114 protein-coding genes and 2 pseudogenes (1 of these 116 running past the window's edge) are annotated in these 115343 nt (G+C 68.0%); 48 read left to right on the forward strand and 68 right to left on the reverse strand.

All coding sequences use genetic code 11. The features are described from left to right. From NE2_RS13140 to NE2_RS13150, 3 genes and pseudogenes are all read right to left on the reverse strand, one after another. Window positions 1–265: pseudogene (locus tag NE2_RS13140) on the reverse strand (hypothetical protein); the annotation flags it as partial. Between the two features lie 570 nt (window positions 266–835). Continuing rightward, window positions 836–1753 carry an SDR family oxidoreductase gene (locus tag NE2_RS13145; RefSeq protein WP_063026198.1) on the reverse strand — a complete coding sequence of 306 codons (918 nt, stop codon included), beginning with the start codon at window positions 1751–1753 and terminating at the stop codon, window positions 836–838. A 77-nt stretch (window positions 1754–1830) separates the two neighbouring features. Next, window positions 1831–2625, reverse strand: coding sequence for an SDR family oxidoreductase (locus NE2_RS13150; RefSeq protein WP_369801631.1), 795 nt, complete (start codon window positions 2623–2625; stop codon window positions 1831–1833). 50 nt (window positions 2626–2675) lie between these two features. Between NE2_RS13150 and NE2_RS13155 the strand changes: the two genes are divergently transcribed. The 5 genes from NE2_RS13155 (at window position 2676) to NE2_RS13170 (ending at window position 6375) form a co-directional block, all read left to right on the forward strand. Next, window positions 2676–3440 carry an enoyl-CoA hydratase family protein gene (locus NE2_RS13155; RefSeq protein WP_063026199.1) on the forward strand — a complete coding sequence of 255 codons (765 nt, stop codon included), beginning with the start codon at window positions 2676–2678 and terminating at the stop codon, window positions 3438–3440. 73 nt (window positions 3441–3513) lie between these two features. Continuing rightward, window positions 3514–4395, forward strand: coding sequence for a CoA transferase subunit A (locus tag NE2_RS13160; protein ID WP_084494026.1), 882 nt, complete (start codon window positions 3514–3516; stop codon window positions 4393–4395). Next, window positions 4392–4529 carry a hypothetical protein gene (locus tag NE2_RS35670; protein ID WP_157110936.1) on the forward strand — a complete coding sequence of 46 codons (138 nt, stop codon included), beginning with the start codon at window positions 4392–4394 and terminating at the stop codon, window positions 4527–4529. The genes NE2_RS13160 and NE2_RS35670 overlap by 4 nt, the downstream gene beginning before the upstream one ends. Then, window positions 4526–5284 carry a CoA-transferase subunit beta gene (locus NE2_RS13165; RefSeq protein ID WP_063026201.1) on the forward strand — a complete coding sequence of 253 codons (759 nt, stop codon included), beginning with the start codon at window positions 4526–4528 and terminating at the stop codon, window positions 5282–5284. Before NE2_RS35670 ends, NE2_RS13165 begins: the two co-directional genes overlap by 4 nt. Further along, entirely contained in the window at window positions 5281–6375 is a 1095-nt protein-coding gene (locus NE2_RS13170; protein WP_063026202.1) for an NAD(P)H-dependent flavin oxidoreductase, read from the forward strand. The genes NE2_RS13165 and NE2_RS13170 overlap by 4 nt, the downstream gene beginning before the upstream one ends. A gap of 80 nt (window positions 6376–6455) precedes the next feature. Here NE2_RS13170 and NE2_RS13175 read toward each other — a convergent pair whose 3' ends face one another. After that, window positions 6456–7094, reverse strand: coding sequence for a carboxymuconolactone decarboxylase family protein (locus NE2_RS13175; RefSeq protein WP_063026203.1), 639 nt, complete (start codon window positions 7092–7094; stop codon window positions 6456–6458). Window positions 7095–7140: 46 nt separating this feature from the next. Continuing rightward, window positions 7141–7707: a VOC family protein gene (locus NE2_RS13180; RefSeq protein ID WP_063010029.1), complete on the reverse strand. Its 567-nt coding sequence runs from the start codon at window positions 7705–7707 to the stop codon at window positions 7141–7143. 123 nt (window positions 7708–7830) lie between these two features. Between NE2_RS13180 and NE2_RS13185 the strand changes: the two genes are divergently transcribed. From NE2_RS13185 to NE2_RS13210, 6 genes are read left to right on the forward strand one after another with little or no spacing between them, the layout of a single operon-like run. After that, complete coding sequence (locus tag NE2_RS13185) at window positions 7831–8466, forward strand: TetR/AcrR family transcriptional regulator (protein ID WP_063026204.1); 636 nt, start codon at window positions 7831–7833, stop codon at window positions 8464–8466. A gap of 46 nt (window positions 8467–8512) precedes the next feature. Next, the gene (locus NE2_RS13190; protein ID WP_084494011.1) at window positions 8513–9808 is read left to right on the forward strand and encodes a CaiB/BaiF CoA transferase family protein; all 1296 of its coding nucleotides are present in this window, start codon (window positions 8513–8515) and stop codon (window positions 9806–9808) included. Next, complete coding sequence (locus NE2_RS13195) at window positions 9805–10716, forward strand: hydroxymethylglutaryl-CoA lyase (RefSeq protein WP_063026205.1); 912 nt, start codon at window positions 9805–9807, stop codon at window positions 10714–10716. Before NE2_RS13190 ends, NE2_RS13195 begins: the two co-directional genes overlap by 4 nt. A gap of 31 nt (window positions 10717–10747) precedes the next feature. Next, entirely contained in the window at window positions 10748–11137 is a 390-nt protein-coding gene (locus NE2_RS13200) for a nuclear transport factor 2 family protein (protein WP_030518675.1), read from the forward strand. Further along, on the forward strand, window positions 11137–12321 hold the full coding sequence (locus NE2_RS13205) for an acyl-CoA dehydrogenase family protein (RefSeq protein WP_174553938.1): 1185 nt from the start codon (window positions 11137–11139) through the stop codon (window positions 12319–12321). Before NE2_RS13200 ends, NE2_RS13205 begins: the two co-directional genes overlap by 1 nt. Beyond that, a complete protein-coding gene (locus NE2_RS13210; RefSeq protein ID WP_233429770.1) occupies window positions 12312–13697 on the forward strand; it encodes a phosphotransferase family protein in 1386 nt (461 codons plus the stop codon). Before NE2_RS13205 ends, NE2_RS13210 begins: the two co-directional genes overlap by 10 nt. Window positions 13698–13911: 214 nt before the next feature. Here NE2_RS13210 and NE2_RS13215 read toward each other — a convergent pair whose 3' ends face one another. Then, entirely contained in the window at window positions 13912–15432 is a 1521-nt protein-coding gene (locus NE2_RS13215; RefSeq protein ID WP_063026207.1) for a long-chain-fatty-acid--CoA ligase, read from the reverse strand. A 48-nt stretch (window positions 15433–15480) separates the two neighbouring features. Then, on the reverse strand, window positions 15481–16386 hold the full coding sequence (locus tag NE2_RS13220) for a cyclase family protein (RefSeq protein ID WP_063026208.1): 906 nt from the start codon (window positions 16384–16386) through the stop codon (window positions 15481–15483). Window positions 16387–16931: 545 nt separating this feature from the next. On the opposite strand from NE2_RS13220, the gene NE2_RS13225 reads away from it, so the two are divergent. Continuing rightward, entirely contained in the window at window positions 16932–18248 is a 1317-nt protein-coding gene (locus tag NE2_RS13225; RefSeq protein WP_307617710.1) for a lipase family protein, read from the forward strand. A gap of 92 nt (window positions 18249–18340) precedes the next feature. Here NE2_RS13225 and NE2_RS13230 read toward each other — a convergent pair whose 3' ends face one another. The 5 genes from NE2_RS13230 to NE2_RS13250 form a co-directional block, all read right to left on the reverse strand. Beyond that, window positions 18341–19492, reverse strand: a complete 1152-nt coding sequence (locus NE2_RS13230) for an acetyl-CoA C-acetyltransferase (RefSeq protein WP_063026284.1) — start codon at window positions 19490–19492, stop codon at window positions 18341–18343. 45 nt (window positions 19493–19537) lie between these two features. Further along, the gene (locus tag NE2_RS13235; RefSeq protein ID WP_063010039.1) at window positions 19538–20200 is read right to left on the reverse strand and encodes a TetR/AcrR family transcriptional regulator; all 663 of its coding nucleotides are present in this window, start codon (window positions 20198–20200) and stop codon (window positions 19538–19540) included. A 45-nt stretch (window positions 20201–20245) separates the two neighbouring features. Then, entirely contained in the window at window positions 20246–20980 is a 735-nt protein-coding gene (locus NE2_RS13240) for a hypothetical protein (protein WP_063026210.1), read from the reverse strand. 205 nt (window positions 20981–21185) lie between these two features. Continuing rightward, the gene (locus NE2_RS13245) at window positions 21186–21980 is read right to left on the reverse strand and encodes an SDR family oxidoreductase (protein ID WP_030518684.1); all 795 of its coding nucleotides are present in this window, start codon (window positions 21978–21980) and stop codon (window positions 21186–21188) included. Between the two features lie 75 nt (window positions 21981–22055). Continuing rightward, window positions 22056–23237 carry an acyl-CoA dehydrogenase family protein gene (locus tag NE2_RS13250; RefSeq protein WP_030518685.1) on the reverse strand — a complete coding sequence of 394 codons (1182 nt, stop codon included), beginning with the start codon at window positions 23235–23237 and terminating at the stop codon, window positions 22056–22058. 243 nt (window positions 23238–23480) lie between these two features. On the opposite strand from NE2_RS13250, the gene NE2_RS13255 reads away from it, so the two are divergent. The 11 genes from NE2_RS13255 (at window position 23481) to NE2_RS13305 (ending at window position 34711) form a co-directional block, all read left to right on the forward strand. Beyond that, window positions 23481–25028, forward strand: a complete 1548-nt coding sequence (locus tag NE2_RS13255) for a FadD3 family acyl-CoA ligase (protein ID WP_063026211.1) — start codon at window positions 23481–23483, stop codon at window positions 25026–25028. Continuing rightward, the gene (locus tag NE2_RS13260) at window positions 25025–25927 is read left to right on the forward strand and encodes an enoyl-CoA hydratase (RefSeq protein WP_255359499.1); all 903 of its coding nucleotides are present in this window, start codon (window positions 25025–25027) and stop codon (window positions 25925–25927) included. Before NE2_RS13255 ends, NE2_RS13260 begins: the two co-directional genes overlap by 4 nt. Beyond that, on the forward strand, window positions 25928–27058 hold the full coding sequence (locus NE2_RS13265; protein ID WP_063026212.1) for an acyl-CoA dehydrogenase family protein: 1131 nt from the start codon (window positions 25928–25930) through the stop codon (window positions 27056–27058). Between the two features lie 55 nt (window positions 27059–27113). Next, window positions 27114–28118 carry an acyl-CoA dehydrogenase family protein gene (locus tag NE2_RS13270; protein ID WP_063026213.1) on the forward strand — a complete coding sequence of 335 codons (1005 nt, stop codon included), beginning with the start codon at window positions 27114–27116 and terminating at the stop codon, window positions 28116–28118. A gap of 23 nt (window positions 28119–28141) precedes the next feature. After that, entirely contained in the window at window positions 28142–29242 is a 1101-nt protein-coding gene (locus NE2_RS13275; protein WP_063026214.1) for an acyl-CoA dehydrogenase family protein, read from the forward strand. 316 nt (window positions 29243–29558) lie between these two features. After that, window positions 29559–30059 (forward strand): MarR family winged helix-turn-helix transcriptional regulator, encoded by a 501-nt coding sequence (locus tag NE2_RS13280; RefSeq protein WP_233429771.1) that lies wholly within the window; start codon window positions 29559–29561, stop codon window positions 30057–30059. 8 nt (window positions 30060–30067) lie between these two features. Further along, window positions 30068–31321, forward strand: a complete 1254-nt coding sequence (locus NE2_RS13285) for an MFS transporter (protein WP_063026215.1) — start codon at window positions 30068–30070, stop codon at window positions 31319–31321. Between the two features lie 859 nt (window positions 31322–32180). After that, window positions 32181–32516: a hypothetical protein gene (locus tag NE2_RS13290; RefSeq protein ID WP_063026286.1), complete on the forward strand. Its 336-nt coding sequence runs from the start codon at window positions 32181–32183 to the stop codon at window positions 32514–32516. Next, the gene (locus NE2_RS13295) at window positions 32494–33015 is read left to right on the forward strand and encodes a DUF6879 family protein (protein ID WP_063026216.1); all 522 of its coding nucleotides are present in this window, start codon (window positions 32494–32496) and stop codon (window positions 33013–33015) included. Before NE2_RS13290 ends, NE2_RS13295 begins: the two co-directional genes overlap by 23 nt. Beyond that, on the forward strand, window positions 33012–33875 hold the full coding sequence (locus NE2_RS13300) for a helix-turn-helix domain-containing protein (protein WP_063026217.1): 864 nt from the start codon (window positions 33012–33014) through the stop codon (window positions 33873–33875). The genes NE2_RS13295 and NE2_RS13300 overlap by 4 nt, the downstream gene beginning before the upstream one ends. Before the next feature lie 86 nt (window positions 33876–33961). Next, entirely contained in the window at window positions 33962–34711 is a 750-nt protein-coding gene (locus tag NE2_RS13305; protein WP_063026287.1) for a DUF427 domain-containing protein, read from the forward strand. A gap of 12 nt (window positions 34712–34723) precedes the next feature. Here NE2_RS13305 and NE2_RS13310 read toward each other — a convergent pair whose 3' ends face one another. The 5 genes from NE2_RS13310 to hsaA form a co-directional block, all read right to left on the reverse strand. Beyond that, window positions 34724–35677 carry an AraC family transcriptional regulator gene (locus NE2_RS13310; RefSeq protein WP_063026288.1) on the reverse strand — a complete coding sequence of 318 codons (954 nt, stop codon included), beginning with the start codon at window positions 35675–35677 and terminating at the stop codon, window positions 34724–34726. A 148-nt stretch (window positions 35678–35825) separates the two neighbouring features. Then, the gene (gene hsaB / locus NE2_RS13315) at window positions 35826–36416 is read right to left on the reverse strand and encodes a 3-hydroxy-9,10-secoandrosta-1,3,5(10)-triene-9,17-dione monooxygenase reductase subunit (protein WP_063026218.1); all 591 of its coding nucleotides are present in this window, start codon (window positions 36414–36416) and stop codon (window positions 35826–35828) included. A gap of 23 nt (window positions 36417–36439) precedes the next feature. Next, window positions 36440–37339, reverse strand: a complete 900-nt coding sequence (gene hsaC, locus NE2_RS13320) for an iron-dependent extradiol dioxygenase HsaC (protein WP_030517282.1) — start codon at window positions 37337–37339, stop codon at window positions 36440–36442. A 67-nt stretch (window positions 37340–37406) separates the two neighbouring features. Next, entirely contained in the window at window positions 37407–38288 is an 882-nt protein-coding gene (gene hsaD, locus NE2_RS13325; protein ID WP_030517283.1) for a 4,5:9,10-diseco-3-hydroxy-5,9,17-trioxoandrosta-1(10),2-diene-4-oate hydrolase, read from the reverse strand. Further along, window positions 38288–39457, reverse strand: coding sequence for a 3-hydroxy-9,10-secoandrosta-1,3,5(10)-triene-9,17-dione monooxygenase oxygenase subunit (hsaA, locus tag NE2_RS13330; RefSeq protein WP_030517284.1), 1170 nt, complete (start codon window positions 39455–39457; stop codon window positions 38288–38290). Before hsaA ends, hsaD begins: the two co-directional genes overlap by 1 nt. A gap of 224 nt (window positions 39458–39681) precedes the next feature. Between hsaA and NE2_RS13335 the strand changes: the two genes are divergently transcribed. Both NE2_RS13335 and NE2_RS13340 read left to right on the forward strand, forming a co-directional pair. After that, on the forward strand, window positions 39682–40902 hold the full coding sequence (locus NE2_RS13335) for a 3-ketosteroid-9-alpha-monooxygenase, oxygenase component (protein ID WP_063026289.1): 1221 nt from the start codon (window positions 39682–39684) through the stop codon (window positions 40900–40902). After that, a complete protein-coding gene (locus tag NE2_RS13340; RefSeq protein WP_030517286.1) occupies window positions 40902–41219 on the forward strand; it encodes a hypothetical protein in 318 nt (105 codons plus the stop codon). The genes NE2_RS13335 and NE2_RS13340 overlap by 1 nt, the downstream gene beginning before the upstream one ends. 73 nt (window positions 41220–41292) lie before the next feature. Here NE2_RS13340 and NE2_RS13345 read toward each other — a convergent pair whose 3' ends face one another. The 6 genes from NE2_RS13345 to NE2_RS13370 all read right to left on the reverse strand — a co-directional run bounded on the left by NE2_RS13345 (window position 41293) and on the right by NE2_RS13370 (window position 46321). Next, window positions 41293–41700 carry a cupin domain-containing protein gene (locus NE2_RS13345; RefSeq protein ID WP_063026290.1) on the reverse strand — a complete coding sequence of 136 codons (408 nt, stop codon included), beginning with the start codon at window positions 41698–41700 and terminating at the stop codon, window positions 41293–41295. 172 nt (window positions 41701–41872) lie between these two features. Beyond that, window positions 41873–42478, reverse strand: a complete 606-nt coding sequence (locus NE2_RS13350; protein ID WP_063026219.1) for a TetR/AcrR family transcriptional regulator — start codon at window positions 42476–42478, stop codon at window positions 41873–41875. Window positions 42479–42796: 318 nt separating this feature from the next. Beyond that, window positions 42797–43282: a hypothetical protein gene (locus NE2_RS13355; RefSeq protein WP_146165143.1), complete on the reverse strand. Its 486-nt coding sequence runs from the start codon at window positions 43280–43282 to the stop codon at window positions 42797–42799. Window positions 43283–43533: 251 nt separating this feature from the next. Then, window positions 43534–44586 carry a 4-hydroxy-2-oxovalerate aldolase gene (gene dmpG, locus NE2_RS13360; protein ID WP_036497546.1) on the reverse strand — a complete coding sequence of 351 codons (1053 nt, stop codon included), beginning with the start codon at window positions 44584–44586 and terminating at the stop codon, window positions 43534–43536. A gap of 13 nt (window positions 44587–44599) precedes the next feature. Beyond that, on the reverse strand, window positions 44600–45526 hold the full coding sequence (locus tag NE2_RS13365; protein ID WP_063026221.1) for an acetaldehyde dehydrogenase (acetylating): 927 nt from the start codon (window positions 45524–45526) through the stop codon (window positions 44600–44602). A gap of 9 nt (window positions 45527–45535) precedes the next feature. Next, complete coding sequence (locus NE2_RS13370; RefSeq protein WP_063026222.1) at window positions 45536–46321, reverse strand: 2-keto-4-pentenoate hydratase; 786 nt, start codon at window positions 46319–46321, stop codon at window positions 45536–45538. Between the two features lie 152 nt (window positions 46322–46473). Between NE2_RS13370 and kstD the strand changes: the two genes are divergently transcribed. Both kstD and chsH3 read left to right on the forward strand, forming a co-directional pair. After that, window positions 46474–48177, forward strand: a complete 1704-nt coding sequence (gene kstD, locus NE2_RS13375) for a 3-oxosteroid 1-dehydrogenase (protein WP_082856678.1) — start codon at window positions 46474–46476, stop codon at window positions 48175–48177. Between the two features lie 124 nt (window positions 48178–48301). Further along, window positions 48302–49165 carry an enoyl-CoA hydratase ChsH3 gene (gene chsH3 / locus NE2_RS13380; RefSeq protein WP_030517294.1) on the forward strand — a complete coding sequence of 288 codons (864 nt, stop codon included), beginning with the start codon at window positions 48302–48304 and terminating at the stop codon, window positions 49163–49165. 271 nt (window positions 49166–49436) lie between these two features. Here chsH3 and NE2_RS13385 read toward each other — a convergent pair whose 3' ends face one another. The 6 genes from NE2_RS13385 to zapE form a co-directional block, all read right to left on the reverse strand. After that, the gene (locus NE2_RS13385; protein WP_063026223.1) at window positions 49437–49886 is read right to left on the reverse strand and encodes a hypothetical protein; all 450 of its coding nucleotides are present in this window, start codon (window positions 49884–49886) and stop codon (window positions 49437–49439) included. Then, complete coding sequence (locus NE2_RS13390; protein ID WP_063026224.1) at window positions 49883–51157, reverse strand: DUF58 domain-containing protein; 1275 nt, start codon at window positions 51155–51157, stop codon at window positions 49883–49885. Before NE2_RS13390 ends, NE2_RS13385 begins: the two co-directional genes overlap by 4 nt. Continuing rightward, complete coding sequence (locus NE2_RS13395) at window positions 51154–52116, reverse strand: AAA family ATPase (protein WP_030517297.1); 963 nt, start codon at window positions 52114–52116, stop codon at window positions 51154–51156. The genes NE2_RS13390 and NE2_RS13395 overlap by 4 nt, the downstream gene beginning before the upstream one ends. Before the next feature lie 49 nt (window positions 52117–52165). Next, on the reverse strand, window positions 52166–52660 hold the full coding sequence (locus tag NE2_RS13400) for a hypothetical protein (RefSeq protein WP_063026291.1): 495 nt from the start codon (window positions 52658–52660) through the stop codon (window positions 52166–52168). Between the two features lie 5 nt (window positions 52661–52665). Further along, a complete protein-coding gene (locus tag NE2_RS13405; protein WP_233429773.1) occupies window positions 52666–53604 on the reverse strand; it encodes a DUF4129 domain-containing protein in 939 nt (312 codons plus the stop codon). 113 nt (window positions 53605–53717) lie between these two features. After that, window positions 53718–54833 (reverse strand): cell division protein ZapE, encoded by a 1116-nt coding sequence (zapE, locus tag NE2_RS13410; protein ID WP_063909386.1) that lies wholly within the window; start codon window positions 54831–54833, stop codon window positions 53718–53720. 77 nt (window positions 54834–54910) lie between these two features. On the opposite strand from zapE, the gene NE2_RS13415 reads away from it, so the two are divergent. Continuing rightward, complete coding sequence (locus NE2_RS13415; RefSeq protein WP_063026225.1) at window positions 54911–55507, forward strand: TetR/AcrR family transcriptional regulator; 597 nt, start codon at window positions 54911–54913, stop codon at window positions 55505–55507. Window positions 55508–55530: 23 nt separating this feature from the next. Here NE2_RS13415 and NE2_RS13420 read toward each other — a convergent pair whose 3' ends face one another. Genes NE2_RS13420 through NE2_RS13445 form a run of 6 tightly spaced genes read right to left on the reverse strand, consistent with a single transcriptional unit; the run spans window position 55531 to window position 62563 of the window. Further along, window positions 55531–56706 carry a lipid-transfer protein gene (locus NE2_RS13420; protein WP_030517302.1) on the reverse strand — a complete coding sequence of 392 codons (1176 nt, stop codon included), beginning with the start codon at window positions 56704–56706 and terminating at the stop codon, window positions 55531–55533. Beyond that, on the reverse strand, window positions 56703–57122 hold the full coding sequence (locus NE2_RS13425) for a MaoC family dehydratase (RefSeq protein WP_063026226.1): 420 nt from the start codon (window positions 57120–57122) through the stop codon (window positions 56703–56705). Before NE2_RS13425 ends, NE2_RS13420 begins: the two co-directional genes overlap by 4 nt. Beyond that, window positions 57119–58069 carry a bifunctional MaoC family dehydratase N-terminal/OB-fold nucleic acid binding domain-containing protein gene (locus tag NE2_RS13430; RefSeq protein WP_084494027.1) on the reverse strand — a complete coding sequence of 317 codons (951 nt, stop codon included), beginning with the start codon at window positions 58067–58069 and terminating at the stop codon, window positions 57119–57121. The genes NE2_RS13425 and NE2_RS13430 overlap by 4 nt, the downstream gene beginning before the upstream one ends. Window positions 58070–58091: 22 nt before the next feature. Beyond that, window positions 58092–59261, reverse strand: coding sequence for an acyl-CoA dehydrogenase family protein (locus NE2_RS13435; protein WP_063026228.1), 1170 nt, complete (start codon window positions 59259–59261; stop codon window positions 58092–58094). Next, entirely contained in the window at window positions 59246–60325 is a 1080-nt protein-coding gene (locus tag NE2_RS13440; protein ID WP_063026229.1) for an acyl-CoA dehydrogenase family protein, read from the reverse strand. The genes NE2_RS13435 and NE2_RS13440 overlap by 16 nt, the downstream gene beginning before the upstream one ends. Window positions 60326–60379: 54 nt before the next feature. After that, window positions 60380–62563, reverse strand: a complete 2184-nt coding sequence (locus NE2_RS13445; protein ID WP_063026230.1) for an acyl-CoA dehydrogenase family protein — start codon at window positions 62561–62563, stop codon at window positions 60380–60382. Window positions 62564–62713: 150 nt separating this feature from the next. Here NE2_RS13445 and kstR point away from each other — a divergent pair, with 150 nt between their 5' ends. The 5 genes from kstR to NE2_RS13470 all read left to right on the forward strand — a co-directional run bounded on the left by kstR (window position 62714) and on the right by NE2_RS13470 (window position 69202). Beyond that, window positions 62714–63370, forward strand: a complete 657-nt coding sequence (gene kstR / locus NE2_RS13450; RefSeq protein ID WP_030517308.1) for a cholesterol catabolism transcriptional regulator KstR — start codon at window positions 62714–62716, stop codon at window positions 63368–63370. A 166-nt stretch (window positions 63371–63536) separates the two neighbouring features. Then, window positions 63537–66110, forward strand: coding sequence for a trehalose-phosphatase (gene otsB / locus NE2_RS13455; RefSeq protein ID WP_063010092.1), 2574 nt, complete (start codon window positions 63537–63539; stop codon window positions 66108–66110). Between the two features lie 136 nt (window positions 66111–66246). Beyond that, window positions 66247–67173, forward strand: a complete 927-nt coding sequence (locus NE2_RS13460; protein WP_084494012.1) for a metal ABC transporter solute-binding protein, Zn/Mn family — start codon at window positions 66247–66249, stop codon at window positions 67171–67173. Between the two features lie 230 nt (window positions 67174–67403). Next, window positions 67404–68246: a metal ABC transporter ATP-binding protein gene (locus NE2_RS13465; protein WP_063026293.1), complete on the forward strand. Its 843-nt coding sequence runs from the start codon at window positions 67404–67406 to the stop codon at window positions 68244–68246. Further along, entirely contained in the window at window positions 68243–69202 is a 960-nt protein-coding gene (locus tag NE2_RS13470; RefSeq protein WP_084494013.1) for a metal ABC transporter permease, read from the forward strand. The genes NE2_RS13465 and NE2_RS13470 overlap by 4 nt, the downstream gene beginning before the upstream one ends. A gap of 10 nt (window positions 69203–69212) precedes the next feature. Here the strand turns inward: NE2_RS13470 and NE2_RS13475 are convergent, their stop codons facing one another. Further along, complete coding sequence (locus NE2_RS13475) at window positions 69213–70133, reverse strand: HhH-GPD family protein (RefSeq protein ID WP_063026232.1); 921 nt, start codon at window positions 70131–70133, stop codon at window positions 69213–69215. Window positions 70134–70231: 98 nt separating this feature from the next. Between NE2_RS13475 and NE2_RS13480 the strand changes: the two genes are divergently transcribed. Further along, complete coding sequence (locus NE2_RS13480; protein WP_030517314.1) at window positions 70232–70855, forward strand: carbonic anhydrase; 624 nt, start codon at window positions 70232–70234, stop codon at window positions 70853–70855. Between the two features lie 148 nt (window positions 70856–71003). Beyond that, a complete protein-coding gene (locus tag NE2_RS13485; RefSeq protein ID WP_063026233.1) occupies window positions 71004–71660 on the forward strand; it encodes a hypothetical protein in 657 nt (218 codons plus the stop codon). A 36-nt stretch (window positions 71661–71696) separates the two neighbouring features. Here the strand turns inward: NE2_RS13485 and disA are convergent, their stop codons facing one another. The 3 genes from disA to NE2_RS13500 all read right to left on the reverse strand — a co-directional run bounded on the left by disA (window position 71697) and on the right by NE2_RS13500 (window position 75119). After that, on the reverse strand, window positions 71697–72800 hold the full coding sequence (disA, locus tag NE2_RS13490) for a DNA integrity scanning diadenylate cyclase DisA (RefSeq protein ID WP_063026234.1): 1104 nt from the start codon (window positions 72798–72800) through the stop codon (window positions 71697–71699). Between the two features lie 134 nt (window positions 72801–72934). After that, window positions 72935–74338 (reverse strand): DNA repair protein RadA, encoded by a 1404-nt coding sequence (gene radA / locus NE2_RS13495; RefSeq protein ID WP_030517317.1) that lies wholly within the window; start codon window positions 74336–74338, stop codon window positions 72935–72937. A 52-nt stretch (window positions 74339–74390) separates the two neighbouring features. Beyond that, the gene (locus NE2_RS13500; RefSeq protein WP_063026235.1) at window positions 74391–75119 is read right to left on the reverse strand and encodes a copper chaperone PCu(A)C domain-containing protein; all 729 of its coding nucleotides are present in this window, start codon (window positions 75117–75119) and stop codon (window positions 74391–74393) included. 272 nt (window positions 75120–75391) lie between these two features. Between NE2_RS13500 and carD the strand changes: the two genes are divergently transcribed. The 6 genes from carD to NE2_RS13530 all read left to right on the forward strand — a co-directional run bounded on the left by carD (window position 75392) and on the right by NE2_RS13530 (window position 80190). Then, window positions 75392–75880, forward strand: a complete 489-nt coding sequence (carD, locus tag NE2_RS13505) for an RNA polymerase-binding transcription factor CarD (RefSeq protein WP_019931623.1) — start codon at window positions 75392–75394, stop codon at window positions 75878–75880. A 10-nt stretch (window positions 75881–75890) separates the two neighbouring features. Then, complete coding sequence (gene ispD / locus NE2_RS13510; protein ID WP_228817559.1) at window positions 75891–76667, forward strand: 2-C-methyl-D-erythritol 4-phosphate cytidylyltransferase; 777 nt, start codon at window positions 75891–75893, stop codon at window positions 76665–76667. 14 nt (window positions 76668–76681) lie between these two features. Beyond that, on the forward strand, window positions 76682–77164 hold the full coding sequence (ispF, locus tag NE2_RS13515) for a 2-C-methyl-D-erythritol 2,4-cyclodiphosphate synthase (RefSeq protein WP_063010212.1): 483 nt from the start codon (window positions 76682–76684) through the stop codon (window positions 77162–77164). 238 nt (window positions 77165–77402) lie between these two features. Continuing rightward, window positions 77403–78788, forward strand: a complete 1386-nt coding sequence (gene cysS, locus NE2_RS13520) for a cysteine--tRNA ligase (RefSeq protein ID WP_063026236.1) — start codon at window positions 77403–77405, stop codon at window positions 78786–78788. 61 nt (window positions 78789–78849) lie between these two features. After that, window positions 78850–79818: a 23S rRNA (guanosine(2251)-2'-O)-methyltransferase RlmB gene (gene rlmB, locus NE2_RS13525; protein ID WP_063026237.1), complete on the forward strand. Its 969-nt coding sequence runs from the start codon at window positions 78850–78852 to the stop codon at window positions 79816–79818. A 75-nt stretch (window positions 79819–79893) separates the two neighbouring features. Continuing rightward, window positions 79894–80190, forward strand: coding sequence for a hypothetical protein (locus tag NE2_RS13530; RefSeq protein WP_063010108.1), 297 nt, complete (start codon window positions 79894–79896; stop codon window positions 80188–80190). Window positions 80191–80265: 75 nt separating this feature from the next. Here the strand turns inward: NE2_RS13530 and NE2_RS13535 are convergent, their stop codons facing one another. The 3 genes from NE2_RS13535 to NE2_RS13545 form a co-directional block, all read right to left on the reverse strand. After that, window positions 80266–81096, reverse strand: a complete 831-nt coding sequence (locus tag NE2_RS13535; RefSeq protein ID WP_030517324.1) for an enoyl-CoA hydratase/isomerase family protein — start codon at window positions 81094–81096, stop codon at window positions 80266–80268. 81 nt (window positions 81097–81177) lie between these two features. After that, entirely contained in the window at window positions 81178–82350 is a 1173-nt protein-coding gene (locus NE2_RS13540) for an acyl-CoA dehydrogenase family protein (RefSeq protein ID WP_063026238.1), read from the reverse strand. Window positions 82351–82475: 125 nt separating this feature from the next. Then, window positions 82476–83219: an alpha/beta fold hydrolase gene (locus NE2_RS13545; protein ID WP_063026239.1), complete on the reverse strand. Its 744-nt coding sequence runs from the start codon at window positions 83217–83219 to the stop codon at window positions 82476–82478. A 118-nt stretch (window positions 83220–83337) separates the two neighbouring features. Here NE2_RS13545 and mhuD point away from each other — a divergent pair, with 118 nt between their 5' ends. Further along, window positions 83338–83652: a mycobilin-forming heme oxygenase MhuD gene (gene mhuD / locus NE2_RS13550; RefSeq protein ID WP_030517327.1), complete on the forward strand. Its 315-nt coding sequence runs from the start codon at window positions 83338–83340 to the stop codon at window positions 83650–83652. Between the two features lie 59 nt (window positions 83653–83711). Here the strand turns inward: mhuD and NE2_RS13555 are convergent, their stop codons facing one another. From NE2_RS13555 to NE2_RS13565, 3 genes are all read right to left on the reverse strand, one after another. Continuing rightward, window positions 83712–84155 carry an OsmC family peroxiredoxin gene (locus NE2_RS13555; RefSeq protein ID WP_030517328.1) on the reverse strand — a complete coding sequence of 148 codons (444 nt, stop codon included), beginning with the start codon at window positions 84153–84155 and terminating at the stop codon, window positions 83712–83714. A gap of 114 nt (window positions 84156–84269) precedes the next feature. Continuing rightward, the gene (locus tag NE2_RS13560; RefSeq protein ID WP_063026240.1) at window positions 84270–85118 is read right to left on the reverse strand and encodes an ABC transporter permease subunit; all 849 of its coding nucleotides are present in this window, start codon (window positions 85116–85118) and stop codon (window positions 84270–84272) included. Continuing rightward, window positions 85115–86107 (reverse strand): ABC transporter ATP-binding protein, encoded by a 993-nt coding sequence (locus NE2_RS13565; RefSeq protein ID WP_084494028.1) that lies wholly within the window; start codon window positions 86105–86107, stop codon window positions 85115–85117. Before NE2_RS13565 ends, NE2_RS13560 begins: the two co-directional genes overlap by 4 nt. 126 nt (window positions 86108–86233) lie before the next feature. Between NE2_RS13565 and NE2_RS13570 the strand changes: the two genes are divergently transcribed. Continuing rightward, a complete protein-coding gene (locus NE2_RS13570; protein ID WP_233429774.1) occupies window positions 86234–87445 on the forward strand; it encodes a sensor histidine kinase in 1212 nt (403 codons plus the stop codon). After that, window positions 87442–88107, forward strand: coding sequence for a response regulator transcription factor (locus NE2_RS13575; protein ID WP_030517332.1), 666 nt, complete (start codon window positions 87442–87444; stop codon window positions 88105–88107). The genes NE2_RS13570 and NE2_RS13575 overlap by 4 nt, the downstream gene beginning before the upstream one ends. A gap of 23 nt (window positions 88108–88130) precedes the next feature. On the opposite strand, the gene NE2_RS13580 is transcribed toward NE2_RS13575, so the two are convergent. The 21 genes and pseudogenes from NE2_RS13580 to ftsH all read right to left on the reverse strand — a co-directional run bounded on the left by NE2_RS13580 (window position 88131) and on the right by ftsH (window position 108728). Then, window positions 88131–89039 (reverse strand): LLM class flavin-dependent oxidoreductase, encoded by a 909-nt coding sequence (locus tag NE2_RS13580; protein ID WP_063026242.1) that lies wholly within the window; start codon window positions 89037–89039, stop codon window positions 88131–88133. 76 nt (window positions 89040–89115) lie between these two features. Beyond that, window positions 89116–89901, reverse strand: a complete 786-nt coding sequence (locus tag NE2_RS13585) for a phytanoyl-CoA dioxygenase family protein (protein ID WP_063026243.1) — start codon at window positions 89899–89901, stop codon at window positions 89116–89118. Window positions 89902–90046: 145 nt separating this feature from the next. Beyond that, window positions 90047–92596 (reverse strand): ATP-dependent Clp protease ATP-binding subunit, encoded by a 2550-nt coding sequence (locus NE2_RS13590; RefSeq protein ID WP_063010122.1) that lies wholly within the window; start codon window positions 92594–92596, stop codon window positions 90047–90049. A gap of 326 nt (window positions 92597–92922) precedes the next feature. Continuing rightward, window positions 92923–93897: an esterase/lipase family protein gene (locus NE2_RS13595; protein WP_063026244.1), complete on the reverse strand. Its 975-nt coding sequence runs from the start codon at window positions 93895–93897 to the stop codon at window positions 92923–92925. Window positions 93898–94008: 111 nt separating this feature from the next. After that, the gene (locus NE2_RS13600) at window positions 94009–94632 is read right to left on the reverse strand and encodes an FHA domain-containing protein (protein ID WP_063026245.1); all 624 of its coding nucleotides are present in this window, start codon (window positions 94630–94632) and stop codon (window positions 94009–94011) included. 238 nt (window positions 94633–94870) lie between these two features. Beyond that, complete coding sequence (locus NE2_RS13605) at window positions 94871–95236, reverse strand: histone-like nucleoid-structuring protein Lsr2 (RefSeq protein ID WP_030517338.1); 366 nt, start codon at window positions 95234–95236, stop codon at window positions 94871–94873. Between the two features lie 114 nt (window positions 95237–95350). Beyond that, window positions 95351–96817 carry a lysine--tRNA ligase gene (gene lysS / locus NE2_RS13610; RefSeq protein ID WP_063026246.1) on the reverse strand — a complete coding sequence of 489 codons (1467 nt, stop codon included), beginning with the start codon at window positions 96815–96817 and terminating at the stop codon, window positions 95351–95353. 165 nt (window positions 96818–96982) lie between these two features. Then, a complete protein-coding gene (locus tag NE2_RS13615) occupies window positions 96983–97420 on the reverse strand; it encodes a rhodanese-like domain-containing protein (RefSeq protein ID WP_063010130.1) in 438 nt (145 codons plus the stop codon). Then, window positions 97417–98076 carry a cysteine dioxygenase gene (locus NE2_RS13620; protein ID WP_084494016.1) on the reverse strand — a complete coding sequence of 220 codons (660 nt, stop codon included), beginning with the start codon at window positions 98074–98076 and terminating at the stop codon, window positions 97417–97419. The genes NE2_RS13615 and NE2_RS13620 overlap by 4 nt, the downstream gene beginning before the upstream one ends. A 175-nt stretch (window positions 98077–98251) precedes the next feature. Further along, window positions 98252–99046: a type III pantothenate kinase gene (locus NE2_RS13625; RefSeq protein WP_030517342.1), complete on the reverse strand. Its 795-nt coding sequence runs from the start codon at window positions 99044–99046 to the stop codon at window positions 98252–98254. Window positions 99047–99067: 21 nt separating this feature from the next. Beyond that, window positions 99068–99487 carry an aspartate 1-decarboxylase gene (gene panD, locus NE2_RS13630; protein ID WP_030517343.1) on the reverse strand — a complete coding sequence of 140 codons (420 nt, stop codon included), beginning with the start codon at window positions 99485–99487 and terminating at the stop codon, window positions 99068–99070. 14 nt (window positions 99488–99501) lie between these two features. Then, complete coding sequence (panC, locus tag NE2_RS13635) at window positions 99502–100455, reverse strand: pantoate--beta-alanine ligase (protein ID WP_063026247.1); 954 nt, start codon at window positions 100453–100455, stop codon at window positions 99502–99504. Next, a complete protein-coding gene (locus NE2_RS13640) occupies window positions 100455–101438 on the reverse strand; it encodes a Rossmann-like and DUF2520 domain-containing protein (protein WP_084494017.1) in 984 nt (327 codons plus the stop codon). Before NE2_RS13640 ends, panC begins: the two co-directional genes overlap by 1 nt. Window positions 101439–101665: 227 nt before the next feature. After that, window positions 101666–101977, reverse strand: a pseudogene (locus tag NE2_RS13645) (diiron oxygenase); the annotation flags it as partial. 84 nt (window positions 101978–102061) lie between these two features. Then, window positions 102062–103129, reverse strand: a complete 1068-nt coding sequence (locus NE2_RS13650) for a DUF6779 domain-containing protein (RefSeq protein WP_063026249.1) — start codon at window positions 103127–103129, stop codon at window positions 102062–102064. A gap of 70 nt (window positions 103130–103199) precedes the next feature. Beyond that, entirely contained in the window at window positions 103200–103670 is a 471-nt protein-coding gene (locus tag NE2_RS13655) for a DUF3180 domain-containing protein (RefSeq protein WP_063010222.1), read from the reverse strand. A 22-nt stretch (window positions 103671–103692) separates the two neighbouring features. Beyond that, entirely contained in the window at window positions 103693–104229 is a 537-nt protein-coding gene (folK, locus tag NE2_RS13660) for a 2-amino-4-hydroxy-6-hydroxymethyldihydropteridine diphosphokinase (protein ID WP_063026250.1), read from the reverse strand. Further along, entirely contained in the window at window positions 104226–104618 is a 393-nt protein-coding gene (folB, locus tag NE2_RS13665) for a dihydroneopterin aldolase (RefSeq protein WP_030517350.1), read from the reverse strand. The genes folK and folB overlap by 4 nt, the downstream gene beginning before the upstream one ends. Beyond that, complete coding sequence (gene folP / locus NE2_RS13670) at window positions 104615–105562, reverse strand: dihydropteroate synthase (RefSeq protein WP_084494018.1); 948 nt, start codon at window positions 105560–105562, stop codon at window positions 104615–104617. Before folP ends, folB begins: the two co-directional genes overlap by 4 nt. A 10-nt stretch (window positions 105563–105572) precedes the next feature. Continuing rightward, window positions 105573–106244: a GTP cyclohydrolase I FolE gene (folE, locus tag NE2_RS13675; protein WP_063026251.1), complete on the reverse strand. Its 672-nt coding sequence runs from the start codon at window positions 106242–106244 to the stop codon at window positions 105573–105575. A gap of 75 nt (window positions 106245–106319) precedes the next feature. Beyond that, window positions 106320–108728: an ATP-dependent zinc metalloprotease FtsH gene (gene ftsH, locus NE2_RS13680; protein WP_063026252.1), complete on the reverse strand. Its 2409-nt coding sequence runs from the start codon at window positions 108726–108728 to the stop codon at window positions 106320–106322. Between the two features lie 311 nt (window positions 108729–109039). Between ftsH and NE2_RS13685 the strand changes: the two genes are divergently transcribed. Then, window positions 109040–109963 carry a hypothetical protein gene (locus NE2_RS13685; RefSeq protein ID WP_063026253.1) on the forward strand — a complete coding sequence of 308 codons (924 nt, stop codon included), beginning with the start codon at window positions 109040–109042 and terminating at the stop codon, window positions 109961–109963. A 6-nt stretch (window positions 109964–109969) separates the two neighbouring features. Here the strand turns inward: NE2_RS13685 and NE2_RS13690 are convergent, their stop codons facing one another. Beyond that, window positions 109970–110791 (reverse strand): DUF1266 domain-containing protein, encoded by an 822-nt coding sequence (locus NE2_RS13690; RefSeq protein WP_228817556.1) that lies wholly within the window; start codon window positions 110789–110791, stop codon window positions 109970–109972. A gap of 217 nt (window positions 110792–111008) precedes the next feature. Here NE2_RS13690 and NE2_RS13695 point away from each other — a divergent pair, with 217 nt between their 5' ends. After that, window positions 111009–111257, forward strand: a complete 249-nt coding sequence (locus NE2_RS13695) for a DUF2277 domain-containing protein (protein ID WP_063026254.1) — start codon at window positions 111009–111011, stop codon at window positions 111255–111257. A 4-nt stretch (window positions 111258–111261) separates the two neighbouring features. On the opposite strand, the gene NE2_RS13700 is transcribed toward NE2_RS13695, so the two are convergent. Beyond that, the gene (locus NE2_RS13700) at window positions 111262–112656 is read right to left on the reverse strand and encodes a PucR family transcriptional regulator (protein ID WP_063026255.1); all 1395 of its coding nucleotides are present in this window, start codon (window positions 112654–112656) and stop codon (window positions 111262–111264) included. 468 nt (window positions 112657–113124) lie between these two features. On the opposite strand from NE2_RS13700, the gene NE2_RS13705 reads away from it, so the two are divergent. Both NE2_RS13705 and NE2_RS13710 read left to right on the forward strand, forming a co-directional pair. Beyond that, on the forward strand, window positions 113125–114660 hold the full coding sequence (locus NE2_RS13705; RefSeq protein ID WP_227463121.1) for an aldehyde dehydrogenase family protein: 1536 nt from the start codon (window positions 113125–113127) through the stop codon (window positions 114658–114660). Further along, a protein-coding gene (locus tag NE2_RS13710) for an SDR family oxidoreductase (protein ID WP_063026256.1) crosses the window boundary here: on the forward strand, window positions 114657–115343 show its 5' portion. 153 nt of this gene lie beyond the right edge of the window; the window shows 687 of its 840 coding nt (coding positions 1–687); its start codon is at window positions 114657–114659; its stop codon lies off the right edge, out of view. The genes NE2_RS13705 and NE2_RS13710 overlap by 4 nt, the downstream gene beginning before the upstream one ends.

Genomic DNA, 115343 nt, shown 5'->3' on the forward strand with positions numbered 1-115343 from the left:
AACCCGCGGCCGCCGATCCGACCGCGGCCGAGCCGGTGCCCAGGATGCTCGCCAGGCCCGCAAAGCCTTCACCGGCAACCGGAGTCGGCGTGATGGGCGGCGGTGGTGCGGAAACCTGCGACGGCGCCGGCGTCGACGACGTGGTCGAGCGTCCGGGGATGATCAGATGGCCGTCGTACTGACCGTCGTCGGAAGGAGTGGGCCCCGCCGAACCGGACGGCCCCTGCTGTGCCACCACGCCGGGCCCGGCCGCGGGCTGCGACACCGGGGTGACCCGGCCCGCCGGATCATCGGGCGATGACGCTGTGGCACTCGGCCGAGCTGCGGCAATCCCGGGCTGGACGGCGCTCGGACTGCCGGAGGGGGAGCTGTGCGGGGCTGTCGGCGAGGGGTGCGGGGCGGTAGCAGGGGTGGCTGGTTGAGCGTTGGCCACCAGGGGGCCGAGGACCCCGCAACTGCCGATCAATCCGGCTACCGCAACAACGCGCGCGATGCGACCCATGGTCATGCGCTTGCCTTCCCTCAACTTCTCAGCGCAGATTTCTCCCCGGTCGCTACAAACCTCCGGGACCGAACGAATGCGGGCCCATCTTAACTGCCGACAGTTTGCTCGTGCAGCGAGATCATGTGAGGCCGATCACCCGTCGCGGCGCGGAAAGCGGAATCGGCCGCCGCGGTGACCCCGACCACTCACCATCGGCGAACCGAAAAGACGACGTCATCGGCACGGGCACAAGGTAATTCACAGACCGGCGCCGGCGGATCGCGGCCGCGGGAAGGAGGCGGCGGGACGCGATCTGACCGGCGCGGATCGTTGCTGTGAGGATTGCGGTGCTCAGGCTCCGTAGACCGGCTCGGGATCGGTTGCCTTGGCGATCAACTCACGCACCACCGGTCCCAATTCGGACGGCTGCCACCGTGCACCGCGGTCCTCGGCGACACCGTGGCGCCAGCCGTCGGCCAATGCCACCTTGCCGCCCTCGACCTCGAACATGCGCCCGGTGACACCGGCCGAATCCGGGCTGCCCAGCCAGACCACCAGGGGCGATACGTTTTCCGGCGCCATCGCGTCGAAGCCGTCGTCCGGGCGGGCCATCATATCGGCGAAGACGGTTTCGGTCATGCGGGTGCGCGCGGACGGCGCGATGGCGTTGACGGTGACCCCGTAGCGCCCGAATTCCGCTGCGGCAGTGATGGTCAGCGCCGCGATACCGGCCTTCGCCGCCGCGTAGTTGCCCTGTCCGACGCTGCCCTGCAGACCGGCACCCGAGCTCGTGTTGACGATGCGGGCGTCGCGGACGCGACCGGCCTTGGATTCCGCGCGCCAGTACTCGATGGCATGACGCATGGTCGCGAAGTGGCCCTTGAGATGGACGCGGATCACGGCATCCCACTCGTCCTCGGCCAGGTTGACCAGCATCCGGTCGCGCACGATACCGGCGTTGTTCACCACCACATCGAGGCCACCGAAGGTCTCCACAGCCTGGCCGATCAGCCGCTTCGCACCGGCCCAGTCCGCGACGTCGTCACCGTTGACGACGGCCCGGCCACCGGCCTGCACGATCTCCTCGACCACCTGCGCGGCGGGCGAATCGGCGCTGGGGGCGCCGTCCAGTTCCGCGCCCAGGTCGTTGACCACCACGTTGGCACCCGCCGCGGCGAAGGCCAACGCGTGGGCCCGGCCGATTCCACGGCCGGCGCCGGTGACGATCACGGTGCGTCCTGCACAGATCCGCTCGGAGTTGTCGGTCATATCTGCTGCTCTCATTTCCTCGGTGCGGTAAGGGTTTTCGTCGCGAAGCGGGGGCCCGGTCGTCAGGGTGGCGGCTGTTATCGCGCGGCCGGTTGCGCGTCATTGACGGTCGCCGCGTCCAGGAAGGCGGGACGTTCCCCGCCCCCGTGCACGATGAGCGATCCGCCGTTGACGTAGCCGGCCAGCGGGGAGGACAGGAAGACCGCGACCCGGCCGATGTCCTCGGGTGTCGCCAGCCGCCCCAGCGGCACGGTCGCCTCCACGGCCGCGATCCCGGCATCGTCGCCGTAGTGCAGATGGCTGGATTCGGTGCCGACCATCCCGACGATCACCGAATTGACCCGCACCTTCGGCGCCCACTCGATCGCCAGCGAGGACACCAGACTGTCCAGACCGGCCTTGGCCGCGCCGTAGGCGGCGGTCCCGGGCGAGGGACGATGGCCGCTGACGCTCGAGATCATCACGATCGAGCCGCCCTGGGGCTGCTGCTGCATCACGGCATTGGCCGCCTGCGAAACCAGCAGGGGGGCAAGCAGATTGAGCTCCACGATCTTGGCATGGAAATTGCGGGAGGCGGTGGCGGCGGGGGCGAACGGCGCCCCACCGGCATTGTTCACGACATGGTCGATCCGGCCGTGGCGCTGCACGATCGTCTCGATCAGCCCGGTCACCGCCTCGCCGTCGCGCACATCGCACGGCAGGAATTCGGCGGTACGGCCGGAGCTCTCGATCGCCGCCTCACCGGGGCGGCGGGCGCACACCACGACCGTCGCGCCGGCGTCCAGATATACCCGGCTGATGCCGGCGCCTACGCCCCTGACCCCGCCCGTCACGAGAACTACCGATCCGGACAGGTCCACTTCGATTGCCACCGTGCTAACCTACCAAGCACTTGCTTGTTTTGCCAACGAATGGACATGCGATGGGGATCAACCGTCACACCGAGACCTCGGGTATCGAGGTCGTCACGATCGACTATCCGCCGGTCAACGCACTGCCCACCGCGGGCTGGTTCGGCGTGGCCGATGCGATTCGCGAGGCCGGGCGCGACCCGGAGACCAAGGTCGTCGTGCTCCGCGCCGAGGGCCGCGGATTCAACGCCGGGGTCGACATCAAGGAGATCCAGCGCAACCCGGGCCATCAGACGCTCATCGACGCCAACCACGGCTGCTACGAAGCCTTCGGCGCGGTCTACGAGTGCCCGGTGCCGGTGATCGCCGCGGTGAACGGCTTCTGCCTCGGCGGCGGCATCGGCCTGGTGGGCAATGCCGATGTCATCGTCGCCTCCGACGACGCCACCTTCGGGCTGCCCGAGGTCGAGCGCGGCGCACTGGGTGCGGCCACCCACCTGGCCCGGCTGGTCCCCCAGCACATGATGCGCACGCTGTTCTACACCGCTTCCACCGTCACCGCGCAGCAGCTGCACCACTTCGGTTCGGTGCACAAGGTGGTGCCGCGGGCCGAACTCGATTCCGCCGCACTGGAAGTCGCGAAGAACATCGCCGCCAAGGACAGCCGGGTCATCCGGGCCGCCAAGCGCGCGCTCAACGGCATCGATCTGCAGGATGTGCACCGCAGCTACCGCTTCGAACAGGGCTTCACCTTCGAGCTGAATCTCGCCGGTGTGGCCGATGAGATCCGGGCGCGGTTCGACGAGGATCTGGCGGCCAAGAAGGAGGCACGATGAGCCACAATGCGCAGCCCGCGCATCGGGCCGACCGGATGCGGGTGTCCCGCAAGACACAGGAGGTGCGATGAGCATGCGCGACAAGCGGATGTCGTTGGAGGAGGCGGTCTCCCAGCTGCGCAGCGGGATGACCATCGGCCTCGGCGGCTGGGGTTCGCGACGTAAGCCGATGGCGTTCGTGCGGGCGCTGCTGCGCTCGGACGTCACCGACCTGACCGTGGTGACCTACGGCGGGCCGGATCTCGGTCTGCTGTGTTCGGCGGGCAAGGTGCGCAAGGCCTACTACGGATTCGTGTCCCTGGACTCGGCGCCGTTCTACGATCCCTGGTTCGCCAAGGCGCGCACCGGCGGTGAGCTCGTTTCCCGCGAAATGGACGAGGGCATGGTCAAATCCGGCCTGCAGGCGGCCGCGGCCCGGCTGCCGTTCCTGCCCACCCGCGCCGGGCTGGGATCGGACGTGCTGACGTTCTGGGACGGTGAACTGCGGACGGTGCAGTCGCCGTATCCGGATGCCGACGGCCGTACCGAAACCCTGGTCGCGATGCCGGCGCTGACCCTGGACGCCGCGTTCGTCCACCTCGACATCGGCGACAAGCACGGCAACGCCGCCTACACCGGCGTCGACCCGTACATGGACGATCTCTACTGCTTGGCCGCCGAGCGGCGGTTCCTGTCGGTGGATCGGCTGGTCGAGACCGAGGAACTGGTGAAAGCCGTTCCGAACCAGGCGATCATCCTCAACCGCATGATGGTCGACGGCGTCGTGGAGGCGCCGGACGGCGCGCACTTCACCTTCTCCGGCAGCTACGGCCGCGACGAGAAGTTCCAGCGCCACTACGTCGAGGCGGCCAAGGACCCCGAGACCTGGGCCGCCTTCAAGGCCCGCTATCTGGACGTGACCGAGGACGAGTACCGTTGCGCGGTCGCCGAATTCGCGGCGGAGCAGGCGAAATGAGCGAGCAGACAACCACTTCCGCACACCGCGACCAGCACTCGAATCGCACCCGGATGCGCGTGGTGTTCACCCGCCCGGGCGTGATGAGTGTGCGTTTCGACCAGGCCCCCGTCCGATCCGAGGAGCGCCGATGAGCGACACCACCACTGTGACCCGCGCCGAGGTGTGCGCGGTCGCCTGCGCCGAGATCTTCCGCGGCGCAGGCGAGATCATGGCCAGCCCGATGTCGCCGACCCCCACCATCGGGGCCCGGCTGGCGCGGTTGACCTTCGAACCGGATCTGCTGATCTCCGACGGTGAAGCCCTGCTGCTCGCCGAAACCCCCGCGCTGGGCGCCAAGGCTCCCACCGAGGGCTGGATTCCGTTCGGCAAGGTGTTCGACGTCGTGGCTTCCGGGCGGCGCCATGTCGTCATGGGCGCCAACCAGATCGACCGCTACGGCAACCAGAATCTGTCCGCCTTCGGCGCGCTGCAGCGGCCGAGCCGGCAGATGTTCGGTGTGCGCGGCGCACCGGGTAACACCATCAACCACGCGACCAGCTACTTCGTGCCCAAGCACAGCAAGCGCGTGTTCTGTGAGACCGTCGATATCGTGTGCGGAATCGGTTACGACAAGATCGATCCCGAGAATCCGGCGTACCGGTTCCACCACCTGCATCGGGTGATCAGCAATCTGGGCGTGTTCGACTTCGGCGGTCCCGGCCACACCCTGCGGGCGCTGTCGCTGCATCCGGGGGTCACCGCCGACGAGGTCGCCGAGAACACCGCGTTCGAGGTGGCCGGACTGGACAGCGCCGAGGTGACCCGCACGCCCACCGAGGAAGAACTGCGGATCATTCGGACGGTGCTGGATCCCAAGGGAATCCGGGAAAAGGAAGTGGCCTCGTGAGCGGCCGGCTGAGGACTCCGCTGACCGAGCTGGTCGGCATCGAGCATCCGATCGTGCAGACCGGGATGGGCTGGGTGGCCGGACCGGGTCTGGTCGCCGCGACCGCCAACGCCGGCGGCCTGGGCATCCTGGCCTCGGCGACGATGACGCTCGAGGAACTCGAGGTCGCGATCGCCAAGACGAAGGCCAAGACCGACAAGCCCTTCGGTGTGAACATCCGCGCCGACCTGTCCGACGCGCCCGACCGGATCGAGTTGATGATCCGCGAGGGCGTGAAGGTCGCCTCGTTCGCGCTGGCTCCCAAGAAGGAACTGATCGCGCGCCTGAAGGACAACGGTGTCGTGGTCATGCCGTCCATCGGCGCGGCCAAGCATGCGGTCAAGGTCGCCTCATGGGGCGCGGACGCGGTGATCGTGCAGGGCGGTGAGGGCGGCGGACACACCGGTTCGGTGGCTACCACGCTGCTGTTGCCCTCGGTACTGGACGCGGTCGATATTCCGGTCGTGGCCGGCGGCGGATTCTTCGACGGCCGCGGTCTGGCCGCCGCCCTGGCCTACGGCGCGGCGGGCGTCGCGATGGGTACCCGGTTCCTCCTCACCCAGGACTCGAGTGTGCCGGATTCGGTGAAACAGCAGTACCTTTCGCGCGGTCTGCAGGACACGGTCGTCTCGCTGAAGGTCGACGGTATGCCGCACCGCGTGCTCAACACCGAGCTGGTCGACAAGCTGGAACATTCGGGCAGCTATCGCGGCCTCGTCGCCGCGGTCTCGAACGCCGTCAAGTTCAAGGGTATGACCGGCATGAAATGGTCGACCATGATCAAGGACGGCCTTGCCATGCGCAAGCAGAAGGACCTCACCTGGTCCCAGGTGATCATGGCCGCCAACACTCCCATGCTGCTGAAAGCCGGTCTGGTGGAAGGCAATACGCACGCGGGTGTGCTGGCGTCGGGCCAGGTCGCCGGCATCATCGACGACCTGCCCACGGTGGCCGAGCTGATCGACCGCATCATCGAGGAAGCAATCGCGCGGATCGACACGATCGCCGCGCTCCGTGACGGCGCCGAGGCGACCCCCGGCCCGTCGGCGTAACCGAAGACGTTCGGCCGCAAGGAAAGGCCGCCCCGCCCCTGGAATCCAAGCTGCCGGCGGGGCGGCCTTTCCGGTTCGCGCTACTCCCCCGACAGGTCGGCCGACAAATCGCGCACCTCGACACCTTCCGGAATCCGCACCTCCGCAACGGGTTCCGGACGATCGTCGAATTCCAGCCGCAGGGCGCGGCACATCGTGGCGTGCATGTCGTACAGCGCGGTGATGTAGGTCAGTTCCAGAATCTCCGGATCGCCGAGGTTGGCTCGCAGGACCGCGAACACCTCGTCCGGCACCCGGCCGCCATCGTGGACCAGGCAGTCGGTGTAGGCCAGAATCGCGCGCTCGAGTTGGGAGAAACAGTCGCTGATCTGCCAGGACGGGATGGCCGCGATCTTCTCCTCGGGCGCACCCAGCGACCGCATCTGCTTGCAGTGCTGGGAGAACACGAACTGACTGCCGCGCGCGTATCCGGCCCGGCACTGTCCCAGTTCGCGCAGCAACGGATCCAGGCGGGAGTTGCGGTAGACGGCGAATCCCCGGACCGCGTGCCGGAACACCTCCGGTGACTGCGCGAAGACGGTCCACCAGTCGCCGGGGGTGGCGTGGACGGTGCCGTGGTCGACGGCCGGATCGCGGTCGGGTCCGAACAGCCGGTCGTAATAGAACAGGATCCGCTCGTCGGTGACTTCGGCGCGCGGGACTTCACGCAGGCGGGGCATGTTTCGAACCTCTCGGTAGTGCGGTTTCGCGGAGGGTGGATCGGGGTCAGAGTTCGGCGGCGGCGCGGCGGTCGGCGGCGGTCTTCGGCTCGTGCGAGACATCGGCCTCGGTGAAAGTTCTGGTCCAGCAGGCGAATTCGAGCAGTACGCCGTCCGGGTCCTGGAAATAGAACGACCGCACGAAGGTTCCGGGGTGCACATCGCGGGAGACTCCCGCGGGGCTGTCGTCGTGATTGAGGACCCGGCTGACCTTGATGCCCTCGGCCTGCACCCGCTGGTAGTAGTCGTCGAACAGTTCCGGCGGCACGGCGAACGCCACATGGTTCATCGACCCCACGCCGCTCACCAACTCCCCCTCGTCCGGAAGTCCTTTGGGCGCGGCCAGTCCGGGGGTGGCATCGGGCGCATCGGCGAGCCAGAAGAAGGCGATGGTGTTGCCGCCGCCGCAGTCGAAGAAGAAGTGCTGACCGAGGTTGTGCGGCAACTCGATGGTTTTGATCAGCGGCATGCCCAGGGTGCCGGAGTAGAACTCGATCGTCCGACGCATATCGGAACACACCAGGGCGAGATGGTTGATTCCGCGTAGTTCGTATTTCGGGTTGGCGGCGCTCATTGCAGTCCTTCCACTGTGGTGCCGATTCGACCTCCGTGACGGGTCCGCACCTTTACTGTGAGCTGGGATTCTCCCGGCTGAACTGACTTGACAGTCATGTCATGTTCGTGAATAGTTTGATCCGTGCCGAAGTCATCTGTCAATAGCGCGCCCGCCCCCGTCGACAACCTGACGCCCCGGGGCCGCAAGACACGCGACGCATTGCTGGACGCGGCGCGCAAGGTATTCGAGACCGTCGGATTCCTCGATACCCGAGTGGAACAGATCAGCGAGGAGGCAGGCGTCTCCTACGGCACCTTCTACCGCTATTTCGAGTCCAAGGAACACGTGTTCGGCGAGTTGAGCACGCGGTTGTTCGACGATATGCACCGTCGCGAACCCATGCCCGCGGGACTCTCGCCGGCCGCCCGGCTCATCGCCGCCAATCGGTCCTATTACGCGGCCTACCGGCGCAATGCCCGGATGATGGCGATCGTCGAACAGGTCGCGACCTTCAACGAGGATTTCCGGCGGCTGCGCCACGAACATCGGCGTCAACTCATCGAGCGCACCGCGCAGTCGATCGCCCGCTGGCAGCGCGAGGGTCTGGTCCGCGCGACGCTGGATCCGGAACTGGCCGCGCGGGCCATGTCCGCGATGGTCGACCACACCCTCTACCTGTGGCTGATCCAGGGCGAGGACGCCGACGAGGACGCGCTGCTGAACACCCTCGACCAGATGTCGGTCAGCGCCCTGGGTCTCGATCCGGACGACAGATAACGGCATTTTCGCGGGTGCGGGTGTCCCGCACACGACAGGAGGCAGAATGAGAACGGACCCACCGCACACCGCGCATCCCGACGCGGGCGACGGCGAGACCGATACTGCGCACCCGGCGGCCGGACCGCTCGACGGCTTCCGCGTGCTCGAGCTGGGGACACTGATCGCGGGGCCGTACTGTGGGCGCCTGCTCGGCGATATGGGGGCCGACGTCATCAAGATCGAAGCGCCGGATCGTCCCGACCCCCTTCGCGATTGGGGTCAGGCGGCCGGGGGCGGCCACCAGTACTTCTGGACCGTGCACGCCCGCAACAAGCGGTGCGTGAGCCTCGATCTGCGTGTCCCGGCGGGACGCGACATCTTCCTGGAATTGGCGCGCACGGCCGATGTCGTGGTCGAGAGTTTCCGGCCCGGCACGCTGGAGCGCTGGGGTCTCGGCTACGACGTGCTCGGCGAACTGAATCCGGGGCTGGTGCTGGCAAGGGTCTCCGGTTACGGGCAGACCGGGCCGTACGCGTCCCGAGCGGGGTACGCCTCGGTGGCCGAAGGCATCAGCGGGCTGCGCCACCTCAACGGATTCCCGGGGCAGGCGCCGCCGCGGATGGCGTTGTCGCTGGGCGACAGTCTGGCCGGACTGTTCGCCTTCCAGGGCGTCCTCGCCGCACTGCTGGTGCGGGAGCGGACCGGGCGCGGGCAGGTGGTGGACGCGGCGCTGACCGAGGCGTCGCTGGCGATCCAGGAGTCCACGGTTCCGGATTTCCACAAGACCGGACATGTGCGCCAGCCGTCGGGCACCCGGCTGGACCGGGTGGCGCCGTCGAATCTCTACAAGGCCAAGGACGGGCTGTGGGTGATCATCGCGGCCAATCAGGACACCGTCTTCGGGCGGCTGGTCACCGCGATGGGCCGGCCCGAACTCGCTTCCGACCCAAGGTATTCCACCCATTCGGCGCGCGGTGAGCGGCAGGACGAGCTCGACGAGACGATCGCGGCCTGGGCCGGAGATTTCACCGCCGCCGATCTGATCGATCTGCTGAACCGCCACGGCGTGGTCGCCGGCCCGGTGAACACCGTCGCCGAGGTGATGGCGGATCCACAGTTCACCGCGCGCGGCATCTTCGTCGACCACGTCGATCCGTCCGTCGGCAGCGACGACGCCGGATACGATCCCGTCCCGGTCAAGGGTGTCGGTGTGGTGCCGCGACTCAGCGCCACCGCCGGTGGAGTGCGCTGGGGTGGTCCGAGCCGGCCGGGCACGCATACCGACGAAGTACTGGGTGAGCTGCTCGGATACGACGCCGACCGGCTGGCGAATCTGCGCGGCGAAGGCACGATCGGATGACCGCCGTCGACATTCGCGAGGTGGGGCCGCGCGACGGTCTGCAGATCGAGGAACCGATTCCCACCGAGGCCAAACTCGCCTTCATCGATGCCCTCGTCGCCACCGGTGTGCGCCGGATCGAGGTCACCTCGTTCGTCTCGCCGCGCGCGATACCCGCCCTCGCCGACGCCGAAGCCGTTGCCGCACAACTGGACCGGTGGCCCGGCGTGGAATTCTCCGCCCTGGTCGCGGGGCTCGGTGGGGTGCGGCGCGCACTCACCGCCGGTGTGCATCGGCTGGAGTACGTCGTGTCGGCGTCCGACGGGCACAGCCGGGCGAACGTGGGACGCGACAGTGCCGAATCGATCGCTCTCATCGACCCCATCGCCGAACAGGTTCATGCGGTCGGCGGGCAACTCGAGGTTATCGTCGCGATCGCCTTCGACTGCCCGTTCGACGGCCGCACCCCGCCGGAGCGGGTGGCCGAGATCGCCGCGCGGGCCGTGGCTTCCGGCGCCGATTCGCTCGCCGTCGCCGATACCGTCGGCACCGCCTCGCCGGTCCGCACCGCGGATGTGATCGACCGAGTACGTGCGGCGGCGCCCGATACCGAACTCGGCATACATCTGCACAACACGCGCGGGCAGGGACTCGCCAATGCCTGGGCCGCCTACGAGCACGGCGTCCGCCGATTCGATTCCGCCGCAGGCGGTCTCGGCGGATGCCCGTTCGCCCCAGGAGCGAGCGGCAATATCGCAACCGAGGAATTGGCCTATCTGTTCGACGACGGCGGCATCGAGACCGGCATCGATATCGACCGCGCGCTCGACGCCTCCCGGCTGATCTCGCGCCTGCTCGGCAAATCCGTCGACAGCAATCTGCTCACCGCGGGCGGCCGCCTGCGGCCCAGCAATGCGGCATCACAGTGAGCCGCACGAGAACGACCCGGAGGTCCTTCGCATGGATGAACTTGCCGACCGCTTCTTCGCCGCGGTCAGCGCGGGCGATACCGCGGCCCTGACCGCGCTGTACGCGCCCGACGCCCGGATCTGGCACAACGACAAGAACGCCGAGGAGACCGTCACCGAGAATCTGCGGGTGCTGCGCTGGCTCTCGCGCACGGTGGAAAACTTGCGGTACGAGGATATTCGGCGCCATGTGCTGACCGACGGCTTCGCGCAGCAGCATGTCGTGCGTGGCCATCTACCCGGCCACGGCGATCTGGAGGTCCCCGCGAGCCTGTTCGTCCGCGTCGAGGACGGGCGCATCACCAGGATCGACGAATATGTCGACTCGGCGGCGACGCAGCCGCTGCGCGAGGTCTCGGCTACGAACGGAGGTTACCGGTGATGTCGGTCAACCGCCCCGACGGCGAGATCGCCGAATTGTCCGCGCGGATGCGCACATTCATCGATACCGAGATCGTTCCCGCGGAGCCGGTGCTGGCCCGCGAGGACGACACCGCACACGCCACCCTCGCCCGCCTGAAGGAGCGAGCGAAGGAACTCGGGTTGTGGGCGCTGGGCCATCCGGCCGAACTCGGTGGCGGCGGGGTGCCGTTCCTCGACTTCGTCTATTTGAACGAAATCATCGGCCGCTCCGAATTCGGCATGCTGGCCGTCGGTTCGGTGTCCATGCAGGACACGCTCATGCTGTACCGGCACGGCACCGAGGAACAGCGGGCGCGCTGGATTCCGCCCATGGTGTCCGGCGACATCCTGCCGTCGGTGGGCCTGACCGAACCCGAGGTCGCCGGATCCGATCCCACCCTGATCGCCACCGAGGCCGAACTCGACGGCGACACCTGGATCATCAACGGGCACAAGTGGTTCACCACCGGCGCCGCCCAGGCGGCGTACTGCACGGTCTTCGCCCGCACCGAACCCGAATCGGTTCCCCGGCACTCGCGGATCAGCGCGATCATCGTGCCGACCGACACCCCCGGCTTCGAGATCGTCCGCTCCATCCCGACCATGGGCCACGATCCGAGCGATCACTACGAGGTGCGGCTCACCGATGCGCGGGTCCCGGCGGCCAATCTGCTCGGCGAGCGAGGTGAGGGTTTCATCGTCGCGCAGGACCGGCTCGGACCGGGGCGGATCTTCCACTGCATGCGCTGGCTCGGGCAGGCGCAACGCGCCTACGAATTGATGTGTGAGCGGGCGAATACCCGATACGTACACGGATCGTTGCTTGCCGAGAAGGGCGAAATCCACCGGTACATCGCCGAATCCGCCGCCGAGATCCACGCCGCCCGGCTGATGACGCTCGACGCCGCCCGCGCCATGGATGCCGGTGAGGACTACCGGGTGCGGGTCGGCTTGATCAAGTTCTGGGGTGCGCGGATGCTGCACAACGTGATCGATCGCGCCATCCAGGTACACGGGGCCCTCGGGCTGACCGCCGACACCCCGTTGGAACGGATGTACCGGCAGGCCCGCTACGCCCGCGTCTACGACGGCCCCGACGAGGTGCATCGCATGTCGACCGCGCGCCGGTTGCTGCGCTCCCCCGAGGCGGCGCCGTGGCTGTGAGCACGGAATCGGCTGCTGCCGAGCCGGTTACGCTCGCGGACGGCGTTCGCTCGGTACTGGCCGCCACTCTGGAAACCGAGCTCACCGATGTCGTGTTGCGGCAGTTCACCGGGGGCGCGAGCCGGCAGGTGTATGCGATCGAGGCCCGCGACGGGACCGGCACCGCGGTGCGGGCCGTGCTGCGGCGGGACCCACCCGGCCACGGCGATCCCGCGCGCATGCACGCGGAGGCGGTCTGTCTGCGAGCAGCCGGTGCGGCCGGGGTGCCCGTGCCCGCCGTCCTCGCGGACGGTGCTACCGCGCCCGGCATCGACGCCCCCTATCTGCTGATGGAGCGGGTCGCTGGGGAGTCGATTCCGCGGAAACTGCAACGGGATCCGGCCTTCGCCGCGGTGCGGGAGCGCCTCGCCGGCGATCTCGGCTACGTCCTCGGGCTGATTCACCGGACCCCACTGGACACCCTGGACATCCTCGACGATCACGATCCGCTCGCCGGCATCGAACAGATCTATCGCGACCTGGACGATCCGCGGCCGGCGGTCGAGGCCGGACTGCGCTGGCTGCGTGAGCACCGGCCCGCAGATCGCCCGAAGGCACTGGTACACGGCGACTTCCGGCTGGGCAACTTCCTGATCGAGCCGGACGGCGTGCGCGCGGTACTGGACTGGGAGCTGGCCCATCTCGGCAATCCGATCGAGGATCTGGGCTGGTTGTGTGTGCGGGCCTGGCGCTTCGGCGCCGCGGCTCCGGTAGGTGGGCTGGGGAGTCGAGAGCAACTTCTGGACGGTTACGAACGGTCCGCGGGCTACCGGCCCACCGCGGCGGAGCTGCACTGGTGGGAAGTCTTCGGCACTCTGAAGTGGCTGGTACTCAGTCGCTTTCAGGCGCAGCGGCATCTCGGCGGAGACGAACGCTCACTCGAGCTCGCCGCGATCGGGCGCCGGGTCTGCGAATCGGAATACGATCTACTCGCCGTCCTGGGCCTGCTCGACGAGGGCGTTTCGGTTCCCTCGCCCTCGGACATGCCTGCAACCGTGCACGATCGGCCGCATTCGACCGAAATACTCGAGCTGGTCGCCGACACGCTGGCCGCAGAGATCGGGCCCGCGCTCCCGCCCGAGCAGTCGCGCTCGCGCTATCTGCTGCGGGTGTGTGCCAACCTGCTCGGTATCGCCGCACGCGAGCTGGCCGCCGGCCCCGCCGCCACCGCCGAAGTGCACAGCCGGCTGGCGGCGCTGAGCTGCGAGTCCGAAGCGGAGCTGGCCGCGCGGCTGCGCTCCGGCGCGATGTCGTACACCGACGATGCCGTGCGCGCGGCGATCTCGGCCGCGGTTCTCGCGCGACTGCGGGTCGCGAATCCACGCCACCTCGGGTAATCGCACAACGACGGCATCGGCCGGGAGTTACCGCTGTTCGGTAGCTCCCGGCCGGTTCTCGTCTTCCGGGCGCCGGATGTCGTCTATCCGTCGGGGGGCCATCGCGTCATCCTCGCGGGTGGCGACCGGGTGCGTCCAGCGCCGTCGGGGAACGAAACGACGGTCCGGTGGCGACGATCATCGTCACCACCGGACCGCCGGGTCACGGAGTGGTTCAGGAGAACTGTTCGCGCAGATCGCGTTTGAGGATCTTGCCGGTGACGTTCTTCGGAAGTGCGTCCACGAACTCCACCCGCCGCGGAACCTGGAATCCGCCCAGGTGTTCGCGGCAGCCGGCGATGATGTCCTCGGCCGTGGCGGTCGCGTTGTCGCGCAGCACGACCACCGCGCACACCACCTCGCCCCAGGTGTCGTCGCGGACGCCGATGGCGGCGGCCTCGGCGACCTGTGGATTCCGGTACAGCGCCTGTTCGACCGTCAGCGAGGCGACGTTCTCACCGCCGCTGATGATCAGATCCTTCTTCCGGTCGACGATGTAGACGAAGCCCTCCTCGTCCTGGCGGACCATATCGCCGGTGCGGAACCAGCCGTCGGTGAACGACTCCGCGGTCGCCCGCGGATCGTTCCAGTAGCCGATGGTCACCTGGTCCGCGCGCACCACCATCTCGCCGATCTCGCCCCGCGCGACATCGGCGAAATCCTCGTCGATGATGCGAATATCCGCCAACCGCATGGGTTTACCCGCCGAGGCGAGCAGGTGGGTTTCCCCGCGCGCCGCCCGCCGGTGCGCCTCCTCGTCCAGATGCAGGACGTTTCCGGCGAGTTCGGTCATCCCCATGCCCTGATAGAAATCGCATCCGAATCGCTCCAGTCCCGCGCGCAGCACCGCGGACGGGATGGCGGAGGACCCGTATCCGATCGCCTGCAGCGTCTTCGGCGAATGCCGCTCCAACGCGGGATCCTGCAGCAGGAAATTGATCATCGTCGGCGCCAGCCCGGTCTGGGTCACCTGCCATTCGTCGACCAGCCGCAGGAAGGTCGCGTTGTCGTAGGCGCGCAGGATGCCCACGGTGGCGCCGATCAAATGATTGACCAGCACCACATAGCCGCCGACATGGCACAGCGGGAAGCAGAACAGGAAAACCGTCTCCTCCGTGACGGTCCATTGCAGCGCCGAAGAGGTCACGCCCGCAAGGAGATTGCGATGCGAGACCATGACGCCCTTCGGCGCCCCGGTCGTCCCGCTGGTGTAGACCAGCCACGCCACATCGTCGGGATCGGGACGGTAGGCGGGCGCGGCGGCCGAGGCCGTACCGGCGAACTCGTCCCATCCGATGGTTCCCGGTGCGGCGCCGATCGACACCACAGTGGTGACCGACGGGATCCGGTCGCGGATGCGGTCCACGAGATCGGCGAACTCCTCCGCGACGATCAGCACCCGGGCGCCGGAATGCTCGATCAGGCCGGCGATCTGGTCCTCGTGCAACCGGAAGTTGAGGATCGTCAATGCCATTCCCGCCATCGGAACGCCGTAGTAGCACTCCAGATACTGCGGGCAGTTCGCCGACAGAATCGCCACCCGGTCACCCGGCTCCGCGACGCCGAGCAGGGCGTTCGCGAGGCGGCGGCAACCGTCGCGCAACCGCCGGTAATCGATCGCCTCCTGCTCGAAGCGCACCGCGATCCGGTCGGGGTGTTTGCGCGCCCCGTATTCGACGATGTCACCGATCAGCATCTGTCCGAACTCCTCGCCGATTCCACAAACATGGCAGCTGCACCCTTCTCACCGGATCGCGAGCGGGTTGATCGGCGAGCCGACCCCGCGAGTGAATTGCAGGGGTGGGCCGGCGTAGAAGAAGTCCCAGCGTCCGTCGCCCGCGCAGGCCTGCGCCAGATCCTCGAAGTCGAGCATTTCCGCGAGGGTCAGGCCCATATCGCGGATGAGCACCATATGCAGTTCGAACGCGGTCCCCGGATGTTCGCCGGGCATCACCTCGACCGCCCAGTTGTCGGAGCCGACGACGGCGACGTCCTTGTCGCGCAGCCAGGTCGCACACGCCAGGCTCAGGCCCGGCTCACCGGCCATGAAGCCCTGCGGATCACCGTCGGTGAGAAATTTCCTGCGCCAGCCCGTGCGGATCAACAGGATGTCGCCGGCGCCCACCTCCACGCCCTGGGCGGCCGCGACGGCGTCGAGTTCGTCGGGACCGATCGCGGTTCCGGCTTCGAGCCAGTCCACGCCCCGATGGCGAGCCACGTCCAGCAGCACGCCGCGCCCGGCGATGCCACCGGACTGGGTGTGGATACCGCATTTGTCGGCGCCCTTGACCGTCACTCCGGAGCCGGGGTGTCCGTTGTACAGCTCGTCGTCGTAGTGCACATGCGCCAGCGAGTCGTATTGGGAACCGGCCTGCAACGGCATGAAGACGAAGTCGTCGGCCCATTTGAAACCGCCGGGAAGCACCTGTTCCTGGCCGTTCTCCGACATCAACCGGATCGGATTGATGCGCGCGCCGCCGGGCTGCGGGCCGTCACCGTCGAGCGGAATGCCGAGTTTGAAGGTCTCACCGGTGCGAATCAGCGCCGCCGCGGCCACCACCCGCTCCGGCGTGATCAGATTCGTGGTTCCGCGCTCGTCGTCGGTCCCCCACCGACCCCAATTGCTGACCTTCCGGCCCAGAGCGCGCATATCGGGAACTTCGGGCACCGTTGCCTCCTGAACAGTTTGTGACGTGACAGTCATGTCAACTTCGTGCCGCAAGTGTGTCCGACAGCACTTTCGGTGTCAATAGCCGGATGTCAGCTTCGGCCCGCTCGCGACGGGGAGGCAGGTTCCAGACCAGGCGAGATGGAACGACACGTACGACGCGGGGCGTACGAACTCGGCTGAGATGCGATAGCGCAAGGCTATTCACACACTTCTTCCGCTCACCTGGCGACGACTATCCGATACTGTGCGGTTTCACTTCATTCCGTTCGTACGACACCCTCGCAGCGGCGCGGGAGAATCGGCCATGTCGAACATAATTCGTTGCCGTGCAGCGATTTTCGTCCGGAAGGCGCTCATCTATAGCTGAGCCGTAGATGCAGCGGCACGCGCAGACCCATTGACAGCGGCCGATTTCCGAAACCGAGCAGTTGATTTCCGTCATATTGACGTGCGAGGGTGATTGGGTTCACACTACCAACGAGTAACCGGACGAAGGTGTCCGGTTCGGGTAGAAGGGGACTCTGGTGAAACGAGGACGCGCAGTCCTTCAGATCGCGACCGCCGTCGCGGCCATGTCATTGCTCGTCGGCTCAGCGACCGGTCTCGCACCGAGTGCGCACGCGGCATCCGATTCGTTCTACGAGTACACGGGCGCGGCGCCGCTGTCCTCGATCGCACCGGGAACCGTATTGCAGACGCGCACGATGCCGTACCACTTCGCGGGCATCCCGACGCCCGTCACGGCGGTGCAGCTGCAGTACCGCACGACCGATGCCCGGCAGCGTCCGGCCGTGAACGTCACCTCCGTACTCCTGCCGCCGACCGGCGTCGATCCGACGAAAGCCGTTGCCTACCAGTCTTTCTACGACTCGCTCAATCCCGAGGACGGGCCGTCGCGATCGGTCGCGGGCACTGTGTCCTTCGGCGGCGCGGTGAACAATGTGGAGGGTGAGCTGGTCGCGCCGCTGCTGGCGCAGGGCTACACGATCATCGTCGCCGACACCGAGGGCCAGGCGGCCGATTTCGCCGCGGGCCCCGAGTACGGGATGAACACCCTGGACTCGATCCGGGCGGCCACCCACTCGGCGCAGGTCGGCCTGAACGAGCAGACCCGCGTCGCGCTGTTCGGATATTCCGGCGGCGCGATCGCCACCAACTGGGCCGCGGCCCTGGCACCGGTCTACGCCCCGGATGTCGACCGGCAGCTGGTCGGGGCGGCCGAAGGTGGCGTCCTGGTCAATCCGGCGCGCAACCTGCGCTATATCGACGGCAGTTTCGGCTGGGCCGGGGTGGCGGCGATGGCGGTGATCGGCATCGGCCGCTCCTACGACATCGACTTCTCGCCCTATATGAGTCCGTACGGCGCCGAGATCCTGAACAAGATGCAGTACGCGTCCATCGCCAATGTGCTGTTCCAATACCCGGGCCTGACCTGGGCCCAGATGGTGAAGCCGGAGTACGCCGATCCCAATAGCGTGGCGCCGTTCGTCGCGGCGGTGCGCAAGGTCGACCTCGGACTGGCGCCGACGCCGACGATTCCGATGCTCATCGGGCAGGGCGCCAACGGCGTGCTGGAAGGGACCGACAACGGTAAGCCGGTGTCCGGCCCCGGTGACGGCGTGATGGTCGCGGGCGACGTGCGCAGCCTGGCCCGGCAGTACTGCGACACCGGGAACTCCGCGATTCTGTATCGGCAGTACGACCTGCTCAGCCACACCCCGTCGACCATCGCGTGGCTGCCGGAGGCCCTGCTCTGGCTCGACGACCGGTTCGCGGGCCGGCCGGCGCCGGCGAACTGCGGCGCCATCGCGCCGGGCAATTCGCTGGACCCGGTGATCTGAGCCCACCGGACTCGATGAGAAGAGGCCCCGCGGTATGCGGGGCCTCTTCCGTGTTCACCGGACCGGATTCGCCGGACGAAAGGCGAAGCGGCTCAGGAGATTCGCTCGATGATGGTGACGTTGGCCGTGCCGCCGCCCTCGCAGATGGTGAGCAGGCCGTAGCGGCCGTTCACCCGCTCGAGCTCGTTGAGCAGGGTGGCGAACAGCTTCGCGCCGGTGGCGCCGAGCGGATGTCCCAGCGCGATCGCGCCGCCGTGCACGTTCACCTTGTCGGGGTTCGCGCCGGTCTCCTTCAGCCAGGCCAGCACCACGGAGGCGAACGCCTCGTTGATCTCGACGACATCGATGTCGTCGATGGTCAGCCCGGTCTGCTCCAGCGCCCACTTGGTCGCCGGGATCGGCGCGGTGAGCATGTAGATCGGGTCGGCGCCGCGGGCGCTGACGTGGTGGATGCGGGCGCGCGGCTTCAAGCCGTATTCGGCGACGGCCCAGTCGGAGGCCAGCAGGGTGGCGCTGGCGCCGTCGGAGATCTGGCTGGCGACCGCGGCGGTCAGGCGGCTGCCCTCGCTGAGCGCCTCGAGTCCGGCCATCTTCTCCAGGCTCGTCTCGCGCGGGCCCTCGTCGATCCAGAAATCGCCGACCGGCACGATCTCGCGATCGAAGGAGCCCTCGGCGATGGCCTTGCGGGCGCGTTCGTGGCTGCGAAGTGCCCAGCGCTCCATATCTTCCCGGCTGATATCCCACTTCTCGGCGATCAGCTGCGCGCCGTTGAACTGCGAGACCTCACCGGTGCCGTAGCGGTGGTCCCAGCCCTTGGCGCCGACGAACGGCGAGTCGAAACCGTATTCCTTACCGGCCAGCATGGCGGCCGAGATCGGGATCGCGCTCATGTTCTGCACGCCACCGGCGACGATCACCTCGGCGGTGCCGCTCATGATGGCCTGCGCGCCGAAATTGATCGCCTGCTGGCTGGATCCGCACTGACGGTCCACCGTGGTACCGGGGACCTCCTCCGGATATCCGGCCGCCAGCCAGGCCGTCCGGGCGATGTTGCCGGCCTGCGGGCCGATGGCGTCGACACAGCCGAAGATCACATCGTCGACGTTGCCGGGATCGATGGCGTTGCGGCCCAGCAACCCCTGCAGTGCCGCCGCACCGAGGTCGGCGGGATGCACACCGGCCAGCGCACCGCCGCGCTTACCGATCGGCGTCCGCACGGCATCGATGACGTAGGCCTCGCGCACCGGCGCGTACCGGCGGCGATCAGACGGTGTGGACATGTAACGCTCCTATTCGGATGTGCCGGATTCGGCGCCGGACTGCGATGCTCCGGAATGGACTGCGCCGGAACGGTTCTCGGGGTTGGTGAGCCCATCGAGCACGATGGTCAGGTACTGCTTGGCGAGGGTGTCCGCGGTGATGCGGCCGCCGGGCTGATACCAGCGCACCGCCACCCAGACGGTGTCGCGCAGGAAGCGGAAGGCGAGCTCGACATCGAGTTCGGGGCGGAAGCTGCCGTCGCGCACGCCCTCGGTGAGCACATTGCGCCACAGCTCCCGGAATTCCCGGTTGTATTCCGCGATGTACTCGAAACGCGGTGTGTCACTGAGCCTTTTGGCCTCGGCCTGATAGATCGCGACGGCCGAATGCCAGCGGTCGAACGATTCACAGGAGGCGATGACCAGCGCCTCGAGCGTGGCGCGCGGCGACAGGTTGGAGGCGACGATCTCACGGTAGCGGCCGAACAGATCGTCGAGGAAGCCGCGCAGGATCTCGTCCACCATCGCCTCTTTCGAGTCGAAGTGGTGGTAGAGACTGCCGGATAGAATCCCCGCCGCATCGGCGATATCGCGGACCGTGGTCGCACGCAGGCCGCGCTCGGCGAACAGGCCGGCGGCCAGGCCGAGCAACTCGTTGCGGCGTGCGGATTTGGAGGCCTCGGATGCGGTCACTCGGCCATAATACAACCAAGCATTTGCTTGGTCTACGGTGGTGGCTCACCGAATGGAATAGCGCAGCGGCGAGGACATCGACAGATCGACGAGGAGCCGATCGCAGATCTCCAGCGGCGGGATACCGGCCCGTTTCATCCGTGCCACCAGCGCGAGCCGACGCTCACAGCTGTCCCATTCCACCGTCAGCGGCCCCCGGCCGGGCCCCGCGTCCACGGTCGCCATCGCCCGCGGCGGGCCGGCCGGATCCGGGATCTCGCTGAGTTTGAGCACGATGCCGCGCCGCCACGCCAGATAGGTGTCGCGATCGGCGGCGCCCTCCAATTTGCCGGTGGCCGCGGCCAGCCCTCGATCGATGCCGTCGGCGAAGGCGAGGCGATCGAACCGGAACCGCCGGCAGCGCCGGACCACCTCCAGCAGATCGGCGCGCACCTCGCACAGCAACGCGGTCTGCTGCCGGCGGCGTTCCCCGCCGGGATCGGCCTCCCCCGGGCCGCAGCCGGCGCCGATGCGCCGCACTCGCCGCCGATCGCGGGCCATATCCGCACGCAGAGCGGCACGCGGATCGCGCGCCACCTCGGCCTCGTCGACCTCGTGCTCGTGCAGAATCTGCGCAGCGCGCGTCGCCGTCGCGTGCGCATCGGGGTGATCGAGCAATTCCGCACCGAGGGTGAGAGCGGCGAGCACGACGCTGTCCTGCCGCCGCCGCGCGAGCACCACCTCGCGAATCAACTCGAGTTCCAGTACGTCGTTGTCTTCCTGTCGACCGTCCAGACCCATGGGTCGTGGTCCCTTCGAACTGTCGGAACCGGACGTTCTCAGGATCCCACAGCCAGGGGAGGTCGGCGCCAGTGTTTTTTGCCTCCGCTTCGCTGCGGCGGGGTTCTCGGCCCCCTGGGCCGAGAACCACCAGGGTGTACCTCTCGCAGATGTGCACCCTCGTGCGTTACCTGGGGACCGCCGGAGCGAAGCGGAGGCCAAAAACTCAAGCGCGCTGGCTGCTTACGGAGACGACTTCGCCTGTCATGTAGGAGGTGTAGTCGCTGGCGAGCATCGCGATGGTGGCGGCGACCTCCCACGGCTCGGCGGCCCGGCCGAAGGCCTCGCCCGCGGCCAGCCGATCGAGCAGTTCGGTGGAGCTCACCTTGTCCAGGAAGGGGTGGCGGGCGATGCTCGGCGCGACCGCGTTGATCCGCACGCCCAGTTCCGCGGCCTCCACGGCGCTGCAGCGGGTCAATGCCATGACACCGGCCTTGGCGGCGGCGTAGTGGGCCTGGCCGTGCTGAGCCCGCCAGCCGAGCACGCTGGCGTTGTTGACGATCACGCCGCCGTGGCCCGCGGTGCGGAAGTAGTTCAGCGCGGCGCGGGTGCAGCGGAAGGTGCCGTTCAGCGTGATGTCCAGGACGCGATCCCACTGTTCGTCGGTCATGTCGACGACCGGTGTCTCACCGCCCAGGCCGGCGTTGTTGACCATGATGTCGATGCGGCCCAGGCGCTGCGCCGCGGCGCGGATCAGTTCGTCGACCTGTTCGGTACTGGTCACGTCGCAGACCACCGAGGCGACCTTGCGCTGCGGGAATTCCGCGGCCAGCTCCTCCTCGGTCTGCTTCAGCCGGCGTTCGTGCCAATCGGAGACCACGACGTCGGCGCCCTCGTCGAGCATGCGGCGCGCGGTGGCCGATCCGATGCCCGTGCCGGCGGCGGCGGTGATCACCGCGACCCGGCCGGCGAGCAGTCCGTGACCGGAGATCGGCTGGGGCGGAACCGAGAGATCAGGCACTGTAGGTCCTTCCTTACGGCCGAACAACGGCTTCGGCCGATGGTTTCCGGCCGAAGGTTCGGCCGGGCGGGGTGGTCAGCGGGCTTCGCGGGGCAGGCCGAGCACGCGTTCGGAGATGATGTTGCGCTGCACTTCGTTCGAGCCGCCGTAGATCGTGTCGGCGCGGGTGAACAGATAGAGGCGCTGCCATTGGCTCAGGTCGTCCGCGGGGTGCGGATCGAGGGCGGAGCCGGTGCCGCCGACCGGAGGCCGGGCGATCAGGCCTTCTGCGCCGAGCACGTCCATGGCCAGTTCGCCGAGGCCGCGATGCCAATTGGCCCACAACAGCTTCGAGACCGAGGCCTGGCCCGCGGCGGTGCGGGCGTCGACGTTCTGATGCGCCGATTCCAGGGTCCGCAGCGCGTGTGCGCGCAGCACGCGCAACCCCACCCACGCCTGGTCGATGCGTTCGGCCAGGGCCGGATCCGCCAGCGCGCCATTGGCTTTCGCCACCGCCTCCAGATTCGACAGTTCGCGCGCGAACCGGATCTGCTGACCGACGGTGGAGATGCCGCGCTCGAAGGTCAACGTGCCCATGGCTACTCGCCAGCCCTCACCGGGCTTGCCCACCACCAGATCGGCGGCGGTGCGGGCGTTGTCGAAGAACACCTCGTTGAATTCGGCGGTCCCGGTGAGCTGGATGATCGGGCGCACCTCGATACCGGGCTGCTTCATCGGCACCAGCAGATAGGACAGGCCGTGGTGGCGGGTCGAGCCGGGTTCGGTGCGGGCGATGACGAAACACCAGTCCGACAGATGCGCCAGCGAGGTCCAGATCTTCTGGCCGTTGATCGACCATTCGTCACCGTCGAGCCGGGCGCTGGTCGACACGTTCGCCAGGTCCGAACCGGCCCCGGGCTCGGAATATCCCTGACACCATAGTTCGGTGACCGAGCGGATGCCGGGCAGGAAGCGCTGTTTCTGCTCCTCGGTGCCGAAGGCGAGCAGGGTCGGGCCGAGCAGCTCCTCCCCCAGGTGCGAGACGCGCGCCGGGGCATTCGCGCTCGCGTACTCCTCGTGGAAGATCACCTGCTGGCGCAGCGTCGCCGCCCGGCCGCCGTACTCGACCGGCCAGCCCAGGCAGGTCAACCCCGCCGCGGCGAGGTGGCGATCCCACTCCAGCCGCTCGTCGAAGGCTTCGTGCTCACTTCCGGGCCCGCCGAGCCCGCGCAGCTCGCGGAACTGCCCGTTCAGGTTTTCGGCCAGCCATTCCCGCACTTCGGCGCGGAATTCCTGGTCGGCTGCGTTTTCCGTACCGGGGGCCGCCGTGCCGGAGGCATCCGCACCGGCGGCGGAATCGGGGGTCTGGATCGCACTCACTCCGGTAGAGTAACCTACCAAGCACTTGCTTTGTAGGGCGGTGAGCTCTGCAGCGCGAATCGACCGACGGACCGAGCCGTCACCACGCCGGACAAGCCGGCTGCTCGGCCCGTCGACCAGCGTGTAGAAGACGAGGACGACGTGACACCCCCTGTGCAGACCACCCCTCTCGCCCTGCACGAAGCCGCGCGCATCCACGGCGATGCGGCGGCGGTCAGCGACGGCGAGGTGCACCTGAGCTGGGTGCAACTACTCGATGCCGTGCGGCAGACGGCGGGGGCGCTGATCGCGCGCGGAATCCAGCGCGGAGATCGGATCGCGATCTGGGCGCCCAACACCTGGCACTGGGTGGTGGCCGCACTGGCCACGCACTACACCGGCGCCGCACTGGTTCCCCTCAACACCCGCTACGTCGCCGACGAGGCCGCCGATGTGATCGCCCGGGTCGATGCGAAGGCGCTGTTCATCGCCGATCCGTTCCTGGGCCGGCAGCGCCTCGCGGAATTGCGCGCGGCAGCACCGGAATTGGCGGTCGGCACGGTCATCGTCATTCCGGCGGAGGGCGAATCGGCCTACGACGATGCCGTCGCCTGGTCGCAACTGGCCGAACTCGCCGCGCAGACGCCGGTGGAGAAGGTGATCGCGCGCGCGGAATCGGTCGAGCCCGGAGACATCTCCGACATCCTGTTCACCTCGGGCACCACCGGCCGCAGCAAGGGCACGCTCGTCGCCCAGCGCCAGGCGCTCGATGTGGTGCGGGCCTGGGTGGAGCGGTCGACGCTGAACAGCTCCGATCGCTATCTGGTGATCCCGCCGTTCTTCCACAACTTCGGCTACAAGGCGGCCATCCTCGCCTGCCTGGTCACCGGCGCCACGATCGTCCCGCAGGCGACCTTCGACGTACCGCAGACGATGCGGATGGTGCAGGAGCAGGCCATCACCGTATTGACCGGTCCGCCGACGATCTACCAGACCATCCTGGAACATCCCGCCCGCGCCGATTTCGATCTGAGCAGCCTGCGGGTGGCGGTCACCGGCGCGGCGACCGTACCCGTGGTGCTGGTCGAGAGAATGCGCAGTGAACTGGAATTCGAGGTGGTCGTCACCGCCTACGGCCTCTCCGAATCCTCCGGCTTCGGCACCATGTGCCTGCCCGACGACGATCCGGAGACCATCGCCAACACCTCCGGTGCGGCCATGGCCGGATTCGAGGTGCGCATCGGCGATCACGGCGAGGTGTTGCTGCGCGGGCCGAACGTGATGGTCGGCTATCTCGACGATCCCGAGGCCACGGCCAAGACCATCGACGCCGACGGCTGGTTGCACACCGGCGACGTCGGAATCCTCGACGAGCGCGGCTATCTCAAGATCACCGACCGGCTCAAGGACATGTACATCTCCGGCGGCTTCAACGTCTACCCGGCCGAGATCGAACAGACTCTGGCCCGGCTCGACGGGGTCGCCGAATCCGCCGTGATCGGGGTGCCGGACGAGCGGATGGGCGAGGTCGGCAAGGCCTACATCGTGCGCCGGGCGGGCGCCGAACTGTCCGAAGACGACGTCGTCGCCTACGCGAAGAAGACCCTGGCCAATTTCAAGGTGCCGCGATTCGTGGAGTTCCGGGACCGGCTGCCCTACAGCGCCGCCGGCAAGGTGCTCAAGCGGCAACTACGTGAGGAGATCTCGTGACCACAGACGCAACCCCCGCGCCGATTCCGGACGAGGGCGAGGTCGTCACCTACGAGCGCCGTGGTCCGATCGCCCTGGTCACGATGAACCGGCCCGACTACCGCAACGCTCAGAACTCGGTGATGACCTATGCGCTCGACGCCGCCTTCACGCGAGCGGTCGAGGACGCCGAGGTCAAGGTGATCATCCTGGCGGGTAGCGGAAAACACTTCAGCGCCGGGCACGACATCGGCACGCCCGGACGCGACCATCACATCGAATACGACAACAAGGCCGCGCTGTGGTGGGACCACGTCGACCGGCCCGGCGGCGATCAGCGCTTCGCCCGGGAGCTCGAGGTCTACCTCGGTATGTGCCGGCGCTGGCGGGAGATTCCCAAACCCACCATCGCGATGGTGCAGGGCGCCTGCATCGCGGGCGCGATGATGCTGGCCTGGGTGTGCGACATGATCGTCGCCGCCGACGACGCGTTCTTCTCCGATCCCGTTGTCCGGATGGGCATTCCGGGCGTCGAATACTTCGCGCACCCCTGGGTGCTGGGTCCGCGGCGGGCCAAGGAGGTGCTGTTCACCGGTGATCGGTTCAGCGCCGAACAGGCCTACGAATGGGGCATGGTCAACCGGGTCGTGCCTCGCGCCGAATTGGAATCGCACACCCTCGAACTGGCCGAGAAGATCGCGACCATGCCGCAATTCGGCTTGGCGCTGACCAAGAAGGCCGTCAACCAGTGCGAGGACCTGATGGGGTTGCGCGCCGGCATGGATTCGGTCTTCGGCCTGCACCACTTCGCCCACGCCCACAACGCCGAGGTCGGCACCGACTCGCTGGCCGGTATGACCGCCAAGTCGATGAAGGCGACCGCAACCACCGCCACGACCGCAGAACGGAGCGGCAAGTAGATGGATCTCGAACTCGATTCGGCCGCAGCGCAATTCCAGCTCGAAGTGCGCGAGTTCCTGCGCGCGAACGTCCCCGCCGAACCGCTGCCGTCGATGGACACCCGGGAGGGTTTCGAGGCGCATCGAGCATGGGAGCACACCCTCGCCGATGCCCGGCTCTCGGTGGTGTCGTGGCAGCGCGAATACGGCGGGCGCGATGCCTCGCTGCTCGAGTGGGTGCTGTTCGAGGAGGAGTACTACGCCGCGGGCGCGCCCGGGCGGGTGAGCCAGAACGGCATCTTCCTGCTGGCTCCCACCCTGTTCGAACACGGCACGCCGGAACAGCTCGAGCGCATCCTGCCGAGAATGGCTCGCGCCGACGACATCTGGGCGCAGGCGTGGTCGGAGCCGGAGGCCGGTAGCGACCTCGCGGGCATTCGCTCCAGCGCGAAGCGGGCCGAGGGCGGCTGGGTGCTCAACGGGCAGAAGACCTGGAGTTCGCGAGCCTCGTTCGCGGACTGGGCTTTCGGCCTGTTCCGCAGCGATCCGGAGGCGGAGCGGCACAAGGGCCTCACCTATGTGATGTTCCCGCTGTCGGCCGACGGTGTGACCGTTCGGCCCATCCCGCAGCTCGACGGCGAGCCCGGTTTCGCGGAGATCTTCCTGGACAACGTCTTCGTCCCCGATCGCGATGTGATCGGCGAACCGGGCGCGGGCTGGCGGGTGGCGATGAGCACCTCCAGCAACGAGCGTGGCCTGTCGCTGCGCAGCCCCGGCCGGTTCAACGCCACGGCCGCGCGCTTGATCGAGCTGTGGCGCGAGACCGCCGATCCGGCCGACACCGCGGCCCGCAACCGCGTGGTCGACGCGTGGATCGGCGCGGAGGCCTACCGGCTCAACACCCTCGGCACCGTGACCCGGCTGTCGGAGGGCGGCAAACTCGGCGCGGAATCGTCGATCAACAAGGTCTTCTGGTCCGAGCTCGATATCGCGATGCACGAGACCGCCCTGGATCTGCTCGGCGCCTCGGCCGAGCAGAGCAGCGCCTGGACCGACGGCTACCTGTTCTCGCTGGCGGGCCCGATCTATGCCGGTACCAACGAAATTCAGCGCAATATCGTCGCCGAGCGCCTGCTCGGGCTACCGCGTTGAGATCCGCCATGTGCCACCCCGCCTCCCCGCGCCGCACCCCCGAATGGACCCATCGATGAGATTTGCACTGTCCCCCGAACAACGCGACTTCGCCGACAGCCTGCGCAAGATGTGTGATGCCGCGGGTACGCCCGCCGTCATCCGCAACTGGAACGGCGGCGGCGCCCGCGGCGGCCGGGCACTGATCCGGCAACTGGCCGGCGCCGGCGCTCTGGGCCTGGCCGTGGCCGAGGAATACGACGGGATGGGCGCCGAGACCATCGACCTGGTGGTGGCGTGCCGGGAATTCGGCCGGGCCGCGGTGCCGGGCCCGGTGATCGAGACCGCCGCGGTGATTCCGGCGCTGTTGCAGGCGCTCGACGATTCGGGTCCGGCGCGGCGATGGCTGCCGAGCTTCGCCGAGGGTGAGTCGCTCGGCACCATCGCGCTCTCGCCGCAGACACCGGCCCTCGACGCCGATTCCGCCGATGTGGTGCTGGTCGTGGACGGTGACAAGCTGTGCACGGCTCGCCGAGGCGACCGTATCGAATCGGTGGACGCGGCGCGGCGGCTGTATACGGTGAGCCCGGACGAGGTGGTGGCACAGGGCGATTCGGTGCTCGCCGCGGCGGAGACGGCGTTCGACGCCGGTGCGCTGGCGGCGGCGGCCCAGCTGCTGGGCGCGGGTAACGCGATGCTGGCCACCAGCGTCGCCTATGTGATCCAGCGGCATCAGTTCGGGCAGCCGATCGGGCGCTACCAGGCCATCAAACATCATCTGGCCGATGCGAAGATCGGCCTCGACATGGCCGAACCGCTGCTGTACCGCGCGGCGCTGAGCTTCGGCACCGCCGACCGCGCCCGCGATGTCTCGGCGGCCAAGTTCGCCTGCGCGGAGGCCGCGTACCGGACGGCGCGGATCGCCCTGCAGGTGCACGGCGCCATCGGTTACACGGCCGAATGCGATCTGTCGCTGTGGCTGACCAAGGTGACCGCTCTGCGATCCGCGTGGGGCACCGCCGATTTCCATCGCGCCCGGATCGCCGCGGCGCTGCGTACGCCGGTGGCGGCCGGCGCGTGAACCACCGAGACGGGAGTACGGCGATGACCGATACCGCGGAACTGCAGGAATTGGCCGCGACCGTACGCGCCGTCCTCACCCGGCACGGCGACCGGGCCGCCCTGCGACAGGCGATCGACAGCGAACTCGGCTACGACGAGCGGCTGTGGCAACTGCTGTGCGAGCAGGTGGGTGTGGCCGCGCTGGCGATTCCGGAGGAGTACGGCGGCGTCGGCGCCGAGATCGATGCGGCACTGGTGGTGATCGAGGAACTGGGGCGCACGCTGCACAACCCGCCGATGCTCGGATCGGCGGTCCTCGGCGTCCAGGCCGTGCTCGCGACGGGCGATGCCGCCGCGGCGCGGCGATTGCTGCCCGGGGTCGCCGAGGGCAGCCGGACGCTCGCGGTGTGCTGGGCGGACGAAAAAGGCTGGGCGACAAGCGCAGTCGCAAGCACCAGTGCGGCTCGCGGACCCGCGGGATACGCGGTGCGGGCCGACGGCGGCACACTGACCGGGACCGCGCACTACGTCCTCGACGGCGCCAACGCCGACACCCTGCTGGTGGTGACAGCCGACGGACTCTACGAAATCGACGCCACCGCACCGGGAGTCACCCGCACCGTCGTCCGGACCATGGATCCGACGCGGCGCCTGAGCACCGTCGCCTTCGACGGCGCCGCGGCCACCCGGCTGGGCGGGGATGCGGACGCGATCACGGCTCGCCTGCGGGCGGTGGCCTGGACCGCCCTGGCCGCCGAACAGGTCGGCGCGGCCGATCAGTGCCTCGACACGACCGTGGAGTACAGCAAGTCGCGCGTGCAGTTCGGCCGCCCGATCGGCAGTTTCCAGGCGCTCAAGCACCGCATGGCCGATATGTACGTGCTGGTGGAATCGGCCCGCTCGGCCGCCTACGCCGCGATCGCGGATCTGGATCGACCGGTGACCGCGGAGACGACGCTCGACCTCGAGTCGGCGCGCATCCACTGCTCGCACGCGTTCCGTTCCGTGGTGTCGGAGACCGTCCAGATGCACGGCGGTATCGCCATCACCTGGGAGCACGATGCGCATCTGTATTTCAAGCGGGCGCACGGCGATGCCGAACTGTTCGGAATGCCAGGACGCCCGCTGGCCCGACCCGCCTGATCCGCCCGACAATCCACGCGGCCGCGCTCGCGTACTCCGACCCCGCGCCCACGGTCGCGGGGTCGAGTCGTGTTCGCGGCCCGGCTGTCCAGCTCTGCCACCACTACCGGCAACGCGGACGCGGCGGCAGCAGGGCCGGCAGCGGCTGCGGCAGCTACTTCGGCTACCGCTACGGCTGCGGCCGGGCCCCGGCGGCGACTGCTGCTTGTGCTGCAAGAGCGTCGCTGACCTGCAGAAATCAGCTGTGCGCGAGGTCACGGGAAAATAGATAGTTAGGCTATGTACATACATAGTTAGCTTATGTAACATAATTTGCGTGCAGTCGAACGAGTCGCCCACTCTCTCCGATTCGGCCCGGAGCTCGGCCTCCGCCCCGGATCCGGCCGAGGTGCTCATGGTCGACATCGCCGTCACCGCCGCGCGGCTCACTCGACTGGCCGGCACGCTGGGAACCCGAGCGCTCCCGCGTGCGATGGTGCGGGCGCTGTCCACGCTCGACGAGCACGGTCCGCTGCGAATCAGCGAATTCGCGGAGATCGACGGTTGCTCCCAGCCCTCGGCAACGGCGCTGATCGGCCGGCTGACAGCCGCCGGACTCGCCGCACGCACCAAAGACCCCGACGACTCCAGAGCCGTGGTCGTCGAGCTGACGCCGGCGGGGCACGAACAGTTGTCCGTGTCCCGTCGCGCGTTCGGCACCGCCCTCGCGGCCCGGTTGCCCGACTTCGGCATCGACCGGCTCAGCCACCTCGAAAGTGAACTGACCGATCTCCTCGAAGCCCTGAAATCGGCTGCACCGCATACAGTCTCGAAGTAGGAGCGTTGATGAGCACCACTCTCTCATCGCCGACCGCGGCCGAGGCGACGACCACTCCGAAGACCAAGCAGCCCAAATCGGTATGGGCAGTAGCTTTCGCCTCGGTCATCGCCTTCATGGGTATCGGCCTGGTGGATCCGATTCTGAAACCGATCGGCGAACAGCTGCACGCATCGCCGTCGCAGGTCACCCTGCTGTTCACCAGCTACATGCTGGTCACCGGTGTCGCGATGCTGATCACCGGCGTGGTGTCGAGCCGCTTCGGCGCCAAGAAGACGCTGCTCGCCGGCCTGGCCATCATCGTCGTCTTCGCCGCGCTGGCCGGGTCGTCGGGAACGGTCGGGCAGATCGTCGGCTTCCGCGCCGGATGGGGTCTGGGTAACGCGCTGTTCATCGCGACCGCATTGGCCACCATCGTGGGCGCGGCCAGCGGCGGAGTCTCCCGCGCCATCATCCTGTACGAGGCGGCACTGGGCATCGGTATCGCCGCCGGACCGCTGGTCGGCGGATTCCTGGGCGGATTCAGCTGGCGCGCACCGTTCTTCGGTGTCGCCGTCCTGATGGCGGTGGCGTTCGTCGCGATCGTCGTGCTGCTGCCGGAGATGCCCAAACCGGCCCACCACACCTCGATCACGGCCCCCTTCAAGGCCTTACGGCACCGCGGACTGCTGCTGGTCAGCATCACCGCACTGCTCTACAACTACGGGTTCTTCACCCTGCTCGCCTACACCCCGTTCCCGCTGAACATGGGCACCTATTCGATCGGGTTCATCTTCTTCGGCTGGGGTCTGCTGCTGGCGCTGGCGTCGGTGGTGTTCGCGCCGCGACTACAGCGCATGTTCGGCACCGTGCCGATGATCGCGACCGCGCTGGCGCTGTTCGCCGCCGATCTGGCCGCGATGGCGATCTGGGCCGATCACAAGCCGGTGCTGATCGTGGGCACCGTACTGGCGGGCCTGTTCCTCGGCGTGAACAACACCCTGATCACCGAGGCCGTGATGATCTCCGCCCCGGTGGAACGCTCCACCGCCTCGGCCGCCTACAGCTTCGTCCGGTTCGTCGGTGGCGCCGCCGCCCCGTATCTGGCCGGCAAGCTCGGCGAACATCAAATGGCCCTGCCGTTCTGGGTCGGGGCCGCGTGTACCGCGGTCGGCGTCCTGGTACTGCTGGCAGGCCGCTCGGTCCTGGCCCACGTGGACGACCACGAACCGGCCGAGCACAGCCCGGCCGAAGCCGAAGCCATCACCGTCGGCGACGACTGAGCCGTCATCCCACCCGGATGATCCACCGTTGCGGTACCCCTTCTCTGACCGCAACGGCGGAGGCCGGACTCCCCTCGCGAAACCCGCAGGGGATTCCGGCCTTTCCGCGTCCAAGGCCCGGTTTGCCGATGGCGGGCCCGGATGTGCTCGTCCGGCCGGTGACGCCGAACAGATCGTGCAAACCTCGCCGTTCTCGGCGGTTTTCCCGCATTTATACGGAGGTTTGCACGGGGAGTTCGGGCGTGGGCCGCTGCACCACCGGTAAACACTCACCGCGGGCCGGTGCCGCGTCGACCTTTCCGGACCCGACCCTCGTCGCGGTACGGCCGGGCCGCCCAGACAACGACCCCCAGAGGCAATCCGATAACGACAATCCACGCGACGGTGAGCACGCGGCTATGCCTCCCGCCCACGCAGCGACCGGAGAACTCGTCCACACGTCTCCGCATCGGCCGATTCGATCGGGCGGAGAGGCGGGGGTACATCGGATGCGGACGAAACACGCTGTGGCAGAGGCGGACTCCTGAACTCCAGATAAACCCCGCCCGAGTCGCCGTCCCCATGATCGGCCATCTCCAGCACCCCACCGGGAAACACGTAAAGCCTTGTGCGCCTGGGCCTTGCGTCCATGTCGTCTCCGTCCCCTCGTGCGCCGTGGTATGGCACCCGGCACCGAGGAAGTCGTTTCGGCCCGGTGCCGGGGCCCGGTCAGAACGGTAGGAAAGGGCACAACAGTCGGTCTACCAACTTGGCATTACTTGGCAAAAGTGTCTTACCTGCGGCGAAAGCCGTTGATTTGCGAGAACATACTGCGAGTGAGAGCCAAGAAGTGCCACACCTCTGGACGGGAGATACGACGTTGAACCTGAAGTTCCTGGGCAAAGGCGGGTCCGACTCAGGCGGCTGCCCGAGCCTCTACGCAACCGATCAAGGCACCTACATCGTGCAGGGATGGGAGACGACAACTGTTGGAACCGTTGAGATCCCGCATCTACTGCCGGCATTTGCGGAGCCGGATACTTTCATCGGCTCAACGATGACCGACACCGGCCGCGGTACGTTCGCGGTATCCGGTCGGCCGATCACCGAACCGGACGTGTTCAGCATGCTCACGTTGGCAGAGAATGAGACGGCGATCGAGGTTCCGAAACAAGTACGGAGGTACTACGGCAATGCTGCTGCGCCCCAACACTGAGCCGGACCTGTGGCCGAACCTGTTTCGTGAGCTCACGCGGAGCGCTTTCCATCTCGAAGTTCGGGACGAATACCACGTACCCGACGAAGAATCCCGGGTACGGGCATTCCTCGCCGACGAGCCGGCACCGTACAGCCACACGCCCTGGCAAGACCTCATGCGAGAAACAACCGCTCGAGGCGTGACGGTGACCCGGGTACGCGTGGTTACCGAGCCGCATTCGGACTACCAGCGGTGGTTGCTGTCGGTTACCGGGTCCAACATCGATGCCGGCGAAGACATCCGATACGTACCCCGCCACATCGCTGGACAAGTACCGCCGGACGACTGGTGGTTGATGGATGCACAGCGCGTGGTCTACAACCTGACTGATTCGGCCGGAGCGCCTGCCGGCGGCCTAGCGGTCACCACCGATCCCGAAATCGTCGAGTACTGCCTTCGAGTACGCGAGCGTCTGTGGAAGCTGGCAACCCCATATGCGGAGTACGCCCAGCAGTGACGAACGCAATCCATGAACAGCGGCGAGCCCTCGGGGCGATCCTCCGAGGGCTTCGTCGCGACGCCGGCATGTCCGGCCGCCAGCTGGCTGCCCTGGCCGGCTGGCACGAATCGGTGGTGTCGAAGATCGAGACCGGCGATAGAAGCCCGACAGAAGCACATTTACACGCCTACTGTGCCCATACCGGTAACGAGGACCAACTGCCGGACCTCATAGCCACGCTGCGAAACGTCCAAGCCGCATATCTCGAATGGCGGAAGGTTCTCGGCACCGGTACGAAACGTCGCCAGCAGGAAGCGGTCAGGCTCGCCGAAGAGTCGAAACTGATGCGGATCTTTCAGCCGAACATCATCCCCGGCATCCTGCAAACTGCCGAATATGCGGCGGCCGTCTTGCGCCGTTACATCGACTTCTACCAGGTGCCTGATGACCTGGACGAGGGCGTGACGAAACGGCTCGAGCGCCAGCAAATGCTGTACCGGGGCAATCACCGGTTTCACATCCTGGTGGCCGAGCAAGCCCTACACACCACTGTCGGCACAGACGCCGTAGTGCTCGGACAACTCGACCGGCTTCTAGCCGTCATCGGGCTCCCCCGCGTCCTTCTCGGCATCGTTCCGGCACAAGCCGAAGTACCGATGCAAACGACCAATTTCGTCATCTTCGACGAACGATTGACACTCGTGGAAGCTGTCACAGCCGAGTTGACGATTACTCAGCCGCGAGAGATCGCTGTCTACGGTCGATTGTTCGCTGAACTCGCCGAACAATCCTTGACAGGAAACAAAGCCCGGGAGATCATCCGCCGCGCGATCGAGTCTCGGACGGCCGAAACACCGCCTGGGCCGGCTCGGCCGTAAACCAGGGAACTGGCGGAACTCGCGAGTCCCCACGAATCGATACCCGCGTGCCCGGGGTTGTCACCTACCGCGCGTACCGTGGTGCAATGACCGAGACGAATCGGGGGCGGGTACGGACCGAGGCGGGTCACCGGCGGATCCGGGCCTATGTGGACGGGCAGGTCGTCGCGGATACCATCCGTCCGCTGCTGGTCTGGGAGAGCCCCTACTACCCCACCTACTACGTGCCGGTCGAGGACGTTCGCGCCGAACTGGTCGCGACCGGATCAACCAAGCATTCCACCAGTCGCGGCGAGGGCGACATCTACGACGTGGTGATCGGCGATACCACCAGACCCGCTGCGGCCCTTCGCTATCCGGAGTCGCCGATCCCGGAGCTGCGCGAGCACATCCGCTTGGAGTGGGAACAGATGGATCGGTGGTTCGAGGAGGACGAGCCGATCTACGTCCATCCGCGCAATCCCTATACGCGCGTCGACATCCTCGCCAGTTCACGCACCGTGCGGGTGGAACTCGGCGGCGAGGTGGTGGCGGAATCGGATTCGCCGCACATCCTCTACGAGACCGGGCTCGTCCCCCGCTACTACCTGCCGCTGACCGATGTGCGGATGGATCTGCTCACGCCCTCGGCCACCACGACGAGTTGCCCCTACAAGGGCACTGCCGAGTACTACAACGTCCGCATCGGCGAGACCGAATATCCCGATCTGGTCTGGTATTACCGCACTCCCCTGCCGGAGAGCCAGAAGGTCGCGGGGCTGGTCTGCTTCTACAACGAGAAGGTCGAACTGTACGTCGACGGGGTCCGGCAGGAGCACTCCACTCCGTTCAGCTGAATCGGCGCATCCTCACACCGCGAGGACGGGCGGCAACTCCTCCGCGCGGCGATAGCGCCCGGGGGCCATGGCGTACTCGCGCTTGAACGCCTTGGCGAACGCGAATTCGGAACCGTAGCCGACGCGGTGCGCGAGCGCCGCGATGGGCAGGTCGGTCTCGCGCAGCAGGCGTGCGGCGGTGAGCATGCGCCAGCGGGTCAGATACGACAGCGGCGCCTCGCCGACGGTCGCGGCGAACCGGCGGGTCAGGGTGGCGCGGGATACTCCCGCCACCGCGCTCAGTTCGGGAACGGTCCAGGCCCGCGCGGGGTCGGCGTGGATGGCGCGCAGCGCGGCCGACACCGCCGGATCGGCGACAGCGCCTGCCCAGCCGGAGGTTTCGGCCCGCTCGTACCAGGAGCGCAGGACGAACAGCAGCAGCGTATCCAGCAGCGCGGGTACCGCGGCATCGGTGCCCGGCCGCGGTTCGGTGAGCTCGCCGACGAGCAGATCCACCGCGGCACGCAGTGCCGGGGAGCGGTCCGGATCTGCGGGCAGGTGCAGGAAGTCGGGCAGTTGATCCAGCAGCGGGTGACGGCGACTCCGGCTGACCTCGTACGCACCGCACAGCAGGGTTGTCCGCGATCCCGGCCCAGGGATCTCACGCAGCTCACCCGGGGTCGCCACCTCGGTGATCGCGCTGTGCGGACTGTCCGCTATCACATGCGCGGCCCCGCGCGGCATGAACAGCACATCGCCCGGCCCCATCGTCACCGGCTCCGAATCCGGTGCCAGCAAACAGCATTCGCCCTGCAGCACGATGTGGAATCCGGCGCCCGGGACCAGCGGATACCGCCTCCCCCACGGTGCATGCCGCACGAACAGCCCCGAGGCGGGCGTCCCGGTCCGCACCGCCGCCACCGTCTCACTCAAGATTCCACACACTGCCCCGATCGACAGAACTCCCACCGCGACGATCACCAGCATGCTGACCGATCCGGTCTCGGTCAACGCACCGGCACGGCAGCGCCCAGCGCCGGACCGATCCGAGACCGTCCGTACCGACCGGAGGCCACCATGAAACAGCGGAGGGCGGCCACCGATAAAGGTGCCCGCCCTCGACGATTGCCCGGACCTACAACCAGGTGTCCAGGGTGGTGGTGGTGAGGAAGTGTTCGAGATCGGCTCGCCAGGGCGCCGGGGTGGTCTTCTCGGGTTCGATGGCGGTGTACTGGCCGCGGTAGAAGAGCAGCGGCCTGCCGGAGTCCGTGGACTCCGACAGGGCCTGTACCCGGCCGATCACGATGAAGTGATCGCCGCCGTCGACGACGCTGTCCACCGTGCACTGGATCGTGGCCAGCGCGTCGTCCAGGACCGGAAGTCCCAGCTCCGAAGTGCTCCAGCCGATTCCGGCGAACTTGTCGGGTTCGCGGGAACCGAAGCGGGCACACACCTGTTGTTGTTCCTCGGCCAGGACGTTCACGCAGAACCGTCCCGACTGCTCGATCGCGGCCCAGGACCGCGACCCCTTGGTGGGGCAGAACAGCACCAGCGGCGGGTCGAGGGAGAGGGCGGCGAAGGACTGACAGGCGAAACCGATCGGCGCCCGCTCGGCGTCCTCGGCCTCGGTGAAGGTGGTGATCACCGTGATACCGGTGCAGAACTGCCCCAGCACATTCCGGAACTGCCGGCCGTCGATCTCCGGGTATTCGCCCGTGGCGGTCATGGTTGTCGCCCTCTCCGCGCTCGCTACTTGAATCCCACCGTGAAGTCGTGACCCCACAGGCTCACCGCGGTGGATTCCCGCGCGATCCAGGAGTGGTCGTCGACTTCCAAACCCTCACAGCCGAATTCGATGTCGAATCCGCCGGGGGTCTTCATGTAGAACGACAACATCTTGTCGTTGATGTGCCGGCCGAGGGTGGCCGACATCTTGACCTTCTTGCGCAGCGCGCGATCCAGGCAGAGCCCGACGTCGTCGGAATTCTCCACCTCGACCATGAGGTGCACGATGCCGGTCGGATTCGGCAGCGGCAGGAACGCCAGCGCGTGATGGCGGGGATTGCAGCCGTAGAAGCGCAGCCACGCCGGGTCGCCGTCGGCGGGCCGGCCGACGACCTGCGGTGGTAGCCGCATCGAATCGCGCAGCCGGAAACCGAGCACATCCTGATAGAACGCCTGCGCTTCGGCATCGTCGTTGCAGGTCAGCACCACATGGCCCAGACCCTGTTCGGCGGTGACGAACTTGTGGCCGTAAGGGCTGACGAAGCGCCGGGCCAGGTACTGCGCGCCGTAGAACGCCTCGAGCGTATTGCCGGAGGGATCCTGGAAGCGGATCATGCCCTCGACGCGCCGCTCCGCGAGCTCGTCCTTGGTGCCCTCTTCGAAGGCGACGTCGGCCTTGGTCAGCGTCTCCCGAAGTCGTTGCAGCCCAGGGGCGTCGGTGACCTCCCAGCCGGAGACCTGCAGGCGGTCCTTCTCGCCCGGCACGATCACCAGGCGGGCGGGGAAATCGTCCATCCGCAGGTAGAGGGCGTCGGGGTTGGGCCCGTCGGCCTCCATCATGCCGAGCACCTTGAGCCCGTACTCGCGCCAGGCGGCCACGTCGGTCGCCTCGATGCGCATATAACCCAGCGCACGAATACTCATCGTGCCTCCTTCGCTTTGCGGGACACCCGCACCCGGTCGGGCCGATGACCGGCTGCGCAATGGTAGGTCATCGTGCCTCCTTCACACCGAAGAGGAAATCGGTTGCCAGCCGGTTGAATTCGTCGAACTTCTCCAGCTGCGCCCAGTGCCCGCACCCGCCGAACACGTGCAGCTGCGCGCGCGGGATAGTCTTCAGCGCCACCAGCGCGCCGTCGAGCGGATTCACCCGATCCTCACGGCCCCAGATGAGCAGCACCGGCTGGCGCAGCTTGTACGCCTCCCGCCACAGCATGCCCTTCTCGAAATCCGCACTGGCGAACGACTTTCCCATCGCGCGAGTCGCGGCCAGCGCTTCGGGCGTATTGGCCGAGGCGAAGCGCTCGTCGAGCAGTTCCGGCGTGATCAGCGACTGGTCGAAGACCATGATCCGCAGGAACTTCTCCAGATTGTCGCGGGTGGGCTCGACGTTGAACTTGCCCAGCGCCTTGACGCCCTCGGTGGGGTCCGGGGCGAACAGGTTGGTGCTCAGTCCGCCCGGACCCATCAGCACCAGCTTGCCGGCCCGGTCCGGATAGTCGAGGGCGAAGCGCACCGCCGCGCCGCCGCCCAGCGAATTGCCCAGCAGGTGAACGCGGTCGGTGATGCCCAGGGTGTCGAGCAGATCCTTCAGCGCCGAGGCGCTGTGCACGAAGTACTGCGGGTGATCGGTCGGCTTGTCCGACTGCCCGAAGCCCGGCTGGTCCACGGCCAGCACGTGGAAGTGCTGCGCCAGCACCGGAATGTTGCGCGCGAAGTTCGACCACGACGAGGCGCCCGGACCGCCGCCGTGCAACAGCACGATGGTGGGGCCGTTACCCTCACCGGCCTCGTGATAGTGCAGCTTCAGATCCGGGCGGACCTGGGCGAACTTCGAGGTGGACTCGTAGGTCAGCTCCGAAACGGCGGTCATCACACCATCCCGTCGGTGACCGGCAGGCCGAACGCGTGGGTGCCGTACATCATGTAGGCGCGCTCGGGATCGTTGGCGGCGTGCACGCGACCGGCGTGCGCGTCACGCCAGAACCGCTGCAGCGGAGTGCCGTTCGCGAGCGCGGTCGCACCCGAGCTCTCGAACAGCTTGTCGATCGAGGCGATGGCCCGGCCGGTCGCGCGGACCTGATCGCGGCGCGCAGCCACGCGCAGGTCGAACGGAATCTCCTCGCCGGCGACCAGGAGCTTGTACTCGTCGGCGACATTGCCCGACAGCTGGCGCCACGCAGCGTCGATATCGCTGGCGGCCTCGGCGATGCGCACCTTGGCGAACGGGTCGTCCTTGGCCTTCTCACCGGCGTAGGCCGCGCGCAGGCGCTTGCCCTGGTGCTCCACGTGCGCGTCCAGCGCGCCGTAGGCCATGCCGACGATCGGCGTGGAGATGGTGGTGGGATGGATGGTTCCCCACGGCATCTTGTAGACCGGATCGGTGTTCTGCTGCAGGCCCGGCGCGGTCAGGTCGTTCATGCTCTTGTAGCTGAGGAACCGGTGCCGCGGCACGAAGACGTTCTCCAGCACCAGCGTGTTGGAACCGGTGCCCTTGAGGCCGACCACGTTCCACACGTCGTCGATGCGGTAGTCGGTGCGCGGAACCAGGAAGCTGCCGAAGTCGACCGGCTTGCCGTCCTTGATCACCGGACCGCCGACGAAGGTCCAGGTGGCGTGGTCGCTACCCGACGACCAGGCCCAGGAGCCGTTGACGATGTAGCCGTCGCCGCTCTCGGTCACCACGCCGGCGCCCATCGGGGCGTAGGAGGAGGAGATGCGGACCTGGGTATCCTCGCCCCAGACCTCTTCCTGTGCCTGCTGGTCGAACAGCGCCAGATGCCAGTTGTGCACGCCGATGATGCCGGCCACCCAGCCGGTGGAACCGCAGGCGCTGGCGATCTTGCGCACGGTGTCGTAGAACACGACCGGATCGGCGGCGTATCCGCCCCACTGGCGCGGCTGCAGCAGCTTGAAGAAACCGGTCTCCTGCAGCGCCTTCATGGTCTCGTCGGGAATCCGGCGCAGATCTTCTGCCTCCTGCGCCTGTTCGCGCAGCTTCGGCAACAGCGCTTCGACCCGCTCGGTCACTTCTTGCGTCATCTCGGGGGCTGCTCCTGCCTGATCGAAATCGGAACGGTGTATCGGGCGCATTCCGTTCTGCGGAACCGATACTTGTCTTGAGACTAGAACACGTTCTTATTTATGTCGAGAACGGGTGTTCATTGTCCCACAACGAACACCTTTGCCTGGTAGTCAACGGAATAGCTGGCGCTGGGCCGCTCAATTTTGTAACGTGTTCTAGTACTTCCAGAGGAGGGATGACGATGGCAGAAACCGCACAGCGGAGCGGGAAGGTCCGCGAGATCGACGTCGGCTCGACACCGACGCGGTACGCGCGGGGCTGGCATTGCCTGGGCCTGGCCGAGACGTTTCGCGACGGTAAGCCGCATGCCGTGCAGGCTTTCGGCACCAAACTCGTGGTGTGGGCCGACAGCAACGACGAGCTGAAGGTGCTCGACGCCTACTGCCGCCACCTGGGCGGCGATCTCAGCATGGGCGAGATCAAGGGCGACTCCATCGCGTGCCCGTTCCACGACTGGCGCTGGGGCGGCAACGGCCGCTGCACCTCGATCCCCTATGCGCGCCGCGTGCCGCCGCTGGCCCGTACCCGCGCCTGGACCACCCTCGAGCGCAACGGCCAGCTGTACGTCTGGCACGACCACGAGGGCAACCCACCGCCGGACGACGTCACGATCCCCTACATCGAGGGGCCCTACACCGATGCCGACGGCAACCCGGTGGAGGAGCGCAACAGCGATTGGACCCCGTTCACCTGGAACACCATGCTGATCGAGGGCGCCAACTGCCGCGAGATCGTGGACAACGTGGTGGACATGGCCCACTTCTTCTACATCCACTTCGCCTTCCCGACGTACTTCAAGAACGTCTTCGAAGGCCACGTGGCCACGCAGTTCCTCGAGACGAAGGGCCGTCCGGACATCGGCATGGCCGCCAAGTACGGCGGGGAGACGCTGCTGAAGTCGGAGGCGTCCTACTTCGGCCCGTCCTACATGATCAATCCGCTGACCAATATCTACGGCGGCTACCAGATCAAGGTCCAGCTGATCAACTGCCACTACCCGGTCACGCAGGACTCGTTCGTGCTGCAGTACGGCCTGTCGGTCGAGAAGCCCAAGGGCATCGACGACGAGACGGCGGAGAAGCTGGCCAAGTCCATGACCGACTTCTTCGGCGACGGCTTCCTGCAGGACGTGGAGATCTGGAAGCACAAGTCCAAGATCGACAACCCGCTGCTCTGCGAGGAGGACGGCCCGGTCTACCAGCTGCGCCGCTGGTACGACCAGTTCTACGTCGACGTCGCCGATATCGACCCGAAGATGGTGCAGCGCTTCGAATTCGAGGTCGACACCACCAAGGCCAACGAGCACTGGGAGGCCGAGGTCGCCGAGAATCTGCGGCGCAAGAAGGAAGAAGAGGCGGCCGGCAAGACGGACCCTGCCGTCAAGCAGGAGGCGGGTGCCTGATGGTCTCCTGGGCCAAAGCACCCGATTTCGCGGACCGCCCGGAACGCCGGGAACAGGTGCGTGCCCAGACCGTCGTCGACAAGCAGCGCTATCTCGAAGACGGCCTGACGCCGGTGGCCTGCCGGGCATGCGGAGTGGAAGTGCTGGTCCGCAAGTCCTCCTCGCACCAGCGCTCGGTGCAGTGGACGGTCAGCCCGGCCGAACACTGCCCGGTCTTCGCGAAGCTGGCCGGGCCGGGGCGGCCGGATCCGTGCCCGGACCTGGAGAAGTCGATCCAGTATGCGATCGATGAGGGCATTCTGGCGATCGACGAGTAGGCAGCCGCGGTGCTCGGGCCCGCCCACCGTATCCGACCGGGATTCGGTGGGCGGGCCCGAACTATTCGGGTGATCAGTCCAGCCGGAAGTCCGCGAAATCGAACCCGGGCGCGACCACGCAGCTCACCAGCACGTACTCATCACCGGCCGGACGTGCGGCCTGGCTGACGCCGGCGGGGACCACGGCCTGCAGGAGCTGGCCTCGCTCGACGTCCGGGCCGAGAATCACTTCGTCGCCGCCGATGTTCAGCAGCAGCGGACCACCGCGCTGCCACAGCCAGATCTCGTCCGAGCGCACCGTATGCGGCGCGGAACGTTCGTGCGGCAACAGCAGAAAGTGGATGGCGGTGGCGGATGCGCGCGGCCCGTCGTAGCCCTCGGGCTCGAATTCGACCGGGCTGCGGTAGGTTTCGCGGAACCAGCCGCCTTCGGGATGCGGTTGCAGATCCAGCGCCTCGGCCAGCGCGGGTCGTTCGGACATCGTCGCCTCCTGCACGGTTGTCGTCCCCGGATTCTGCGCGACTACGGCCGACGCCGCGAACTCGGCGGCGTGGCGCCGGCCCGCCAGCACCGATCGGCGGCTGAGGTATCCGTGCTCGGAAACGCGTCGATCGGTCTCGCGACATTCCGGACTCGCGGAATGGTCGAACGAATCATCGCGCATCCCGCGCGACGCTGTAGGCCATCGCGATATGGGTGAACAGCGTTGTGCGTTGTTCCCGGGCGGTGCTGTCGTCCGGTTCGAGCAGGCACTGCTGCGAGGTTCCGTCGTGCACCGCGACCACCGCGCGGCCGAGACCCTCGCGGTCGGTGACGGTGCGTCCGGCGCGGTTCAGCAGCGCCTCCAGGACCGGCAGCAGGGCCGCGACGATCGCGTTCTCCCGCGCGACCATCACCCGCCGCAGCGGCGGGTTGCGCAGGGCGTGGGCGGTGAATTCGGCGGTGATGCGAAACCACTTGTCGTCCAGGGGAACCGCCCGCAGCACCTGCTCCACACCGGCGCGCAGGTCCTGGACGTCGGCGCCGGTCTCCGACTCGAGCACCCCCGTCAGTTCGCGCAGCATCTCGGCCGAGCGCAACTCCCACATCGCCAGGAACAGCTCTTCCAGCGAGCTGAAGTTGGAGTAGAACGCACCCCGGGTGAACCCGGCGCGCTCACAGATCTGCTCGACCGTGCAGCGACCGAACCCCTCTTCGGCGAAAGCGTCGAAGGCGGCGTCGAGCAACCGCTGCCGAGTTTCGGCCCGCCGCTTGGTCATTCGCGGTTCGCGCGTCGCTACGCCCCTCGGACCGGCGACATCACCCACGGAAGCGGCCCCTCCCGGCGTCCCCGTTTCGCCCGATGCGTCGCGGCGGCGTTCCGATGTCCGGCCGCGCCCGGCCTCGGACGAATTCCGCGCACCGGCCGACGTCACGAACGCTTCCTCTCCATGGACACGTGGATACACGAGTGTATCAACCTGCCTGTTCCCGGTTGCCGATCGAAACGACCCGGTCGATCCACCCGGCCGCACGAACGACCGCGGGCCGCGAACGTCGGAGCGTTCGCGGCCCGCTGGGCCGAATCCGTGCTGCCGTCAGCTGAGGTTGGTGCCCGACCAGCCGAAGTTGAAGGTGTGCCCCTTCGAGCTGCACTGCACCGCACCGCGTCCACCGGCACTGCAGGTGGCGCCGCCGTAGTTGATGACGCCGCCGTAGTCGTAGCCGTCGGACGCGGGCCCCGAGTCGATGGAACGGCTGCCGGCGCGTCCGAGCGGGCCGGTCAGACCGAAGGTCGGATGCGCCGGGAGGAACGGCAGATCGATGGCGACATTGTTGATGGGAATTCCGAACAGGTAGGCGATTCCGGGGCTGATATCACAGCCCACATCACCGTTCGGGTGCATCGAGCAATTGGCGTATCCAGCGCTGAAATACACCGTGTCGCCCACCAAGTAATCCGCCGGATTCTGCACGGTAGGCCCGTTCGCGGCGACGAACGGCTGCGCACCCGCCACCGCCCCACCGGCCATCGAAATCGCAACAGCGGCAACAGACCCGCCGATCAACGCTCGTATGTTCACAGCAACTCCTATGTTTCGTCCGCGCGGATAACCCGAGAGCAGAATTGCTTGCCGCGCAAGAGTACAGCGCCTCCCGGACCCGTATTCGGATCGCGTGGAAGAACCCACGCGTTAACACACGTGGTCACCTCGAAATTGCCGTTCACCATCCGGTCGCACGCCCCGGTGAATTCGCCTCCGTGGGACGATCGCTCGAACGCTGAAACGGGCCGCGAACGAATACCGTTCGCGGCCCGTCATTTCCGACATATTCAGGCGGAAGCGCCCTGCTTCTCCCGCTGCAGTTCCAGCGCGATGTCGATCAGCTGGTCCTCCTGGCCGCCGACCAGCTTGCGCTTACCGGCGCGCACCAGCATCTCGGCCGCCGAGACGCCGTAACGCTCGGCTTGGCGCTCGGCGTGCTTGAGGAAGCTCGAGTACACCCCGGCGTAGCCCATCATCAGGGCCTGGCGGTCCAGCAGGCATTCCTGCGGCATGGCCGGGCGCACGACATCCTCGGCGGCGTCGGCGATCGCGAAGAAGTCGATACCGGTCTTGATGCCGATCTTGTCGGCGACTCCGACGAACGCCTCGACCGGGGTGTTGCCCGCACCGGCGCCGAAACGCCGCGCGCTGCCATCGATCTGCTTGGCGCCGGCCTTCACCGCGTAGATCGAGTTGGCGACGGCGAGGTCGAGGTTCTCGTGGCCGTGGAAGCCGACCTGGGCGTCGTCACCGAGTTCGGCGGCGACCGCGGCGATGCGGTCGGACACCTGGTCCAGCACCAGCGCACCGGCGGAGTCCACGACGTAGACGCACTGGCATCCCGCGTCGGCCATGATGCGGGCCTGCTTCGCGAGCACCTCCGGCGGCTGCGAATGCGACATCATCAGGAAGCCGACGGTTTCCATGCCGAGGTCGCGGGCGTAGCCGAAGTGCTGGATCGAGACGTCGGCCTCGGTGCAGTGGGTGGCGATGCGGACGATGGACGCGCCGTTGTCCTGGGAGATCTTGATGTCCTCCTTGACGCCCACGCCGGGCAGCATGAGGACCGCGATCTTGGCCTGCTTCGCGGTCTGCGCCGCGATCGTGATCAGTTCCTGCTCAGGGGTTTTGGAGAACCCGTAGTTGAACGAGGAACCACCCAGGCCGTCACCGTGGGTCACCTCGATCACCGGCACGCCGGCGGCGTCGACGGCCGCGACGATATCGCGCACCTCGGTGGCGGTGAACTGGTGACGCTTATGATGGGAACCGTCGCGCAGCGAGGTGTCGGTGACGCGGACGTCGAGTTCCTGGGAGAACGGCTGCAATACGTAGTTCATGATCTGGTCCCTCCTAGACCCGAGCCGTGAGGATCTGTTCGGCCATGACCTCGCCCACCCGGGTGGCGGCGGCGGTCATGATGTCGAGGTTGCCGGCGTAGGGCGGCAGGAAGTCGCCCGCGCCCTCGACCTCCACGAAGACCGAAACCTTGGCCATCCCACCGGAAATCACGCTCGGCTCGTCGAACTGCGGTTCGTTGAGCAGGCGGTAGCCGGGCACGTACTCCTGGATGTCGGCGACCATCTTGTGGATGGATTCGCTGATCGCATCGGTGTCGGCATCCTCGGGAATGGCGGCGAAGATGGTGTCGCGCATGATCATCGGCGGCTCGGCCGGGTTGAGGATGATGATCGCCTTACCGCGCTTCGCACCACCGATGGTCTCCACACCCTTGCTGGTGGTCTTGGTGAACTCGTCGATGTTGGCGCGAGTACCCGGACCCGCCGAGACCGAGGACACCGAGGCGACGATCTCGGCGTAGGGCACCTCGACCACGCGCGAGACGGCCGCGACGATCGGAATCGTCGCCTGCCCGCCGCAGGTGATCATGTTGACGTTCGGAGTGTCGATATTCGCGCCCAGGTTCACCGGCGGCACGACCGCCGGGCCGACCGCGGCGGGAGTCAGATCCACCGCGCGGATACCGGCCGCCTCGTACTTCGGCGCGTACTCGCGGTGCACGTACGCCGAGGTGGCCTCGAAGAGCATGTCCGGCTTCTCCGGCAGCGCGAGCAGCCAGTCGGCGCCCTCGTGTGAGGTCTCCAGACCCAGCCCGCGAGCGCGCTTGAGCCCCTCACTGTCCGGATCGATACCGATCATCCAGCGCGGCTCGATCCGCTCCGAACGCAGCAGCTTGTACAGCAGATCGGTGCTGATGTTGCCGGAGCCGACGATCGCGGCTGTAACTTTTTCACCTGCGACCTTGCCGTAATTAGGCACTTGATCTCCTCAGCTGAATGTCAAACGGACGGAACCGAGTCCAGCGAACTCGGCATGGAAGTCGTCACCCGGGCGGGCGTCGATCGCACGGGTGCACGAACCCGGCAGCACGATGTCGCCGGCCTTCAACCGCACCCCGAACGAGGCGACCTTGCGGGCCAGCCAGGCCACCGCGATGGTCGGATCGTCGAGCACCGCGTCGCTGCGGCCCTGCGCGACGACCTCGCCGTTGCGGGTCAGAGTCGCGTCGATCGCCTTGATGTCCAAGGCAGCCGGGGCCACCCGCTCCGGCCCGAGCACCCAGCCGGCCGAGGACGCGTTGTCGGCGATGGTGTCGCACAACGCGATATTCCAGTTCTTGATGCGGGTGTCGATGAGCTCGATGGCGGGGGCGTAGGCCACCGTCGCGGCCAGCACGTCGGCCTCGGTGCACTCCTCGCCGGGCAGATCCGCGCCCAGCACGAAGCCGACCTCGACCTCCACGCGCGGGAACAGGTACTTCGACGTGTCGACCGGAACGTCTTCGAACACCTGCATATCGGCGAGCAGATGGCCGTAGTCCGGTTCGTCGACGCCCATCATCTCCTGCATGGCCTTCGAGGAGAGCCCGACCTTGTGGCCGACCACCCTCGCGCCGTCGGCCAGCCGCTGCCGGATGTTGATGAGCTGAATCTCGTAGGCGTCGACCACATCGATCGCCGCATACCGCGTGACCAGCGGATCGATCGGCACCCGGTCTCGTTCGGCGACCGCGAGCTCCGCGGCCAGTTCATTCCGTACCGCGTCGGACAGCACGCTTGTTCCTTCCATTGGGGCGCTCGGTCTGGTGACCAGCCGGTGACCGGGATACAAACTGAAACGAGTTTTCCTGCATTTTCTCGTGTCAGCAGTCCCATCTGCCAGACCAATATAGACCGAACCTGATCCGATTCTATAACGTGTTCTACATGACTGATCGGGAATACGACGTGGTGGTGGTCGGCAGCGGCGCCGCCGGGATGACCGCCGCCCTCGCCGCCGCGCACCACGGCCTGCGTGCGGTGCTCATCGAGAAGGCCGCACACTACGGCGGTTCGACCGCGCGTAGTGGTGGCGGTGTGTGGATCCCCGGCAACAAGGCGCTCCAGGCGTCCGGCCGGCCCGATGACCGGGAGGAGGCCCGCCGCTACCTGCACAGCATCATCGGTGACGTGGTGCCGAAGGAGAAGATCGACACCTACATCGATCGCGGCGCGGAGGCCTTCGACTTCGTTCTCGATCACAGCCCGCTCCGGATGACCTGGGTCCCCGGCTACTCCGACTACCACCCCGAGGCCCCGGGTGGCCTGGGCTCCGGCCGCTCCTGCGAGCCGAAGCCGTTCGACCTGAAGGTGCTCGGCGCCGAGGCGGCCAAGCTGGAACCGCCGTATGCGAAGGCCCCGCTGAACGTCGTGGTCATGCAGACCGACTTCGTCCGGCTGAACCTGATCCGCCGCCACCCGAAGGGCATGATGCGGGCCATGCGCGTCGGCGCCCGCACCTACCTGGCGAAGTTCACCGGCAAGCACATCGTCGGCATGGGCCAGGCGATCATCGCCGCGATGCGCAAGGGCCTGATGGACGCGAATGTCCCGGTGCTGCTCGACACTCCGCTGACCAAGCTGATCACCGACGGCGACCGGGTCGTCGGCGTCGAGGCGACCGTCGACGGCGAGCCGACGATCTTCAAGGCCCGCTACGGCGTGGTGCTGGGCACCGGCGGTTTCGAGCACAACGCCGAGATGCGCGAGCAGTACCAGCGCAAGCCCATCACCACCGAGTGGACCACGGGCGCCGCGGCCAACACCGGTGACGGCATCCGGGCCGGTATGGAGGTCGGCGGCGACATCGGGTTCATGGAGGACGCCTGGTGGGGGCCGACCATCTTCAAGGGCGGCAAGCCGTGGTTCGCGCTGGCCGAGCGCAATCTGCCCGGCGCGATCATGGTGAACGCCGACGGTAAGCGATTCGGTAATGAGTCCGCTCCTTACGTCGAGGCCGTGCACACCATGTACGGCGGCAAATGGGGTCAGGGTGACGGTCCGGGCGAGAACATCCCGGCCTGGCTGGTGTTCGACCAGCGCTACCGCAACCGCTACATCTTCGCCGGGCTGCAGCCGGGCCAGCGCTTTCCGTCCCGCTGGATGGAAAACGACAACATCGTCAAGGCCGACACCCTCGAGGAGTTGGCCCAGCGTCTCGGCGTGCCGGCGGACAATCTCGCCGCCACCGTCGCCCGCTTCAACGCCTTCGCGGAAAAGGGCGTGGACGAGGACTTCGGCCGCGGCAAGAGCCACTACGACCGCTACTACGGCGATCCGACGGTGAAGCCGAACCCGTGCCTGGCGGCCCTCGTGCAGGGCCCGTTCTACGCCGCCAAGATCGTGCCCGGCGACCTGGGCACCAAGGGCGGCCTGGTCACCGACACCGCGGCGCGCGTGCTGCGGGCGGACGGCAGCGTGATCGAGGGCCTCTACGCCGCCGGCAACTCCTCGACCCCGGTCATGGGTCACACCTACGCCGGACCCGGCGCGACCATCGGACCCGCGCTGACCTTCGGTTATCTGGCGGTGATGGATATCGTCGAGAAGGCGCGCGAGGAGAAGGCCCCCACCGGCGCGGCGAGCAAGTAGAACCGTTCAGTGGGACATCCCCTACCATGCGCCCGGTCCGACCGAGACGAATGGAGCCGGGCGCACCGGGGACGCCCTCGGTCGCCGCGGGTGCGATCGCGACGTGGCGGAGTAAGGAAACATCATGCCGATTGACTTGAAAACCGCTCTGGGAGCGGAACTTCCGGCCCAGGAGTTCTCCTGGACGCCGTCGGATGTGCAGCTGTACCACCTGGGCCTGAGCGCCGGTACCCGCTGGACCGATCCCGGTGAACTGCGATATCTCGACGATCGGGAGCCGCAGGTGCTGCCGACCTTCGCGACCGTCGCACCGACGATGCGGGTCACCGAACCGCCGAAGGTGAGCTATCCCGGCGTGGAGATCGACCTGGCCAAGGTCGTGCACGGCAGCCAGGAAATCGTTGTGCACCGGCCGATTCCGGCCGAGGGCAAGGCGAGCAGCACCGGGCGGATCACCGAGGTGTGGGACAAGGGGTCGGCGGCGGTGATCGCACACGAGACGGTGATCACCGGATCCGACGGGCAGCCGCTGTGGACGGCGCGTTCCTCGATCTTCGCCAAGGGCGAGGGCGGTTTCGGTGGTGAGCGCGGCCCGAGCACCAAGGCCGAACTGCCCGATCGGACCCCGGATTTCGAGGTCCTCACCCCGACACTGCCGCAGCAGGCGCTGCTGTACCGCATGTGCGGTGACCGCAACCCACTGCATTCGGATCCCGAATTCGCCCGCGCCGCAGGCTTTCCCAATCCGATCCTGCACGGCCTGTGCACCTACGGTCTGGTGTGCAAGACCGCGACCGACACCGTGCTGGACTCGGACGCGAGCCGGGTGACCGGCTTCCGGGCGCGGTTCGCCGGAGTGCTGTATCCGGGCGAGACGATCCGGTCGCGGATCTGGCGCGAGGGTGACGAACTCGTCATCGGCGCCACCGTGGTCGAACGCGAGGACGCCCCGGTGCTGAGCGATGTGCGGTTGAGTTTCTCGGCCTGATCCCGGCTACCCGCCGCCGAACGAGGAACCGCCCGACCGGCAGTGCCGGTCGGGCGGTTTCGTCTTATCCCGGTTCGCTGATGTTCCGGGTGGTGCCTGCCGGCGTCAGTCCGGGAAGCCGGTGGCGAACAGGCCGGCGATCGCGACGGAACAGATGACAGCGATGATCGGGATAATCCACATGCCATCAGACTACAAGGTGTAGTAGGAAACCACGACATCGCGTAGTAGGGCAAACACCCTGGTTGTGGGGTATATCACGCTCGTTCGACTACGTCGATTCCGCCGAATCCGGGGCGTCCTCGCGCACTGTCAGGCCCTGCACGATCGCGGCGTACAGGACGATGACCAGCACGGGCGCGGCCAGCGGCAGCCAGGCCAGCCGTCCCGGAATCAGCGTTGCGAGCACCGCCGCGGCGGCGAATCCGAGCGCGCCGATCACCGAGGGCAGTGTGGTGGGAACCACACCCGCCGGGGCGTGCAGCGTGGCGGTGTTGAGCAGATAGGTGGTGGCGACCAGACCCGTCCCGGCGGCGGCCAGTGCCCCGGTATCGGCCCACGCCAGCGCGCCGAGCGCGATCAGCACCGCCACCACCGCGACCGACCGGAACCACCAGCCCGCGACCACCGTCACGAACACCGGAATCGCGGCCCATGGCAGCACGATGCCCACCGCGGTGGTCAGCAGCAGCCCGGACAACACGGCCAGAAATCTCGTCATCGCTTCACCCGCACCATTCGCCGATGTTCGGGCAGCAGGCGCATCGCCTGGTCGAGGCGAGCCCCCTCGGGCCAGGGCACGATATCCACACCGACCGTGCCCATGTCGCGGTACATCGCGGTGCGTTCCAACTGCCACATCCGGGCCAGCGTCGGATCCAGCCCGTCCTTGAACGGCGTGCCACGCAGCACGTCGACCACCACCACGGCATGTCCGCGTTTGCGCAGGTCGATCAGCGCGAGCGCGAATTCGGTGTCGAGCAGGGTCGAGAACGCGACCACGACCGCGCCGATCGGTACCGCCGAATGCGGGGCCAGGGTGCCGACATTGGGAATGTGCTCGTCGCCCACGCCGAGCACCGTGTCGATGATGCGATAGAACTGGCGGCGTCCGATATCGGGCCGCAGCCAGCGCGGCGCGCGGCCCAGGCACACCACGGCGGTACGGTCGCCCGCCTGCAGCGCGGTCTGCGCGACCTGTGCGGCGCCGCGCACCGTCAGCTCCATCGAATCCGAGGCCGGACCCGGCGCCTGCAGCGAGGTATCCACCAGCACAACGACATCCGCGGCCCGATTGGTGAGCCGTTGGGTGACGTACAACCGGCCGCGACGCGCACTCACCGGCCAGTTGACGATGCGCAATTCGTCACCGGGAGCGTAGGCGCGAATATCGGCGTATTCCACGCCCGGACCGTGCCGGCGGGTCAGATGGGTACCGATCCGTTCCGGAAGTTCGGTGCGCGGCAGGCGCATTCGCTGTGGGTCCGCGATCGGATATACGTAGACCTCGCCGGCCGCGACACTCGCCGCGGCCTGGGCCAGACCGGCCGGACTCAATGCCGTCAGCCGCACGGTCACCGGATAGCGGCCCCAGCGCTGCGTGGACAGCGCCAACCGCAGGCCCGCCGGAGCCGGTCCGGAATCGGACGACTCCTCCACGCGCACCTCGAGTCCGTTCGCCTCCTCGGGGCGACAGCGCAGCAGCGCGTGTCCCTGCTCGACGAAGGCGGCGACCGCGAGTTCGACCTCCTCGGATTCGAAACAGCGCAGCACTCCCCCGCCGTCGACCTGAATCCTGGTGCGCGACAACTGAATCGGCGCGGTGGCCAGCACACCCAGCATCGGCGCCGCGAAGACCGCCAGCTGCCAGCGCTCCAGCATGATCGCCGGCACCAGCGCGACCGCGGCGGCGACCGCCAGCATGTACACCAGTGGCGCGGGCCGCCAGCGCAGATCGACCTCGCTCGCCGAGGTGGTATCGCGATGTCTCATGTCACCGTCGCGCGCGGTACGGGCAGACGGCGGAGCAATTCGGAGATGACGTCCTCGCCGCGGATCCGGCGCACCCACATCTCCGGGCGCAGCGTGATCCGGTGCGCCATGGCCGGAACCGCCAGCGCCTTCACATCCTCGGGGATCACGTAGTCGCGCCCCAGCAGCAGCGCCCGGGCCCGCGCCATCTGCACCAGATCCAGTTCGGCGCGGGGGCTCGCACCGACCTCGACCTGCGGATGACCGCGGGTGGCGGCGGCCAGGGCGACCACGTACGTCACCACATCCGGGTGGACGGTGACGAATTCGACCGCCTGGCGCATCTCCACCAGACCTTGCGCGTCCACCACCTGACCCACCTGCGGGGTGACCGCGCCGCGTTCGAGCCGGCGGCGGATCATCTGGGTCTCGTCCTTCTCCGACAGATATCCCAGCCGTAATTGCATGGCGAATCGGTCCAACTGGGCCTCGGGCAGCGGATAGGTGCCCTCGTACTCGATCGGGTTGTCGGTGGCCAGCACGATGAAAGGCTGTGGCAGCGGGAAGGTTTCGCCGTCGATACTCACCTGCCCCTCGGCCATCGCCTCCAGCAGTGCGGCCTGCGTCTTGGGCGGTGTGCGGTTGATCTCGTCGGCGAGCAGCATGTTGGTGAACACGGGCCCGCGGCGGAAATTGAACCGCCCCGAGGCCATGTCGTAGATGGTCGAACCGATCAGGTCCGCGGGCAGTAGATCCGGGGTGAACTGCACGCGCGTGAAGTCCAACCCCAATGCGGTGGCGAAGGATCGGGCGATGAGCGTCTTACCCAAGCCCGGTAGGTCCTCGATCAGGACGTGGCCGCCCGACAGCACCGCGACCATGATCAGCTGCAGCTCGTCGCGCTTGCCGACCACGACGCGGGCGATCTCCCGCAGCACCGCATCGGTGCGTTTGATGGTCACATCCAAAGGTGTCGTCATATCCGATCTCGCACTAGTTCCAACCCATTTCACATGTTCTGCAAGCGGCTCACATGCTCTGCAAGCGACGTAGAATCTCGTCCAGTGCGGCCCGGCCCGGCGCGCGCGAGGTCTGATCACGCGGCGACGAATTGGCCGGATCCACCCAGCGCCACAGTTCCGGACCGAACTGCAGCCGTCCGGCGGCCTCGGTGGCCTTGCGGTTCTTCGCGATCCGATGCCCGCTGGACAGTTCGAACTCCTTGGCCAGCAGCGGGCGTAGATGGCGATCCCAATCGGCCCGAGTGCCGTCGGCGCGGGTCGCGAGCATCTGTGCCCGCGCGTGCCAGCGGCTCAGCATTTCGGCCGGGCCGTTCTCGAAGTCGTGGTCGTCGAGGTCGGCGCGGGCCTGGGCCCGAGAACGCTCGACCAGCGACCACAGCAGTAGTGCCAGGGCGCCGAGTACCGGCACCCCGACCAGAATCGGCAGCATCTCACGCTGGTTGCTCAGGCCGACCAGCTCGATCAGCGCGATCATCAGCGCCGCGCCGACCACGATCGTCATCCGGGTCACAGCCGCGCCCCCTGCAGATCCGCCAGCACGATACGCAGCAGCTGTTCGGCGCGCATGCGCTGCCATTCCAGGATCGAATGCGGGCTGAACCGGGCCTCCTCGAACAGCGTCACGAGTTCGCGGGCCGAGGCGTCGTGCAGGACACCGCGATCGAAGGCCCGGGCCAGCACCTCCGAGGGGGTATCGGAGATCAGTGGCGCCACCTCGCGAGCCTGCGCCAGACCGCTTTCCATCGCGACGTAACAGGCGATGATCGCGGCGCGCGCGTCCTTGCCCGAGGCCATCATCGCGGCCAGGCCCATCTCGGCGACCTGCGCCAGGGAGACCGGCGCATCGGCGGCCACGGGTGGGGGCAGCAGCGCCGGCGCGCCCCGGCGATCCCGGGCGCCGAAGGCCACCACGCCGAGACCGAGGATCGCGACCGCCACCAGCACCGCGGCGCACGCGCCGACGAACAGCAGGGCGTGGCCGCTCAGCTCCGGGCTGCCGGAGAACGGCTGGGTGGTCGGCGGCGCGGTGGTTTCGGGCTGCTGGGCGGTGGCGGGCGGATTCGATCGCGGCGCGGCGGCTTCCTCGCGCCCACCGGCGAGCAGATACACCGCCCAGACGATCGCGGTCAGCACGGCCGCGACCGCGGTGCCGATGAGGACCACGATCCCGAACCGGCTCAACCGGAACGGCTGCCGCTTACGGTCACGGTCGACCTCGGCCATCGCCAGCGGCAGGTGGTGCTGGCTGGTCAGTACCCCGGCCAGCAGGATCACCACCGACACCAGCGACAGCACCGGCATGAGTGCCACCGTCACCGCCGAGGGCGGGGACGGTGCATGCGGACCGCCGGTACCCGGCAGGTATCCGCGCAGCGCGAAGACGACGCACGCCATCAGTGCGATCAGCCCGATCGCGCGTGGTATCGCCGTTCTCACCCCGGCCACGGGCCTCTCCCAGAAAACATCCGAACTGCACAAACAGGCACATCGTTACATGCCGAACGGTCCGTGAGGAGGGAAATCGTGACACCGGACGGTCACCGATCCGGTCTATGCCCCTAGCCGCCAGTTGACAGCCGAAGAAACTGTGACCGCGCACAGCATTCGGGCTCGTCGACGGCACGTCCGTCCAAACGAATGCACTTCACTTCGGTGGACGCCGACGGGTGCTCGGTCACCGCGGTCCGCGACTCGGCCGACTCGACGACGCTCGCCGGGCGAGCGCCGGGCAACCGGCCCAGCCGGCTCGCGGTGCGGTTCAGATCCGGGGCGGCGGCGACGTCGCGGACCAACTCCGGCAGCGGAACCTCGGCGTAGAGGGTGAGTGCCAGATCGGCGTCGTAGAGCACGTCGACGAGGTTGACGAACCGCGTCACCGCGTCGACCGGAACCCGCCGCAGCGGCGGCACCGCGCACAGGACCCAGCGCCGGTAGGTGTGGGTGAGGGTCAGGAAGTCGATGGCCGACAAGAGCTTCGCGCAGATCCCGTCGAAGTCGACCACCAGCAGGTCCGCCTCCACGGTTCGTGCTCGGAGCAGGAGGTGGGCGATCGGCACCTCGGCCGGCCGGTCGGCGCCGGGCCGGCGCCCGCGCACATAGCGCCCGCTCGCGAATCCGGTCCGGGGATGGTGCCCGCGGGCACGGTAGTCCTGCGGCCCGTCGACCGCGAGCACGGCCAGATGGGCACGCAGCAGGGCGATGGCAGGTTCGAATTTCGCGTGCGTCAGCGGATTGGGCAGCAGTTCCTCGGGCGGATAGTTCGAGGTCGCCACCAGCACGATGCGGCGCGCGAACAGGGCCTCGAGCAGGCGGGTGATCAGCATGGCGTCGCCGACGTCGTGCACGTGGAATTCGTCGAAACAGATCAGTTCGGTGTCGCCGAGTACGGCGTCCAACGCGGCCGGCAGCGCGCCGGATTCGGCGATCGCCGTATGAAGCCGGGCGAAGAACTGGTGAAAGTGGAAGCGGCACTTACGTGTCGAATCCACCCGATCGAAGAACTCGTCCATGAGCATCGTCTTGCCGCGGCCGGGACGACCGTGCAGATAGACCCCGCGCGGGACAGGCCGCGGGAATGACCACCTTCGCCGTTCCCATCGCCGGGCCACCGTGGCCAGTGCCACCGCGGCTGTGCGCTGATCGTCATCGAGAACCAGTCCGTCCACGGTCTCCACCCTCCTGAGGCTCTACATCCGTAGAGCACCTCTACACTTGTAGAGGATGATCCCGTGGGAGACGAGAGAAGGTGACGATGTCCACACGTCCAGCGGGTGAGGTGGGTGCGACGGACCGGCGCGGACTCATCGTCGGCACGGCGATCGACCTCATCGCCCGCCAAGGGCTGCGGGCGCTGACTCATCGGGCGCTCGATACCGAGGCCGGCTTGCCACCCGGGTCTACCTCGTACTACTTCCGCACCAAGCGCGCACTGATCGAGGCGATCGTCGACGCGATCACCGAGCGCTCGCGCACCGATTTCCGCGCCGCCGACCTACCGGCCTCCGACCCGGACGACATCGCCGCCGCCGTCGCCGCGTGGCTGGACAACCTCCTGGCGCAACGCCGTAACCATCTGATCGCCCGCCACATGCTGATCACCGACCTGCTCGGCGACCCCGACCTGCATCCCCGCCTGGTCGCGAGCCTGTTCTCCCATCGGCACGCCCGTGAGCTGTTCCGCGCGCTGGGCGCCACAGACCCCGACACGGCCGCGTCCGATTACATCGCCGTCATCGAAGGGCTGGTTTTCGACCGATTCGCCGGTGCGCGAACGGGTTTGGCCGCCGGAACAGAGCGGAGTGTCGAACAGCTGGCGCGCCCGCTTCGGGCCCACTTGCGCGCGGGGTAGTTCATGCCCCACGGGCGCCCGGATCAGGCCGCGGTCAGTACCAGTCCGGAGGTCGGCACACCGGTGCCGGCGGTGACCACGATGTTCTCCAGGCCCTCGACCTGGTTCACCGAGCTGCCGCGGATCTGGCGCACTCCCTCGGCGATGCCGTTCATCCCGTGGATATAGGCCTCGCCCAGCTGGCCGCCGTGGGTGTTGAGCGGCAGCCGGCCGCCGATTTCGATCGCCCCGTCGGCCACGAAATCCTTGGCCTCGCCGCGACCGCAGAAGCCCAGCTCCTCGAGCTGCATCAGCACGAACGGAGTGAAGTGGTCGTAGAGAATGGCCGCCTGCATATCCTCCGGCCGCAGTTCGCTCTGCGCCCACAGCTGGTCGCCTACGAGGCCCATTTCCGGCAGGCCGGTCAGGGCGTCGCGGTAGTAGCTGGTCATCACGTACTGGTCCGCACCCGATCCCTGGGCCGCACCGGCGATCAGCGCGGGCTTGTTCGGCAGGTCCCGGGCACGCTCGGCACTGGTGACCACGATGGCGACCCCGCCGTCGGTCTCCTGGCAGCAATCCAGCAGATGCAACGGTTCGGCGATCCAGCGCGAGGCCTGGTGGTCGTCGAGCGTGATCGGCTTGCCGTAGAAATGGGCCGCCGGATTCACCGCCGCGTGTTTGCGGTCGGCGACCGCCACCCGGCCGAAATCCGCACTGCTCGCGCCGTATACGTGCATATAGCGCCGGGCCACCATGGCGACCTGCGCGGCCGGAGTGCCCAGGCCGTGGGTGTAGGAGAATGCGTTGTCCACACCCGACGAGCTGGGATTGCCGGTCGCCAGATGAGTGGCGAACTGCCCGAAGCGATTTCCGGACCGCTCGTTGAACGCGCGGTAGGCCACCACGACATCCGCGACTCCGGTGGCGACCGCCATGGCGGCCTGCTGCACGGTCGCTGCCGCCGCGCCGCCGCCGAAGGGGATGTTGCTGAAGAACTTCAGGCTCGGGATACCGGTGGCCCGCGCGACCGCGGCCTGGGTGTTGGTATCCATGGTGAAGGTCGTCAGGCCGTCCACATCGGCGGGCGTCAGGCCGGCGTCGGCGAGCGCGGCAGTGACGGCCTCGGCCGCCAGGCGCAGCTCGCTGCGGCCGGAGTCCTTGGAGAAATCGGTGGCGCCGATGCCGACGATGGCGGCGCGGCGGCTCAGACCCGTCACTGGCGTGCCTCCTGCAGGGAGATAACGGCTTTCGCCGTGATGTGGTCGCCGAGGCTGTCCTTGCCGACCACGTCGATGGTGATGTCCGCGCCGTCCACGGCCGCCACGGTTCCGCTGAGCGTCAGGGTGTCGCCCGCGTACAGCGGCACCCCCAGGCGCAGGGCGATGGATTTCACCACCGCCCCCGGCCCCGCCCAATCGGTGACGAAACGCTGGACCAGACCGGTGTCGGTGAGGATGTTGACGAAAATGTCCTTGGACCCGCGCTCCACGGCCTTGTCGCGGTCGTGGTGCACGTCCTGGAAGTCGCGGGTGGCCAGGGCGGTGGAGACCACGAACGTCGGGTCGGCGTGAATCACCAACTCGGGCAGAGTGGTTCCGACCTGCACGGCGGTCGGCTGAATCGTGGATGTCATCGCACGGCCTTCCAGTAGGGCACGGTGTTGTCGGCGTCGAGCTGCTGGAAGCCCACTTCGACGGGCAGGCCCACCTCGACCTCGGCGGGGTCGATGCCGCGCAGCTCACCGAGCATGCGCACGCCCTCCTCGAGTTCGACCAGAGCGACGACGTACGGCACCTGACGGCCGGGCACCTTCGGCGCGTGGTGCACCACGAAACTGAAGACGCTGCCGCGACCGGAGGCCACCACGTAGTCGGACTGTTCGGTGTGGTCCTTCCACAGCGCCGGAACCGGCGGATGCTGCAACGATCCGTCCGGGCGCTGCTGGATCCGCAGCTCACCCAGTTTCGTTCCGGCCCAGAAGAATTCGGTGTCCTTGGAGACGGTGGGCCGGACCCGCTTCGCCAGATCCTCCGCCGACACCTCGCCGGGTTCGGTGGCGGCGGACTTGGCCGTGCCGGGTGCGAACTTCAACATCCGGAACAGCATCTCGGTGACGGGTTCGTCGTCGACGTACCAGGTCAGCAGATAGGTCGCGAACCAGCCCTCGCCGAGGCCGGTCCGCTTGGGCCCCACCAGTTCTCGCAGCCTGGTCCGCGCCACGGGACGCTCGCCGGGGCGCAGGTAGCGGTGGTAGGTCTGCTCACAGTTGGTCGCCACCACCGAGGTGTAACCGGCGGCGTCGAGCAGATCGTTGACCGCGTTCATCGGATCGTCGGCGGGCCGCGATCCGCGCAGACCGGGCATGGTCCACACCTGGGCCATGGCCGGCGGTGCGACGATGCCGGGATGTCCGGCGGCGCGGGCGGCCTCGTCGTCGACGTAGATCGGGTTGGCGTCGCCCAGCGCCTCGACCCAGTTGTTGATCATCGGCTGGTTCACCGGGTCGCGGCCGAGGCGCGGAGCGGACTCGCCCAGCTGCTGGATCTTCTCGCCGGCGGCGCGGATCTCTTCCGCCGTCATGGTTTCCGACACGCGAAAACTCCTATCTCGGTACGCGGGGCAGGCGCAGGCCCATCTGCGCGATCAATTCGCGCATGACCTCGTTGACGCCGCCACCGAAGGTCACGACCAGGTTCTGCTTGGTGCGTTTGTCCAGCCAGGTCAGCAGTTCCGCGGTGACCGGATCGGCCGGATCGCCGAAGCGCCCCACGATCTCCTCCGCCAGCCGGCCCGCCTCCTGCAGCGCCTCCGTGGAGTACACCTTGGTCGCCGAGGCGTCGGCGATCACATCCCGCTGATCGGAATCGGGGCGCTCCATATTCGAGGCGACCTGCCAGTTCAGCAGTTCGTTGACCCGCACCATGGCGTGCAGGCGGCCCAGCGCGCGCCGCACCTCGGGCTCCTCCAGGACGCCCTGGCGCCGCGACCAGTCACGCACCCGCTCGTAGAGCTGCTCGATCTTGCCGGACGGTCCCAGGCTGACCCGCTCGTGATTGAGCTGGGTGGTGATGAGCTTCCAGCCGCCGTTCTCCTCCCCGACCAGCATTTCCGCCGGCACGCGGACGTTGTCGAAGTAGGTGGCGTTGGTGTGATGGGCGCCGTCGGCGGTGATGATCGGCGTCCACGAGTAGCCGGGATCGGTGGTGTCCATGATCAGGATCGAGATGCCCTTGTGCCGGGACTCGACCGAACCCGTGCGCACCGCGAGCCAGATGAAATCCGCCTCGTGCGCTCCGGTGGTGAACACCTTCTGCCCGTTGACGATCCAGTCGCCGTTGGCGTCGCGCACCGCCGAGGTCCGCAGCGCGGCCAGGTCGGTGCCGGCGTCCGGCTCGGAATATCCGATGGCGAAATGGATCTCGCCGGTGAGGATTCCGGGCAGGAACTTGCGCTTCTGCTCGTCGGTACCGAACGACTGCAGCGCCGGGCCGACGGTCAGCAGCGTCACCAGCGGCACCGGCACATCGGCGCGGACCGCCTCGTTGTAGAAGATCTGCTGTTCCAGCGGGCCGAAGCCCTGGCCGCCGTACTCCTTCGGCCAGCCCACGCCCAGCCACCCATCGCGGCCCATTCGCTTGACCACCGCGCGGTAGGCGTCCCCGTGGCGGTTCACCGCCATCTCGGCCTCCTCCTCGGGAGTGACGAGATCGGCGAAGTAGGCGCGTAATTCGTCGCGCAGCTTGTGCTGTTCAGCGGTCAGATCGATGTACATCTGGCTCCCAACCGGTCCAGCCGGAACGACGCACCGCCGAGCCAGCGGGCGATGTCCTTGGCTTGTGAGTAGTAGCGGTGCAGCGGGTGAGTCACATCGACGCCGATGCCGCCGTGCAGGTGATGGCACCGCTGCATGGCCGCCGGCAGCTCGGAGGCCACGCAGAACGCCAGCACATCGAGGTCGTCATCGACACGTTCCAGGTGCTTGTCACCACTGTAGTTCTCGCCGCCGAAGGTTTGCGCCAGCGACCAGTTCGCGGATGTCGCTGCCACCTGCAGGGCGCGCGAGACCACGTAGACGTCGGCGATTTCCTGTGCGACAGCCTGGAATTCGGCCAGCGGGCGGCCGAACTGCTGCCGGGTCCGCAGGTGTTCCGAGGTCAGCGCCAGCACGCCCTTGAGCAAACCGTCGGCGACCGCCCCGAGGGTGGCCAGGGCGATGCGGTGCAGGTCCTCCAGCGGAATATCCAGCAGTTGCGCCGCCGGAACCACCGTGTCGTCGAAGGCCACCGAGAATTCCGGCGCGCCCGTGGAACTCGGGCTCTCGGTGCGGGTGATGCCCTTCGCGTCACCGTCGACGACCGCGATACCGCGATCGGTCGGCACCAGAATCCACTGTGCCTGTTCCGCGTACGGCACCGCGATCTTGCGGCCGGTGATCCGCACCGAATCGCCGTCGGCCACCGCCTTCGTCTGCGGTTCGGCGACGAACGGGGCGCCCGGCTCGTGCAGTGCCGCGGTCAGGATCGCGCCCTCGGCGACGGCGGGAAAGATTCTGGCCGCCAAGTCGTCTCCGACGTGGCCGACCAGCGGCAGTACGCCGAAACCGAGGGTCGACAGCGCCGGCACCGCCACCGCGTCGGTCGCGAGTTCGGTCAGCAGGGTCGAGACCTCGAGCAGTCCCATCCCGTCGCCGCCGTGCTGGTCCGGCAGCGGCAGCGCCAGCAGCCCGCTGTCGACCAGCGCGGGCCACAACGCGAGATCACGCGCGCTGTCGTGTTCGAGCAGGCTCACGACGACTTCGGCGACCGCGTCCTGACTCTCGTCTCTGGTGAAGTCCAATTCTTTTGCTCCCTGTCGGATGTGGGCTGCTCTGGTGGCCCCGGCCCTGCGGTATCAGCCCTTCGATTCGCGTGGCAGCCCGAGGATCCGCTCACCGGCGACGGTCAACAGGATCTGTTCGGTGCCGCCGGCGATCGACAGACAACGAGTGAGCAGGAATTCCTTCACCACATCGGTATCCAGCGCACCGGCCGTGCCGGACAGTTCGACCGCGAATTCGGCCACTGCCTGCCGGTGCCGGACGCCGACCAGTTTGCGGACGCTGCTCTCCGCCGCGGGGTCACCGCCGGACAGCAATTTTGCGGCCGCACGCGCCTCCAGCAACGTGCCGGCCACCGAATCGGCGACCAGCGCGCCGAGGCGATCGGCGACCACCTCGGCACCCGGGCCTGCGGTGGGAGCTGCCGCGATCAGGGCCTCGAGCTCATCGCCGATTCCCTTGCCGCCCATGGCCACACGCTCCGCCGAGAGCGTGGAACGGGCGATCCGCCAGCCGTCGCCGAGCTCTCCCACCAGGCAGTCGTCGGGGACGAACACGTCGTCGAGGAAGACCTCGTTGAAGCGCGCCTCGCCGGTGATCTCGACCAGCGGCCGGATCTCTAGCCCCGCACTCTTCATGTCGACCAGAAAGTAGCTGATGCCCTTGTGCTTCGGTGCGGTGGAATCAGTGCGCGCCAAGCAGATTCCCCACGTGGCACGGTCGGCGAGCGAGGTCCACACCTTCTGGCCGCGCAGCTTCCAGCCGCCCTCGACCCGCTCGGCGACGGTGCGCAGCGCCGCGAGATCGGAGCCGGCGCCCGGCTCCGAGAACAGCTGGCACCAGATGACCTCACCGGTCAGCGTGGGCAGCGCGTAGCGCTCGATCTGCTCGGGCGTACCCCACTGCAGCAGGGTCGGAATCGCCCAGTTGGCGATCGCCAGATCCGGCAATTCGATTCCGGCCTTACGGATCTGGTCCTCGATGAGACTGCGCTGAATCGGGTCGGCGTCGCGACCGTAGGGTGCCGGCCAGTGGCAGGCCAGCAGTCCCGCCTCGGCCAGTGCGCCGCGCTGCTCTCCGGCGGGCAGCGCGGCGATACGGGCCAGGTCGGCGGCCAGCACGGTCCCCTCGGCCGTGTCCAGACCCGCTGCCTCCCATGCCGATCCGCCTTCGGCGTCACCGAGGTCGACCGACACGTTGCGCCGCACTCCGGCATGCGTCAGCTTCGCCACTTCGGCCCGCCAGTGCGCCGAACCGCCCAGCAACGCCCGCAGCGCGGTCGCGCGCCGCAGGTACAGGTGCGCGTCGTGCTCCCAGGTGAAGCCGATACCGCCCAGCACCTGGATGCAGTCCTTGGCGTTCTCCACAGCGGCGTCCAGCGCGATCGCCATCGCGACGGCGGCGGCCAGTCGCAGTTCGCCACCACCCGCATCGGTAGATCCCGCGGCGGTCGCCGGATCGGCCGCTGCCGCCGCGTCCGCCGCCACGGCGCGGGTCTGTTCGGTGCGGCACAGCATCCAGGCGCAGATGTGCTTGATCGCCTGGAATTCGCCGATCTTGCGGCCGAACTGCTCCCGGACCTTGGCGTAGCCGACCGCCGTCTCCAGGCACCAGCCCGCGATCCCCGCGGCCTCGGCCGCGATCAGCGCGGCCACGAGATCGCCCACCGCGTAGGGCGGTTCGAAGATGTGCCCGGCGGGCACCGCGACGCTCGCGCAGGACACACGAGCCAGCGGAGTGCTGGGGTCCAGGGGCTCGAGCGCCTCGACCGTCACGCCCGGCGTGCCCGCCGGCAGCAGGCACCACAGCTCGCGGTCGCCGGAGCGTACCGGCAGCAACAGCGCGGTCTGCTCGTCGGCGCCGAGCACGGTCTCCCAGGTGCCGGTCACTTCCAGCGCGTCGGTTGTGTTGTGCGACAGCACAACAGGCTCGCCCAGGGCGATACCGCAGGGCGTATCCTCGTCGAGGGTGTCGCCGGCGACGAGGCCGGCCAGCGCGGTAGCCGTCACCGGTCCGCCCACGAGATCATGCGCCGCCTGCTCGATCAGCACGGCCAGATCGCTCACGCAGCCGCCCGCGCCGCCGGCCTCCTCGGGAACCGCGACGCGGAAGATGCCGAGGCCCACCAGGCCCGGCCAGAATTCACGCCAGTACCCGGGCGCGCCACTGCGCATTGTTGCAATCGGGTGCACCGCTGCGGCCCATCCGCGCATCGACTCCTGGACGGCTTTATGCTCGTCAGTGGTGGCGATGGTCACACTCCATACCGCCTTTCCGGCGTGACTCCCACACCTAGAACATGTTCTAATGTGACGGTCGGGCGTAAGTCAAGGGGCGTCCGTCGCCGCCGCTGAACTACGCTCGTCGGCCACCGGAACCGACGTGCGTGCAGGAAAGGACTTTCACGAATGGCCAGTCCCTCCCGAGAGCAGGCAGCCGACTCGGGTGCGCAGAACGGAGCCCGCAATCGCGCGACGGTCAGCACCCTCAGCGAGGACGAGCTGAGCTCGGCGGCCCAGCGCGAACGGCGCAAGCGGATCCTCGACGCCACCCTCGCGCTCGCCTCCAAGGGCGGTTACGACGCGGTGCAGATGCGCGCGGTCGCCGAACGCGCCGACGTCGCGGTCGGCACGCTGTATCGGTACTTCCCCTCGAAGGTGCATCTGCTGGTCTCGGCACTGGCCCGGGAATTCGAGCAGTTCGACAGCAAACGCAAGCCGCTGGCCGGGCAGACCCCGCAGGAACGCATGCACGTGATGCTGACCCAGGTCACCCGCGCCATGCAGCGCGATCCGCTGCTCACCGAGGCCATGACGCGAGCGTTCATGTTCGCCGACGCCTCCGCGGCCGCGGAGGTCGACCGGGTCGGCAAGGTGATGGACCGCTTCTTCGCTCGTGCCGTGAACGAGGGCGAGCCCACCGAGCGCGATCTGGCCATCGCCCGCGTCATCAGCGACGTGTGGTTGTCGAATCTGGTGGCGTGGCTCACCCGGCGTGCCTCGGCGACCGATGTGGCCGAGCGCCTCGACCTGACCGTCGACCTCTTGCTGGGCGAAAAGTCCTGAGCGCGCGGCAGGGAGCGGATTGCCGGACAATGTAGGTCCGGCGTTCGAAACCTGCCTGGCGAGCTCGTGTAAACAGCACGTATCACTGCGCCAACACGCGGGCAAACCTGACCCAGTAAAGTTTCTCGCGCCCTGAAAAATCTCCTCCGATCACTAGGTTGGATGCGTGAGCGCACAGGATCTGCCACACGAACTTCGCCGTGCCTTGTCGGCCGTAGCCCGCGTGCCGCGGCTATTGGTCGCTTCGGACTACGACGGGACAATCGCGCCCATAGTCTCCGATCCGGCAAAGGCCTATCCCCATCGGGAATCGGTCAGCGCATTGCGTGCGCTCGCCGGCCTGACGACCACTACCGCGGCCGTCATCTCCGGCCGCGCGCTGCGAGATCTCGCGGCGCTTTCCCGGCTTCCCGTCGAGGTGCAGTTGATCGGAAGCCACGGCTCGGAATTCGATGTCGGCTTCGTGCACGCCATCGACAACGACGCCAAGCAGTTGCTGACCGAGGTGCGCCACGCCCTGGCCGCCATCGCCGACGACAATCCCGGCGTCACCGTCGAGGCCAAGCCGGCCAGCATCGCGCTGCATGTGCGCAACGCCACTCCCGAGGTGGGCCGGCGTGCGCTGCAGCAGGCCCGGCAGGGCCCGGCGAGCTGGGTCGGCATCCAGGTCACCGAGGGCAAGGCGGTCATCGAACTGGCCGTCATCCAGACCGACAAGGGCGCGGCTCTCGACATCATCCGCCATCAGGAGGGGGCCTCGGCCGCCGTCTTCTTCGGTGACGACGTCACCGACGAGAAGGCCTTCGCGCGGCTGTCGGGTCCGGACATCGGCATCAAGGTGGGCGACGGCGAGAGCCTCGCCGAGTACCGGGTGCCCAGCACCGAGGAGGTCGCCAAGGCCTTGGCGTTCCTGCTCGAGGAGCGCCGCACCTGGCTGGCGGGCGCCTCGGCGCCGCGCATCGAGCGGCTGACCATGCTGGCCTCGCCGCGCTCCAAGGCGCTGCTCACCCCCGACGGGACCGTCAGCTGGTTCTGCCATCCCGAGCCGGATTCGGCGGCGGTCTTCGCCCATCTGCTGGGCGGCCCGGCAGCCGGGCATTTCACCATCGCCCCCGAGCGTCAGAGCCTGCCGCTGTCCCAGCGCTACGTCGACGGCACCATGACCGTCGAAACCCGTTGGTCCAGTTTGAAAATCGTCGACTACCTGCCGCACGACGTCGCGCTGGAACGCACCGATCTGACCCGCGTGATCACCGGTGACGCGCGCGCGGTGGTCACCTTCGCACCCCGCCCGGAGTTCGGGCAGGTGCCGGTGACGCTGGTCCGCGAACCGGCCGGCCTGCGCGTGCACGGCACCAACGATCCGATCGTGCTGCGCTCCCCCGGCGTGCAGTGGGAGATCTCCGAAGAGGGCATCCACCACGTCGCCCGCGCGGTGGTCGACCCTTCGCAGGGGCCGATCGTGCTCGAAATGCGCTGCGGCACCTCCGATCTCGCCCCGGCGATGGTCAGCGAGGCGGATCGGCGCAACGAGGCCGAGCGGTACTGGCGCGACTGGGCCGCCGATCTGAACCTGCCGCCGCTGAAGCCCGATCTGATGAAGCGTTCGGCGCTGACCCTGCGCGGGCTGGTGCACGCCCCGTCGGGGTCGATTCTGGCCGCGGCCACCACCTCACTGCCCGAGGACATCGGCGGCGTCCGCAACTGGGACTACCGCTACTGCTGGCTGCGCGACGCCTCGCTCACCGCGCACGCCCTGGTCACCCTGGGCTCGCTGGCGGAGGCCGAGGATTTCCTGGCCTGGACGCACCGCGTGCTCGAGACGCTGGCCGGACCGGAACGCCTGCACCCGCTGTACACGCTCTACGGCGAGACGCTGCCCCCGGAGGCCGTGCTGGACCAGCTGCCCGGTTACGCGGGTTCGCGGCCGGTACGCGTGGGTAACGCGGCGAATATGCAGGTCCAGCTGGATGTCTTCGGCCCGATCGTGGATCTGATCGCGGCTCTGGCCGAGGCTCGGGAGGGCAAGGGCATTCTCGACCCGGCCAAGGCACTGCCCGACCGCGACTGGGAACTCGTCGAGGCCATGGTCCAGGCTGTCCAGCGCCGCTGGCGCGAACCGGACCACGGCATCTGGGAGATCCGTGGCAACCCGCGTCACCACGTGTATTCGAAGGTGATGGGCTGGCTGACGGTCGACCGGGCGCTGAAGCTGGCCGAACGGTTCGACCGCGGCATCGACCCGGTGTGGGTCGAACTGCGCGAGACCATCGCCGACGAGGTCAAGGCCAAGGGCTGGAACGAGCAGGTGCAGTCCTACACGGCCGCCTACGACGGCACCGATCTGGACGCCGCGACCCTGCACATCGGCCTCAGCGGACTGATCGAACCGTCGGATCCGCGCTTCGCGGCCACGGTCGTCGCCACCGAGGCCGAATTGCGCAGCGGCTCGACGGTATACCGCTATCACCACGACGACGGCCTGCCCGGCGGTGAGGGCGGCTTCCACCTGTGTGCCGCCTGGCTGGTGGAGGCCTACTTGCTGATCGGCAAGCGCGAGGATGCCGAGGCGCTGTTCGCCCAGCTGGTGGACGTCGCCGGCCCGACCGGACTGCTCAGCGAGGAGTACGACCCGGTCGCCGAACGCTCCCTGGGCAACCACCCGCAGGCCTACAGCCATCTGGGCCTGCTGCGCTGCGCCCAGCTGCTGAGCCAGCCGGTAGCGGCCATGGTGCAGTAGCCACCGGTCGCCGGATTCCCGTTCCAGGGCCCGCGGTCGCTCGGATCGAGCGGTCGCGGGCCCTGTTCGTGGTGCGGTTCACATCCCGGCCGGTCCGATCGATGGGGTCCGGGCCCGCCACATACGCTACATTTAAATGGAAATCGTTTCCGTTAAGAGCTCGTGTGCAGGAGTACCCCGCGTGATCAGAAGTCTCGCCGCTCGAATCGCTGTCGTCACGCTGGGGATCACCACCGCGGTCACGCTGGCCGCCTGCTCGGGATCCTCGGATTCGGGGAAGCCGAAAATCGTCGCCTCCACCGATGTCTGGGGCAGCGTCGCGGCGGCGGTCGGGGGGCCCGACGTCGAGGTGAAGTCGATCATCGACAGCCCGGCCGTGGACCCGCACTCCTACGAGACCAGCCCGACCGACGCCGCCGCGATCCGCGATGCCGCCCTGGTTGTCTACAACGGCGGCCACTACGACGAGTTCGTCGAGAAGGCGGCCGCCGGGCGCACCGAACCCAGCATCGCCGCCTTCGACCTGCGCTCGGCCGCGAACGACGAGAACGAGCACGTCTGGTACGACATGAAGACCGTCGACGCGGTGACCGGGCGGATCGCCGACGAACTCGGGCGCATCGCCCCCGAGCACAAGCAGGCCTTCGCCGACCGTGCCGCCGGGTTCCGCGCCCAGCTGGCGAATATCTCGGCGATCACCGCGAAAGCCGCCGCCGCCCATCCGAAAACGCCCGTACTACAGACCGAACCGCTCGCGCACTATCTGCTGCTGGCCGCCGACACCGACGACCGCACCCCGCACGCCTTCGAGGAGGCGATCGAACAGGGCACCGATCCCTCGCCGGCGGATCTGGCGGCGGTGCGAGACCTGTTGACCGGCAAGCAGGTTCGTGCGCTGGTCTACAACATCCAGACCGAGGACAAGACCACGAAGGATGTCGCCGCGACCGCGAAATCCGCGGGTGTGCCGATCGTCGAGGTCACCGAAACCCTCCCGGCGAACACCGATTTCGTGAAGTGGCAGACCGACAACGCGACGGCGCTGGCCGCCGCGCTCGGCTGAGGGAGGTAGTGATGGCGGGACGCACCCGAACCGAAGCGCCGGAATCCGCCGGCAGCGGAGCCGACACACTCTCCGGCGACGGCCGCACCGATACGGACGGCGACCAGCGGACCCGGCCGACCGCCGACGACAACCCGGATACGGCGGCCCGGCCCGGCTCTGTTGCGAGCTCGACCCGTCTCGACGGCGCGGAGTGCGCGTTCTGCGAGGAGACCGGCGAGGCAGCGACGATTCCCGCGACCACATCAGCGGCGGCCACGGCGACACCCGCGGTATCGCTGCGTGGTGCGAGCCTGGCGTTCGGGCCGCGCACGCTCTGGGAGGGCCTCGATCTCGATGTCGCGCCCGGCGAATTCGTCGCGGTGCTGGGACCCAACGGATCCGGTAAGACCTCGCTGCTGCGGATGCTGCTGGGGCAGCTCGCGCCGAGTGCGGGGACGGTCGAGGTGAGCGGGGCGCCCGCGCGGCTGGGCAATCCGCGTATCGGCTATGTGCCACAACAGAAGACGATCGATGCCGGTGTGCAACTGCGCGGGATCGATCTGGTCGGACTGGGCGTCGACGGGCATCGCTGGGGCCTGGGCTGGCGCGGCCGGGGCGAACGCCGGCGCCGGGTCGCCGACGCCATCGCCCAGGTGGGAGCCGAGCATTTCGCGAACGCACCGCTGGAATCGCTGTCCGGCGGTGAGCAGCAACGCTTGCGGGTGGCGCAGGCACTGGCCGGTGATCCGCGCGTGCTGCTGTGCGACGAACCGCTGCTGAGCCTGGATCTGGCCAATCAGCGGCTGGTGTCCGAACTCATCGATCGCCGCCGCCGCACCCACGACACCGCGGTGCTGTTCGTGACGCACGAGATCAATCCGATTCTGCCGCTGGTGGATCGGGTGCTGTATCTCGTGGAGGGCAGGTTCCGGATCGGCACACCCGACGAGGTGATGTCCTCGGAGGTGCTCTCGGAGCTCTACGGCACCGAGGTCGACGTGCTGCGCGTCCGCGGCCGGCTGGTGGTCGTCGGCACCGGCGACGAAATCGATGCACTGGGCACCCACCACACCGAGGGAGCCGGCGAATGAACGAGAAACTCTCCGACGTCCTCACCAAGATGCTGGATCTGCACACCACCGCCGACCTGCTGTCCTACGACTTCGTGCAGCAGGCGGTGCTCGCGGCGGCCCTGCTGGGACTGCTCGCCGGGGTGATCGGGCCGCTCATCGTGAACCGGCAGATGTCGTTCGCCGTGCACGGCACCAGCGAACTCTCGCTGACCGGTGCCGCGGCCGCGCTGCTGGTCGGCATCGGCGTGGGCGCGGGGGCGATCGCGGGATCGGTGATCGCGGCGGTCATGTTCGGTCTGCTGGGTTCCAAGGCGCGCGAACGTGATTCGGTGATCGCGGTGGTGATGTCGTTCGGGCTCGGCCTGTCGGTGCTGTTCCTCTGGCTGGGGCCGAGTCGCGCCGGATCGAAGTTCTCCCTGCTCACCGGGCAGGTGGTCAGCGTCGGCGGCACCGGTCTCACCTCGCTCGCGCTCTGCACCGTCGGCGTGCTGGCGGTGCTCGCGTTCATCTATCGCCCGTTGCTTTTCGCCAGCACCGACCCGGAAGTCGCGGTGGCGCGCGGGGTTCCGGTGCGCGCGCTCTCGGTGGTGTTCGCGGTGCTGCTCGGCGTGACCGCTGCCTTCGGGGTGCAGATCGTCGGCGCCCTGCTGGTGCTGTCGCTGCTGATCACCCCCGCAGCGGCCGCCGCCCAGCTCACCGCGAGCCCGCTGCGAGCGACGCTGCTGTCGGTGCTGTTCGCCGAAATCGCCGCCGTGGGCGGGATTCTGCTGTCCCTGGCGCCCGGCGTCCCGGTCTCGACCTTCATCACGACCATCTCGTTCGTGATCTACCTGGCCTGCCGGTTCATCGGCCGCCCGGTCGTGAACGCGCGCCGTCGGACGGCAGCGGTCGTGCGCGTGGAGGAGTCGCCCGGCTCGCCGCAGCCGGTACTTCCGGCGAACCCGTCCGTCGCCGCCGAGGCCGCAACGAAATAGACCGCCGAATTCAGTTCGCGCCGCTCTCGCCGGCCAGCGCGAACAGCCCCTCGGCGGTCTGCTCGATCAAACCGTCGACGAGCAAGGAATCCAGTGCCCGGTCGCGCTGGCCCGGATCGCGGGTCCAGGCCAGGTCGAGAGCCACGCGTTCGACCGGTCCGGTGGCCGCGCGCAGCACGTCCAGGAGGCGGCCGCGAGCCTGTCGATCGGTGCCGTCGTATTTCTGGGTACGGCGCACCACATCGGATGCCGGACGACCGGATGTGACCCACGTGCAGCGCGGCAGCGGGCAGCGCTCGCAGTCGGGAGTGCGAGCGGTGCAGACGGTGGCTCCCAGTTCCATCAGCGCCGCGGAGAAGACCGCCGCCCGGTCGGTCCGGACCGGCAGGAGGGCCTCGGTGTCGGCCAGATCGCGAGCGCGCGGATTGCCGGCCTCGGCGCGGCCGTGCACCGCACGGGCGACCACTCGGCGAACATTGGTGTCCACCACCGGAACTCGCTGCCCGTAGGCGAAACAGGCCACCGCCCGCGCGGTGTAGGCGCCGATGCCGGGCAGGGTGAGCAGCACCTCGACATCGTCGGGCACCACGTCGCCGTATTCGGCGGCGAGCACCCGGGCGCATTCGTGCAACCGCAGGGCACGGCGCGGATATCCGAGTTTGCCCCACGCACGCAGCACCTCGCCGGGCGAGGCGGCGGCCATCGCCGAGGGCACCGGCCAGCGCCGCACCCATTCTCGCCAGATCGGCTCCACCCGCACCACGGGCGTCTGCTGCAGCATGATCTCGCTCATCAGGATCTGCCAGGCGCTCACGCCGGGCCGCCGCCAGGGCAGGTCCCGGGCGGACTGCTCGTACCAGTCGATCAGAACGTCGCTGTCGACGCCCGCGACCTGGTCGCGCGTGGTCTCGCTCGCCGCCTTCGAGCTCACGACATCACCGCCGTGCCCGCCCGCCGGTGATCCGAAATTTGCCCACGTGTAGCCAATCGGACTCGCCGGTAGCCCGCAAGCTGTGGAAAATGGGACGCATGCCTCATACCAACCCGATCAGTGCCTGGAAGTCTCTCCGCGAGGGTAACGACAGGTTCGTCAACGGCACACTGCAGCACCCCAGCCAGGGCGCCGCCGACCGCGCCAAACTCGTCGGTGGCCAGCAGCCCCGGGCCATCCTGTTCGGGTGCGGCGACTCCCGCGTCGCCGCCGAGATCATCTTCGACCAGGGCCTCGGCGATATGTTCGTGGTCCGCACCGCCGGCCACGTCGTCGACGAGTCGGTGCTGGGCTCGATCGAATACGGCGTCGCCATCCTCAACGTGCCGCTGATCGTGGTCCTCGGACACGACAGTTGCGGCGCGGTCCGCGCGACCATCGACGCCCTCGACGACGGCAACGTGCCCGGCGGATTCATCCGCAGCGTGGTCGAGCGCGTATCGCCGTCCATCCTCACCGGCCGCCGCGACGGACTCACCGAAGTCGACGAACTCGAGGCCCGCCACGTGCAGGAGACCGCGCGCCTGCTCACCGATCGCTCGAAGATCGTCTCCGATCGGGTCGACAGCGGACAGTGCGCGATCGCCTGTGTGAACTACAAGCTTGCCGACGGCCGCGCGCAGTTGCACAAGGTGATCGGCGATATCGGCGAAACAGTCTGAACCACAACGGTTCTCACACGGTGATCGCCGGGTGCCCGCACCGCCGCGGAAGGCGGCGCGAAAATGTACCCGGCGTCACCGCCATTTCGGCGCCGACACGCCGCGTACCTGAGCGGAACGGCACGATCGTGCCCTTACCGTTGTTGCCGTGCTGGAACCGAATGGACCGCTGCCGCCGGAGATCTACTGGCGTCGCCGCCTGCTCGCCATCGGCGCGCTGATCGTCGCGCTCGCTCTGGTCATCTGGCTGGCGCTGATGTTGCTGCGCGGCGGCGGGGACGACAAGGACCCCAAGGCCGCGGGGGCGACCTCCACCACCTCCGCGAAGGCGGGCGGATCCACCACCGCCGATCCCAGCGGTTCGAAGGCGCCGGCCTCGGGCACCGTCAATTCCACGGCCAGCGGCATCCCCGCACCGTGCCCGGATCAGTCGCTGGCGGTGAAGGTGACCGTCGGCCAGCCGACCTACAAGGCCGGTGATCAGCCGGTGTTCACCATCGTGCTCACCAACATCTCCACCGCGGGCTGTACTCGGGATATGGGTTCGGGCCTGCAGCAGGTGTGGGTGCAGTCGCTGGACGGCCAGCGCAAGCTGTGGTCGAACACCGATTGCGATCAGGGCGGTCCGGCCGATCTCCGCACGCTCAACGGCGGCCAGCAGGCGGCGTTCACTCTCACCTGGTCGGGCACCACGTCCCAGCCGGGTTGTGCGGGCGATCGCGTTCCGGTGCCGGCCGGCGGATACGCGGTGGTGGCGCAGTTCGGTTCGGTGCGCAGCGCGCCGGAGACCTTCAACATCGCCTGACTCACCGGCTCGAAACCGGTAGCGCCCGAAGCCGGTTCAGACCGTGCCGGATTCCGCCGATCGCACCGCGCCGGATTCCGACAGCCGGGACAGTCCCTCGCGGATCTGCCGGGCCAGATGCGCATCGATACCGTCGACGCCCTCGATATCCGAGGCGCTCGCCGACACGAGGCCCGACAGCGAGCCGAATGCGGCGATCACGGGTTCGGCGCGGCGCAGCGGCACCCGCGGAATCTCGGCCAGCACCCGATATCCGCGCGGGCCCACGGCGGTGTCGAGGGCCTCGTATGTCGCCGGAAAGCCCAGTGGCGGAGCGAGATTGGTGAGTTCGAGCAGATCCACCTCGAGCAGCCCGTCGAGCGCTGCCAGCGTGCGGTCGACCATCGCGTCGTCGACCGGTTCGGTGCGGATGTAGTCACGGACCAGCAGGCGGCGCAGGGCCTCGGTGTTGCCGACGAGTTCGGCCAGTTGCAGCGCCAGCTGTCGGCCGTCGACGCCGAGTTCGGCCACGTCGGAACTGATTTCGCGCGCGACGCGGCGGACCAGCTCCAGGCAGTGCACCACCGCCAGCACATCGCGCACCGTGGCGCAGTCGTTCAACTCCACCAGCGACAGTTGCCGGGTGGTCTCGTCCAGGCGCGAACGGTAGCGCTCCAGCGTCGCCATCGCCTGATTGGCGCGCGACAAGATGGTCTCCGAGGTCTGGATCGGATGCCGGTGCCCGTTGAGATAGACGGTGACGATGCCCGTCGAGCGGCTCACCGACACCACCGGATAGCCGGTCTGCGCGGCGGTGCGCTCGGCCGCCTTGTGCCTCGTGCCGGATTCGGTGGTCGGCAGGCCGGGGTCGGGAACCAGATGGACATTGGCGCGGCGGATACGTGCGCCGTCGGTCGAAAGCACCACGGCGCCATCCATTTTCGACAGCTCACGCAGCCGGGTCGGCGAGAATTCGACGTCGAGTTCGAATCCGCCGTCGCAGATGCGCTCCAGTTCCTCGTCGTAGCCGAGCACGATCAGCCCGCCGGTGCGGGCACGCAGGATCCGGTCGATACCGTCGCGCAATTCGGTGCCCGGCACCAGCCGGGCGATGGTGGAACTCAGACCGGGGTCACCAGCGGCCTCGACCGCCTCGGCCACGGGCGCCCCATCCGTCGCAGCCACCCCATCTGCCGGAGTTACCCCATCCACGGTGGCCGGCACGTCCGCTGGAGTCACGAACCTGCGGCGCGGCGCGGGACGGCCGAGCAGGTGTGTCACCCAACGGCCCGGGATCATTCCACAGCCTCCACACGCTCGCGTCGTCGCTTCGACAAACCACTCGAGGCGAGAGCCGCACGAACACTCGCGACCTCGTGCACCTTCATTCCGATGCCGGACAGGTCGGTTCCGGGCGGTACCAACGCCTCCGTGAAACCTAGCCGCTCGGCCTCGCGCAACCTGCGCCCGACCCCCGTGACACGCCGGACCTCACCGGCGAGGCCGACCTCGCCCAGCACCACCATGCCCGCGCGCAGCGGAATATCGCGTTCGGCGCCGGTGATCGCTACCGCGACGGCCAGATCGGCGGCGGGCTCGGTCAACCGCATTCCGCCGACCGTGGCGGCGTAGACGTCGTGCTTGCCCAGATACACACCGCAACGGCTCTGCAGCACCGCGAGCACCATCGAGACGCGGTTGTAGTCCAGACCGCTCACCGCGCGTCGCGGGGCGGGTACCTGGGTGGATACGGTCAGCCCCTGCACCTCGCCGAGCAGCGGCCGCTTACCGTCCATCGCGACCGTGATCGCGGTCCCGGGAACCTGATCCGCACGGTGATGCAGGAACAGCCCGGACGGATCGCTCACCCCGGCGATGCCGTCGTCGTGCAGTTCGAAACAGCCCACCTCGTCGGCGCTGCCGAAGCGGTTCTTGATGCCGCGCACCATGCGCAGGGTGGAGTGTTTGTCGCCCTCGAACTGCAACACCACATCCACCAGGTGTTCGAGGGTGCGCGGCCCGGCGACATTGCCGTCCTTGGTGACGTGGCCGACCAGTAGCACCGCGATACCGCTCGCCTTGGCCAGGGAGGTCAGGGCCGCGGTCACCGCGCGCACCTGGGTCACACCGCCGATCACCCCGTCCGCGTCGGCGGCCAGCATGGTCTGCACCGAATCGACCACGAGCAGCGTCGGCCGGACCTGATCGACATGGCCGAGAATCGTGGCGAGATCGGATTCGGCTGCGAGATAAACCCTTTCGTGCACCGCCCCGGTCCGGTCGGCGCGCAGCCGCACCTGCCCGGCGGACTCCTCGGCGGTGACGTAGAGCGCGCGCTCCTCGCGCTCCCGGGCCCAGCGGTGGGCGACCTCGAGCAGCAGCGTCGACTTGCCCACGCCCGGCTCACCCGAGAGCAGCACCACCGATCCGGGCACCACCCCGCCGCCGAGGACGCGATCCAGTTCCGCGACACCGGTGGGCCGGGCGCGGGTGACCTTCGAGTCGATGGTCGAGATGGGCGCCGCGGCCGTCGAGGGCAGCAGCGCCCGGCGCCCGGCGGCATGCGCTCCCGCCCCGGCGCCGGCCGACACCACCTCGTCGACGGTTCCCCATTCGTTGCACCCCGGGCAGCGCCCCACCCATTTGGCAACCTCGTTCCCGCATGCCGAGCAGCGGTACAGCGATTTCACCTTGGCCACGTGCGCAGCCTAAATAGGGGGGCCGACATGGGCCGGTGCGCAGGGGCGAGCCTCAGTGGCCGCCGTGCTCGGCGACCGTCGCGCCCTCGTGCCGCGGGGTGTTCGGGCCGGCGTCGACGGGCACCTGCACCTGCACGGTGCCGGCGTTCTTGAAGTTGAAGGTGACGCCGTAGGTCAGCCCCGGCACGATGTCCTTGGTCAGTCCGGTGATCTCGACCAGGATCGGATGCGCGTTCGGGTCGGCCGGCTGATCGGGCGAACCGGCGCCCTCCTGGCGCGGCGAGGCGCTGCGCTCCGGTGTGGGCGTGGCGGGCGAGCTGGTGGGTTGCGCGGCGCCGGTGGTCGGCGAGGCGTTCTCGGCGCCCGCCTGGGCGGCCTTGGCGGCCTCCGGGCTCGCGGCGACGACCGTCTGGCCCGGGACCAGTTCCGGCGTGGCCGGGGTGATCTTCACCTGGCCGAGGTCGGTGGTGATGCTGACCAGCTGGTCGGTCTTGGACGAGCCCTCGTTGATCGCGCTGAACGCGACGACGGACTTGCCGCCCTTGGCGTTGGTGTACTCCTCGGACTGCGGCAGCAGGATGCGCACGTCACGCAGCGCCACGTTGCCGATGGTGGCCGCGCTGCCGTTGACGGCGGGCACCTGACCCGCGGTCTGCGAGATCTGGCCGGCACCGCATCCGGACAACGCCAGCGCCGCACCGGTGGCCAGCGCGGCAACAGCGATTGCGCGCCGCGACACCTTGGTCACATTCGACGCTGTGGTGGCTTTCAGGGCAGTCACGGGTTGTCCTCCATGTCGACCGGCTCACTCCACGATGGAGAGTAGTAGTAGGCAGCGTAGTAGTTCGCAGGGTGGTCGGTGTGGACCGGTCCGGTGTAATGTTCCGCGGCGACCCGCGAGCCGCGTATCCCGTTCTGCCGCAACGGGATGCACACGCATCGCGATCTGTCAAGCCCCAAGGTCGGCCTGTTGTGGCCCCTGACCTGCGCCGTTGATCGCGGCGTTATCGAGTCGCATGTTAAACTGTGAACATCGAAAGGGGCACGGGACACATGATTTTTAAGGTCGGAGACACCGTCGTTTACCCCCACCACGGAGCGGCGCTGATCGAAGCAATCGAGACTCGCACCATCAAGGGTGTTCAGAAAGAGTATCTGGTCCTGAAGGTCGCTCAAGGCGATCTCACCGTTCGGGTTCCCGCAGAGAACGCGGAGTACGTCGGCGTCCGCGACGTCGTCGGCCAGGAAGGTCTCGACCGAGTCTTCCAGGTGCTACGCGCTCCGCACACGGAGGAGCCGACGAACTGGTCTCGGCGGTACAAGGCCAACCTCGAGAAGCTCGCCTCCGGCGATGTGAACAAGGTGGCCGAGGTCGTCCGCGACCTGTGGCGTCGGGAGCAGGACCGCGGCCTGTCCGCCGGCGAGAAGCGGATGCTGGCCAAGGCCCGGCAGATCCTGGTCGGTGAGCTCGCGCTCGCCGAGGGCACCGATGACGTCAAGGCCGAGACCCTGCTCGACGAGGTTCTCGCCGCGGCCTCCTGACCGCATCGCCTTGACGCTCAACTCCCGCCGCGTTGTGGCATTGGTTCCTGCCGCCGGTCGGGGCGTTCGCCTGGGTGAATCGACACCCAAGGCATTCGTCCCGGTCGGCGGCAGTCCCATGCTCGTACACGCAGTAGACGGTCTGATCACGTCCGGGGTCGTCGACCGCATCGTGATCATGGCGCCCATCGAGATGATCGATGCGGCCCGGGAACTGCTCGCCGCCCGTGCCCACGCGGCCAGCTCGATACCGGTCGATGTGGTGGCCGGCGGCGTAGAACGCACCGACTCGGTCCGTGCCGGCCTGGCCGCCGCCCCGGAAGCCACCCATATCCTCGTGCACGACGCGGCCCGCGCCCTGACGCCGCCGTCGCTGATCGCGCGGGTCGTGGGCGCGCTGGACGCCGGTCATCGCGCGGTCGTCCCCGGTATCCCGGTGGCCGACACCATCAAGGCAGTCGACGCGGCCGGTGATGTGACCGGGACACCGGACCGCTCCGGACTGCGGGCGATCCAGACTCCCCAGGGCTTCGACGCCGCGCTGCTGCGCGAGGCCTATGCGGTCGACCTGCCCGCCACCGACGATGCCGGCCTCGTGGAGGCGATGGGCGCGACCGTCTCGGTGGTTCCGGGCGATCCCCTGGCCTTCAAGATCACCGGCCCACTGGATCTGCGACTCGCGAACGCGCTGGTAGCGGACGACTCGGCCGCCGCGGGCGGGGCTTCCGGCGCGGCGAGCGCCGAGACCGCGATCACCGCGGCGACCCGGGCGGCGGTGACCGGATGACCGATCTCACCGCGCTGCGCACCGGCATCGGCAGCGATGTGCATCCCATCGAGCCCGGCCGGCCCTGCTGGATGGCCGGACTGCTGTTCGAGGGCGACGACGGCTGCTCCGGACATTCCGACGGCGATGTGGCCGCCCACGCCCTGTGCGATGCGCTGCTGTCGGCCGCCTGCCTGGGCGATGTCGGCGCGGTCTTCGGCACCGGACGTCCCGAGTGGGAGGGCGTCTCCGGCGCCGCGATGTTGACCGAGGTACGGCGCCTGCTCGCCGAATCCGGATATCGGATCGTCAACGCGGCGGTGCAGATCATCGGTAATCGCCCCAAAATCGGGCCGCGACGCGCCGAAGCGCAAAAAATACTCGGCGAATTACTCGACGCCCCGGTTTCGGTATCCGGTACGACGTCCGACGGTCTGGGGCTCACCGGCCGTGGGGAGGGAATCGCCGCGGTCGCGACCGCACTACTCGTGCACGACGGGCGATGTAGTACCGCGTAACCGCAGTCGGCGATTCGGTGCGTATTTATCGTTCGCGCCGATCGACCGCGGCGAACTCGGCGCCGGCCGCCGTATTCGCATCCGCGCCGGGCGGCCGCACCGTCGGCCCCACACTCGCTCCGGAAACATGCCCCGCCGAATCCGTTCCGGACCCGCGGTGTCATCGCATTCGATGGACCGTGGACCATAGGAGGGGCCCACCCATACCGTTGTTCAACAAGCCTTAGGATGGCTGGTCGTGACTCTGCGCCTGTTCGACACCGCGACGCGGACCCTGCGGGATTTCACCCCGCTGGTCCCTGGACGTGCGTCGGTGTACCTGTGTGGCGCCACCGTGCAGGGCGAACCCCATATCGGGCACGTCCGCAGCGGCGTCGCCTTCGACGTGCTGCGCCGCTGGCTCACCGCGAACGGCTACGACGTGGCCTTCGTGCGAAATGTCACCGATATCGACGACAAGATCCTCGCCAAGGCCGCCGCGGCGGGCCGCCCGTGGTGGGAATGGGCCGCGACGCACGAACGCGCCTTCGACCGCGCCTACGAGGCGCTCGGGGTGCTGCCGCCGTCGGTGGAACCACGGGCCACCGGGCACATCACCCAGATGGTCGAGATGATGCAGCGGCTCATCGACCGCGGCCACGCCTACGCGTCGAGCGGCAACGTGTATTTCGATGTGCGCAGTTATCCGGAATACGGTGCGCTGTCCGGGCACAAACTCGAGGATGTGCAGCAGGGCGAGAGCGCCGGCGAGGGTAAACGCGATCCGCGCGATTTCACGCTGTGGAAGGCCGCGAAACCGGGCGAGCCGACCTGGCCGTCGCCGTGGGGACCCGGGCGTCCGGGCTGGCATCTGGAATGCTCGGCGATGGCCGAGTTCTACCTCGGGCCCGAATTCGATATCCACTGCGGTGGTATGGATCTCGTTTTCCCGCACCACGAGAACGAAATCGCCCAATCCCGCGCCGCCGGAGACGGATTCGCGCAGTACTGGCTGCACAACGGGTGGGTGACGCTCGGCGGCGAGAAGATGTCGAAATCGCTCGGCAACACGCTCTCGGTGCCGAATATTCTCGCCCAGGTGCGGGCCGTGGAATTGCGGTTCTATTTGGGCAGTGCGCATTACGCGTCGATGCTCGAATATTCCGAGCAGGCGCTGCGGGATGCCGCGCAGACCTATCAGCGACTCGAGGCATTCGTGCAGCGCACCGTCGAGCGGGTGGGTGAGGTCGCGGTCGGGAAATGGACCGACACCTTCGCCGAGGCGCTGGACGACAATCTCGCGATCCCGAAGGCCCTGGCCGAGATTCATCGCGTGGTGCACGAGGGCAATCGGGCGTTGGAAGCGGGCGCGTGCGAATCGGCGCGCGAGGCCGCCGGACAGGTCCGGGCGATGCTCGGAATCCTGGGCGTCGATCCGCTGGATGCGCACTGGGCCGGCCCGAAGGACACCTCGGCGGCCGAATCCGCGCTCGACGTCCTGGTGCGGGCCGAACTCGAACGCCGCCAGCAGGCCCGCCGCGAAAAGGATTGGGCCACCGCCGACGCCGTGCGCGACCGGCTCGGCGCGGCCGGAATCGACGTCGTCGACACTCCCGGTGGCTCGGATTGGTCGCTGGCCAAATGATTCTCTCAGCGAAGCCTGCTGATCGGGTGCGGGTGTCGCGACCGACACGAAAGGCATACTGATGGCAGGAAATTCGCAGCGACGAGGTGCGATCCGTAAGGGCGGCACCAAGAAGGGCGCCGTCGTCGGCAGCGGTGGTAAGCGCCGTCGCGGACTCGAGGGCCGCGGCGCCACCCCGCCCGCCACCATGCGCAAGAACCACCCTGCCGCGAAACGCGCTGCGGCGGCGGCGAAAGCGGCCAAGGCGACGCAGGGGCAGAACCGCGCCCGGCCGGGTACCCGCAAGGGCGACGACGGGCCGGAATTGGTGCTCGGCCGCAACCCGGTGGTGGAGTGTCTGCGCGCGGAGGTTCCGGCCACCGCGCTGTACGTCGCGCTGGGCACCGAGAACGACGACCGTCTCACCGAGTCCGTGCAGCGCGCCGCCGATGCCGGAATCTCCATCCTGGAGGTGTCGCGCATCGACCTGGATCGGATGAGCACCAACGGTTTACATCAGGGCATGGCCCTGCAGGTGCCACCGTACCGCTACGTCCATCCGGAGGATCTGCTGGACAGCGCCCGCGCTTCCGGGACCGCCCCGCTGCTGGTGGCGCTGGACAACATCTCCGATCCCCGCAACCTGGGCGCCGTGATCCGTTCGGTCGCCGCGTTCGGCGGCCACGGCGTGGTGATTCCGCAGCGCCGCAGCGCCAGCGTCACCGCCGTCGCCTGGCGCACCAGCGCCGGCGCCGCGGCCCGGCTGCCCGTGGCGCGTGCGACCAATCTGACTCGCACACTGAAGGATTGGGCCAAGGCAGGTCTGCAGGTGGTCGGCCTCGATGCCGGCGGCGACACCGTCCTCGACGACTTCGACGGCACCACACCGACCGTCGTGGTCGTCGGCTCGGAGGGTAAGGGCCTGTCGCGCCTGGTCCGCGAAACCTGCGACACCATCATCAGCATCCCGATGGCCGGGCCGGTGGAATCGCTCAACGCCTCGGTGGCAGCGGGAGTCGTGCTGGCCGACATCGCCCGCCAACGCCGCTGAGCGGGGACGGAAACTCCCAAGATGCCCGTCTGCCAAGCTTTTAGGGTGGGCACGCCTTAAACTCGCACGGTGGCCATGAATCAACCCGACTACTGGGGATCGCTGCCTGAGCCGCCGACCGGTAACCCGGTCGAACACCCCCATGCGACGACGGTGCTGATCCTGGGTGTGCTGAGCCTATTGTGTTGTGGCGCATTGGGTCCGGTGGCGTGGGTGATGGGCAAGCGGGCGCTCGACCAGATCGAGATGTCCGGCGGCACCATCGGCGGCCGATCGCAGGTGGTGGTCGGCTATGTGGTCGGCATCGTCGGCACCGTACTGATGGTGTTGTACGCGTGCGTCTTTCTGTTGATGCTCATCGGCGGGCGCTGACCGGGCCGGTCCGGGGGAACTCGCCGGCGGTGGCTCCGGAACCGGTCCGATGTCGAAGCGCCCGGCTTCGCAGGACTAGGCCGGTTCCTCGGCGGTGCCGTCGAGACCGCGACGCTCGCTCGGCGACGACAACTCGCCCGCGGGCCATTCGGCGCTGATACTGCCCTTCCACTGCGGCTGGCGGCGGTCGCGAAACGCCGCCATGCCCTCGGCCGCGTCCACGCTCTTGCCGACGAAGCCGTGCAGCTCGGATTCCAGCCGGCCGACCGCCTCGGGGCTCATTCCGAGGCCCTCCCAGAGCAGCCGCTTGGTCAGAGCGGTCGGCAGCGGCGCGGAACCGGCCGCCAGGTCGTGCGCCACGGCCAAGGCGGTCGGCAGTACCTCACCCGCCGGCAGACTGCTGTTGGCCACGCCCATCTGGCGCGCTTCCTCACCGTCGAAGGTGCGGCCGGTGAGCATGATGTCGGCCGCGTTGGCCATTCCCGCCAGCCGCGGCAGTGTCCAGTGCGCGTAGCCGTCGGCCATCGCGCCGCGACGCACCTGATTCAGCCCGTATACGGCATCGGTCGCCATGTATCGCAGATCGCACTGCAGGGCCAGCGACAGCCCGATCCCCACGGCATGCCCGTTCACGGCCGCGATCACCGGCTTGCGGATCTGCCACGGCGGCGGATCGATCGTGCCGCGCACGTCACCGACGCGGGCGGACAGATCGGCGCCCGCGCAGAACGCGGGCGGCGTCCCGGTGATCACCACCGCCCGAATCGCGTCCTCGGTATCGCAGCGCCGCAGCGCGGTCCCCAGCTCCGCCGCCATCGTGGGCGTCATGGCGTTCTGCTGCGCGGGACGGTTGAGCGTGAGTACGGCGACACCGGCGGACACATCGACCTGCAGTTCCGAACTCATGCGACGATCCTAGGTTTGGGTGATCTTTCCGGACCACCTTACTGGTGGATGGTGCGGTGAGGAGCGCAGGCGTCGGGACCGCTATCCGCGCAATAGCTGGCGGCCGATCGCGTACTTGTGGACCTCGGTGGGGCCGTCGTAGAGGCGGAAGGCGCGCATATCGCGGAAGATCATCTCGACCACGGTTTCGTCGCTGATGCCGATGCCGCCGAGGACCTGGACGCAGCGGTCGGCGACCTTGAACAGTTCCTCGGACACATACGATTTGGCCATCGAACTCTCGTGGCGAGCCTTGTGGCCCTGGTCCATGAGCCAGCAGGCGTGCCAGATGGTCAGGCGGCACTGATGCAGGGCGATCTCGTTGTCGGCGAGCATGAAGGACACGCCCTCGTGCTCGCCGATCGGCTTGCCGAAGGCCGTGCGGGTCTTGGCGTGTTCGACGGCGATGCTCTGGGCGCGTTCGGCGGCGCCGAGCCAGCGCATGCAGTGGGTGAGGCGGGCGGGGGCCAGTCGCAGCTGGGCGTAGCGCAGCGCCTGGCCGCTCTCTCCCAGCAGCGACTCCTTGGGCAGGATCAGATTCTCGAAGCGCACGACGCCGTGGCCGCCGACGTAGTTGCGGTCCATCGTGTTCATGGTTCGCTCGATGACGATTCCGGGCGCGTCCCCCTCGGTGAGGAACAGGGTCGGGCCCGCGGGGAGGTGGTGGTTGTCCTCGAGTTTGGCCATGATGATCCACGTCTTGGCCCCGTCGGCGCCGGTGATCAGCCATTTGCGGCCGTTGACGGTGAAGTTCTCGCCGTCGAAGGTGGCGGTGGTGGCGAGCTGGCCGGGATCGGATCCGGCGCCGCCGGGTTCGGTCATCGCGAAGACCGAGCGCTGACGGCCGTCGATCACCGGCATCAGGAAGCGGTCGACCTGCTCGGTGTTGGCGACCTTGGACAGCAGGAACATGTTGCCCTCGTCGGGCGCGGCGCAGTTCATCGCGACCGGCCCCAGCGTGGACCACCCGGCCGCCTCGTACAGCACGGCCTGTTCGACGTGGGTGAGCCCGCGGCCGCCCAGTGCCTCGGGCGCCTGAATGGTGAGCAGCTTCTCGGCCCGCGCCAATTCGACCAATTCCTGACGCAGATCGTCGTTGGGCCCGTGCGCGGTCAGGCGGGGGTCGCGCTCGAACGGAACGATCTTGTCGATGACGAACCGGCGGATGCGGTCACGTTCGGCGGCGAGGTCGGCGGGTATCGAGAAGTTAATCATGATTCACCTTATGGTCGGGGCCTCAGTGGAGCATACGTCGCCTCCCGCCCGAGACTGAAGGCGATTGCCCGCAACTGCCGGACCTCAGGTCGCCCTACGCCCGGACCCGTCCGCTGACGATCCGATCAACCCATGTTTTCGTGCAGAAACCGTTCGACTTCGGCGCGATAGACAGCGGGCTGGTCGTCGTGGACGAGATGTCCGGCGGCCTCGACGACCACATGACGCACACCCGCCCGAGCGGCCGCCATCTCCCGCATCTGACCCGGCGGCGTGATCGTGTATTCGCCCTCGATCAGCAGGGTCGGCACGCTCACCGCGGCCCATTCGGCCCAGAAATCGCGGGTGCCCCACTCCTCGGAGATGTCGCGGAAGGTCGCGACCGAACCGTGCAACCGGTAGCCGTCCCCGCCGCGCGTGAACGAGTTGAGGAAGTAGCGCCCGGCGACCGGGCCGAAATAGTCCAGTACCGCGTCGGCGTCGGGGAACGGTTGCGGCCAGGCCTCGATCATCTCCGCCCAGTGCCGCGCGGTGCGCCCGCGGAAATCGGGCGCCATATCCTCGACCACGAGCGCCCGGACCCGCTCCGGGTGCGCGGCCGCGAACATCCACCCGTGCAGTCCGCCCATCGAATGGCCGATCACCACCATCGGTTCCGATATCGCGGCGGTCGCGGTGGCCAGGTCGGCGACGAATGCCTCGGTGGTGAGCTCCGGCGGGGCCGGTCGGCCATGCCCGGCGGCGTCGAAGGAGTGGACATGGCCGAATTCGCGCAGCCACGGCACCTGACCCGCCCAGGTCCGCGCGCTGCCCATCAATCCGTGCAGCAGCAGAATCGGCACCCCGGTGCCACCCTCGTCGTACAACATCGGCACCGACGATACGTGCCGCGCGGTGGGATCAGGCAGTGCCGGATGCAGGCCAATGGGAGCCCTCCGTGGTTACGCCCGCTGCCTCCTCCGGGCTCTGTCCCATTAGCCTGGGCTCATGGCTGTTGTGAAGATCAATGCGATCGAGGTTCCCGAGGGAGCCGGACCCGAACTCGAGAAGCGCTTCGCCCATCGGGCGCACGCGGTGGAGAATTCCCCCGGCTTCCTGGGCTTCCAGTTGCTGCGCCCGGTCGCCGGTGACAACCGGTATTTCGTTGTGACGCAGTGGGATTCGGAGGAGTCGTTCGCCGCGTGGCGAGACGGACCGGCCAAGGAGGCGCATGCCGGCCAGGCCCGCCAGCCGGTCGCCACGGGCGCCTCGCTGCTGGAATTCGAGGTCGTCCTCGACGTCGCGGCGAAGCCCGCTCAGTAGTTTTTCCGCACCCGGTGGTCGGTCCGACCACCGGGTGAGGTGCGCCGGTCTACCCCGGCTCAGCTTTCGAGGGCGGCGTCGAGTTCGATCGTCTCGACGCCGGCCAGAGCCTTGCTGACCGGGCAACCGGCCTTGGCGGTCTGGGCGGCCTGCTCGAAGCCGCCGGCGTCGATACCCGAGACCCGGCCGCGCACGGTCAGCTTGATCGCCGAGATGCGGAAGCCGCCCGCGGGATCCGGGCCGAGCGTCACGTCGGCATTCACGTCCAGGCTTTCGATGGTGCCGCCGGCGGCGCCGATCTGACCGGACAGCGCCATCGCGTAGCAGGACGAATGCGCGGCCGCGATCAGTTCCTCGGGGCTGGTGGTGCCCTCGGCGGTATCGGCGGTGCGCTTCGGGAACGAGACGTCGAATTTGCCGACACCGGAACTGGCCAGGTCGACCTGTCCGGAACCGTCCTGCAAGCCACCGGTCCATGCGGTACGCGCGCTGCGTGTAGGCATCGCTGTCCTTTCGTCGAGTGAGAATGAGCCGTCGCGATCGAACCTACTCGCCGCGCGCGCTCGACTCACCGCTGTCCGGCCCGGCGCGATTCCGGCGCGACGCCGCGACGCCGTTCACGCCATATCGCGGCGCACCATCAGTGCCACTGTGCCGCAGGCGAATACCGCGATGTACACCGCCAGCACGACGAACGACGCCGGTCGGGACAGGATGTCCAGGACGCCCGGCGTCGCCGTGCCGCCCACGGTGCGCATGGCCCCTGCCGCCGAACCCGCCGCGGTCCCCGGCAGATGGTCGGTGAGCGCCCGGACAGGCGAGAAGATCGACGCGACGCCGCGCAGCAGATTCTCCACGACGAGCACCCACACCAGGCCCAGGCCCACTGCCAGTGCCGGACCACGGGCGATCGCCGCGAACAGCGCGCCGGCCAGCGTCCACATACCGAGGATCACCACGCCGGTCGCGAGACCGAGCAGGGTGTGCGCGGCCGTCGGCAGCGTCGGCGTCCGATGCTCGGCGGCCCCGATCATCGCGGCCACCCCGGTATCCACCACGAACGCCGCACCGACCAGGCCAACCACCACGCTCATCAGGGAAACCACGGTTCCGCCGACCACCGCACGGCGCGAGGGTCCCTGGGTGAAAACGGTTTTCCAACTGCCCCAGCCGTATCCGCTTCCCACCACCAGCGCGCCCAGGACGAGCACGAGCGCACCGCCGAACATCGCCATGCCCTGGGTGAACACCTCCGGCACGGCCGCGGGCAGCATCAACTGCAACAGCACCTCGCGCGGTTGCCCGTTCGACATCCGGGAACTACTGCCCGACGTGTAGGCCAGATAGTTGAACAGATACGCGAAGACGAGATTCAGCGCGATCCAGGTGCCGAGCACGATCCAGAACGCGGGCCACTTCCGCAGCCGTGCGAATTCGGCTCTGGTGCAGGCCACTACGTCGTTCATCGGTGCTCCTGTTTCGTCATCTCGAAAAACACTTCCTCCAGCGACTTTTCGTCGGTGCGCAGTTCCAGCAGATCCGCGCCGGATGCGATCACCGCGCGCGCCACCTCGGGCGCCATTGCCCTACCGGCATCGACTCTGATGCCGGCGGCGGTCGGTAACGCACGGTGTTCACCCACCACCCGGCACACCGCCGGATAGGCCGTCTCCATCGGCTCGGCCCGAACCAGAAGTGTTGCCGCGCCGCGCAATTGACTCACGGTCGATTCGGTGAGCAATTTCCCGCCGGAGATGACGCCGACCCGATCGCAGATTTCCTGCACCTCGCTGAGCAGATGCGAGGAGAGCACGACGCTGTGCCCGTCGGCGGCCAAACCGGTCACCAGTTCTCGCATTTCGGCCATTCCGGCCGGGTCCAGACCGTTGGTCGGCTCGTCGAGAATGAGCAGATCCGGGTTGCCGAGCAGGGCCGCGCCGACGCCGAGGCGCTGCTTCATGCCGAGCGAGTAGGTGCGGAACCGATCGCCTGACCGGTCGGCGAGTCCGACTCGCGCCAGGATCTCGTCGACCTCGGCGAATCGGTCGCGAGGCCGGGAACCGGCGGTGCGCTCGGTCCGGTGGTAACGGGCCAGCACGCGCAGGTTGTCGCGGCCGGACAGGTACGGATAGAAGCCGGGCCCTTCGATCAGAACACCGATGCGCCGCAACGACTCCTGTTCGCCCGGATTCAGGCCCAGCACCGTCGCGGTACCGGAGGTCGGCGCGATCAGCCCGACGAGCATTCGCAGCGTCGTCGTCTTACCGGCGCCGTTGGGGCCGAGAAATCCGTAGATCTCGCCGCGTCGCACGGTCATGGAGACGGCGTCGACAGCCGTGTGGTCGCCGTACTTCTTGGTGAGAGACTCGGTAACCACGACCTCGGTGGCGCTGGTCCGGGTCCGCGTGACCGTGCCCGGGAACTCGCCGGCCGGATCGGCATTCGATCTGTTCATATCTCGACCATCCGCTTCGACCTGCGCCGACACATCCGCCGAGGCGCCCGGCTCGGCGTACGTATCTGGACGTAATTCGCGGCGCGCAGGCTCGTGCCGCGGCGCGGCGGGGTTACCGTTCGAACTGTGCAGTCGAGTAAACGGCCCGGCGCCCGGGATGTGATGCTGTGCGTGGTCGTGGCCGCCGTCCAGCTGGGCGGCGGGCATGCGGCGAATGCGCATCAGTCCGGCGTGCGTCCGCTGGATGCGCTGGGTTATGTGCTGCTGGTGGCCGGCCCGCTGCTGTTGACGCTGCGCGCGTGGTATCCCCGGGCGGTCTTCGTGGGCGTGCTCGCGGTCACCGTCGCCTATCTGCTGGTCGGCTACGGTTACGGGCCGGTCTTCGTGTCGCTGGTCATCGCCTTCCTGACCGCGGCCTCGCGCGGCTCCCGCTGGTACACCTATCCGCTGGTGCCACTGGGATTCCTGCTGATGGTGTGGCCGGTGCCCGCGCTGCGCGGCCACGGGCCCGGGGGCTGGCCGGTCGTCGGCATCCTGGCGTGGCTGGTGGTGCTGATCGCGATCGCCGAGGGCATCCGGCAGCGGCGTTCAGCGCTGATCGCGCGGCGGCAGCGCGTCGAGGCGGCGCGGCGCAACCGGGAAGCCGAGCGTGCCCGTGAACTGGCCGAGCGCGAACAGCGCGCGGCCCAGGAACGGCTGTCCATCGCGCGCGAACTGCACGATGTGCTCGCCCACAGCCTGTCGCTGATCAATGTGCAGTCGTCGGTGGCGCTGGAACTGCTCGACCGCAAACCCGAGCAGGCCGCGACCGCCCTTTCGGCGATCAAAGAGGTCAGCCGCGATGCGCTCGGCGAGGTGCACAGTCTGCTGCGCTCGATCCGCGCCGGCGCGGAAACCGTTGCGGCGCCGACCAGCCCGGCGGTCGGCATCGGCGACCTGGAATCATTGCTGGCTCCGATGCGCGCCGCCGGCACCCCGGTCCACACCCGGATTTCCGGCACACCGCGCCGGGTGCCGGTGGTGGTCGACGTCGCCGCCGCCCGCATCGTGCAGGAATCGCTGACCAATGTGCTGCGGCATGCGCCCGGCGCGGAAGCGACCGTGGCTGTGGACTATTCGCCGAGCGAGCTGTGCATCACTGTGGACAACGAGCGCTCCCCGAATACTCCACAGTCGTCCACAACCGGTGGCGGGAACGGAATTCCGGGCATGATCGAACGCGCCCGCGCACTGGGTGGCGAGCTCTCGGCAGGACCACGGCCGGACGGCGGGTTCGCCGTGCGGGCCCGGCTGCCGATTCCGGATCGGCCGGACGCCGGCCTACAGGAGGTGTCGTGAACGAGATCCGCGTCCTGGTCGCCGACGACCAGGCTCTGGTTCGCGCGGGATTCGCCGCGCTGCTGGACGCCCAGGACGGCATCGAGGTCGTCGGGGAGGCCGGCGACGGCGACCAGGCGCTGCGGATGACCCGGGAGCTGCATCCCGATGTGGTGCTGATGGATATCCGCATGCCGGTCCTCGACGGCCTGTCGGCCACCCGCGAGATCGCCGCCGACCCCGGTCTGTCCGAGGTGAAGGTCGTGGTACTCACCACCTTCGAACTCGACGAATACGTCTTCGAAGCCGTGCGCGCGGGCGCCACCGGGTTCCTGGTCAAACACACCGAACCCGCGGATCTGGTGAAGGCGGTGCGCGTGGTGGCCGCCGGGGACGCGCTGCTCTCGCCCAGCGTCACCCGCCGCCTGGTCGCCGAATTCGCCACCCACGCCAAACCCGCGCCCGCCGCGGCGCTGTCGGAGCTCACCGACCGCGAGCGCGAGGTGATGGCGCTGGTCGCGGAGGGGCTCACCAATGCCGAAATCGGCCGGCGCCTCTTCATGAGCCCCGCCACCGCTCGCACTCACGTGAGCCGAATCCTGGTGAAACTCAACGCCCGTGATCGGACGCAACTCGTGGTCCTTGCCTACGAGTCGGGGTTGGTCCGCCCCGGCTGGCAGTAATCCGGGGTCGGTCGCGGCTCGGGTCAGCGACCGAATTCCGCGGCCACCGGGATCACCTCGCACCCGAGCACCTCCAAGGGCGTCAGCTCGTCGACGCCGGCCACCCGTCCGATCACCAGATCGATTCCCATCTCCGCCATCCGCTCCAGCTGCCCCAGCACCTGGCCCACGCCGCCCCCGCTCGGCCCGAGATCGAAGGCGAAGACGCAGCTCTTGCGGATCTCGCGCGGATTGCGGCCGATCTCCGCGCACAGCCGGTCCAGCAGTTCGATCTTGCTCGCCAGCTCCGGCCCCGGGCGCAGACTCGCCACATCCGCGTAGCGCGCCACCAGTGGCAATGTGCGCCGCTCACCGTCGCCGCCGATGAGCACGGGTGGATGCGGGCGATGCCCGCCCGCCGGCGGATTCCGCACCACCTGCGGAGCGTTCAGCGGGCGCTCGACGTGAAAGTGCTTGCCGGATACGGCTTCCGGACCGCCCCGCGCACCCGTCCACATGGCCCGGCAGATCCGCAGCGCCTCCTCCAGCATCTCGTAGCGGTCGCGCAGCGGCGGAAACGGCAGGCCGTACCCTTCCACATCGCCGGTGGAGGTGCCCGTCCCGATCCCCAGCCAGGCCCGGCCGCCGGACAGCACATCCAGGGTGGTGACCAGCTTTCCGAGCATGGCCGGATGCCGATAGTGCACCCCCGACACCACCGCGGTCAGCTCCACCCGCGAGGTGTGCGCCGCGATGAACGACAGCGTCGAATACGCCTCCAGCACATTCTGTTCCACCCGTCCCAGCCATGGGCTCTGCCAGAGATGATCCCCCACCGCGACGACCGAGAACCCACTGTCCTCGGCCGTGCGGACGACCTCGGCCAGGCGCGATCCGATGCGTTCGGAGGGAGTGTCGAGCGCGAAGTTCGTCAGATGCAATCCGATATCCATGACTCTCACCCTCTGCCTCGCGGCAGCGCGAATCATCCGTCCGGAGAACACATCCCGGGTACGTCCGCGCGCGTAGTCAGCGGGTGGCGCCGAGCTCGAGCCCCCGTCGGATCGCCTGCTCCACCGGCGAATACGCACCGTCGGGCCGGTCCAGCGCGCACGGTTCGTGCAGCAGCAGCGGCGGCTGCGCCATGAATTTCGGGTTCCGGCCTCGATGCGCCTGGGCGGCATGCACCAGGAACGGATGGCACAGATACACATCTCCGGCCCGTCCGGTCGCCGCCACTTCCGGAAGGTCCGCGGTGGCCGCGAAGTCCTCGACCAGGTCCGACATCGCGACTCCGGCCGCGCCGTACGGTTCCAGCACCTTCGCCATGCGCAGATGCGAGCCCACTCGGATCCGTGTCGGCGCATCGTCGGGGCCGACGTCGGAGAACAGGAACAGCATCAGCAGCCCCCGCCCCTGCGACCGCACGTTGATGCGCCACCGCAGATAGTCTTGGGGATCCTCGCCCGGGAAACTCGCATCGATATGCCATCCGTCGTCACCCGGCGGCTGCTCGCTGGGGAAGCGAATCGGGAAGGTGCCCAGTCCCTGAGCGGCGACCCACCGGCCCGCACCGACCAGCCGATCGCACGCCTGGGCCAGCAGTGGGCTGCGCGCGGCCCGGGCGAACGGCGGGTCCGCGAAACCGGGCAGCCGGACCACCGGCCGCGTCCACGTTCCGGAATCCGCCGGATCGCATCCGGTCGCGCGCCAGAGTATTTTCCGCGCCTCGGCCGCGGTGGACTCGGAAAACGCACCCTCCACTCGGACGAAACCGTCGGAGATGAAGTCTTCCACCTCGGCATCGGTCAGCACACAGCCCTCATTCCGCTCGCGAACATCGCCAGCATGGAACAGGTTCCCGCGCGGCCGCCACTCATTTTCAGGGCAGGAGGCCCGGATACGACGATGCCGGTCACCCCGTCGGGGTGACCGGCATCGGTCGGTTCGTGCGGACTACTTACTCGCCCGAGGCCTCCGGAGCGGTCTCACCGGCGCCGGCCAGCGCCGCGACCGGTTCGGCTTCCGCCTTGGCGGGCTTGGCCTTACCGGCGAAGGTGAACTTGGCATCCTCGCCGGCGCCCTCGCCGTCCCAGTTCTCGACGTCGACCTCGACGATCTGGCCGGGGCCGATCTCGCCGAACAGGATCTTCTCCGAGAGCTGATCCTCGATCTCGCGCTGGATGGTCCGGCGCAGCGGGCGAGCGCCCAGCACCGGATCGAAACCGCGCTTGGCGAGCAGGCTCTTGGCCTTCTCGGTGAGCTCGATCTCCATATCCTTGTTCCGCAGCTGCGTCGCGACGCGGTTGATCATCAGATCCACCATCTCCACGATCTGCTCGTTGGTGAGCTGGTGGAAGACGATGACGTCGTCGATACGGTTGAGGAACTCCGGACGGAAGTGCTTCTTCAGCTCGTCGTTGACCTTGAGCTTCATCCGCTCGTAGTTCGAGCCCTCGGCGTTGGACTGCGAGAAGCCCAGGCCCACGGCCTTCGAGATATCCGAGGTGCCGAGGTTCGAGGTGAAGATCAGCACCGTGTTCTTGAAGTCCACGGTCCGGCCCTGGCCGTCGGTGAGGCGGCCGTCCTCCAGCACCTGCAATAGGGTGTTGTAGATCTCCTGGTGGGCCTTCTCGATCTCGTCGAACAGCACGACCGAGAACGGCTTGCGGCGCACCTTCTCGGTGAGCTGGCCGCCCTCCTCGTAGCCGACGTAGCCCGGAGGGGCACCGAACAGCCGCGAGGCGGTGAAGCGGTCGTGGAACTCGCCCATGTCGATCTGGATGAGCGCGTCGTCGTCGCCGAACAGGAAGTTCGCCAGCGCCTTGGACAGCTCGGTCTTACCGACACCGGACGGACCGGCGAAGATGAACGAACCGGACGGACGCTTCGGATCCTTCAGGCCGGCGCGAGTACGGCGGATGGCCTTCGACACGGCCTTGACCGCGTCCTCCTGGCCGATGATCCGCTTGTGCAGCTCGTCCTCCATGCGGAGCAGACGGGTGGTCTCCTCCTCGGTGAGCTTGAACACCGGAATACCGGTCCAGTTGGCCAGCACCTCCGCGATCTGCTCGTCGTCGACCTCGGCCACGACGTCCAGATCACCGGAACGCCACTGCTTCTCCCGCTCCGCGCGCTTGGCGACGAGCTGCTTCTCCTTGTCGCGCAGCCGCGCGGCCTTCTCGAAGTCCTGCGCGTCGATGGCGCTTTCCTTCTCCCGGCGGGCATCGGCGATCTTGTCGTCGAATTCGCGCAGGTCCGGCGGAGCGGTCATCCGGCGGATGCGCATCCGCGCGCCCGCCTCGTCGATCAGGTCGATCGCCTTGTCCGGCAGGAACCGGTCGTTGATGTACCGGTCGGCCAGCGTGGCCGCGGCCACCAGCGCACCGTCGGTGATGGACACCCGGTGGTGCGCCTCGTAGCGGTCGCGCAGGCCCTTCAGGATGTTGATGGTGTGCTCGACCGTCGGCTCGCCCACCTGGACCGGCTGGAACCGGCGCTCCAGGGCGGCGTCCTTCTCGATGTATTTGCGGTACTCGTCGAGGGTGGTGGCACCGATGGTCTGCAGCTCACCGCGTGCCAGCTTCGGCTTCAGGATCGAGGCCGCGTCGATCGCGCCCTCGGCGGCACCCGCACCCACGAGCGTGTGCAGCTCGTCGATGAACAGGATGATGTCGCCGCGGGTGTTAATCTCCTTGAGCACCTTCTTCAGGCGCTCCTCGAAATCACCGCGGTAGCGGCTGCCCGCGACCAGGGAACCCAGGTCGAGGGTGTAGAGCTGCTTGTCCTTCAGCGTCTCCGGCACCTCGCCGTTGACGATGGCCTGGGCGAGACCCTCGACGACGGCGGTCTTACCGACGCCGGGCTCACCGATCAGGACCGGATTGTTCTTGGTGCGGCGGCTCAGCACCTGCATGACGCGCTCGATCTCCTTCGAGCGGCCGATGACCGGGTCGAGTTTGCCCTCGAGTGCGGCCTGGGTCAGGTTGCGGCCGAACTGGTCGAGGACCAGCGAGGTGGACGGGGTCCCGGACTCGCCACGAGCACCGGACTCCACCGCCTCCTTACCGCCCTGGTAGCCGGACAGCAGCTGGATGACCTGCTGCCGCACCCGGTTGAGGTCGGCGCCCAGCTTCACCAGCACCTGGGCCGCGACGCCTTCGCCCTCACGAATCAGGCCGAGCAGAATGTGCTCGGTGCCGATGTAGTTGTGGCCGAGCTGCAGCGCCTCGCGCAGGCTCAGCTCCAGCACCTTCTTGGCCCGGGGGGTGAAGGGGATGTGACCGGACGGCGCCTGCTGGCCCTGCCCGATGATCTCCTCCACCTGGCTGCGCACACCCTCGAGCGAAATTCCCAGCGACTCCAGGGACTTCGCCGCGACACCCTCACCCTCGTGGATCAGGCCCAGCAGGATGTGCTCGGTGCCGATGTAGTTGTGGTTGAGCATCCGAGCCTCTTCTTGGGCCAGGACAACGACCCGCCGCGCGCGGTCGGTGAACCTCTCGAACATCGCTCCCTCACTTCCTGCTCCGCTATCCACGGCATCCGGCGCTGCTTGCTTCGTGCTTCACACCTGTGGCGCCAGCCTGCCATGAAGCCCTGGGGTTGCATGCCCCGCCTCTACTGTAGTTGGCGGGGGTCACGGCCGTCGTCCGTCCACCCTATTGCGAACGGGCGACAACGCGAGTCATACCGTTCTAACGCGGCTCCAACCCGGAACGTTTCCCCAGTAAATACGCCCACAGCTGAATTTTCGGGCCCCCTTTCCCCCGACGTCGGGGTTCGCGGCCCCGAAGCTCGACCGCGAATCTCCGCGCGACTTCCTCGCCGACGGAACTATCCGGTGAGCGGTGGGATGAAATGGCAGGGCACGGGGTGCGGATCGTCCGGATCCAGGGCGTTGAGCGCGAACGCGGCCGCCCGGTCGCTGCCCGCGATGCCCGCGTGCTCCGAATAGTCCGACGCGCAGCCGTCCTGGACCACGATGTTCGTCGTCGTCGGTCCGGGCACCAGGGCGACGGTGTACGGCACCACCAGTTCGTCGTAGCGGGTCTCGATATTGGTGTACGTGACGTCCGGGTCGTAGACGCCGTCGGCGTTCAGGGAGCGGATGAAATCGGTACTGCCCGTCATCTGCGCGCACGCGGCACAGGGGCTCACGCCCAGGACGCCGTCGAAGGCCGGCTCCGCGCCCAGACGCCGCGCGAAATCGCGTGCCGGATCGATCACCGGGCCGAAGGTGCCCAGCCACGGCGCGGCGATCGCCACGAACTTGTCGACCTTGTCCGAACCGCCCAGCCGCTTGACGAAGTAGTTGCCCACCAGATTGCCCTGCGAATGCGCGATCAGATCGACCTTCGCGGCGCCGGTCGCCGCCAGCACCCGGTCCACGAACTCCGCGAGCTGCGCCGAACTGTCCTCGATCGGCCGCATGCCGCCGATCGCCGAGAGCGGCCACGGCAGGTCGTAGGCGCCGTAGGTCAGCGAGTAGACGCAATATCCCTCGTTGGCCAGCAGCGGCGCGTACACGCCCCAGTTCGTCTGCGCCCCGCCGCCGGTGCCGTGCACCAGCACCACGGGTTCGGGATGCGCGGCGCTGGGCCGGCACGACCAGTCGTCGGCGCCGGGCAGGGAACCACCCGGATTTCGCAGCTCGTACGGAATGCCGGAGAAGAAGTTGTAGTCCACCGGATATTCGGCGTGGGCCGCCGCTGGGGCGGTCACCCACAGGGTGCTCAACACCGCCAGGACGAGAACGGATCCGGGTAACCGGCGCAGCAGACGCGGCGCACGCACGGGACGAGACAACATCGAGAGCTCCAAAAACTAGAACGCGTTTCAACACGCTAGCGGGAGCAGGGAACCGTGCGGATCGATACCGGCGGGTAACCGGAATCGCGCGTCACATCCGGCGGACGGATTTCAGAGATCGCGGTGCGAGATGATGCCGTTCTGGATGGCCAGCGCCGCCAGCCGCACCCGCTTCTGATTCTGCGGCAGATCCTCGACGCCGAACTTCGAAAACAGCGCGCGCAGATGGGTTTTGATCGCATCCACGCTCAGATACAACTCGTCGGCGATCTGCTGATTGGAGGCGGGCGTGGCGAATTCGGTATTGCCGCGGTACGGGCGGCACAGCGCGATCAGAACCGCGCGCTGCGTATCGGTGAGCGAACGGGGGCTCGGCACCGAGCCGACGGAAGTCCGGGTCGCGTCGTCGACCGTGCCGGTGTAATCGTGAAACGACAGCATCGAGGTCCCGACCCGGATGCGGTCGCCGGCCTCCAGCCTGCGGCGACCGGCCAGCCGCTCGCCGTTGACGAAGGTGCCGTTGCGCGAGAGTCCGTCGTCGACGATCGTCCAGTGCGCCCCGAGGTATTCCACTGCCGCATGCAGTCGCGACACCTCGGCGTCCCAGCCCAGGGACAGATCGGCCTGCGGCGAACGCCCGATGGTGATGCGCTGATGATCCGGGGTCAGCGTCAGTTCGTGCCGGCGGCCGGTGTCGTCGATGAATCGAAGAAACGATTCGTGAATATCCGTCACCGCGTTGCTACCCCCACCCTCGTACCGCCAGTGACGTGGTCTGCATAGGCCCCATGTTGCCGCGCCGACGCGGCGACGAGCAAGATCACCACGCCGGGGCCGTCCGGGTACGGCCGCACCGAAATACCGCGACCGCACCGAAATACCGCTGAGGCATCGAAATGCCGCTGCCGCCCGGACGTCGCACGATTCCTCCGGGCGGCAGCGGCACAGACGCAGCCGGGTCCTTTCGACCGCACTAGTTGTTGCGGCCGACTTCCTTGTGGTAGCTCTCCACGACATCGGCGGAGATGCGACCGCGCGCGGAAACCTTGTGGCCCTTACGCCGCGCCCACTCCCGAATTGCCGCACTCTGTTCGCGATCCATGGAAACTCGGCCCTTCGGCGCACCGGTGGTCGCACCGACCGGCTTGCTGCGCCGGCGACCGCTCACCCGGCGGGCATTGGCAACCCACACATCCAGCCCGTCCCGCAGCTTCGCCGCATTCGCCGCCGACAGGTCGATCTCGTACGAAACACCGTCGATCGCGAACTCGATGGTCTCGTCCGCAATGGACTCACCATCGACATCGTCGATCAGGCTAACGGTGACCTTCTTTGCCATGAGATGAACGTCCTCTCGAAATCGTGCGACCCGGATACCAGGCCGATGCCCGAGTCGAGAATACCTCTAGATACGAAATTTCCAAGACGGGGAATCGGCATTCAAACCCGGTACTCAGCGACCGGACGGACGCACAATTGGGAACAGTATGGTTTCCCGGATTCCGAGTCCGGTCAGTGCCATCAGCAACCGATCGATTCCCATACCGGTACCCGTTGTCGGCGGCATACCGTGTTCCATGGCGGCGAGGAAGTCCTCGTCCAGCCGCATGGCCTCGTCGTCACCGGCGGCGGCGAGTCTGGCCTGGTCGACAAATCGTTCCCGCTGCACGACCGGATCCACGAGTTCCGAATAGCCCGTGGCCAACTCGAATCCGCGGACATACAGATCCCACTTCTCCGTGACGCCCGGCTTACTGCGATGCTGGCGCGTCAAGGGTGAGGTCTCCACCGGGAAGTCCCGCACGAAAGTGGGCGCATAGAGCTTGTCGCCATAGCTGTGTTCCCACAGTTCCTCGACAAGTTTGCCGTGGCCGTAACCCTTGTCCGGGGGAATTTCCAGACCGACCCGATCGGCTAGCGCGAGCAATTCCGGAACAGTAGTTTCCGGCGTTACCTCGACCCCCAGCGAATCGGATAGCGAGGGATACATCTCGATGGTGTTCCACTCACCACTCAGGTCGTATTCCGTACCGTCGGCGAGTGTGACAACCTGAGTGCCGAAGACCTCTTGAGCGACTTCCTGGATCAATTCCCGCATCATCCGCGCGGAATCGTCGTAGGTGCCGTAGGCCTCATAAGTTTCCAACATCGCGAACTCGGGCGAATGCGTCGAGTCGGCGCCCTCGTTACGGAAGTTGCGATTGACCTCGAAGACCTTCTCGATCCCGCCCACCACGCAGCGCTTCAGGAACAACTCCGGCGCGATGCGCAGATACAGATCCATATCCAGCGCATTGGAGTGGGTGACGAACGGACGCGCTGCCGCACCTCCGTGCAAAGTCTGCAGCATCGGCGTCTCGACCTCGAGGAAACCCCTGCGCTCCAACGCATTTCGCAGTGCGCGCACGGCCGCCACCCGGGTGCGGGCCATCTCCCGCGCCTCCGGGCGCACGATGAGGTCGACATAGCGCTGGCGGACCCGCGACTCCTCGCTCATCTCCTTGTGCGCCACCGGCAGCGGACGCAGCGATTTGGCCGCCATCGACCACGAATCGGCCATCACGCTCAATTCGCCGGTGCGGGAGGAAATCACTTCGCCGTGCACGAAGACGAAATCGCCCAGATCGACATCGGCCTTCCACGCCGCCAGCGCATCGGCTCCGACACCGTTCAGGCTGATCATCGCCTGTAGCTTGGTGCCGTCCCCCTCCTGCAGCGTGGCGAAGCAGAGCTTGCCGGTATTGCGCATGAAGATGACCCGGCCGGCCACACCGGCCTGCACGCCGGTGCTGGTGTCGGGCTCGAGGTCGGGATAGGCGGCGCGGATCTCGGCGAGGGTGTGGGTCCGCGGCACCACCACCGGATACGGCTCGACGCCCGCGTCGAGCAGCCGCTCACGCTTCTCCCGGCGGATCCGCATCTGCTCGGGAACGTCGACTTCCGCTGCGGCAGGATGCGATTGCCCCGCAGGAACCCGGCCCGCGGAGCCACCGGACGAAGGGCTTTTCGGGGTGCTCACAGCGAACCACCCTATCGTGCGCCGGAAATCGTTTTGCGCGCGCCCGACCCCCGCTCACCCGGGCTATTACAGCGAGACGAGTGCGGTGATCTCACCGGCCAGATGCGGTGCGCCGGCGGCCACCGACAACAGCCCCGCGGCCTTTACCGCCTGATAGCCACCGACCAGATCGGTGGCCCGGTGCAGACCCAGTTGCTGCAGTGTGGCGGCCGCCAGACTGGAGGTGTAACCCTCCGAGCAGACGATCACCCATTCGCGATCGTGATCGGTGGCCAGGGCGAGCCGCGCGGGGCTGGTGGGGTCCAGCCGCCACTCCAGCACATTGCGCTCGATCACCAGGGCGCCCGGCAGGGTGCCCTCCTTGACCCGCTGGGCTTGCGGGCGGATGTCGACCAGCAGGGCGCCGCGGGCGATCGCCTCCGGCAATTCGAACGCGTACATGCGCGTCAATCGCGCACGCGCCGCCTCCAGCATGTCGTTGATGGTGAGATGCGGGTACGTCATTTCACATCGCCTTCGGGCTGGTCGGTGAGCACGGTCCGGGTACGTCGCAGCGTCCCGTGGCCGGTCACCTCGTAATACGACATGGCGGACAGAGGTGGTGAATACGCGTGCACCGAGAGCGTCGGATTCGACGGCTCGGGCACACCCGCGAGCTGATCCGGGGCACGCACCACGTCGTGCACCCAGCCGAGCGGGAACGAGGCCTGATCACCGGCCGTGAGAGTGCGCTGCCGCAATTCCTTGCCGTTCCAGCGGAATTCCGAGAGCGCGCCGCTCAGCACGGTGAGCGCGCCGAGCGAGCCGGCGTGGTCGTGCAATTCCGTCGACCGGTCCGGCACCCAGCTGATCAGCCAGACATCGACCTCGTCGTCGGCGAGAAGCCGGACGGCCCAACGGTTTTCGGTGGGCCATACGCCACCGGACGGCAGCAGGTGGTCGAAGCGGCCGGCCATGACGTCCTCGGCGCCCTCGTCGGTCAGCCGCAGCAGATCCGCCGGGCGCAACCGGGTCGGCAATGCGGGCGACACCGAGCGATCGGTGATCTCGGCGGTGAGCCGGTTGGCCGGACGAGCGGGCGGCAACTGCCCCGTCCGGCGACGCGCGGCGTCACCGCTCGCGGCGGAGGTAACAGCAGAGGCGAGGGCAGAGGAACGCATGAGCGAAGCTCCAGGAGTAGTGGATGGCCGAGGGCGGATACGCAGCCTCGACAATCAGCCGAGGCGAATCAGCCTCGACAACACTCCTGGGTGCTCACGCGGAAAGTCACGAGCCGAAGTCTAGCAGGGTGACCAGCGCGTGCAAGGCGGTGTGTTTCACCCCACAGCGCGCGGGTCACGGGCGGCGGCGCTGCTGGTTGCGCTCGTAGACCAGACGCAGGCCGTCCAGGGTCAGATGCGGCTCGTGGTGGTCGATGGTCTCGGATTCGGGGACGATCAGCGGTGCGGTCGGCCCCGTAGCCACCACCGACACATCGTCACCGGCGAAGGCGTCGAGTTCGTCGCGAATCCGGTCGATCAAACCGTCCACCAGGCCCGCGAAGCCGAACACCGCGCCGGACTGCATGCACTCCATGCTGTTCTTACCCACCACCGAACGCGGGCGGGTCAGTTCCGCGCGTCGCAGCGCACTCCGGGCCACCAGCGCCTCGGTGGAGATCTCCACGCCGGGGGCGATCGTCCCGCCGAGGAACTCTCCCTTCGCCGACACCAGGTCGACACAGATGGCGGTGCCGAAATCGACCACGATCGCCGGCGAATCGAAACGATGATATGCCGCAAGGCAATTCACGATCCGGTCCGCGCCGACCTCTTTCGGATTGTCGACCAGCAGCGGAATTCCGGTGCGCACACCGGGTTCCACCAGCACGTGCGGCACGTGCGACCAGTAGCGGCCCAACATGGTGCGCAACTCCCGCAGCACCGGCGGCACCGTCGACAAGGCCGACACCCCGACCACCTGGTCCAGCCGCTCGCCCACCAAACCCCGTACCTGCATGGCGAATTCGTCGGCGGTCAGCAGCGGATTGGTGTGCACGCGCCAGGTGTGCACCAGCTCCGCATGCGCACCACTGCCCGAGAACAGGCCGATCTCGATACTGGTGTTGCGGACGTCGATCGTCAGCAGCATCCTCGCCCCGCTGCCCGCGGCTCAGGCGAAGGTCAGCGAGCGCGGCGAGGTCAACCCCGAACCCTCCGGGGCGTGCGCCGGGTCCGAACCCAGCTCCACCGGACGGTTGCGGTCGTCGACGAACACCACCCGGGGCTGGTACTCGCGCAGCTCGGCCTCGTCCATCATGCCGTAGGCGATCAGGATGACGAGATCACCCGGATTCACCAGATGCGCTGCGGCGCCGTTGATTCCGATCACGCCAGATCCGCGCTCACCGGCGATCACATAGGTTTCCAGCCGGGCGCCGTTGTCGATATCGACGATGCAGACCTGCTCACCCTCGAGCAGATCGGCGGCGTCCATCAGATCCGGGTCCACGGTCACCGAACCCACATAGTGCAGATCGGCGTGAGTCACCGTGGCACGGTGGATCTTCGACTTCATCATGGTGCGCAACATCGTGGTCGCCTTTCCTATGCGTCGGCCTGGGCAGGCTGGAAATCGGGGACAGCGTTGTGGCCGCCCACAGAGGGGACGGTGACGGGCACGTTGTCGATCAGGCGGGTGGCGCCGATGCGGGCGGCCACCAGCAGACGAGCGTTGCCGCTGCTCGGAATGGGGCCCAGATCCGAACCACGCAACTCCAGGTAGTCGACATCGACACCGGTCGCACCGTCGAGCACGGAGCGGGCCGCCGTTACCACCGCCTCGGGCCCCCGCCCCGCCGAATGCCGGCCCGCGGCCAGCGCGGCGGACAGTGTGATCGCCAACTCGCGCTGCTGTTCGTCCAGGTAGCGGTTGCGTGAGGACAGGGCCAGGCCGTCGGACTCGCGCACCGTGGGCACCGCGACGATATCGACGTCGAAGTTCAGATCCCGGACCATCTGCCGGATCAATGTCAGCTGCTGATAGTCCTTCTCGCCGAAGAACGCCTCGTGCGGACGGACGATCTGCAGCAGTTTCGCCACCACCGTCAACATCCCGGCGAAATGGGTCGGGCGGCTGGCGCCCTCCAATTCGGCGCCGAGCGGTCCCGGATGGACCGAGGTGCGCGGGCCGTCCGGGTACATCTGGGCGACGCTCGGCGCGAACACGAGCGCCACGCCCTCCTCACGCAGCAGCGCCACATCGCTGTCGAGCGTGCGCGGGTACTTGTCGAAGTCCTCGTTCTCACCGAATTGCAGCGGGTTGACGAAGATCGACACCACCACAACCTGATTCGTGCGCTTGGCGCGGCGCACCAACTCCAGATGGCCCTCGTGCAGAGCACCCATCGTCGGCACCAGCGCGACCGTGCGACCGACCCCGCGCAGTGCGGAGGTCACCGCCGAAACACCGGCCGGCTCGTGTACGACCGTGAGCTCGCCCGGGCGATACAGCTTGCGCAGTTGCTCCGGGGTCAGCTTCTTCGCTCCCGAATTCGACATCAGTGTCCCTCCAGCAGGCCGATCAGATCCGGATTCGTGCGGGCCAGCTGCGCTGTCCGCAGCGACATCGCGCGATAGCCGGCGGCCAGCTCCGGATCTGCCGCGGCCAGTGCGTCCAGGTGCGTCGAGACCGCGAGGGCGTCACCCCGCGCCACGGGGCCGGTCAGCGCCGGCAGGCCGCGCCGCAGCGCATTGTCCAGCGCCGCCGAGACCAGCGGTGCCAACATCCGCTCCGCCAATCCGTTGGGCTGGTCGTCGACCACCTGCTGTCCCAGCAGGCCCGGACCCTCCAGCGCCGCCCGCAACGCCGCGACCGCGTCGACGATCAGGGTGACCAGATGATTACTGCCGTGCGCGAGAGCCGCGTGATACAACGCGCGATTCTCCTCCGGGACCCGCACCGGCTCGCCGCCCATCTCGATCACCAGCGACTGCGCGATGGCATAGCCGATCTCGTCGGCCGCGGTGATGCCGAAACAGGCATTCGCCAGGCGGGCGGTGTCCTCGTCGTGGCCGGTGAAGGTCATCGCCGGATGGATCGCCAGCGGGCGGACATCGGTCAGCGGGGACAGGACGGCCACGCCGTTGGCCCCCGAGGTATGCGCGACGATCGTCCCCGGACGGACCACGCGCGCCGCCGCCAAACCGGCCACCAGGCCGGGCAGTTCACTGTCCGGTACGGCCAGAATCAACAGTTCGCTGCGCGCCGCGATCTCCTCGGCCGGCAAGATCTGCGACTCCGGCAACCGCGTGTGCGCCCGATGCCGCGACGCATCGGAAATCGCCGACACCCCGAACACCACATGCCCGGCCCGCTCCAGCGCGACACCCAGCGCCGAACCCACCCGGCCCGCCGACACGATGCCGACGGTCAGCCGGGCCGGCGCCGGATCGCTGCCGGGTACAGCGGACGAGCCCGAGACCGCAGGCGCGGCGGGGCGCGACGAATCGGCCTCGTCGGGCCGCGAAAAATCGGAGGTCACCGTTGTCCTCTCGGAAGGCGTTCCAGTCCCGCATGGCGGGTACCGGACGTTACGAGTCGAGAATAGGTAGTGACCGGGGGCGCTGCCAGAGGACCCGCGCGTGATATTTCCCTCAGTACCTTTGGTCTGCGCTTCGCTTCGGACCTTTGGCCTCCGCTTCGCGTCGGCAGGGGTCTCGGCCGTCGGCCCTATGCGGCCTTACGGGCGGGTTCGCTGCGGTACACCAGGTACTGCATCAGACCGCGGATCAGCAGCTGCTCGAAGTCCAGGCCGACCTTGGCGATACCGGCCTGCCGCCACATACCCATCGCGATTTTGCGTTCCACCGGCTGCGCCTTGTACCAGGGATGACGTCCCAGCGGATCCTCGTCCGGCATGATCCAGCGGGTATCGGTGGGATCGACCGCGAATTCCGGTGAATCCCAATCGATGTCGACGTAGGGGTCGAAGTTCTTGTGCACCGAACCCTCGGACAGACCGCGCAGGATCTCGTGATACTCGGGATCGGCCGATGTGTTCTTTACGGCAGTGGACAGCATCTTCGGTGTCTCCTTCGCAGTACTCCTCCTGCGAAAGTTACCGAGCGTCACATGCAACCTGTTTCACAGGCGTGATCGCGGGCATTACGAGCTGTTCTGCTCCGATCGCAGATTCGCCATGATCTCCGCGACGGTGAGTTTGCGCCCCGGCTGATCCTCGTCGGAATCGGCGTGGCGACGACGGCGGGAACCGGCGGTGCCCATGGTCGTCGTGGGCTGGACGGGAGCCAGCCGCGGCACCGAGGAACTCGGGCGCGAGTCGCCGGACTCCGTGGCCGCCGGCTCGGAGGTCCCGTTCGCCGACGCGGTGGCGGATTTCGCCGAGCTCGCCGAGGGACCGTCGCTCTGCCGGCCGCCGGATGGGGCCGATCCGGACTCCGGCGACAGGGACTCCGATGGCTGGGACTCCGGCGGTCCGGACTGCGCGTCCCCGCCCTGGCGACCGCCGTTTCCGTCGCCGTTCACCGACGGTCCGGACGAAACGCCCTCCTCATCCGGCGCCTCCGCCGACACCACGGCGGTCTCGGCCGTCACCGGATCGTCGTACGGACTGGCGAAGGCCGGGGGTTCGGGATGATCGGGATCGAAGACCGGCGAGACCACGTGCAGCGGCACGGCAGGTGCGCTCCACGCGTCCCAGGTGTCGGTTTCCTGCGAGCTACCGTTCGCCACGGTCGCGTGGGTGAGCTCCTGCACCCGCACGGCCTCGGCGCGCAGCGCCGGTCGGTCGACCAGTAGGTCGCCGTCGAACAGCCGCTGCAGGCTTTCGCGCAACACGGTCAGTTCACTGCGCAGCGCGGCCAGTTCCGCGGCGTCCGCACCGACCTCCCGGCGCACCCGCGATTCGACACCGAGTTCGTATTCGCGGCGGGCGGTTATCTCGCGTTCGAGCTGCAACTCGTAGACCTTCTGCAGGTCACGAGCCTTGGCCTGATCGATCGCCGCATCCCGGCGATAGCGGGTCGCCGCCAGCGCGGCCACCGCGGCGGCCCACAGAGCCGCGACCAAACCGACCCGGACCAACTGCACATTGTTGCTGAAAATCAGAAACACACTGGCAATCAGACCGAGCAGAATTAATACGCCGACGACGATTTTTCCCGCGTTGTCCCGCTGTCGCGGGGAAGCACTGCTACGGGAGGGTGAAACCATGTCCGCAAGGGTAGCTCGAATAGCGGACTCCGGCGCGCAGCCGGTCCGGAACTCCACCGGATCGCGTTAGCTATGAGGTAGCCGGTTCGTCTGGTGGCTCATGTGGCGCGCGGCAGCAATACTCCAGCCACAGCGCGGCGGCGACCAACACCACACCGGCGATCAAACCCACGATGGCGCCGGGGGTGTCCGAGGCGGCCGCGCGGATATCCGACCGCTGCGGCAGCACCCAGATCAGGAAGCCCAGCCACACGCCGGCCGCCAGGGAACCCACCTGCGCCGAAGCCTTCGCCAGCGCCACCGCGCGGGCCGCGGTGATCGGATGCAACTGTTTCGGCCCGTCACCGATGCGGTGATCGCCGACGCGGGCGCGAATCACGAACGCCAGCACCGCTTCCACGGCGGCCACCGGATACAGCGAGGCGGCCGCGATCACGGTGATCGGCGGAAAGCTCGAATAGGCCCACCGAGTCGCCACCCATGCCACCGCGGCGGCGATCACGACATTGGCGAGCAGATCCAGAATCTTGGTCGGCCTCATGACGTTCATGACCAGCCGCCGTTCATCGTTGCGCCGCGGACAGCGACAGGTCGGTGAGCCGGACGCCGTCGATCTCGTCCGGGTCGAGTTCGGCGAGCAGTTCCCGAACCGGCCGGGTCCGGCCGAGCACCTCTAGCGTCGCGTCGGGTTCGACTTCGGCCCACGGCACCAGGACGAACGCGCGATTGTGCGCCTGCGGATGCGGCAGTGTCAGTTCCGGGTCCGCACTGGTCACCGGATGCAGCCCCGCGGGGCCACGCTCCGCGCACCAGACCACGTCGACATCCAGAGTCCGTGCGCCCCAGCGGATCTCGCGGACACGCCCGGACCGCTGTTCCAACCGCTGTCCGCGTTCGAGCCAATCGCGCGGGCCCAGTTCCGAATCCTCGACCACCACAACGGCATTGAGGTAGTCCTCCTGCGGCACTCCACCCCACGGAGCGGTCGAGTACACCGACGAGACGGCGACCAGCTGCGGCGTCAGCGCCTCCACCACACCGCGGAGATGGGCGAGCCGATCTCCCAGATTCGACCCGATCGACAGCACCGCACGGCTCATCCGGCCACCTCCGGGGTCGGCGGTAATCCTCGCCGCCTGGTGGCCACCACGCGGACATCGGCGAAGGTGTGCGGAATCGGCGCCGAGGGCTTGTGCACGACCACCTCCGCTGCGGTGACGCGCTCGTCGCGCATCACATCGTCGGCGATCTCGGCGGCGACGGTCTCGATGAGATTGCGCGGCGGACCGGAGACGATCGCGACCGCGCGTTGCGCCAGCTCGCCGTAGTCGACGGTGGCCGACAGCTCATCGGTCGCGGCCGCCTTCGCGAAATCCAGCCACAGGGTGATGTCGACCAGGAATTCCTGGCCGTCGCGGCGCTCGAAGTCGAAGCAGCCGTGGTGACCGTAGGCGCGCAGACCGCGCAGCTCGATGCGATCGGTACTCACTCGCTCCCCTGATTGTGTGAACCGGCTTCGGCGGCTCGCCGCTCCACGGATTCGGCGGCCCACCGCTCTGCGGATTCGGCGGCCCGCCGCTCTGCGGATTCGGCGGCCCGCCGCCAGGCATCCGCGACGGCGATGGCGTCGAGCGACGACCGCACATCGTGCACTCGCACGCCCCATGCGCCGTGCTGAGCGGCCAGGGCGGAGATGGTGGCGGTGGCGACCTCACGCCCGTCGGGCGGGCGCGGTCCGGACTCGTCGCCCAGCAGCGAACCCAGGAAACGCTTGCGGGAGGCGCCGACCAGAATCGGCAACCCCTGGGCCGTCAGTTCCGGCAGTGCACCCAGCAGGGCCCAGTTGTGCTCGGCGTTCTTGGCGAAGCCGAGGCCGGGGTCCAGGACCAGCCGGCTCGGATGCACGCCGGCCGCCATGGCCAGATCCACCTGGGACGAGAGTTCGGCCAGCACCTCGCGCACGACGTCGTCGTAGTGATCGGCGGGGCCGATGTGGCGATGGTCGGCATTCGCCCGCCAGTGCATCAGAATCCACGGGATCTCCGCGGCCGCAACGACTTTCACCATCTCGGCATCCGCGCGACCACCGGATACGTCGTTCACCACGCTCACTCCGGCGTCGATCGCGGCGGCCGCGACACTCGCCCGCATGGTGTCCACACTGGTCGGCACGCCGGCTTCCACCAGCCCGCGAATCACCGGGACCACCCGCTGGGCCTCGGTCTCCGGATCGATCCGAACGGCGCCCGGGCGGGTGGACTCACCGCCCACATCGATGATGTCGGCGCCCGCCTCGTACAGCCGCACGCCGTGGGCGACCGCGACCGCCGGATCGAGGTAGCGGCCACCGTCGGAGAAGGAGTCGCTGGTGACGTTCACCACGCCCATCACCACGCACGAGCGCCCGTCCCGGGGAGTGATCAATGCGCTCATGGGCGATCGCTCATTTGCGCAGGATCAGGTCGAGGGCCTCGGCGCGCGAGGACGCGTTGGTCTGCAGCAGGCCGCGGACCGCGGACGTGGTGGTGCTCGCGCCCGGCTTGCGGATGCCGCGCATCGCCATGCACAGATGCTCGGCCTCCACCACCACGATGGCGCCCCGCGGATCCAGCTTCCGCATGACCGCATCGGCGATCTGGCTGGTCAGCCGCTCCTGGACCTGCGGCCGCTTGGCGTACAGGTCGACCAGGCGAGCCAGTTTGGACAGACCGGTGACCCGGCCGTGCGGGCCCGGGATATATCCGACGTGGGCGACCCCGTGGAAGGAGACCAGGTGATGTTCGCAGGTCGAGTACATCGGGATGTCGCGCACCAGCACCAATTCCTGATGCCCTTCGTCGAAGGTGGTGTTCAGCACCGAATCAGGTTCAACGTACAGGCCCGCGAACATCTCGCGATAGGCGCGCGCGACCCGGGCGGGGGTATCGATCAGCCCGGGGCGGTCGGGGTCCTCTCCGACCGCGACCAGTAGTTCACGTACCGCGGACTCGGCCCGCTTCTGATCGAAGGGCCGACCGGTACCCAGCGCGATCGGAGCCGGTTCCTTCGCAACCACGGCGGCACCCGCGCCCGACGCCGAATCGGACCCGGCGGGAGCGCTGTTGTTGGCCGACATACGAGGACACCTCCACAATCACGTAAATCAACGCGCCGACAGCGCGGTTCGACCGTCGAGCCTAATCGCAGCCGGTCAGCGGTGGCTGTTCGGTCCGTCCCAATCGCCGTGATCCTGGGTGCCGTTCTGCGTCGATCCGTCCTGATCTCCGGGCCATTCGGGCCGGCGATGACCGCCGCCGTAACGCTGCGGCTCGCCATAGCGCTGGGGCTCGCCGTATCCCTGGGAACCGCCGCCCTGAGGGGCGCCGCCGTACTCCGGCTGCTGCGGCGATCCGCCCGCGGACGGATCCTCCTGCGGCGGCCAGCCCGGAGCCGACCAGCCTGCGGGAGCGCCGTAATCCGGCCGGGAGCCGTGCGTACTCTGCCGCGGATATCCCGGGCCACCCGCGGGCCGCGGGTAGTTCCCGGGCTGCGGGGCCGGATAGCTGTAGCCGGTCGGAGCCGGGGCCGGGTTGCGATGCCCCTCCTGCGGATAACCGTTGGCCGGTACCGGCTGCGGCGCGGGCTGCTGGCTCGGCGTGCGGGTTTCGGCTTCCTCCGGCCACGGTTCACCGCGTTCGGCGGCGAGCTCGCGCGGGGTCTTCACCGGCGGCCGATCCGAGGGCACGCGTTCACCGAAATCGTTGAAGGCGGTGATGCGCGGGCGCTTGTCGACGGTGGCGAGCACCTGCTCGAGGTCCTTGCGGTGCAGGGTCTCGCGCTCCAGCAGCGCAATGGCCAGCGCGTCGAGTTCGTCGCGGTATTCGTTGAGGATCGCCCATGCCTCGGTGTGCGCGGCCTCGATGAGGTTGCGCACCTCCTCGTCGATCTCGCGGGCCACCTCGTGCGAGTAGTCCGAGCCGGTGCCCATCGTGCGGCCCAGGAACGGGTCGCCCTGTTCCTGCCCGTAGCGCACCGCGCCCAGCCGGGCACTCATGCCGTATTCGGTGACCATCGCACGCGCGATCTTGGTCGCCTGGTCGATATCGGACGAAGCGCCGGTGGTCGGCTCGTGGAAGACCAACTCCTCGGCGGCGCGGCCACCCATCGCCATCACCAGGCGGGCGATCATCTCCGAACGGGTCATCAGGCCCTTGTCGTCCTCGGGCACGGTCATGGCGTGGCCGCCGGTGCGACCGCGGGCCAGGATGGTGACCTTGTAGACGGGCTCGATATCCGGCATCGCCCACGCGGCCAGAGTGTGACCACCCTCGTGGTAGGCGGTGATCTTCTTCTCGTGCTCGCTGATGATTCGGCTCTTGCGGCGCGGGCCGCCGATCACGCGGTCGACCGATTCCTCCAGCGCCGGTCCGGTGATGACGTTGCCGTGCTCACGCGCGGTGAGCAGCGCCGCCTCGTTGATCACATTGGCCAGATCCGCACCCGACATGCCGACGGTGCGCTTGGCGAGGCCGTCCAGATCGGCATCGGGGGCGATCGGCTTGCCCTGCGAATGCACCCGCAGGATCGCGCGCCGACCGGCGAGGTCCGGATTGCCGACCGGGATCTGACGGTCGAAGCGGCCCGGGCGCAGCAGCGCCGGGTCCAGGATGTCCGGGCGGTTGGTGGCCGCGATGATGATCACACCGGTGCGGTCGCCGAAACCGTCCATCTCGACCAGCAACTGGTTCAGCGTCTGCTCGCGCTCGTCGTGCCCACCGCCGAGGCCGGCGCCGCGCTGGCGGCCGACCGCGTCGATCTCGTCGACGAAGATGATGCAGGGGCTGTTCTGCTTGGCCTGGTCGAACAGGTCACGCACGCGGGAGGCGCCGACACCGACGAACATCTCGACGAAGTCGGAACCGGAGATGGTGAAGAACGGCACCCCGGCCTCACCCGCGACCGCGCGGGCCAGCAGCGTCTTACCGGTTCCGGGCGGGCCGTAGAGCAGCACGCCCTTGGGGATCTTGGCGCCCAGCGCCTGGTAGCGAGCCGGATTCTGCAGGAAGTCCTTGATCTCGTACAGCTCTTCGACGGCCTCGTCGGCACCGGCCACATCGGCGAATGTGGTCTTGGGCATATCCTTCGACAGCTGTTTGGCCTTGGATTTACCGAAGCCCATCATGCCGCCGCGACCACCGCCCTGCATCCGGGCCATCACGAAGACGAACAGGCCCAGCAGAATCACCATCGGCAGCACGAACAGCAACACCTGGGTGAACCAGCTGTCCTGTTTGACCGCGGTGTTGAACGGCGCTCCGGACTGCTGCACGTCGCGCAGGATCTGCGCGGAGACCTCGCTGCCGCCGGGATACTTGGCCATGATCTGGTTCTGGCCGCCGGTGGCGTCGTTGCCCTGTTTCAGGGTGATGCGCAGCTGCTGTTCTTTGTCATCGATCTGGACCTGCTTGACGTTCTGCTTGTCGGCAAGCTGGGTGAGCGCCACCGAGGTATCGACGTTCTTCCAGCCGCGCGTGTCGTTGCTGAAGTAGCTGACCAGATAGATCACGAGCAGGATGCCCGCGACTATGGCCAGGTTGCGAAACACTGTCTTGCGGTTCATAGAGCGTCGGCCGGCGGGCCAGTCCTTTCCGGTGTTTCCGGTGTATGCCTACTATGCGTCGGGCGGGGCCGTATCCATACCGGCACCGACCGGGTCGGGCAGAACGGATGCGGACAAGCCACGTTACCGCGTACGGTCTACTCGATACATCGCGCAGTTCGGCAGCTGATGCAGTTCAACAGGTAAACGGTCGGAGAACGCTGGTGGTTCCCGACCTATCGGGCGATCACCTCACGGTGTCCGTCCAAGTGGTCCCAATCATGGCATGCACGACCTATTGTGAGCGACAACACAGGACGAACGCAGGGGGTATGGACATAGTCGAGCTACGGACACCCACAGCGATACTGCGCCACGGCGGCGGGCGACTCCAGGTTCTGCGGCCGGGCACCGATGGCGAGCGGGTGCTCGACGTACCGGTGTCGGACCTGCTCAAGGTCCGGCTGAACCGGCGCGCCGACGACGCCGTCGTGATCGAGATCTATCTGCGTTATCCGAGTCCGGTCCTCACCGGCGTCCCGGCCGACCGCACCCCGCTCCCGGTGCTGATCGCCGAACACGACGTACCGGCCGCGACCGTGATCGTGGAGCGGATCAACTCCCAGATCCTGTCCACCCAGCGCATCGATATGTCGGCACCCGATCTGGTGCCTCCCGCGCCGGTCTGGGGTAAGACCGGGCCGACCCGGGCCGACGTGGACCGCGCGCTCCGGCGGATGGCGCCGCGGCGCGAGACCCGCGCGGCCGCCGGAGCGCTGCACACGATGGTCACACCCGAGGAATTCATGTTGGAGACGGCGATGGTCACCGCGGTCCCGCCGGCCGGACGGGGGCGCGGGCTGATGGCCGTCACCACCGAGCGGGTGCTGCTGCTCTCGATCGGATCGACTCCCCGCTACGCGCACGAGATGCCGGTTTCCGCGCTGATCTCGGCCGAGGTCGGCAAGGGTTCGGGCGACGAGCCGGGTGGTGATTACGGCATCGACCTCACCGACGGCAACCGGACGCTGAGTTTTCTGGGGACCGACCGGGCCGATACCGATCGGATCGTCGGCGCGGTGAATTTCGCGATTCAGCGCGAGTCCGCCGACGGCGCCGTAGCGCCGCCGGACCCCGGTGTGGCACAGCTGTATTCGGAGTGGGAACTGCTGGTCGAGCGTCATTCACTGGCGATGGTCGACGATGCGCAGTTCCAGCGCTACGGTCGCGGGATCCTGCGCTCGCTTCCCGACTGAGACGCGCTACTCCCCCTGGAGTGCGATGCGCCGCCACGGACTGGTCGGCCGCATCCATAGTCGGACCAGTTCGAGCCGCCGATCGGTGCCGCCGGACTTGAGTTCGGCCAGATCCTCACAGGCCTGCCAGTAGGTCCAGCCGGTGAGATAGGCGTCGCCGAACTGCCGCCAATTGCGGTAGCGCTTCTGCGCCGGCGGCAGCGCGCGCATCACATAATCCCAGGCGGTATCGGCCTCGAGGTAGCCGGCGGTGAAGGCCATCCGTGCCACCGCCACCACCCGGGCGAGGTCCCAGGCCTGGATATCGGCCGGCAGCGGTTGCACCAGATGGCCGGTCAGATCGAGTTTGATCGCCTGGGACCAGATGTCGTAGTCGCGAACCAGCGCCTCCGGATTGTCCATTCCCCGGAACGCCCCGACCTGCCGCAGGAACGCGCGATGCCGATCGGCGCGTTCACCGAAGCGGTCGCGTTCGGGCGAGTTGAGGGCCGCGTTGACCAGCGGATGGACCAATGCGTACAGCGGCGCGTGCATCCCGTCGAGCAGCTGTTCCATCGACGCCATCGCCTCGGTCCCGTCGGTGATTCCCCAGGCTCCGGTCAGGGTGTCGATGGCCAGTTCGCGGCGGTCGCCGAGCGGATGTTCCCGCTCGGGCCCGAGCAACAGCGCGTCGTGAAACGCGTCCCAGCGGGCGGAATAGAACGCCCCCAGGGACAGCGCGCGCAATTCGTCGTCGGAAACCTGAGCGCCGGACCAGTGGTCGTCCTCGCGCTCGTCCAGTTCCGGGTAGGGGAATGTGGTCAGGGTCGGCATGTCGCGGGCAGCCATGGTTCCGATTGTGTCGTATCGGCGATGCGGGAGTTCGATTATCTCCCGATGCCGTGTCGACTGTGACCCGCACGATTCGCCGCGTTCACCGATCGGGGCGCGCGAGAGGCGGATTTCGACGCTTCTGGACGCTTTGCCACAGTCCGATACACACATTTTTCACATTTGCCGTTTCATCGGGCGCCGCAAGCCCCTACCTAGGGCTACTCTCGGCGCCATGAGCAACATCACCGTGCTGCGCGGGCTCGAACCCCGTGCCACCGAGCAGGAAATCTTTGCTGCCGCACAGGAATACGTGCGGAAGGTGGGTGGCCTGACCGGTCTGTCGTATGTCACGAAGCCGGCCTTCGACAAGGCGGTGGCCGCGGTGGCGGCGGCAACGACGACGTTGCTGGCGGAACTGCCCGACCATCCGGTGACCCCGGCGGCGGAACCGCCGTTGCGCACGACCGGGGATCGGGTCTGAGCGCTCACACCCCGTAGACCGCGACGCATTCCAGCGCGAGCTCGAGTCGCAGCCCGCATTCCTCGATGCGGCGCCCGAGCGTTTCCTCGATGCGCTGAACGCGGTAGCGGACCGTGTTCTTGTGCACGCCCAGGCGCGCCGCCGCGCCCTCCGGGCTGCGGTGGCAGCGCAGATAGGCGAGCAGCGTCTCGCGCAGCCGCGCCGAACTCGCATCCGGCGCGGCCAGCGGTCCGAGCTCCCGCCGGATCAGCGCACGCATCGCCGCGACGTCCGCGCCGGCCAGATATGCCGGTTCGACCTGCGCGTACGGCAGCACCCGGCCGAGTTCGACGACCGCGCGCTCGGCCACCTGCCGTGCCGCGATCGCCTCGCGGTGGCTCTGCCGGAACCCCGCCACGCCCGTCCCGGACGAACCCAGTGTGAGGCGCATCGGGGCGGCGACGATATCCGCGGCGACCGCCGCGACCGCCTCGGCATCGGCCGCGATCCATGCCCACAGCGCCGCCGATCCGGCCGGGACGGTGAGGACTCCGACCCCGCCGAGCGCGTTGGCCAGCCGCGTGGCCGTACGTTCCAGCCGCCCGAGTTCGTCGCTGCCGCCCGCCAGCCGGTCGTCACCCGGCGCACGCTCCCCCGCGCGGCCATCGTTTCCTGCGACTGCATTACCGGGCAGCCCGGTCGGGGCATCCTCGCCGTCGCCCGCGCCGGGGGCGTCGATCCAGCCGGCGAACCCGTCCGCCGCGGCAGAGAGCAACGCAGCGGCCCCGCGCGCGGCGGGATCGGTCCACAGCACGATCGCGACCTGGCGTTGCGCGAGGCGGAAACCCAGCCGCGCCGAGGCGTAGTCGGCATCGACATCCTCGCCCGACAACAAGGTGCGCACGATTTCGGTGCGCTGGTTGAGCGCCGCGCGCAGACCGCGCTCCCGCTCCTGCATATAGGTGTCGGTCAGCGCCTCGACGGAGGTGTTGACCCAGCGGGTGGAGCGCTCGAACAGCCGGATCAGCGCCGAGCGTTCGAACTGCTCGGGCAGCCGGCGCTCGTCGATCACTTCGGTCATGTAATCGTTCGCGGCCTCCTGGCCGGCGTGGTAGACCCGCAGCAGCAGCCGCAGGTCGTAGCCGCGGCGGGCCAGGGTGCGCGCGAACGCGTGTGCCTGCTCGGGAACCGCGTAGTCCATCGCGTCCTGGGTGAGACCGCTGAGCACCGCCAGGGCATGCGCCCGGGTGCTGGATTCCAGGTCGCGGCGCAGATCACGATCGGTCAGCTCCGGCACGCGGCCGATGATCTGCGCGTCGAGCCGGGCCACCATCTGTTCGAGGGTCTCCCCGCGCAGTGTCTCGGCGACGAAATCGGCCATCCACTGCCGCACCGCCACATCGGACGGAGCTGTCGCCATCACCGATCCCCCTCCGTCACACGATCTCGTTACGCGGCCGCCGACCACCTGCCACCGGCGGCGAAAAATTGTGCTTTGATGCCAAATTCCGTGCGAGTCCTTGACCGCAAAGACCAAGCAGCGCGCGATTCATTGTGACACGATCATAGATCAGTGAAGTGATTCACAATGTCAACCGTTCGCAGCGCAGCGCACGTGGGGAGAGACAGCATCGTGCCGAATACCGAACCGTCACCCGGCGAATCCACGGCCGGGAAGCCGACCGGCGCCGACAAGCCGGCCGCCCGCAAGACCGCAGGCCGCACCGCGGCCAAGAAGACGCCCGCGAAGTCGGCGGCCAAGTCCGCCTCGGCCGCGAAGTCGAGCACCCCTGCGAAGTCGCGCACCGCGGCCGCCGAGAAATCGGCACCGGCCGCCGCCGAGCAGGCCTCCTCATCCGGGCAGCAGGCGACGGCGGTCGCGACCGCGGTGGCCACCGAGATCGAGGTACGCAACCCCGCGACCGGCGAGCTGGTGGGCACCGTCCCCGCCGAATCGGCCGACGCGGTGGCCGCCAAGGTGCGCGAATTGCGGCTCTACCAGCCCGAATGGGAGGCCATCGGGCCGGAGGGCCGCAAGGAATGGCTGCTGAAGCTGCAGGACTGGATCATCGATCACACCGATCATCTCGCCGATGTGCTGCAGTCGGAGACCGGCAAGGCCCGCGTCGACGCGCTGATCGATCCGAGCTTCTCGGTCGATCTCACCGGCTATTACGCCCGGCGCGCAGGCAAATTCCTCTCCGACGAACATCCCTCCCCGCACAGCCCGCTGGCCCGGGTCAAGAAGCTGACCACCGCCTACCGGCCCTATCCCGTGGTCGGCGTGATCACGCCGTGGAACTTCCCGCTGGCGATGCCGGTGATCGACGTGATCCCGGCGCTGGCCGCGGGTGCGGCGGTCGTCCTCAAGCCTTCCGAGGTGACTCCGCTGTCCGCACTGGAACTGGCGCGCGGCTGGTCCGAAATCGGTGCGCCGCCGGTGCTGGCTGTGGTGACCGGCGCCGGCGAGACGGGTGCGGCGGTCGTCGACAACGTCGACTACGTGCAGTTCACGGGGTCGACGAAGACGGGTAAGCGGATCGCCGCCGCCTGCGTGGAGCGGCTCATCCCCTACAGCCTGGAACTCGGCGGCAAGGATCCGGCGATCGTGCTGGCCGATGCCGATATCGACCGCGCCGCCTACGGCGTCGCGTTCGGCGGCCTGTTCAACGCCGGGCAGGTGTGCATCTCGGTCGAGCGGGTCTACGTCGAGGCGCCGATCTACGACACCTTCGTCGAGAAACTGGCCGCGCACGTGCGCGAACTGCGGCAGGGCGCCGACGGCCGGGAGCCGAAGTACGATGTGGGCGCGCTGGCCAACGACGCGCAGAAATCCATCGTCACCGACCACGTCGAGGATGCGATCGCCAAGGGTGCGCGGGCCGTGACCGGCGGCAAGGCCACCGGTGTGGGCACCTTCTACCAGCCGACCGTGCTGGCCGACGTCGACCACTCGATGAGCTGCATGACCGAGGAGACCTTCGGCCCGACCATCCCGGTGATGAAGGTCGCCGACGAGGCCGAAGCCGTTCGGCTGGCCAACGATTCGATCTACGGCCTGTCCGCGTCGGTATGGACCGGCGACAAGGCGCGCGGGGAACGCATTGCGCGTCAACTGAATGCGGGCGCGGTGAATATCAACGACGTCTTCGCCAACATGTTCAGCTTCGCGCTGCCCATGGGCGGGTGGCAGCAGTCCGGTGTGGGCGCGCGCTGGGGCGGCGCCGACGGCGTGCGCAAATACTGCCGCAAACAGGCCATCACCGTGCCGATCCTGCCCACGCAGGAAAAAGAACTCATGTGGTTCCCGTACAACACCACCAAACTCGGATTCGCGCTGGCCGCGATGCGCGCCGCGGGTGCGCGTGGGATGCGCCGGCTGGGTATCAAGGACATGCTCGACACGGTCGGAGGGAAGAAGTGACCGACTTCGGCAAGATCAACGGCAAGGTCGTCGTCATCACGGGCGGTGCCCGCGGTATCGGCCTGGCGACCGCGACGCGGCTGCAGCAACTCGGAGCGAAGATCGCCATCGGCGACGTGGACGAGACGGCCGTCAAACAGTCCGGCACCGACCACGATTTCGACCACTACGGCCGAGTGGACGTGACCGACCAGCAGTCGTTCAGCAGTTTCCTCGACGAGGTGGAACGGGCGCTCGGCCCGATCGATGTGCTGATCAACAATGCCGGCATCATGCCCACCGGCAAGGTGGTCGACGAACCGGATGCGCTGACCCGCCGCATCATCGACATCAATGTCTACGGCGTCATCCTCGGCTCGAAGCTGGCGCTGGCCCGGATGCTGCCGCGGCGCGGCGGCCACATCATCAACATCGCCTCCCTCGCCGGGGAAACCCACATCCCCGGCCTGGCGACCTACAACGCCACCAAACACGCGGTCCTGGGCTTCACCGACACGCTGCGGGAGGAGTACCGCGATACCGGCGTGTCGTTCTCCTCGGTGCTGCCGACGCTGACGAACACCGAACTGGGATCGGGTGTTTCGGCGCCGAAGCTGATGCGCCCGGCCGAGCCGGAGGAGATCGCCGAGGCCATCGCGAAACTCCTGGTGGCGCCGAAGTCGAAGGTGCGCGTGACCAAGGTG

Origin of the sequence: Nocardia elegans NBRC 108235 (assembly GCF_001612845.1) — a bacterium.
GTDB classification, from domain to species: Bacteria; Actinomycetota; Actinomycetes; order Mycobacteriales; family Mycobacteriaceae; genus Nocardia; species Nocardia nova.

Coding starts and splice junctions, on each gene's coding strand:
- NE2_RS13335 (WP_063026289.1), top strand. CDS start 39,682: ATGGCAGAAACCGCACAGCGGAGCGGGAAGGTCCGCGAGATCGACGTC.
- folP (WP_084494018.1), bottom strand. CDS start 105,562: ATGAGCGCATTGATCACTCCCCGGGACGGGCGCTCGTGCGTGGTGATG.
- NE2_RS13690 (WP_228817556.1), bottom strand. CDS start 110,791: ATGGCTGCCCGCGACATGCCGACCCTGACCACATTCCCCTACCCGGAA.
- NE2_RS13220 (WP_063026208.1), bottom strand. CDS start 16,386: ATGCGCGCTCTGGGCCGGAAGGTCAGCAATTGGGGTCGGTGGGGGACC.
- NE2_RS13155 (WP_063026199.1), top strand. CDS start 2,676: ATGGGGATCAACCGTCACACCGAGACCTCGGGTATCGAGGTCGTCACG.
- mhuD (WP_030517327.1), top strand. CDS start 83,338: ATGGCTGTTGTGAAGATCAATGCGATCGAGGTTCCCGAGGGAGCCGGA.
- NE2_RS13350 (WP_063026219.1), bottom strand. CDS start 42,478: ATGACCAAGCGGCGGGCCGAAACTCGGCAGCGGTTGCTCGACGCCGCC.
- NE2_RS13200 (WP_030518675.1), top strand. CDS start 10,748: ATGGATGAACTTGCCGACCGCTTCTTCGCCGCGGTCAGCGCGGGCGAT.
- NE2_RS13460 (WP_084494012.1), top strand. CDS start 66,247: ATGGAAATCGTTTCCGTTAAGAGCTCGTGTGCAGGAGTACCCCGCGTG.
- NE2_RS13340 (WP_030517286.1), top strand. CDS start 40,902: ATGGTCTCCTGGGCCAAAGCACCCGATTTCGCGGACCGCCCGGAACGC.
- NE2_RS35670 (WP_157110936.1), top strand. CDS start 4,392: ATGAGCGAGCAGACAACCACTTCCGCACACCGCGACCAGCACTCGAAT.
- NE2_RS13385 (WP_063026223.1), bottom strand. CDS start 49,886: ATGACGAGATTTCTGGCCGTGTTGTCCGGGCTGCTGCTGACCACCGCG.
- NE2_RS13190 (WP_084494011.1), top strand. CDS start 8,513: ATGAGAACGGACCCACCGCACACCGCGCATCCCGACGCGGGCGACGGC.
- NE2_RS13480 (WP_030517314.1), top strand. CDS start 70,232: ATGCCTCATACCAACCCGATCAGTGCCTGGAAGTCTCTCCGCGAGGGT.
- NE2_RS13180 (WP_063010029.1), bottom strand. CDS start 7,707: ATGAGCGCCGCCAACCCGAAATACGAACTACGCGGAATCAACCATCTC.
- NE2_RS13430 (WP_084494027.1), bottom strand. CDS start 58,069: ATGACGGCGGAAGAGATCCGCGCCGCCGGCGAGAAGATCCAGCAGCTG.
- panD (WP_030517343.1), bottom strand. CDS start 99,487: ATGTTGCGCACCATGATGAAGTCGAAGATCCACCGTGCCACGGTGACT.
- NE2_RS13650 (WP_063026249.1), bottom strand. CDS start 103,129: ATGGTTTCACCCTCCCGTAGCAGTGCTTCCCCGCGACAGCGGGACAAC.
- NE2_RS13195 (WP_063026205.1), top strand. CDS start 9,805: ATGACCGCCGTCGACATTCGCGAGGTGGGGCCGCGCGACGGTCTGCAG.
- lysS (WP_063026246.1), bottom strand. CDS start 96,817: ATGCGGATCCGCCGGGAGAAGCGTGAGCGGCTGCTCGACGCGGGCGTC.
- folK (WP_063026250.1), bottom strand. CDS start 104,229: ATGAGCCGTGCGGTGCTGTCGATCGGGTCGAATCTGGGAGATCGGCTC.
- NE2_RS13580 (WP_063026242.1), bottom strand. CDS start 89,039: ATGGATATCGGATTGCATCTGACGAACTTCGCGCTCGACACTCCCTCC.
- NE2_RS13470 (WP_084494013.1), top strand. CDS start 68,243: ATGAACGAGAAACTCTCCGACGTCCTCACCAAGATGCTGGATCTGCAC.
- NE2_RS13685 (WP_063026253.1), top strand. CDS start 109,040: ATGGACATAGTCGAGCTACGGACACCCACAGCGATACTGCGCCACGGC.
- rlmB (WP_063026237.1), top strand. CDS start 78,850: ATGGCAGGAAATTCGCAGCGACGAGGTGCGATCCGTAAGGGCGGCACC.
- panC (WP_063026247.1), bottom strand. CDS start 100,455: ATGTCGAATTCGGGAGCGAAGAAGCTGACCCCGGAGCAACTGCGCAAG.
- NE2_RS13540 (WP_063026238.1), bottom strand. CDS start 82,350: ATGATTAACTTCTCGATACCCGCCGACCTCGCCGCCGAACGTGACCGC.
- hsaA (WP_030517284.1), bottom strand. CDS start 39,457: ATGACGCAAGAAGTGACCGAGCGGGTCGAAGCGCTGTTGCCGAAGCTG.
- NE2_RS13400 (WP_063026291.1), bottom strand. CDS start 52,660: ATGACGATCGTGGTCGGCGCGGCGCTGATGATCGCGCTGATCGAGCTG.
- NE2_RS13345 (WP_063026290.1), bottom strand. CDS start 41,700: ATGTCCGAACGACCCGCGCTGGCCGAGGCGCTGGATCTGCAACCGCAT.
- NE2_RS13535 (WP_030517324.1), bottom strand. CDS start 81,096: ATGAGTTCGGAACTGCAGGTCGATGTGTCCGCCGGTGTCGCCGTACTC.
- ftsH (WP_063026252.1), bottom strand. CDS start 108,728: ATGAACCGCAAGACAGTGTTTCGCAACCTGGCCATAGTCGCGGGCATC.
- NE2_RS13175 (WP_063026203.1), bottom strand. CDS start 7,094: ATGCCCCGCCTGCGTGAAGTCCCGCGCGCCGAAGTCACCGACGAGCGG.
- carD (WP_019931623.1), top strand. CDS start 75,392: ATGATTTTTAAGGTCGGAGACACCGTCGTTTACCCCCACCACGGAGCG.
- hsaB (WP_063026218.1), bottom strand. CDS start 36,416: ATGACCGCCACGGGCGAATACCCGGAGATCGACGGCCGGCAGTTCCGG.
- NE2_RS13615 (WP_063010130.1), bottom strand. CDS start 97,420: ATGACGTACCCGCATCTCACCATCAACGACATGCTGGAGGCGGCGCGT.
- chsH3 (WP_030517294.1), top strand. CDS start 48,302: ATGCCGATTGACTTGAAAACCGCTCTGGGAGCGGAACTTCCGGCCCAG.
- NE2_RS13395 (WP_030517297.1), bottom strand. CDS start 52,116: ATGACGACACCTTTGGATGTGACCATCAAACGCACCGATGCGGTGCTG.
- kstD (WP_082856678.1), top strand. CDS start 46,474: ATGACTGATCGGGAATACGACGTGGTGGTGGTCGGCAGCGGCGCCGCC.
- hsaD (WP_030517283.1), bottom strand. CDS start 38,288: ATGACCGCCGTTTCGGAGCTGACCTACGAGTCCACCTCGAAGTTCGCC.
- NE2_RS13565 (WP_084494028.1), bottom strand. CDS start 86,107: ATGAACAGATCGAATGCCGATCCGGCCGGCGAGTTCCCGGGCACGGTC.
- NE2_RS13215 (WP_063026207.1), bottom strand. CDS start 15,432: ATGCTGATCGGTGACATCGTCGAATACGGGGCGCGCAAACACCCCGAC.
- NE2_RS13590 (WP_063010122.1), bottom strand. CDS start 92,596: ATGTTCGAGAGGTTCACCGACCGCGCGCGGCGGGTCGTTGTCCTGGCC.
- NE2_RS13310 (WP_063026288.1), bottom strand. CDS start 35,677: ATGCTGGTGATCGTCGCGGTGGGAGTTCTGTCGATCGGGGCAGTGTGT.
- NE2_RS13415 (WP_063026225.1), top strand. CDS start 54,911: ATGTCCACACGTCCAGCGGGTGAGGTGGGTGCGACGGACCGGCGCGGA.
- NE2_RS13655 (WP_063010222.1), bottom strand. CDS start 103,670: ATGAGGCCGACCAAGATTCTGGATCTGCTCGCCAATGTCGTGATCGCC.
- NE2_RS13240 (WP_063026210.1), bottom strand. CDS start 20,980: ATGGGTCTGGACGGTCGACAGGAAGACAACGACGTACTGGAACTCGAG.
- NE2_RS13165 (WP_063026201.1), top strand. CDS start 4,526: ATGAGCGACACCACCACTGTGACCCGCGCCGAGGTGTGCGCGGTCGCC.
- NE2_RS13620 (WP_084494016.1), bottom strand. CDS start 98,076: ATGCGTTCCTCTGCCCTCGCCTCTGCTGTTACCTCCGCCGCGAGCGGT.
- NE2_RS13145 (WP_063026198.1), bottom strand. CDS start 1,753: ATGACCGACAACTCCGAGCGGATCTGTGCAGGACGCACCGTGATCGTC.
- hsaC (WP_030517282.1), bottom strand. CDS start 37,339: ATGAGTATTCGTGCGCTGGGTTATATGCGCATCGAGGCGACCGACGTG.
- NE2_RS13545 (WP_063026239.1), bottom strand. CDS start 83,219: ATGTTGTACGACGAGGGTGGCACCGGGGTGCCGATTCTGCTGCTGCAC.
- folE (WP_063026251.1), bottom strand. CDS start 106,244: ATGTCGGCCAACAACAGCGCTCCCGCCGGGTCCGATTCGGCGTCGGGC.
- NE2_RS13435 (WP_063026228.1), bottom strand. CDS start 59,261: ATGTACATCGATCTGACCGCTGAACAGCACAAGCTGCGCGACGAATTA.
- NE2_RS13530 (WP_063010108.1), top strand. CDS start 79,894: ATGAATCAACCCGACTACTGGGGATCGCTGCCTGAGCCGCCGACCGGT.
- kstR (WP_030517308.1), top strand. CDS start 62,714: ATGGCCAGTCCCTCCCGAGAGCAGGCAGCCGACTCGGGTGCGCAGAAC.
- NE2_RS13425 (WP_063026226.1), bottom strand. CDS start 57,122: ATGACATCCACGATTCAGCCGACCGCCGTGCAGGTCGGAACCACTCTG.
- dmpG (WP_036497546.1), bottom strand. CDS start 44,586: ATGAACTACGTATTGCAGCCGTTCTCCCAGGAACTCGACGTCCGCGTC.
- NE2_RS13295 (WP_063026216.1), top strand. CDS start 32,494: ATGCTGCTGCGCCCCAACACTGAGCCGGACCTGTGGCCGAACCTGTTT.
- NE2_RS13555 (WP_030517328.1), bottom strand. CDS start 84,155: ATGCCTACACGCAGCGCGCGTACCGCATGGACCGGTGGCTTGCAGGAC.
- NE2_RS13605 (WP_030517338.1), bottom strand. CDS start 95,236: ATGGCAAAGAAGGTCACCGTTAGCCTGATCGACGATGTCGATGGTGAG.
- NE2_RS13390 (WP_063026224.1), bottom strand. CDS start 51,157: ATGAGACATCGCGATACCACCTCGGCGAGCGAGGTCGATCTGCGCTGG.
- NE2_RS13625 (WP_030517342.1), bottom strand. CDS start 99,046: ATGCTGCTGACGATCGACGTCCGCAACACCAGTATCGAGATCGGCCTG.
- NE2_RS13285 (WP_063026215.1), top strand. CDS start 30,068: ATGAGCACCACTCTCTCATCGCCGACCGCGGCCGAGGCGACGACCACT.
- NE2_RS13160 (WP_084494026.1), top strand. CDS start 3,514: ATGCGCGACAAGCGGATGTCGTTGGAGGAGGCGGTCTCCCAGCTGCGC.
- NE2_RS13560 (WP_063026240.1), bottom strand. CDS start 85,118: ATGAACGACGTAGTGGCCTGCACCAGAGCCGAATTCGCACGGCTGCGG.
- NE2_RS13595 (WP_063026244.1), bottom strand. CDS start 93,897: ATGTTGTCTCGTCCCGTGCGTGCGCCGCGTCTGCTGCGCCGGTTACCC.
- NE2_RS13275 (WP_063026214.1), top strand. CDS start 28,142: ATGACCGATACCGCGGAACTGCAGGAATTGGCCGCGACCGTACGCGCC.
- NE2_RS13265 (WP_063026212.1), top strand. CDS start 25,928: ATGGATCTCGAACTCGATTCGGCCGCAGCGCAATTCCAGCTCGAAGTG.
- NE2_RS13700 (WP_063026255.1), bottom strand. CDS start 112,656: ATGGCGACAGCTCCGTCCGATGTGGCGGTGCGGCAGTGGATGGCCGAT.
- NE2_RS13205 (WP_174553938.1), top strand. CDS start 11,137: ATGTCGGTCAACCGCCCCGACGGCGAGATCGCCGAATTGTCCGCGCGG.
- NE2_RS13695 (WP_063026254.1), top strand. CDS start 111,009: ATGAGCAACATCACCGTGCTGCGCGGGCTCGAACCCCGTGCCACCGAG.
- NE2_RS13270 (WP_063026213.1), top strand. CDS start 27,114: ATGAGATTTGCACTGTCCCCCGAACAACGCGACTTCGCCGACAGCCTG.
- NE2_RS13305 (WP_063026287.1), top strand. CDS start 33,962: ATGACCGAGACGAATCGGGGGCGGGTACGGACCGAGGCGGGTCACCGG.